The sequence below is a fragment of the Bradyrhizobium iriomotense genome (assembly GCF_018129405.1).
Taxonomy (GTDB): domain Bacteria; phylum Pseudomonadota; class Alphaproteobacteria; order Rhizobiales; family Xanthobacteraceae; genus Bradyrhizobium; species Bradyrhizobium iriomotense_B.
The window spans coordinates 113,722-219,053 of record NZ_JAFCLP010000013.1 but is presented as its reverse complement, the minus strand read 5'-3'; the positions used below and the strand labels follow the sequence as shown (position 1 = coordinate 219,053).

Here is a 105,332-nt window from a genome sequence, read left to right as displayed (position 1 = left end):
AGTACCTGCTTCCTGCTGGAATAGCCGGGCATGCGCTGCGACACAGTGAATCATTCCCCGGACAGCCCTGCCCTTGCGGGAGAAGGTGGCGCGAAGCGCCGGATGAGGGGTATCTCTCCGCGAGTTCAACACTCATTTGAGTTCACGGATAGAACCCCTCACCCGTCTCGCCGCTTAAGCGGCGAGCCACCCTCTCCCGCAAGGGGAGAGGGGAAGAAAGCGACAGCAGCGCGCCGCGCCTTTGCAACTGCGAGCGGCCGACGGCGCTTGATTATCGCAAGGCGGACGGTCATCCTGATGCCGGAACCGCGATGCGCGGGATCCACAAAGAGCCCTGAAGGGCGACGCAGTGAGCCGATAGATAGAACCACACTGAAGTGGCCGGGCGATCCAGTATCCCAGAGGCCAATGTTGGAGAGCTCGCTCTCATCACATCCGCCGCGGCGTACTGGATGCCCGCCTGCGCGGGCATGACAGCGGTGACTGTGGTGGAACGAGTAAGATCAATGAGAAAAGCCCCGGAGATGTCTCCGGGGCTTTCGCTTTTGGGTCATTCCCATTTTCGCGGGGGATGACAGCCGTCGTGCGGCTAGATCAACCCGCCGGCGTCGGCGACGCGGCGCTGGTGATAGTCGGTGTCGCCAAAGGTGTTTTCGATCATGGTGAGGCGCTTGAAGTAGTGGCCGATCTTCGCCTCCATGGTCATGCCGATGCCGCCATGAAGCTGGATCGATTGCTGGCCGACGAATTTCAGCGACTTGCCGATCTGCACCTTGGCCGCGGCGATCGCGTTGGTGCGCTCCCTGGCGTTCTCGAAATCGTTCGCCATGGTCGCGAACATCGACATCGAGCGCGCCTGCTCGGCCGCGACGAACATGTCGGAGGCGCGGTGCTGGAGCGACTGGAACGAGCCGATCGCGACGCCGAACTGCTTTCGGGTCTTGATGTACTCGACGGTCGTCTTCAGCGACTCGTCCATCAGGCCGACCGCTTCGGCACAGAGCGCGACGCGGGCCTCATCGACCACGCGCTCGATCAGCGCGAGCGAATCCTCGGGGTTGCCGATCACGGCATCCGGGCCGACCTCGACGCCGGTGAGGGTGATGTCGGCGGCGTGCAGGCCGTCCTGGGTCGGGTAAGACTTCTTCGCGACGCCCTTGGCGTTCGCCGGCACCAGGAAGACGCCGATGCCGGTCTTGTCGCGGCGGTCGCCCTTGGTGCGGGCGGTGACAACAAGCGTGTCGGCGTTCTCGCCGTTGAGCACGACGAACTTCTCGCCGTCGATGATCCAGCCGTCGCCCTTCTTCTTCGCGGTCGTCGAGACGTCGAAAAGGTCGTAGCGCGAGTTCTTCTCGAGCTGGGCGAAGGCGAGCGTCTTGCTGCCGTCGATGATTCCGGGCACGTGCGCAGCCTTCTGCGCATCGGTGCCGGCATGGCGCAGGAAGCCGCCGCCGATCACGACCGTGGCGAGATACGGCTCCAGCACCAGCGCCTTGCCGAGTGCTTCCATCACGATCATGGTCTCGACACCGCCGCCGCCGAAGCCGCCATCGGCCTCGCTGAAGGGCAGGCCGAGCAGGCCCTGCTCGGCGAGCTTGAGCCAGACGGCTTTGCTCCAGCCGCCTTTCTCCGCCATGTACTTCTTGCGCTGCTCGAAATCGTAGGAATCGGTCAGCAGCCCGTCGATGCTTTCCTTGAGAAGCCGCTGCTCCTCGGACAGATCAAAATCCATGTTTTTTGGTTCCTCGTACCCGGAATTTTTGCTTCGTCATTCCGGGACACGCGCGATAGCGCGGGGACCCGGAATCCAGAGGTTGTGGCGCGAGATTCCGGGTTCGCGCTGGCGCGCGCCCCGGAATGACGTTTAGAGCCCCAGCACCGCCTTGGCGATGATGTTGCGCTGGATCTCGTTGGAGCCGCCGTAGATCGAGACCTTGCGGTTGTTGAAGTAGCTCGGCGCGATCTGGGCGGTCCAGTCCATGGCTTCGTTGGAGCCGTCGTCGCCGTGCACGTCGAAAGGAGCAGCGAACGGGCCGATCACTTCCATCAAGAGCTCGGTGGTGGTCTGCTGGATCTCGGAGCCCTTGATCTTCAGCACCGAGGACGCCGGATTGGGCTTGCCCTTGCCGTGCTTGCCTTCGTCCGCGACGACGCGGAGCTGCGTCAGTTCGAGCGCCTTCAGCTCGATCTCGCACGCGGCCAGCTTCTCGCGGAAGGCGGCATCCTGGATGATCGGCTTGCCGGCGGATTCGACCTTGCCGGCGAGATCCCTGATGCGGCGCAGCCGCTCCTTGGAAACGCCGACGCGGGCGATGCCGGTGCGCTCGTTGCCGAGCAGGAACTTTGCGTAGTCCCAACCCTTGTTCTCTTCGCCGATGAGATTCTCGATCGGGACTTCCACGTCGTCGAAGAAGACTTCGTTGACCTCGTGGCCGCCGTCGATGGTCTGGATCGGGCGCACGGTGACGCCCTTCGACTTCATCGAGAACACGATGAAGGAAATGCCCATCTGCTTCTTGGCATTGTTGTCGGTGCGACAGAGGCAGAAGATCATGTCGGCGTGCTGGGCGAGCGTGGTCCAGGTCTTCTGGCCGTTGATGACCCACTTGTCGCCACGGCGCTCGGCTTTCGTCTTCAGCGAGGCAAGGTCAGATCCCGAGCCGGGCTCCGAAAACCCCTGGCACCACCAGTCGTCGACATTGGCGATGCGCGGCAGGTACTTCTTCTTCTGCTCCTCGTTGCCGAAGGTGTAGATGACAGGGCCGACCATGCTGACGCCGAAAGCGAGCGGCTGCGGCGCCGGATAGGACTGCAGCTCCTCGTTGAAGATGTAGTGCTGCACGGAGGTCCAGCCGGTGCCGCCATATTGCGTCGGCCAGTGGCTGACGCCCCAGCCCTTCTTGTTGAGGATGCGCCACCACGTCACCATCTCGTCCTTGGTGAGGTGGCGGCCCTCGACCAGCTTGCGCCGCGTATCCGGCGGCACGTTATCGCGGAAGAACGACCGCACTTCCTCGCGAAACGCCTGCTCTTCTTTCGTGAATGCGAGATCCATCGGATCCTCCTGTTTCCTCGTCGTCCTGGCGAAAGCCAGGACCCATTACCACCGGCCTTCGTTTTGCGAAGGCAATTGCCGTCTGTGCCCCTTACCCCGGCCGCGGAGTATGGGTCCTGGCTTTCGCCAGGACGACAGCGGTTACTGCAACACCTCGAACAACCCCGCAGCGCCCATGCCGCCGCCGACGCACATGGTGACGACCGCGTACTTCGCCTTGCGGCGGCGGCCCTCGATCAGGGCGTGGCCGGTGAGGCGCGCGCCGGACATGCCGTAGGGATGGCCGACCGCGATCGCGCCGCCGTCGACGTTGATCTTCTCGGGGTCGATGCCGAGCTTGTCGCGGCAATAGAGCACCTGCACCGCGAAGGCTTCGTTGAGCTCCCAGAGGCCGATGTCGTCGACGGTGAGACCGTGGCGCTTGAGCAGGCGCGGCACGGCGAACACCGGGCCGATGCCCATCTCGTCCGGCTCGCAGCCGGCCGAGACGAAGCCGCGGAAGATGCCAAGCGGCTTGAGGCCGCGCTTTGAGGCTTCCTTGTCGCTCATGATCACGGAGGCGCTGGCGCCGTCGGAGAGCTGGCTGGCATTGCCGGCGGTGATGGAAAAGCCTTCGCCGCGCACGGGCTTGAGGCCGGCGAGGCCTTCGATCGTGGTCTCGGGGCGCGGTCCCTCGTCCTGCGACAGCGTGACCTCCTTCATCGACACGGCGCCGGTCGCCTTGTCGGTGACCGCCATCTGCGTCGTGATCGGCGCGATCTCGTCCTTGAACTTGCCGCCCTGCTGGGCGGCGGCGGTGCGGCGCTGGCTCTCCAGCGAATATTCGTCCTGCTTCTCGCGCGAGATGCCGTAGCGCTTGGCGACGATCTCCGCCGTGTCGATCATGGGCATGTAGACCTCGCCCTTGATCTTGAGCAGCGCCGGGTCCTGGGCGTGGAAGCCGTTCATCTTGTCGTTCTGCACGAGCGAGATCGACTCGCCGCCGCCGCCGACCGCGATCTCGACGCCGTCGAAGATCACCGAGCGCGCGGCGAGCGCGATCGCCTGCAGGCCCGAGGCGCATTGGCGGTCGATCGTGGTGCCGGCGACGGTGACGGGAAGGCCGGCGCGGAGCAGCGCCTTGCGCGCGATGTTGCCGCCGGTCGCGCCCTGCTGGAGGGCCGCGCCCATCACGACGTCCTCGACCTCCTTCGGATCGACCTTGGCGCGGGCAACGGCTTCGCCGATGGCGTGGCCGAGCAGGGTTGCGCCCTCGGTGGCGTTGAGCATGCCGCGATAGGCCTTGCCGATCGGGGTGCGGGCGGTGGAAACGATGACGGCGTCGGTCAAGAGCGACCTCCTGATGCGGTTTTGGTGGATTGTGACGGTTTCTGCTGCTGGCGCAATTCGTGGCGCGACAATTTTCCGACCGGCGTGCGCGGCAGATCGGCGACGAACTCGACCTCGGCCGGCAGCTCGTGCTTGCCGAGCTTGCCGCCAAGCTGGGTGCGCAGCTCGTCGAGCGTGAACGGCTTGGCGTCGGGCTTGAGCTTGATGAAGGCTTTTGCGGCTTCGCCCCGATACTGGTCGGGGATGCCGAGCACGATCACCTCGTGCACGCCGGGAATGGTGTAGATCGCCTGCTCGATCATCTGCGGATAGACGTTGAAGCCGCCGGAGATGATCATGTCCTTCTTGCGATCGACCAGGAAGAAATAGCCGTCGGTGTCGACATAGCCGATGTCGCCGGTGAGGAAGCGGCCGTCGACGAAGGCGTCCGCGGATCCCTCCGGCTTGTTCCAGTAGCCCCTGGTGACGTTGGGGCCCTTGATGCGGATCTCGCCGACTTCGCCCGGCGGCAGCACGCGTTTGGGATCGTCGAGCGCAACGACGTCGAGCTCGATGCCGGGCAGCATCAGGCCGATCGAGCCGGGCTTGTCGGGCCCCGTGGGCGGATGGCCGGTGCCGGGCGAGCAGGTCTCGGTCATGCCCCAGCCGCTGCGCAGCTTCTTGCCGACCTTGCGCTCGAAGAAGTTCGCGATCTCCACCGGCAGCGGCGCGCCGCCGGAGCCGATCGTCGCCAGCGAGGAGAAGTCGCGCTTGTCGAGATCGGGGAGCGCGGCGATGGCGATCCACATCGTCGGCACCCCCGGGAAGTAGGTCGCGCGCTTGATTTCGATGTCGCGCATCACGGCTTCGACGTCGAAGCGCTGGTGCAGCGAGATCAGATTGCCGCGGCTGAGCGAGGACAAGAGCACGACGGTGAGCGCGTAGATGTGGAACAGCGGCAGCACGCAGATCACGCGCTCGATGACATCGCCGCGCGCGGCGCGCGCCGGCTTGCCCCAGACGTCGTAGATCGACACCGCCGAGGTGAGATTGCCGTGGGTGAGCATCGCGCCCTTGGGCAGGCCGGTGGTGCCGCCGGTATATTGCAGCAGCGCGACGTCGTCGGCCGTGACTTGCGGCCATTGCGCGGGGGTTGTGGCGCCTTCGACAAAGGTCTTGAAGGTGACGATGCGGGGATCATCAGGAATCGCCGCCTGCGGCGTGCCGACCTTGCCCCAATTATCGTCCTCGCAGACGACGAGCTTGTCGATCAGGCCCTTCTCCAAAAATTTCAGCGCGGTCGGCAGCAAGGCCTGGAGGTTGGAGGTGACGAGCAGGCGCGAGCCGGAATCGGAGACCTTGTGGGTCAGCGCGATCTCGCCGTCGAGCGGCGACAGATGTGCAACACGGGCGCCCGCCTTCAGCGCGCCGAAGAAATTGACGGGATGGTCCGGCGTGTTGCCGAGGAACAGCGCGACGGAGCTGTTCTTGCCGATGCCTTCGCGCAGAAACGCCGCCGCGGCGCGCTCGGCCATCGCGGCGAGCTCGGTGTAGGTGATCGGACGTTCCCGGAATTCCAGCGCGGTGCGCGGGCCGTATTCGGCGGCGGCTTTCGACAAGAGGTCAGGCAGCGAGCCCTGGACGATGGTGTCGTCCCACCGCACGCCCTCGGGGTAAAACTGTTCGCCGGGATGGGTCATGGATTCCTTAAACCGCACTCTCAGTCATTCCGGGGCGATGCGAAGCATCGAACCCGGAATCTCGAGATTCCGGGTGCGATGCTGCGCATCGCCCAGGAACGACGCCAACCATCACGCCGCCTTCGACGCGGCCGCGAGCGAGGCGAAGGTCTTGCCTTCCGCCGCAAGCTTCTTCAGCAGCGGCGCCGGCTCGAGGCTCGGGTCGTTGGTCTCCTTGGCGTAGAACGACAGGCGATCGGCGATGTGCTTGAGGCCGACGCTGTCGGCCCAGAACATCGGGCCGCCGCGGTAGATCGGCCAGCCATAGCCGTAGAGCCAGACCACGTCGATGTCGGAGGGACGCGCCGCGATGCCCTCTTCGAGGATCTTTGCGCCCTCGTTGATCATCGGGTACATCATGCGCTCCAAAATCTCCTCTTCGCTGACGGCGCGCTTCTTGCGGCCGAGACGCAGCAAGGTCTCGTCGATCAGCTTCTCGACATCAGGATCGGGCAGCGGCGCACGAGAGCCGGCTTCGTACTTGTAATAGCCCTTGCCGGTCTTCTGACCGAAGCGGCCGGCTTCGCACAGCGCGTCCGCGATCTCCGACTTGATGCCGCGATCTTTCCGCGAGCGCCAGCCGATGTCGAGGCCGGCGAGATCGCCCATCGCGAACGGCCCCATCGGCATGCCGAACTTCGTCACGACGGCGTCGACCTGCTGCGGCAGTGCGCCCTCGAACAAGAGCTTCTCCGACTGCTTGCCGCGCTGGGCCAGCATGCGGTTGCCGACAAAGCCGTCGCAGACGCCGACCACGGCCGGCACCTTTGCAATCTTGCGCGCGATGGTGACGGCGGTCACCAGCGCATCCGGTGCGGTCTTGTCGGCGCGCACGATCTCGCACAGCTTCATGACGTTGGCCGGCGAGAAGAAGTGCATGCCCAAAACGTCCTGCGGACGCTTGGTCGACTTCGCGATCTCGTCGATGTTGAGATAGGAGGTGTTGGAGGCGAGCACGGCGCCGGGCTTGGCGAACTGGTCGAGCTTGCCGAACACCTCCTTCTTCACAGCCATGGTCTCGAACACGGCTTCGATGACGAGGTCGGCATCGCCGACATTCTCGATGCCGACCACACCGTTGATCAGCGCCATGCGCTTGGCAGGCGCATCGGCCGGGATGCCGCCGCGCGCGGCGGTCGCTTCCCAGTTCTTCTGCATGATGCCCATGCCGCGCTTGAGCTGCTCCTCGCCGGTCTCGATCAGGGTGACGGGAACGCCGGCATTGGCAAAGGACATCGCGATGCCGCCGCCCATGGTGCCGGCACCGAGAATGGCAACACGGTTCACGGGACGTGACTTGGTGCCTTCGGGGACGCCCGCGATCTTGGCGGCCTCGCGCTCGGCGAAGAAGGCATAGCGCTGCGCCTTGGACTGGTCGCTGGCGACGAGCTTGAGGAAGCCTTCGCGCTCCTTCTTCAGCCCTTCGTCGAACGGCAGGTCGATGGCGTAGCCGACGGCGTCGGCCGCCGCGAACGGGGCTTCCAGACCGCGCGACTTCTTGGTCATGGCGGCGACCGCATTGGTGAAGATCGAGCGGTCGGCCTTGGCGACCGCGATCTTGGAATCGTCGTCGCGCAGGCGGCGCAGCGGACGCTTTTCGGCCAGCAGCTTGCGGACGAAAGCCTCGCCGCCGGAGGCCGGGCCCTCGATGATCTCCTCGATCAGGCCGTTCTTGAGCGCTTCCGCAGCCCCGATCGGGTCACCACCGACGATCATCTTGACCGCGAGCTCGGGCCCGACCGCGCGCGGCAGGCGCTGGGTTCCGCCGGCGCCCGGCAACAGGCCCAGCTTCACCTCGGGCAGGCCGAGCTTGGCTTCCTTCACCGCAACGCGGAAATGACAGGCCAGCGCGACCTCGAGGCCGCCGCCGAGCGCGGTGCCGTGGATCGCGGCGACGACCGGCTTGGGCGAATTCTCGATCTCGGCAAGGACGTCGTTGAGGGCGGGCGGCTTCGGCGGCTTGCCGAATTCGGTGATGTCGGCGCCGGCGATGAAGGTGCGGCCGGCGCATGTCAGCACGATGCCCTTGATGGCGGGATCGGCGACCGCAGCCTTGATGCATTCCAGGATGCCGCCGCGAACCGCGGCACTCAGCGCATTGACCGGAGGGCTATTGACCGTGACGATCCCGATTTCGTCATGACGCTCAAGCTTGACCACTTCGCTCACGGTGTCCCTCCTTGGTGGGGATTTACTTTTGTTCGATTTCGCGGTGCGGAATTTAATTCCGCATCTTGACGGCAGGGTTATTTTGAAGCACGGACGTTGTCAACGACTCCGCGCAAGAAGCAGATCAGGGATGAAGCGTACAGGAAAGAAGACTGCGACCGATCGGAATTTCGTCGTCGCGCTTTCCCGCGGACTGGACGTATTGCGCGCATTCCAACCCAATGACGGCCTGCTCGGCAATCAGGAGATCGCGGCGCGGACCAATCTGCCCAAGCCGACCGTATCGCGGCTGACTTATACGCTGACCAAGCTCGGCTACCTGACGCCGGTTCCCCGCTTCGAAAAGTACCAGCTCGCGCCCGCCGCGATGTCGCTCGGCTACGCCGCGCTCGCCAATCTCGGCGTTCGGCATTTGTCCGAGCCGTTTCGCGAGGAAGTGATGCGCGCCACCGGCGGCGCCGTCGCTGTTGGCGGCCGCGACCGTCACAGCATGATCTATTTCGGACAGAGCCGCGGCAGCGAGACGGTCGGCGTTCAACTTGACGTCGGCTCGCGCGTGCCGATTGCAACCAGCGCGATGGGCCGGGCCTATTTCTGGGCGCTCGACGAAGACAATCGCACCGAGGTGTCCCGCATCCTGCGCGAACATTACGGCAGCCGCTGGCCCAAGATGCGCGACGGCCTCGAACGTTCCGGCGAGACCGTCGCGAAATACGGCTTTGCGATTTCCGTCGGCGATTGGCACGACGACATCGGCGCCGCCGGCGTCGCGCTCAAGCTCAACGACGGAACCGGACCTTACGCATTCAATTGCGGCGCGCCCGCATTCCGTTTCACGGAAGAGCGTTTGATCAACGACATTGGACCGCGTCTGCTTGCGATGGTAAGGAACATCGAAGCGGCACTCGGTGGTCTGATGCCGCATTCCAAAAAAGAAGTCAGCAAAAAGCTGAAATCAGGAGGAAAAGTTGCGCGTGTGGCCGAGGGATTCAGATAGCCTTTGTCATCACAGGGAGCGGTTCGCATCGCCCCTTCGCCCACTGATCAGTGTGGGCGAGACGAGATGACGCAGGCACAGCTCGCACAGGGTACATCGCCCCTGCTCGCGGTTCGCGACGTCAGCGTCGTGTTCGGCGGCATCATCGCGCTCAACGGCGTGTCCTTCGACATGCACAAGGGCCAGATCCTCGGATTGATCGGCCCCAACGGCGCCGGCAAGACCACGCTCTTCAACTGCCTCTCGCGACTCTACCAGCCGTCATCCGGCGATATCCTGATGGAGGGCGTCAGCATCCTGTCGCGCCCGCCGCACCGGATCGCCGAGATCGGCATCGGCCGCACCTTCCAGAACGTGGCACTGTTTCCGAACCTCTCGGTGATGGACAACGTCCGCGTCGGCGCCCATTCGAAGACCTCCAGCGACATCGTCAGCGACTCCCTGAAACTGGCGTGGGTGCGGCGCAGCGAGGCCAGCGTCAACAAGAAGGTGCACGAGATTCTCGCCTATCTCGACCTCGAGGACGTCGCGCATACCACCGTGTCCGGCCTGCCCTTCGGCACGCAGAAGCGCGTCGAGCTGGCGCGTGCGCTGGCGGCGGACCCGAAGATCCTGCTGCTCGACGAGCCCGCCGGCGGCCTCAACCATGAGGAAGTCTACGTGCTCGGCGACCTCATCCGCAAAATCCGTGACGAGCGCCACATGACGGTGCTGCTGGTCGAGCATCACATGGGCCTCGTGATGTCGATCGCCGACCACGTCGTCGCGCTGAATTTCGGCAAGAAGCTCGCGGAAGGCACGCCTAGCCAGGTGCAGGCGGACCCCGACGTCATCAAGGCCTATCTCGGGAGCAAGGACCAATGACGACGCTGCTCAACGTCAAGGACCTGCGCGCCTATTACGGCCAGGTCCAGGCGCTCCATGGCCTGTCCTTCTCGCTCAACGAGGGCTCGCTGACGACGCTGCTCGGTGCGAACGGCGCCGGCAAGACCACGACGCTGCGCGCGATCTGCAACATGGTGCGCTCCACCGGCGGCATCGAGTTCGACGGCAAGCCGCTCAACAACCGCTCCACCGAGAGCATCGTGCGGTTCGGCATCGCCCATGTGCCGCAGGGCCGCGGCACCTTCACCACCATGACGGTGGAGGAGAACCTCCAGCTCGGGGCCATCACCCGCAAGGACAGCGCCGGCATCGTCTCCGACATCGAGCGCATGTATGCGCATTTCCCGGTGCTGAAGCAGCGCCACACCCAGCAGGCCGGCACGCTCTCCGGCGGCGAGCAGCAGATGCTCGCGGTCGCCCGTGCCCTGATGCTGCGACCGCGGCTGATGCTGCTGGACGAGCCCTCCTTCGGCCTCGCGCCGCTGGTGGTGCGCGACCTGTTCGGCATCCTCGGCAAGATCAACCGCGAGGACAAGGTGTCGATCCTGGTGGTCGAGCAGAACGCCCAGCTCGCGCTCGAGCTCGCCGACCAGGCGTACGTGATCGAGACCGGCCGCATCGTGATGTCGGGCAATGCCAAGGACATCGCGAACAACGAAGAAATCCGCAAATCCTATCTGGGTTACTGAGGGAGCCGGGACAATGGAGCTGTTTACCAACCAGGTCCTGGCCGGCATCGCCACGGGCGCGATCTACGCCTGCATGGCGCTCGCCGTGGTCATGATCTACCAGGCGATCGACCATCTCAACTTCGCGCAGGGCGAGATGGCGATGTTCTCGACCTTCATCTCCTGGCAGCTGATGCAGTGGGGCATCTCCTACTGGGCCGCCTTCGTCATCACGCTGGCGTTCTCCTTCATCGGCGGCATCGCGATCGAGCGCATTTTGTTCAAGCCGCTCGCCAAGGCGCCGATCCTGACCAACGTCGCCGGTTTCATTGCGCTGTTCGCGATCATCAACTCCTCGGCCGGCCTGATCTGGGACTTCACCATCAAGCAGTACCCGACCCCGTTCGGCTCCGCGCCGTTCCTGGGCAGCCAGCTGATCTCGACCCACCAGGCCGGCATGATCGGCGTCACCGTGCTGCTGCTGCTCGGCCTCTACTTCTTCTTCCAGTACACCCGCATCGGCCTTGCGATGCGCGCGGCCGCCTCGGTGCCTGAATCGGCGCGCCTCGTCGGCATCAACACGAGCTGGATGATCGCGCTGGGCTGGGGCATGGCCTCGGCGATCGGCTCGATTGCCGGCATGCTGATCGCCCCCGTGGTGTTCCTGGAGCCCAACATGATGGGCGGCGTCCTGATCTACGGCTTCGCCGCCGCCGTGCTCGGCGGCCTCACCAGCCCGTTCGGCGCGGTGGTCGGCGGCTTCCTGGTCGGCATCTTCGAGAACCTCGCCGGCACCTACATCCCCGGCGTCGGCAACGAGCTGAAACTTCCGATCGCGCTTGCGCTGATCATCTCCGTCCTGGTCGTCAAACCCGCTGGCCTGTTCGGCCGGCACATCGTCAAGCGAGTTTGATCATGAGCGCTGCAGAAGAAGTCGTTGCAGAAGGCCACCAGGCGGTCGAGGCCGTTCCGAAGCGGGCCATGACGCTGGGCACCGGCACCTCGCTGGTGGTGCTCGCCGCGCTCGTGATCGTGCCCGTCTTCGTCAAGAACTTCGTCATCTTCCAGATGACGATGCTCCTGATCTACGGGCTCGCCGTGCTGGCGCTGAACATCCTGACCGGCGGCTCGGGCCAGTTCTCGCTCGGCCAGAGCGCGTTCTACGCGGTCGGCGCCTATACTTCGGCAGTGCTGATGGAGCACGCCAACATCAACTACGCACTTACCATTCCGATTTCCGCCGTGGTCTGCTTCGGATTCGGTTACCTGTTCGGCAAACCGGCCCTGCGGCTGTCGGGCGTCTATCTCGCGCTCGCGACCTTCGCGCTCGCCACCGCGATGCCGCAGCTCCTGAAGCTGAACTTCCTCGAGCACTGGACCGGCGGCGTGCAGGGCCTTGTCGTCACCAAGCCCGACGCGCCGTTCGGCCTGCCGATGTCGCAGGACATGTGGCTGTACTACTTCACGCTCGTCGTGACGATCGCGATCTACATCTTCTCGGTGAACCTGCTGCGCTCCCGCTCCGGCCGCGCCTTCATGGCGATCCGCGACAACGAGATCGCGGCCTCCTCGATGGGTGTCAACGTCGCGCTCTACAAGACGCTGGCCTTCGGCGTGTCCGCCGCGATCACCGGTATCGCCGGCTCGCTCGGCGCCATCGCGGTGCAGTTCGTGGCCCCCGACAGCTACACCATCACGCTCGCGATCTCGCTGTTCCTCGGCATGGTGGTCGGCGGCGTCGGCTGGCTGCCCGGCTCGTTCGTCGGTGCAGCCTTCATCATCTTCGTGCCGAACATGGCGGAGAGCATCTCGAAGGGCCTCTCCGGCGCCGTGTTCGGCGTGCTGTTGTTCCTCGTCATCTACCTCGTGCCGCATGGCGCAAGGCAGATCGCAATCCTGGGCCAGCAACTCGCTGGAAAGCTCAGAAAGAATTGAACCCGCTAATCGTACAAAGGAGACCCGAATTGTCTTTTGGAAGAACACTGCGAGCCGCCGCGCTGGTCACGGCAACGGCAGCCTTCACTTTCAACTCCGGCGCGGCATTTGCCCAAAAGAAATATGATACCGGCGCTTCCGATACCGAGATCAAGATCGGCAACATCATGCCGTACAGCGGTCCGGCGTCGGCCTATGGCATCATCGGCAAGACCGAAGAAGCCTATTTCAAGATGATCAACGACAAGGGCGGCATCAACGGCCGCAAGATCAACTTCGTCACCTATGACGACGCCTATTCGCCGCCGAAGGCGGTCGAGCAGGTCCGCAAGCTGGTCGAGAGCGACGAAGTGCTGGCCGTGTTCAACCCGCTCGGCACGCCCTCGAACACGGCGATCCAGAAATACCTGAACGCCAAGAAGATCCCGCAGCTGTTCGTCGCCACCGGCGCCACCAAGTGGAACGACCCGAAGAACTTCCCCTGGACCATGGGCTGGCAGCCCTCCTACCAGAGCGAAGCGCAGATCTACGCGAAATGGCTGATGAAGGAGAAGCCGAACGCCAAGATCGCGATCCTCTACCAGAACGACGATTTCGGCAAAGACTACCTCAAGGGCACCAAGGACGGCCTCGGCGCCAAGGCCTCGTCCATGATCATCATGGAAGAGAGCTATGAGGTCTCGGAGCCGTCGGTCGACGGCCACATCGTCAAGATCAAGGCCGCCAACCCCGACGTGCTGCTGATCTACGCGACGCCGAAATTCGCGGCGCAGACCATCAAGAAGACCGCCGAGCTCACCTGGAAGCCGCTGCAGATCCTGACCAACGTCTCGATCTCGGTCGGCAGCGTGATGAAGCCGGCCGGCTTCGAGGCCTCGCAGGACGTGCTGTCGGCGGCCTATGCCAAGGACTCCACGGATCCGCAGTGGAACAACGACCCCGGCATGAAGAAGTGGAACGAGTTCGTCGACAAGTACATGCCGGGCGCGGACAAGTCCGACACCGCCATGGTCTACGGCTATGGTGCGGCCTCGACGCTGGCCAAGGTGCTGGAGATGTGCGGTGACGACCTCACCCGCGCCAACCTGATGAAGCAGGCGGCGAGCCTGAAGGATTTTGCCCCGGACACCCTGCTGCCCGGCGTCAAGATCAACACCAGCGCCACCGACTTCGCCCCGATCGCGCAGTTGCAGATGCAGCGCTTCAAGGGCGAGAAGTGGGAACTGTTCGGCGAGATCATCAGCGGCGACGTCGCCTCCGAGTGACACGCTGACGTCATAGTCCTGGCATCGATAGGCCCCCGCGAGCGATCGCGGGGGCTTTTTGTTGACGTTGCCCGTCAATCTTGTTCAATGCGGCGCCGATCCAGCCGGGGTAGGAGAAAGATGACTGCCGTTCGATTTCAGGTTGCGGCCCTCCTGGCCGCACTCGCATTGTGCACTGCGATGAGCAGCCCGGCACAGGCACAAAAGAAATACGACAGCGGCGCTTCCGATACCGAGATCAGAATAGGCAACATCATGCCCTATAGCGGGCCGGCCTCCGCCTATGCCGCGATCGGCAGGACCGAGGAAGCCTATTTCAACAAGATCAATGCCGAGGGCGGCATCAACGGCCGCAAGATCAAGTTCATCTCCTACGACGACGGCTATTCGCCGCCGAAGACGGTGGAGCAGGCGCGCAAGCTGGTCGAGAGCGACGGGGTGCTCTTGATCTTCGGCTCGCTCGGCACCTCCACCAATGGCGCGATCCGCAAATACATGAATGAGAAGAAGGTGCCGCAGTTGTTCGTGGCGAGCGGCGCCTCGAAGTGGAACGACCCCAGGCAATATCCCTGGACCATGGGCTGGCAGCCGAGCTACGCGAGCGAGGCGCGCATCTACGCCAAGTACGTCATGAAGGAGAAGCCGGACGCCAAGATCGGCGTGCTCTACCAGAACGACGATTTCGGCAAGGACTATCTGAAAGGACTGAAGGAGGGCCTCGGGCCCAAGGCCTCGATGATCGTGCTGGAAGACGGCTACGACACCTCGGAGCCCGCGATCGACGAGCACGTCGTGAAACTGAAGGCCTCGGGCGCCGACGTCTTCATCAGCATCACCACCCCGAAATTTGCGGCGCAGGCGATCAAGAAGGCGGCGGAGATCAACTGGCACCCGCTCCACATCATCTCCAACGTCTCAACCTCGGTCGGCGGCGTGCTGGAGCCCGCGGGCCTCGAGATCTCGCAAGGCGTCCTGTCGGCCACCTACACCAAGGACGGCTCCGACCCGCAATGGAACGCCGATGACGGCATGAAGAAGTTCTACAATTTCCTCGCGCAGTACGAGCCCAAGGCCAACAAGCTCGATGCCGGCGTGGTATTCGGCTATGCCGCAGCCCAGACCATGGTCAAGGTGCTGCAGATGTGCGGCGACGATCTCACCCGCGAGAACGTCATGAGGCAGGCCGCCAGCATCAGGGATTTCGAGCCCGACACGCTGCTGCCCGGAATCAAGATCAACACCGCACCTGACAATTTCGCCCCGATCGAGCAGCTCCAGATGATGCGCTTCAAGGGCAAGAAATGGGAGCTGTTCGGCGACATCATCTCGAGCGAGATGAACCACTGAGCCTGCAAGTTCACAATTAAGAATAGCTCCCATTTCACAGAACAACTTCTGCGTAGCTGATTGATGGCGCATCCCATCTCGCGCGCCAGAATATTCCACATCGTCTCGAAAAAAGAGGGTCCCGCTGCGACAGCTCGGGCGGGGCGTTCTCCTTGCTGGTCGCCCGGGAAGGGTATTCAATGTGTGCCGGAGCGACGCGCAACGATCGCTTCCGATCAAGAACACGGCACATTCAAACCTACCTAGGGAGATCAAGATGCCTGCAATGCATGTGCGATTGGGGGCCTTCTCGGCTGCCCTCGTGCTCGCTGCCACCTTGTCCACGACCGCGTTCGCGCAGAAGAAATACGATACCGGCGCATCCGACACCGAAATCAAGATCGGCAACATCATGCCCTACAGCGGACCAGCCTCCGCCTACGGCGTGATCGGCAAGACCGAGGAGGCCTATTTCCGCAAGATCAACGCCGAGGGCGGCATCAACGGCCGCAAGATCAACTTCATCAGCTATGACGACGCCTATTCCCCGCCGAAGACGGTGGAGCAGGCGCGCAAGCTGGTCGAGAGCGACGAGGTGCTGCTGATCTTCCAATCGCTCGGCACGCCGCCCAACACGGCGATCCAGAAATACATGAACTCGAAGAAGGTGCCGCAACTGTTCGTCGCCACCGGCGCCACCAAATGGGATGATCCCAAGAATTTCCCGTGGACTATGGGCTGGCAGCCGAACTACCAGACCGAAGCCCGCATCTACGCAAAGTACATTCTGAAGGAGAAGCCGAACGCCAAGATAGCCATCCTCTATCAGAATGACGACTACGGCAAAGATTATGTCAAAGGCCTGAAGGACGGCCTAGGCACCAAGGCAGAGTCGATGATCGTCGTCGAGGAAAGCTACGAGGTGGCGCAGCCGACCATCGACTCCAGCATCGTCAAGCTGAAGTCAACGGATGCCGACGTATTCTTCAACGTCACCACGCCGAAATTTGCGGCTCAGTCGATCAAGAAGATGCACGAGATCGGCTGGAAGCCAATGCACTTCCTCAACAACGTCTCGGTCTCCATCGGCAGCGTCATGAAGCCGGCTGGCTTCGAGGCCTCGCAAGGCATCATCTCCTCGAACTACTACATGGATCCGACCGATCCGCAATGGAAGGACGATCCGGCGATGAAGGCCTGGAATGCGTTCCTCGACAAGTACTATCCCGAAGCCAACCGAACGGATTCGGCGGTGATGTACGGCTACATCGTGGCCCAGGGCCTCGAGCACGTCTTGAAGGCATGTGGCGACGATCTGACGCGCGCCAATGTCATGAAGCAGGCAGCCAGCATCAAGAACTTCGAAGCCGCCGGCCTGCTGCCGGGCATCAAGGCCAATACCAGCCCCACCGACTTTGCTCCACTGTCCCAGGTGCAGCTCATGCGCTTCAAGGGCGAAAGCTGGGAGCTGTTCGGCGACGTCCTCAGTGGCGACGTCAGCGGCTGAAAGGCCGGCATGGCCGACCATGACTACTAAAGAAGCAGCCCCTGCGACCTCCTCGCAGGGGCTTTTCCTTGATGCCGCAACGCAAATCGTATTCAATCGCCGCCGCGTCGCCAAGAAGCCAAAAAAGAAAATGACGCACACTCATCAAGAAAATCAGGGAGATAGGAATGCCCGCTGTCACCGGCAAACTTGCGGCCGCGTCACTGGCGCTTGCGCTCATCGCGGCCTCGGCCTCCACTGCATCGGCCCAGAAGAAGTACGATACCGGCGCGACCGACACCGAGATCAAGGTCGGCAACATCATGCCCTACAGCGGACCGGCTTCCGCCTACGGCGTGATCGGCAAGACGGAGGAAGCCTATTTCCGCATGATCAATGCGGAAGGCGGCATCAACGGCCGCAAGATCAACTTCATCTCCTATGACGACGGCTACTCGCCGCCGAAGACGGTGGAGCAGGCGCGCAAGCTGGTCGAGAGCGACGAGGTGCTGTTGATCTTCAACTCGCTCGGCACGCCGCCGAATTCGGCGATCCACAAGTACATGAATTCGAAGAAGGTGCCGCAACTGTTCGTCGCCACCGGCGCCACCAAGTGGAATGATCCGAAGGAGTTTCCCTGGACCATGGGCTGGCAGCCCAACTACCAGAGCGAATCCATCATCTACGCGAAATACATCCTGAAGAACCATCCGAACGCCAAGATCGCCGTGCTCTATCAGAACGACGATTACGGCAAGGACTATCTGAAAGGCTTCAAGGACGGGCTCGGCAGCAAGGCCGCCTCGATGATCGTCGTCGAGGAAAGCTATGAGGTCTCGGAGCCCACCATCGACTCCCACATCGTCAAGCTCAAGGCGACCGGCGCCGACGTGTTCTTCAACATCAGCACGCCGAAATTCGCGGCGCAGGCGATCAAGAAGAATGCCGAGATCGGCTGGAAGCCGCTGCACTTCCTCAACAACGTCTCGGCCCAGATCGGAAGCGTGATCAAGCCTGCCGGCTTCGAAAACGCGCAAGACATCATCTCATCCATCTACCTCAAGGACCCCACTGATCCGCAATGGAAAGACGATGCCGCGGTCAAGGCCTGGAACGGGTTTCTCGACAAATATTATCCAGAGGCCAATCGCGCCGACTTCAATGTGATGTACGCCTACATCGTGTCGCAAGGACTTGTGCGCGTCTTGAAGGCTTGCGGTGACGACCTGACGCGCCAGAACGTGATGAAACAGGCGGCCAGCTTGAAGGACGTCGAACTCATCGGCCTGTTGCCGGGAGTCAAGATCAATACCAGTCCGAGCGACTTCGCTCCGATCTCGCAACTTCAGCTGATGCGCTTCAAGGGTGAGAGCTGGGAGCGATTCGGGGACGTCATCAACGGCGATGTCTCCGGTTAGGCCGAAATAGACAACGACGTAGCGGCCCCCTGCGAGACCATCGCAGGGGGCTTTTGCTTGCGCGGCGATTATGATCACGCGATTGCACAATCGAATGATGGTAAAGCCTGCTTACGCTTTCGCGCCCGATGCGCTAGGCATGTGACTGGCGGCCCCGCCGCCGCCAAGAGTCTGCTTGAGGCCATCGTCATGACCGACCGACGTCCCCTGCTCCGCGCGCTTTACGACGCCGCCGTTGCCGCCGCCCATCCGAATACGATTCTGGCGCCTCACTTGCGCCCCGCGCCCAAGGGGCGCGTGATCTGCCTTGCCGCCGGCAAGGGGGCCGGCGCGATGGCCGCGGCCGCGGAGCGGCATTATCTCGAAACGTTAGAACTCGCGCCGGAGCGGCTGGTCGGCATCGCCACCACGCGCCACGGCTATGGCGTGCCGACGCGCCGCATCCGCGTGGTCGAGGCCGGCCATCCCGTACCCGACGAGGCGGGCCTCAAGGGCGCGGCCGATACGCTCGCGCTCGCAGGCGAGGCTCGCCCTGACGATCTGCTGCTGGTGCTGCTCACCGGCGGCGGCTCGGCGAACTGGATCGCGCCCGTGGACGGCATCAGCTTCGCGCAGAAGCAGGCGGTCAACAAGGCGCTGCTGCGCTCGGGCGCGCCGATCGGCGAGATGAACGTCGTCAGAAAACACCTCTCGCGCATCAAGGGCGGGCGGCTCGCGCGCGCGGGCAGGAACGCCGCCGAGATCGTCACGCTCGCGATCTCCGACGTGCCGCACGACGATCCTTCCGCGATTGCCTCCGGCCCCACCGTGCCCGATCCGACCACGCTGGCGGATGCGCGCGCGATCGTCGCGAAGTACAAGCTCGACATCGACGACGCCGTGCGCCGCGCGCTCGACGATCCCGCCAATGAAAGCTGCAAGCCCGGCGATGCCGCCTTCGCGCGCGCGTCGTTCGAGCTGATCGCACGGCCCAAGCAATCGCTGGACGCCGCGGTGAAGCTCGCTCAAGAGGCCGGCTATGAGACCATCGATCTCGGCGCCGATCTCGAGGGCGAGGCGCGCGAGGTCGCCGCCGATCACGCCAGGCTGGCGCTCGAGGCGCGTGCGCAAGGCAAGCGCATCGCGATCCTCTCCGGCGGCGAGCTCACGGTGACCGTGCGCGGCAACGGGCGCGGTGGTCCCAACCAGGAATACGCATTGGCGCTGGCGGGCCTCTTAAAGGACACGGCGGGTATTGCGGCGCTCGCCGGCGACACCGACGGCGCCGATGGCGGCGCCGGCCACCCGACCGACCCCGCCGGCGCGCTGATCGACGCTGCGACCTTCGCGAAAATGAAGGCGCAAGGCCTGCAGCCGCAGGCTTATCTGAACAACAACGACGCGACGACGTTCTTCGAGGCCACGGGCGATCTGCTGCAGCCCGGCCCGACGCTGACGAACGTCAACGATATCCGGGTGATCCTGGTGGATTAGAGCATGATCCGGAAAAGTGTGCAGCGGTTTTCCGGAAAGATCATGCTCAAACAATAACCTAAAGCGCGATGACGATTCATCCAAATCTCATCGCGCTTTAGGACTCGCTTTGTTCGATGCCATCGCGGGCGCGGATTCCAGTACGCTGGCAATGACGGAGTGTGTGAGCGCGGCTTACCGCTTGCCGCTGACGTGCTCCAGCAGCGCCAGCAGGCCCTTCAACAAGTCCGTCGGCGACGGCGGGCAGCCCTTGATGTGCAGATCCACCGGAACGGTCTCGGACACGCCGCCGACGCAGGCGTAGCTGCCTCTGAAAATGCCGCCATCGATCGCGCAGCCGCCGACCGCGACGACCCATTTCGGATCGGGCGTCGCGTTGTAGGTCCGCTCCAGCGCCTGCCGCATGTTCTTCGTCACCGGACCCGTGACCAGCAGCACGTCGGCATGGCGTGGCGAGGCGACGAAGCGCAGGCCGAAACGTTCGATGTCGTAGAAGGCGTTGGACAGCGCGTGGATCTCCAGCTCGCAGCCGTTGCAGGACCCGGCATCGACCTCGCGAATGGCAAGAGAACGCCCAAGCCTGGCCTGGGCCGCGCGGTCGACTTTCGTTGCAAGCTCCGCCAGCGCTGACTCGTCCGGTGCCGGCGCGGGCTCCGTGAGCGAGCCATGGGTGAGGCTTTCGAGCAGGGTCTTGCGCATGGCTTAGAGGTCCGCGCCCGAATAGGAACAGTTGAACGACTTATTGCAGAGCGGAAAGTCGGCGATGATGTTGCCCTCGATCGCAGTTTCCAGCAGCGGCCACTGGAACCAAGAGGCGTCGCGCAGGTGGCAGCGTTCGACGCGCAACTCGCCATCGAGCCGCAGCCAGACCAGCACGTCGCCGCGGAACGCTTCCGTCAGCGCCAGACCTTCGCATGCGCCGCGCCCCGCCGGCAGAGCGGTCCTGATCTCGCCCGGCTCCATCAGGTCGAGGATCTGCGCGATCAGCTCGACGCTCTGCTCGACCTCGCGGATGCGGATCCAGACCCGTGCGTTGACATCGCCGGCTTCCAGCACCGGCACCTCGAACGACAATTGATCGTAGGGCGCGTAAGCGAGCGTGCGTCGTGCATCGAAATTGCGGCCCGAGGCGCGGCCGACATAGCCGCCGGCGCCGAACTGCCGCGCATAGTCCGCCTTCACGATGCCCGTGGTAACGGTGCGGTCCTGCAAGGATGCGGTGTTGTCGTAAAGCTCGATCAGGCGCGGGAATACCTTCTTGATTTCAGCAAGCAGCGTTCGCAGCGCCGGGATACCGTCCGGCGCGATGTCGCGCGCCACGCCACCGGGCACGACGACGTCCATCATCAGGCGATGGCCGAACGCAGCATCCGCAGCGCGCAGGGTCCGCTCGCGCAAAATGCCGGTCTGGGCGTGCATCAGCGCGAACGAGGCGTCGTTGCAGATCGCGCCGATGTCGCCGAAATGATTGGCGAGCCGCTCCAATTCCGCCATCAGCGCCCGCAAGCACGTCGCGCGCCGCGGCACCTCGATGTCGAGCGCGGCTTCCGCCGCGCGGGCAAAAGCGAAAGCGTAGGCCACCGCGCTGTCGCCGGAGGTGCGGTTGGCGAGCTTTGCCGCGGCCTCGAGGCTCGCGCCCTGCATCAGCGACTCGATGCCCTTGTGGGTGTAGCCGAGCCACTGCTCCAGTCGCACCACATGCTCGCCATTGGCGGTGAAGCGGAAATGGCCGGGCTCGATGATCCCGGCATGGACGGGGCCGACCGCCACCTGATGCAACGCCTCGCCCTCGGCCGGAAGGAACTGGTACGGCTGCACGTCGCGCGATGCATTGCGGCCGGAGAGCGGATAGGATTTGCCCCAGACGTAGTGATCGAGCCATGGCCGCAGATCGCCAGCGACGGTCGGAACAAGCCCGAACAGATCATGGATGGTCCGTTCCAGCCGAAGCGCTGGCGGATGACTGCTGGCGACGCTTGGAAATGTGCCGGCGGTACACGCGTAGGTCACGACCGCGATCTCGGCCGAGCCTCCGTCGAGCATCGCCAAATGCACTGCCGCAGGCTCGCCCCAGAAGCCTAGCAGTGTGAGGCCTCCCCCGACCAGTCGATCGATCGCCGCCTGCCAGCCCGCCTCCGTCACGACCGCGCGCGGCCAGGGTCGGTGCGACGACACCGCATTGACATGGGGGATGCTGTCGAGGATGCCCATGGCCTACCCTAGGAGCTTCGCGACGTTCTGGAAGCCGGTGACCAGCCCCGGCGGCAGGTAAAGGCCGGCCATCAGCACCAGCGCGAGATGCGTAAACATTGGCACATAGGACGCCTCCGCCGGCGCGGTAGGTCCCTTGGGCTCGCCGAACATCACCGAGCCGACGCGCAGCAGGAGGCCGCCGAGCGCGATGATGATGCCGAGCACCAGGATGACCGTCAGCCAGGGCGCGTGCGAGAAGGTCGAGCTTACCACCAGGAACTCGCTCATGAAGATGCCGAGCGGCGGCAACCCGACGATGGCGATGACGCCGAGCATCAATCCCCAGCCGAGCACGGGATTGGTCACCGTAAGTCCGCCGATGTCGGCGATCTTCTGCGTGCCCTTGACCTGCGCGATGTGGCCGACGGCGAAGAAGATCGCCGACTTGGTCAGGGAATGCATGGTCATGTGGAGGAGGCCGGCGAAATTCGCGAGCGGTCCGCCCATACCGAAGGCGAAGACGATGATGCCCATATGCTCGATCGAGGAGTAGGCGAACATGCGCTTGATGTCGCGGCGGCGGTAGAGCATCAGCGAAGCGAAGATCACCGAGATCAGGCCCATCGTCACCATCAACGGCCCCGGCGCGATGGCCGCGGGATTGACCGCGAGCATCATCTTGAAGCGCAACAGCGCGTAGAGCGCCACGTTGAGCAGGAGGCCCGAGAGCACCGCCGAGATCGGCGTCGGGCCCTCCGCATGGGCATCGGGCAGCCAGGCGTGCAGCGGCGCGAGGCCGACCTTGGTGCCGTAGCCGAGCAGCAGGAAGACGAAGGCGACGTTGAGCAGCGCCGGGTCGAACTGTGCGGCGTGCTTCACCAGCACCGTCCACACCATGCCGTCGAGCCCCTCGCCGACCACCGGGCGCGCCGCCATGTAGACCAGGATGGTCCCGAACAGCGCCAGCGCGATGCCGACGCTGCCGAGGATGAAGTATTTCCAGGCCGCTTCCAGCGCCTCGTGGGTGCGGTAGATGCCGACCATCAGCACGGTCGTCAGCGTCGCCACTTCAACTGCGACCCACATCAGGCCGATATTGTTGGCGACGAGCGCGAGGTTCATCGCGAACATCAGCGTCTGATACATCGCGTGATAGAAGCGCAGGAACGTCGGCGTCAGGCGTCCGATCTCGATCTCGTGCTGGATATAGCTCGCGCTGAACACCGATGTGGTGAAGCTGACGAAGGTGGTCAACACGATGAAGACCTTGTTGAGGTCGTCCACCAACAGATACTGCCCCGACACCGGCTCGACCACGAACAGCGAGAGCGAGGTCAGGAAGGTCGCGAGTGCTGCCACCACGTTCAGCTTCGCCGTCTGCCTATAGCCCGGCAAAATCGCCAGCAGCGCCGCCGAGACGGCCGGGATCACGAGGATGGCGCCGAGGACGTCGATGCTCATCGCCGCTCTCCGCGGAAACGATCGAGCGCCTGCATGTCCACGCTGTCAAAGCGCTCGCGGATGCGGAACAGGAAGATGCCGATCACGATGAAGGCGATCAGCACCGAGAAGGCGACGCTGATTTCGACCACCAGCGGCATGCCCTTGGCGCCGGTTGCCGCCAGCACCAGCCCGTTCTCCAGCGACATGAAGCCGACGACCTGGCTCACCGCGTTGCGCCGCGTCACCATGATCAGGAGCCCCAGCAGCACCACCGACAGCGCGAAGGCGAGGTCCTCGCGCGCGAGCGCATCTGCGCCCGGCGTCACCCGCAGCATCACCACCATCGACAGTGCGACGAGGCCGATGCCGGCCATCATGGTCAACCCGATCCCGATCACGTTCTCGATCTCGCGGTGGATACCGAGCCGCTTGATGATCCGATGCAGCGCCACCGGGATGATGATGGCCTTGAACACCAGCGCGATCAGCGCCGTGACATAGAGATGCGGCGCTTGCTGCACATAGGCCTGCCAGGCCACCGACAGCGCCAGCACGCCGGCATGCAGCGCATAGACGTTGAGCAGCGCATAGAGCCGGTCCTGGTAGAGCATCATGAAGCTCGCCAGCACGAGGGAGCCGGCGAGCAGGTGGGCTATGTCGAATTGCAGGCTGCTCATCTGTCAGAGGCTCCCCGACACGAAGCGCAACAGGGTGGCGAGCAACGCCAGCATCAGCGCTGCGCCCAGGAACTCCGGAATCCGGAACACGCGCATCTTGGCGATCGACGTCTCGAACACGGCGAGCAAAAAGCCAAGAACCGTCAGCTTGCCGAGATAGAGCAGCGCGCCGAAGACGAGCCTGGCGACGCTCGCGTCCGCAGTCGCCATCCCCCATGGCAGGAACACGCAGGCGATCAGCGAGACATAGAGCAGGAGCTTGAGCTGTGACGACAGATCGATCAGCGCGAGATGCCGCCCCGAATATTCCAGCACCATGGCCTCGTGCACCATTGTGAGCTCGAGATGGGTGGCGGGGTTATCGACGGGGATACGGGCATTTTCCGCCAGCGCCATGATGGTCAGTGCCACGAACGCCATGCCCAGCGACACGCGCAAGCCGACCGCGTCCGAGCCCATGAACTCGGCCACGTTGGCGAGCTGTGTCGAGCCGGCGATCATCGCAACCGAGAATACGGTGATCAGCATCGCGGGCTCGGCGAGGGAGGCGATCATGACCTCGCGGCTGGAGCCGATGCCGCCGAAGGCGGTGCCGACATCCATGCCGGCGAGCGCCTGGAAGAAACGGGCGCTGCCGAGCAGCGCAATGATGGCGATGAGGTCGGCGGTCCAGGAGAACAACAGGCCATTGCCGAAAGTCGGCACCAGCGAGGCGGCGACCCAGGTGCCCGAGAAGATCAGATAGGGAATGACGCGGAACAGCCAGGATGCATTGTCCGCGAGCACGACGTCCTTGCGCATCAGGCGAATGAGATCGCGATAGGGCTGAAGCAGCGGCGGCCCTCGCCGGCGCAGCAGCCGCGCCTTCACCTTGCGCACGAAACCCGTCAGCAGCGGCGCGAGCCCCAGCACCAGCGACATCTGGGCGCCCTGGGAGAGAATGTCGCGCAGCGCGTTCATAGTGCCACCACCAGCAGCAGCAATATCAGCGCCACGAAGACCAGCGTCAGGTAGCGGCGGATGGTGAGGAACTGGAGGATATTGATGCGGTCCGTCGCAAAGCCGACGACCATCGCAATCGGCGCGTACAACGCATCCCAGATCAGATCGTGCAGTTCGACCCGGAGCCGAGCAGGACGCGGCGAGGACGGCGGCGGCATCTCGCCGATCTCGCGCGCGGCAAAGATGACGCTGCCGAACACGCGGCGGATCGGCTGCGAGAAGCTGGAAGCCGAGTACTGGATCGCCGGGTTTGGATCGGGATAGCCGCAATCCCAGGCCGGTGCGCGGCGCAAGCGATCGGATGCGAGACGGTGAATGGCTGATGCCGCCGCCGTGCCGCAGAGTGCTGCGAACACGAACACCAGAAGACCGTTATAGGAGCTGCGGCTTTCCGCAATCGGCACGATGGTGAGCCACTGCAATCCGACCTGATGCGGCATGATGTTGCCGACCATATCCTTGCTCACCGGCGCCAGCGCATCGATGAACAGCCCGGGCAGGATACCGGCAATGAGGCAGAAAGCGGCAAGCACGAGCATCGCGGTCAACGAGAAGCGGTCGGTCTCATGCGCCGACGCCGCGACATCCGAACGCGGCCGGCCGAGGAAGCTGATGCCATAGAGCTTGACGAAGCAGGCCGCGGCAAAGGCGGCCGCGAGCGCCAGCAAGCCGCCGACCGCCGGAATCACCAGTTTGAGGCCCCAGGAGGGCAGTTGCGGTGAGAGCAGGATCGCCTGGAAGGTCAGCCATTCCGAAACGAAGCCGTTGAACGGCGGCAATGCCGAGATCGCGACGCAGCCGATCAGCATCGCGAACGCCGTCTTCGGCATGCGATGGATCAGCCCGCCGAGCTTCTCCATGTCGCGCTCGCCTGTTGCTCCCAGCACCGCGCCGGCGCCGAAGAACAGCAGGCTTTTGAACAGCGCATGATTGAAGACGTGCAGCATCGCCGCGGTGAAAGCCAGCGCCGCCACCCAGTCGAGCCCTTCCGCCTTGAAAGCCAGTGCCAGCCCGAGGCCGGTGAAGATGATGCCGATGTTCTCAATCGTTGAATAGGCGAGCACGCGCTTGATATCGCGCTGCATCAGCGCATAGAGCACGCCCAGCGTCGCCGTCGGACCGCCGACCAGCAACACCACCATGCTCCACCACCACACCGGCTCGGGCAGAAGGTCAAAGACGATGCGCACGAAGCCGTAGACGGCGACCTTGGTCATGACGCCGCTCATGAGGCCGGAGACGTGACTGGGTGCGGCGGGATGGGCGAGCGGCAGCCAGGCGTGCAGCGGTACCAGGCCAGCCTTGGAGCCGGCGCCCAGCAGCGCGAGGATCAGCACCATGCCGGCCACTGCAGCGGAAGGATGCGAGGCTCGGATCGCATCGAAATCGTAACCGGCGCCGCTCGCGAGCAGGCCGAACGCGAGCAGCAGCGCCAGCGTGCCGAAACTCGCCATCAGAAGATAGACGTAGCCGGCGCGGATATTCTCGGCCTCCCGGTGATGCGACACCACCAGCGCCCAGGAGGTCAGCGACATGAATTCCCAAGCGACCAGGAAGCTGAAGGCATCGTTCGCCAGCACGACGATGTTCATCGCTGCGAGATAGGCAGGATAGAACGGCAGCACGCGGCCGGGGGAGTCCTCGTGCTGGCCGTAACCGAGCGCGAAAAGGCTCGCAGCGACGCCGCCGAGATTGATGACGACGAGGAAGAAGGCGGACAGCGCATCGAGCCGGAAATGGGCACCGAGCCAGGGCAGGCCGATCGGCAGTGTCGCGCTCGGCGTCAGTTGAGGGACATAGAGCAGATCGGACAGCGCCGTGACACACAGCGTCGATGTGGCGATCAGGCATCCGCCGTAAAGGATGATCGAGCCGCGCGGGCGCGTCGACAGCACGACCCCCGCGGGCGCCAGCGCCAGCAGAGCCGCCACTGACCATAGCGCCACAGCGATCATGGCCGCTCCCGGATCATGATTTGCGTGCGCGTCGTCATCGCTCTTGGCCGCCTGCGCTCGGGGGTGGAGACTTCAGCCGCACACCACGGCCCCCGGCGCCTGACACCGCCCCCTCGGCGATCAGCTCGATGCCGGCAAGCGACAGCGCCTCAACCAGCTTCACCAGGGAATCGACATTGCCGCGGATCACCCCTTCGGAGGCCTCCATGCGCTGGATCGTCGGCAGCGACAGCGAACAGCGCTGCGCGAGTTCGCGCTGGTCAATCCTGAGCAAAGCACGGGCGGCTCGAAGCTGCGCGGCGGTGATCACGGGGCACACTGTCCGTGGCAGTTACAGCGCTTGATTTACCAAGCTTAGAGCGCGCAAAATGACGTTTCAAGCATCATCTTCCAGATGCAACGCATCATTCCGCTCGAGGTCCCTCGGAGCTCATGTGCTCGCACGCTGCCATCACGGCCGGGCTTGTCCCGACCACCGTCATTCCGGGTTCGCGCGCATTTGCTGCTGCCCGGCCCGACGCTGACGAACGTGAATGATATCAGGGTGATTCTGGTGGATTGAGGGTCGCTGCCCCAACAACGGTGTCATTCCCCGCGAAAGCGGGGAATCCAGTACGCCGCGGCTTCTCGATTCCAGCCGTGCCGTCTCTGGAATACTGGATCGCCCGGTCAAGCCGGGCGATGACAGCGGAGGCTCAAAACTCGTTCGCGATCTTCGAGAGCATCCCGAGCAGGGCTTCACGGTTGGCCTGGCCGAGCAGATCGTTCAGCCGCGCCTCGTGCTTGGTCGCAACCAGCTTCTTCGCCCGCGCCAGCACGGCCTTGCCCTTGTCGGTCAAGACCAGGATGTGCGAGCGGCGGTCGTTGGTGGAGCGGATCCGCGCGCAAAGGTCGCGGCTCTCCAAGTTGTCGAGCATGGCCACGAAGTTCGGGCGGAGGATGCCCAGCGTGGAGGCGATCTCGGTCTGGTTACGGCCGGGGTTCTTCTCGACCAGCAGCAGCACCGAGAATTGCGCCGGCGTCAGCTGGAGCGAGGCCATGCAGCGCAAAAAGTTCTCGAACACCTTGAGCTGCGCACGCTTCAGGACATAGCCGAGCTGCTCGGAAAGCTCGCCGAGCTGGAGGGCTTCAGCCTGCGGCTCGCCCGCGTCCTTGCGGCCCTTGGCCGCGTCGGCAGGCTTTTCGGAAGACTTTTCAGCGGTTTTGGAAACGGTCATCGCCTCGTGCTCGTAATCCCGCTAAATTCGGGGCGGGTCGTTCCCCACCCTTGATGTTATATTTGATAATTGTTATGGACCATATCAAATATCGTCAGCGTATTTCAATGGCTGTGAGGGGACCATCCACCGCAATTGCGGAGGCCTGTCCTCGATCTTGAGGGGGAGCGTCCGGTCTTGAACACCACTATCATGCTGTTCCTGGTGCAGGACGGCATCACCAATGGCGCAATTTACGCGCTGCTCGGCCTGGCGCTGGTGCTGGTGTTCGCCGTCACCCGCGTCATCCTCATTCCCCAGGGCGAATTCGTCACCTACGGCGCGCTGACCTACGCCTCGCTGGCCGCGGGCCAGATGCCGGGCACGGCGAAGCTTGCGCTCGCGCTTGGCATCGGCGCCTTCGCATTCGACCTGTTCGTGGCGCGCAAGGCGCTGCATGGGCGGCTGGTCGTCCGCAGCTTCATCACCAACATCGTGCTGCCGGCGATCGTGCTGGCGCTGACCATCTATTTCGCCGCCCAGAAGCCGCCGGTCGCAGTCTGCATCGCGCTGTCGCTGGTGATCGTGGCCATGATCGGCCTCTATCTCTACCGCATCGCCTTCCAGCCGCTGGCGCACACCTCCGTGCTGGTGCTGCTGATCGCATCCGTCGGCGTGCACCTTGCGCTGCAGGGCCTCGGCCTGTTGTTCTTCGGCGCCGAGGGCCAGCGCGGACCTGCCGTGCTGTCCGGCGCCTTCACCGCCGGCGCGCTGCGCTTCACCGGCCAGAGCATCACCGTCTACGCCATCACCATCGCCTTCATCGTCGGGCTCTGGCTGTTCTTCGGCCTGACGCTCTACGGCAAGGCGCTGCGCGCGACCGCGGTGAATCGGTTGGGAGCGCGGCTCGCCGGTATCCGCACCACGCTGTCGGGGCAGATCGCCTTCCTGCTGGCCTCGGTCATCGGCGCGCTGTCGGGCATCATGATCGTGCCGATCACGACGCTCTACTATGACAGCGGCTTCCTGATCGGCCTGAAGGGTTTCGTCGCCGCCATCATCGGCGGGCTCGTCAGCTATCCCCTCACCGCCGTCGCGGCGCTGGTCGTCGGCATCGTCGAGGCGTTCTCGTCCTTCTATGCCTCCAACTACAAGGAAGTGATCGTCTTCATGCTGCTGATCCCCGTGCTGCTGCTGCGCTCGCTCGCCGCGCCCGCGGTCGAGGAAGAGAAGGACTGAGGCGCATGCAGAGCCGGCTTCCCATCCTCGTCTTCGCGCTTGTCATGGCGGCGATCCCGTTTGTCCCGGGCATGCCGCCGTTCTGGATCGTGCTGCTCGACAATATCGGCCTTGCGGCCCTGGTCGCGATGGGCCTCGTGCTGCTGACCGGCGTCGGCGGCCTCACCTCGTTCGGGCAGGCGGCCTTCGTCGGCTTCGGCGCCTACACGACTGCCGTGCTGTCGACGGCCTACGGCCTGTCGCCCTGGCTGACGTTGCCGCTGTCGCTATTGGTCAGCGGATCGCTGGCGGTGCTGCTCGGGCTGATCACGGTCCGCCTGTCGGGCCACTATCTGCCGCTCGGCACGCTCGCCTGGGGGTTAGGGCTGTTCTATCTCTTCAGCAAGCTGGAGTTCCTTGGGCGCAACGACGGCATCTCGGCGATCCCGCCGCTGTCGATCGGCGCGTTCAAGATGCTCTCGCCCGGCTCGATCTATTACGCGATCTGGGTCGCCGTGATCCTCTCCGCGTTGCTGACGATGAACCTCCTGGACTCCCGCACCGGCCGCGCCATCCGCGCGCTGCGCCGCGGACACGTCGCGGCCGAGGCTTTCGGTGTGCACACGCCGCGGGCAAAGCTATTGGTGTTCATCCATGCCGCGGTGCTCGCCGGCCTTTCGGGGTGGCTCTACGCGCATCTCCAGCGCGCGGTGAACCCGACGCCGTTCGGCGCGCAGGCCGGCATCGAATATCTCTTCATCGCGGTGGTCGGCGGCGCCGGCTATGTCTGGGGCGGCGTGCTGGGCGCGGCAATCGTCGTGGTGCTGAAGGAGGTGCTGCAGAGCTATCTGCCGCTGATCCTGCCCGGCTCCGGCCAGGTCGAGACCATCGTGTTCGGCATCATGCTGGTGGCGCTGCTGCAGCTCGCCCCCGGCGGCCTGTGGCCCTGGCTGATGTCGTTCCTGCCCGAGCGCACCAGCGGCAGAAAGCCGGACACCTCGTTGAAGCTGGAGCAACGCAGCCGCGCGCCCGCCGAGGCCGGCGTCCTGCTTCAGGTTGAAAAAGCGCGCAAGCAATTCGGCGGCGTGGTCGCGGTGAACAACGTCTCCTTCGACGTCCAGGCCCGCGAGATCGTCGCGCTGATCGGACCGAACGGCGCCGGCAAGAGCACCACCTTCAACCTGATCACCGGCGTGCTGTCGGCGACCTCGGGCTCGATCTCGGTGCTCGGCAAGAAGGTCGACAAGGCGCCGCCGCAGGAGATCGTCAAGCTCGGCATCAGCAGGACCTTCCAGCACGTCAAGCTGGTCCCCGACATGACCGTGCTGGAGAATGTCGCGATCGGCGCGCATCTGCGCGGCCATTCCGGCCCGATCGCCTCGATGCTGCGGCTCGATCGCGCTGACGAGGCGAAGCTGCTCGCGGAAGCCGCCCGCCAGATCGAGCGCGTCGGCCTCACCGAGCAGATGCACCAGCTCGCGGGCTCGCTCTCGCTCGGCCAGCAGCGCATCGTCGAGATCGCCCGCGCGCTGTGCGTCGATCCGATGCTGCTGCTGCTCGACGAGCCGGCGGCGGGCCTGCGTCACATGGAGAAGCAGCGCCTCGCTACGCTGCTCCGCGAGCTGCGCGACGGCGGAATGTCCGTCCTTCTGGTCGAGCACGACATGGGCTTTGTGATGAACCTCGCCGACCGCATCGTGGTGCTCGATTTCGGCACCAAGATCGCGGAAGGCACGCCCGCCACGATCAAGACCAATCCCGAAGTGATCAAGGCCTATCTCGGAGTGGCGGCATGAGCGCGCTGTTGTCCGTCACCGATGCCCATGTCGCCTATGGCAAGGTCGAGGCCGTGCGCTCGGTCTCGCTCGAGGTCGGCGCCAACCAGATCGTCACCATCGTCGGCGCCAACGGCGCCGGCAAGACCACGCTGCTCTCGGCCATCATGGGCATCTTGCCGCTGAAGGGCCGCGTCGCCTTTGCCGGCCAGGATCTCGCCCGGCTCGACATCGAGGATCGCGTCGCGATGGGCCTCGGCCTCGTGCCCGAGCACCGCGAATTGTTCGTGACCATGAATGTCGAGGACAATCTCGAGCTCGGGGCCTTCCGCATCGAGCGGAGCCGGGCGAAGTCCTCGATCGAGCGGGTCTATGCGCTGTTTCCGCGGCTCAAGGAGCGCCGCAAGCAGCTCGCCGGCACCTTGTCCGGCGGCGAGCAGCAGATGCTCGCAATGGGCCGCGCGCTGATGGGCGAGCCGAAGCTCTTGATGCTGGACGAGCCGAGCCTCGGCCTCGCCCCGATCATCGTCGCCGACATCTTCCGCATCATCACCGAGCTTCGCGCCAGCGGCGTCTCCGTGCTGCTGGTCGAGCAGAACGCACAAGCCGCGCTGAAGATCGCGGACCAGGCCTATGTGATGGAGCTCGGCGAGTTCGTACTGAGCGGCAAGGCCAGCGACATCGCGGCGAACGAGCGGGTTGCGGCGAGCTATCTCGGTTTCCAGCACGAAGGCGCGAGCGTGTTGTAGGTCCGGGGCGCCGCTACAAACTCGACTGTCATCGTCCGCGAAGGCGGACGATCCAGTATTCCAGAGACGGCCGCGTCTGAACCGGGCCGTCGCGGCGTACTGGATGCCCCGCCTTCGCGGGGCATGACAGCGGAGGATGCGGACATAGCGGAGGCGGCGGCCTCGTTACCTAGTCGCCGCCTTCTCCCCCTTCAGCGCCGCCACCTCCGCCTCCAGCTCCGCGATGCGCTGATCGCGCGCCGCCAGCGCTGCCGCGACATCCGGGGCGTCGAATTTCTGCGGAATGTGCTGCGGGCAGTTGGTGTCCCACGCCGCGATCTTGAACAGGATCACCTGCTCGGGCCGCGCGCGGTAGCCCTTCGGCATCAACGACGTCGTCAGCGCCTCGTCGTCCTCGACGATTCGCGCCTCGCCCCAGATCTTCACCCGGCGGCGATGGGCGTAGTCCATCACGAAGATGTAGGCCTTTGGGTTCTCCGAGAGATTGCCCTGGGTGATGAACTGCTGGTTGCCGGCATAGTCGGCGAAGGCGAGCGTCTGCTTGTCCAGCACCTTGAGAAATCCCTTGGGCCCGCCGCGGTGCTGGATGTAGGGCTGGCCGTCGGCCGAGGCGGTTGCGAAGTAGAAGCTGTTGGCGTCAGCCAGGAAGGCTTCGAGGTTGTCGTCGACCTCCGTGCGCCAGCCGCGCTGCTCGCTACGCGCATAGGCCTCGCGCGAGCCCTTGCGGGCCTGGATCGCCTTCACCGCCGGCGAGAAGGCCACGTCGCTGGCATAGGTGTGTCCTGCCGTCATCGGAACATCTCCTGAAATTCCGGCTCATTCCTGCGTCTTTCGCGGTTTAACATGGCTCCTTCAGCGTTTAAAACAATTGACCGTCTTGACACTTCATCATTGCGATATATGCAATAATGTCCATGGACCGCCTGGAAGCCATGCACGTCTTCGTCACCGTCGCCGATCTGCGCGGCTTTGCGCCGGCAGCGCGCAAGCTCAAGCTGTCGCCCTCGGCGGTGACGCGGCTGATCGCGGCGCTGGAGGAGCATCTCGGCGCGCGGCTGCTGCAGCGGACCACGCGGCAAGTGACGCTGACCGACGTCGGCACGCGCTATCTGGAGCGCGCGCGGCGCATCCTCGCCGATGTCGAGGAGGCCGACGGCTCCGCGCGCGAGGAGCGCAACCGGCCGAGCGGACGGCTGGTGGTGTCGGCGCCGGTCGGCTTCGGCCGGCTGCATGTCGGGCCGGTGATGACCGCTTATCTCAAGCGCTATCCCGAAGTCGCCGCCGAGCTCAGGCTGTCGGACAACTTCGTCAATCTCGTGGAAGATGCCGTCGACGCCGCGGTGCGGATCGGCCACCTCGCCGATTCCTCGCTGGTGGCGCGCCAGGTCGGCGAGATGCGACGGATCGTGGTGGCCGCGCCCGTCTATTTGAAGCGCCACGGCGAGCCGAAGACGCCGGAAGCGCTCGCCGCGCACCAGACCATCCAGTTCGGCCCATCGGCCAGCTGGCACTTCGTGCAGGACGGCCGTGACATCGAGGTGACACCGACCCCGCGCTTCACCAGCAACAGCGCCGATGCCGCCCTGCAATATGCCGAGGCCGGCGGCGGCGTGACGCGGGTGCTGGCCTATCAGGCCGCCGAGGGGCTGAAGCGCGGACGCCTGAAGATCGTGCTGGCGAAATACGAGCAGCCGGCGCTGCCGATCCACATCGTCTACCCGACCTCGCGCCTGCTTTCGGCCAAGGTGCGCGCGTTCATCGATCTCGTGGTGGAGACGGCGGAGTGGAGGTTCGGGTGATCACTGTCATTCCGGGGCTCGCGAAGCGAGAACCCGGAATCTCGAGGTTCCGGGTTCGGCGCTTCGCACCGCCCCGGAACGACAACTAACCCTTCTTCGGCACCACGCGAAACGTCCCGCTCGCCCGCGCGATCACGACGTCGTCGGCCTTCACCAGGGCTTGCGCGAAGCAGATCGTCTTGCCGGTCTTGATCACATCGCTCTCGATCGAACACCACTGGCCGATCTCCGCAGAGCCGGCGAAATCGACCGAGAGCGAGACCGTCACGAACGACGTGGTCCAGCCCGTCGCCTGCGCGCAGCTATAGCCCATGGCATTGTCGGCGAGCGCGGTGATGAGGCCGCCATGGATCAGGCCGCGGCCGTTGGTATGTGGCTTCGCCAGCCGCAGGCCGATGATGACGGCCTTGTCGGTCTTCTTCGCATAGAGCGGCTCCCAGGGCTCGGTGAGAGGGCTCTTGCGAAAGAGCGGCTCGAAGCCGTCGGGGATGTCGGTGGAGGTCATGGCTGTCTCGCGTGTATGTGGCTGAGGCCATTGAACGCGATGTGGATGACGGTTTCACCGCCTACAAAGTTTTAAACGGGGTTTGCGCGGGTGTTTGAAATGGGCTGCGCTGTCGCCTCACCACAGCTGTCATCACCCGCGAAGGCGGGGCATCCAGTACGCCGCAGCGGCTCGGTTCTAGCCGCACTGTCTCGGAGTACTGGATGCCCCGCCTTCGCGGGGCATGACAGTCTTGATCAAAACGGCGGTGCCGCTCTAGAACGGCAACCCCACGTAATTCTCCGACAGCGACGTCATCGCGGCCTGGGACTGCGTGACGTAGTCGAGCTCAGCGAGCTGGATGCGGGCGCCGATGGTGCCGGTGTCGGGGAATTTGTGCAGCATCGAGGTCATCCACCAGGAGAAGCGGACCGCTTTCCAGACGCGGGCCAGCGCCGTGGCGGAATAGGCATCGATGCCGGCGCTGGATTTCTCGTCGTAGAACTCGCGCAAGGCGCTCGACAGATAATGCGCGTCGCTGGCGGCGAGATTCAGCCCCTTGGCGCCGGTCGGCGGCACGATATGGGCGGCGTCGCCGCACAGGAACATCTTGCCGAAGCGCATCGGCTCGGCGACGAAGCTGCGCAAGGGGGCGATGCTCTTCTCGATCGAGGGACCCGTGACGAGGCTGTCGGCGGCCTCCTGGTCGAGCCGCCGTTTCAGTTCGTCCCAGAAGCGATCATCCGGCCATTGGTCGACATGGTCGTCGAGCGAGCACTGCACGTAGTAGCGGCTGCGCTTCGTCGAGCGCATGGTGCAGAGCGCAAAGCCTCTCGCGTGGTTGGAATAGATCAGCTCGTGGCTGACCGGCGGCGTCTCGGAGAGGATACCGAGCCAGCCGAACGGATAGACCCGCTCGAACTCCTCGATCGCCGAGGCCGGCACGCTGGCGCGGCTGACGCCGTGAAAGCCGTCGCAGCCGGCGATGAAATCACAATCGAGCGTGTGGGTGACGCCGTCTTTGACATAGGTAACGCGCGGGTGACTGCCGTCGAAATCATGCGGCTGCACGTCCTTGGCTTCGTAAACCGAGGTAAGGCCTGTGGCCTTGCGTGCATTCATCAGGTCGAGCGTGACCTCGGTCTGGCCGTAGATCATGACCGTCTTGCCGGTCGCAGCCTTCATGTCGATGCGGTGCCGGCTGCCGGAAAAAGCGAGCTCGATGCCTTCATGCACCAGGCCTTCGGCGTGCGCCCGCGTGCCGGCGCCGACCTGGTCCAGCAGCGCGACGGTTCCCTCCTCCAGCAGACCGGCGCGGATGCGGCCGAGCACGTAGTCCGGGCTCTGCCGCTCCAGGATGAAATTGTCGATGCCGTATCGATGCAGCAGTTGCCCAAGCAACAATCCAGCCGGCCCGGCCCCGATGATTGCGACTTTTGTCCGCAATACTGCTCCTCCCGATTCTGTAGGGTGCGGCGCGGACGCGCTTGTCGCGCCGATCCGCAGACGATAATTATATCATATAATTGTTGGGCAAAAGGGAGAGCGCGTCGCGCTGATCGCGACAAATCCATGCAACATGGCTGACGTAGACGAAGCGTCAGTTCCGGCTTGAACGCGCCGGCCAATTAGATAACATGTTAATTAAAGAGGCCGGGCCAACGAAGCCCGCCGTCAAAAAGAGGGAGAGACGCGTGATGAGAAAAGCCTGTCTGGCTTTGCTGCTGGCAGCAAGCGTGAGCCCTGCGTTCGCGCAGGACAAGACAATTGACCTGAAGGTCTCACACTGGGTGCCGGCCTCGCATCCGCTGCAGAAATCCCTGGAAGACTGGGTGGCCGCGGTGAACAAGGATTCCGGCGGCACCATCACGGGCAAAGTGTTTCCGGCCCAGCAGCTCGGCAAGGCATTCGACCATTACGACATGGCCCGCGACGGCATCGCCGACGTCACCTATGTCAATCCCGGCTACCAGCCCGGCCGCTTCCCGATCATCGGCGCCGGCGAATTGCCGTTCCTGATCTCGGACGCCAAGGGCGGATCGATGGGGCTTGATGCCTGGTACCGCAAATATGCCGAAAAGGAGATGAAGGACGTCAAATACTGCCTCGCCTTCGTCCACTCGCCCTCCTCCTTCCACTCCAAGACCAAGAAGATCGTGACGCCGGAGGACGTGAAGGGCCTGAAGATCCGCCCCGCCCACGCCACCATGGCGAATTTCGTCACCTCGCTCGGCGGCACCAATGTGCAGTCGTCGGCACCGGAAGTGCGCGACATCATCGAGCGCGGCGTCGCCGACGGCGTCACCTTCCCCTGGGGCTCCCTCGTGCTGTTCGGCATCGACAAGGTGACGAAGTACGACATGGAGGCGCCGCTCTACACCACGACCTTCGTGTTCGTGATCAACAAGGACAAGTACAATTCGATGTCCGACAAGCAGAAGGCCGCGATCGACAAGAATTGCACGATCGAGATGGCGGGCGCGGTCGGCGAGCACTGGGGCAAGTTCGAGGATGCCGGCATCGACAAGATCAAGGCGGAATCCGGCCACGAGGTCTACAAGCTGAACCCCGAGCAGGTCGCCGCCTGGAAGAAGGCGGCCGAGCCGCTGGTGAAGACCTGGGGTGACGGCGCCAAGAAGACCGGTGCCGATCCCGACGCGGCGCTGGCGGATCTGAAGGCCTCGCTGAAGAAGTACAACGCGCTGGCCGAATAGCCGCGCGTCGAACGGAACACGGCGGCGAGGGGCATCTCGTCGCCGTTGTCCTGGAAGCGGGTTGAAGGTGAGGAGCGCACGCTGCTTCGTCCCCCTCTCCCCGCCTGCGGGGAGAGGGTTGGGGTGAGGGGGAGTCTCCGCGGGGACGGTGACGGTTGGACTCGCGGAGAGTCCCCCTCACCCGGAATCCGCGCGTTCCGCGCGCATTCCGGCCTCTCCCCGCAAGCGGGGAGAGGCGAAGAGCGCGCTGGGTCGAGAGCGAGAATGACATCACACAGGACACCCCCATGAAGCGCGCCTGGATGGATCGCTTTATCGACACGATCGAATGGATCGCGGCCGGCTTTGTCGGCATCGTCGCGCTCGACATCTTCCTGTCGGTGCTCTTGCGCAACACGCTGAACTATTCGATCCCTGACTCGTTCGACATCGGCCGCATGCTGCTCGGCATCCTGATCTTCTGGGGCATCGCGGCGACCTCCTATCGTGGCACCCACATCACGGTCGACCTCGTCTGGGGCAATGTCAGCTCGCGCTATCAGCGCTGGATCGACGTGTTCGCGACATTGGTGCTGCTGTTCGTCGTCACCGTGCAGACCTGGACGCTGTTCGACAAGGTGCGCGGCACCTACAACGACAACGTCCAGACCTTCGACATGCACATGCCGACCTGGCCGTTCTTCGCTATCGCCTGGATCGGCGACGTCTCCGCCGTGCTGCTGATCGCGATCCGCACCTACCGGCTGATCTTCCATCCCGAAGAGATGCACGACCCCAAAATCAAGGCGACGGAGTAATCATGAGCACCGATGCCGTCGCCGTTATCGGCTTCGTTTCCCTGTTCGTCCTGATGCTGCTGCGCGTGCCCGTCGGCATGGCCATGGGCCTCGTCGGCGTCTCCGGTTTCTCCTATCTGGTCGGTGCGACACCGGCGCTGAAGCTGGTCGGCCAGACCTCGATGCGCACGGTCACCGACTACACCTTCGGCGTCATCCCGATGTTCCTGCTGATGGGCTCCTTCGTCAGCAATTCCGGCATGAGCCGCGAGCTGTTCCGCGCCGCCAACGGCTTCGTCGGGCATTTGCGCGGCGGGCTCGGCATCGCCACCGTCGGCGCCTGCGGCGGCTTTGCCGCGATCTGCGGCTCGTCGGTGGCGACCGCCGCGACGTTCTCCGCCGTCGCTTACCCGGAGATGCGCCGCTTCGGCTATCCGCAGTCCTTCGCCACCGGCGTGATCGCGGCGGGCGGCACGCTGGGCGCGATGCTGCCGCCCTCCACCGTGCTCGCGGTCTACGGCATCATCACCGAGCAGGACATCGGAAAACTCTTCATCGCCGGCATCATCCCGGGCCTTTTGGCGATGACCATGTACATGATCACGATCTTCCTGATCGGATATTTCCGGCCCGACTTCCTGCCCAAGGGCAAGGTGCTGCCATGGCGCGAGCGCTTTGCGGGCCTGAAGGAGATCTGGGCGCCGGTGCTGCTGTTCGTGTTCGTGATCGGCGGCCTCTATGGTCTGCCCTTCCTGCCGCGCTTCACGCCGACGGAGGCCGGCGGCGTCGGCGCCACCGGCGCCTTCATCATCGGCATGGTCACCGGACGGCTCGACCGCGAGAAGGTGCTGGCCTCGCTGCTGCAGGCGACGCGCACCGCGGCCGCCGTGTTCACCGTGCTGATCGGCGCGCTGATCTTCGGCTATTTCCTCACGGTGACGCAGACGCCGCAGAAGGTGACGGAATTCCTCACCGGCCTCGGCCTCGGACCCTACGGCGTGCTGGCGCTGATCATGGTGATGTATCTCGTGCTCGGCTGCCTGATGGACGCCATGGCGATGATCATCCTGACCGTGCCGATCATCTTCCCCGTGATCACGCATCTCGGTTTCGACCCGATCTGGTTCGGCGTCATCATCGTGATGACCGTCGAGCTCGGCCTGATCCACCCACCGGTCGGCATGAACGTCTTCGTCATCAAGAGCGTGGTGAAGGACGTGTCGTTCTCCACGATCTTCAAGGGCGTGATCCCGTTCGTGGCGACGGACCTGGTGCGACTGGTGATCCTGATCGCGTTCCCGCTGCTGGCGACATGGCTGCCGACGCGGATGATGGCGCATTAGCGTAGATGGAGCGGCGAGCTCTCGTCCCCTCTCCCCTTGTGGGAGAGGGTGGCTCGCCGCGAAGCGGCGAGACGGGTGAGGGGTCTCTCTCCACACGCGCATCTGCGTTCGCGGAGACAACCCCTCATCCGGCGCTTCGCCCCACCTTCTCCCACAAGGGGAGAAGGAAGGGCACTGCGCTTGGCGCCATTGATTGGAGATAAGCGATGACACCCACCCTCGAAACCAAATACGTCTTCACCATCACCGCGCGCATCGGCGATGTCATCACCGCCGGTGAGACCGGGATCGGCGTCCGCCGCATCATTCCGATCATCGGCGGCGAAGTGACAGGCGAGGTCACCGGCAAGGTGCTGCCGTTCGGCGCCGACTTCCAGACCATCCGCCCCAACGAGCTGATCGATCTCGAAGCCAAGTACGCCTTCGAGACCGACGACGGCGCCACCGTTTACGTGGAGAACAAGGGCATCCGCTTCGGGCCGGTGGAACTGCTGCGGAGACTGAAGCGCGGCGAGCCGGTCGACCCGCAACTGATCTATTGCCGTACCGTGCCGAAATTCGAAACGGGGCACGAAAAGTATCGCTGGCTGATGCAGCACATCTTTGTCGGCTCCGCCGCACGCTACGCGGATCGCGTGGTGATCGACGTGCATCAGGTGGAGTGAGGAATCGGTCTTTGCCCCGGGGCGGACCTGGTTCAGAATGCGATCTGCGCCAAGTTGTGCAGACCACGGGAGTCCCACCATGTCACTTATGGCTTCCAGCGAACCAGCCCCCCGACAAACCTTCGACTCCGCCGAAATGGGCGCCATCGCTCATCTCTACCGCGGCGAGGTCTATCGATCGACGATCTGGCGAACGCGGCTCGACAACACGACCAATTGGGCGATCGTCACGATGGGCATCGCACTGTCGACGACCTTTTCGAGCCCGGAAGCTTCGCCTCTGCCACTCGTACTCGTCGGACTGCTCCTTGCCGTGTTCCTTGGTATGGAGGCGCGGCGTTATCGCTATTTCAATGTCTGGCGTGCCCGGGCTCGTTGGCTGGAGAGGAATTTCTATGCGCCAATCTTCACCGGTGAAACGCACGATGATGGCTGGAAGGCTGTTCTCGCGCGCGACTACACTGCGCCCCGCCATCACATTTCGTTTGTCCGCGCGGCCGGACGGCGGTTGCGTCGCAACTACGTCTGGATCCTCGCCATCCAGGCGACCGCCTATTGCGGCAAGATTGCGATCCATCCGGCGCCTGCGTTGACCTTGACGGAACTTATTAATCGCGCGGCCGTCGGGCCGATTCCCGGCTGGGTCGTTCTGATCATGGGCTTTGCCTACAATTTCGGGTGGCTGGCGTTCGCGCTCGGCACGATGTGGCTCGACCAACGCGAGCACGGGACCAAGGGCGACCAGGTGGCGATGGGCTGATGACACGGAGCGGTTACCCGTTCCTGCGGGAGCCGAGACTCGCGTAGCGGCCCCGCCGCCGGGGAGGCCCCCCACCTTGACTCCTCCAAAATTCGTTATACAACATAACTATTCTGACAAGGACGCAAATGACACAGGGAAACGCCGAGACCGCTGACGCGGGCGCCTCCGGGCTTTTGAGGATCGAGCGGGCGGACCGGGTTCTGACCGTGGGTCTGAACCGGCCGGCCAAGCGCAATGCGCTCAATGACGGCATCATCCTGGAAATCGGCGAGTGTTTTGCCTCCCTGCCCGAGGACATCGGCGCGGTCGTCATCCACGGCATCGGCGACCATTTCTCCAGTGGTCTCGACCTGTCCGAGCTGACCGAGCACGACGCGACCGGCGGGCTCCTTCATTCCCAGATGTGGCACCGGGTGTTCGACCGCATCCAGTACAGCCGCGTGCCTGTCATCGCGGCGCTCAGGGGCGCCGTGATCGGCGGCGGGCTGGAGCTTGCCTGCGCCGCGCATATCCGCGTCGCCGAGCCCTCGACCTATTTCGCGCTGCCGGAGGGGCAGCGCGGCATCTTCGTCGGCGGCGGAGGCTCGGTGCGGCTGCCGCGGCTGATCGGCGTTGCCAGGATGATGGACATGATGCTGACGGGACGCGTCTATAGCGCGACCGAAGGCGCCTCCTACGGCTTTGCGCAATATCTGACGGAGGCCGGCAACGGGCTCGGCAAGGCGCTGGAGCTTGCGACCAAGATCGCCTCCAACGCGCCGCTGACGAATTTCGCCGTGCTCCAGGCGCTGCCGATGATCGCGGAAGCCAATCCGCAGACCGGCCTGCTGATGGAATCGCTGATGGCCACCGTCGCGCAGAGCGACAAGGAGGCCAAGCGTAGGATCCGCGAATTCCTCGAGCACAAGACCGCCAAGGTGAAGCCCAAGTCATGAGCGTAAAGTCATGAGCGCGCAGCCGTCCTCTTCCAGCATGGAGCGCGGCGCGAGCAATTCTCCGCTGCGGCCCATTTCGTTCGGCGATCCCGTCGTCAACATCGAGCGGCGCGACGACGGCACGATCTATCTGCGGCCCAAGCAGCCGCTCGGCGACTATCCGGTCCGCATCACCGACCGCCTGCATCATTGGGCGACGACGACGCCGGACCGCGTCTTCATGGCCGAGCGCGAAGGCGGCCGCGGCTGGCGCAAGATCACCTATGCCGAGCTGCTCGCCGCGAGCCGGCACATCGCTTCAAGCCTGATTGCGCGCGGTCTGTCGGCCGAGCGGCCGGTCGTGATCCTCTCCGGCAATTCGATCGACCATGCGCTGCTGGCCTTCGGCGCGTTCTATGCCGGCGTTCCGTTCTGCCCGGTGTCGCCGGCCTATTCGCTGGTGTCGAAGGACTACGGCAAGCTGTCCTATCTGATGAAGCTGCTGACGCCGGGTCTCGTCTTCGCAGAGGACGCCGACAAGTTCGCCGACGCGCTTGCCGCCAATGTCTCGCTCGGCACCGAGATCGCGGCATCCTGGGGCACCGTACCGGGCCGCGACGTCACCCTGCTCGCCGATCTCATGGCGACGCCGATCCGCGGCGATCTCGACGCGGTGCACGGCAAGATCGGCCCTGATACGATCGCAAAATTCCTGCTGACCTCGGGCTCGACCGGCAATCCCAAGGCCGTCATCAACACCCAGCGCATGATCTGCGCCAACCAGGTGATGCTGCGCGAGACGCTCGCCTTCCTCAAGGACGAGCCGCCCGTCATCATCGACTGGCTGCCCTGGAACCACACTTTTGGCGGCAACCACAATATCGGGCTGACGCTCTACAATGGCGGCTCGATGTATCTGGATGCCGGCAAGCCGGTGCCTGGAGGCATCGAGGAGACCGTGCGCAATCTCCAGGAGATTTCGCCGACCGTCTATTTCAACGTGCCCAAGGGCTATGAATCGCTGCTGCCCTATTTGCGCGACGACCAGGGCCTGCGCGCAAAGTTCTTCGACCGGCTGCATGCGATGTTCTTCTCCGGCGCGGCGCTGTCGCCGTTCGTCTGGAACAGCCTCGACGAGCTCGCGGTGAAGGAAAAGGGCTATCGCGTGCCGATGCTGACCGGCCTTGGTGCCACCGAGACCGCGCCGTTCTTCATGTCGGTCAATCCGCGCACCAGCCGCTCCGGCCATGTCGGCCTGCCGGTTTCAGGGAACGACGCCAAGCTGGTGCCGAACAACGGCAAGCTGGAGGTCCGTGCCAAGGGACCGAACGTCATGCCCGGCTACTGGCGCCAACCCGACATCACCGCAAAATCCTTCGACGAGGAAGGATTTTACAAGATGGGCGATGCGCTCAAGCCCGCCGATCCCGATGATTTCAACGCCGGCTTCGATTTCGACGGCCGCGTCAGCGAGGACTTCAAGCTCGCCAGCGGCACCTGGGTCAGCGTCGGCCCCCTGCGCGCGCGCCTCACCGCGGCCTGCGCGCCTCTGGTGCGCGACGTCGTCATCGCCGGCATCAACCGCGACGAGGTCTCCGCGCTGGTCGTGCTCGACCTCGACGGTTGCCGCCTGATCAATCCGACGCTGCCGGCGGACGATCTCGTCGTCGCCACGCGCGACCGGCTGGTGCGCGAGGCATTTCGCGAGCGCCTGACGCGCTTCCTCAGCCAAGCCACGGGATCCTCGACCCGGATCACCCGCGCGATCCTGATGGACACGCCGCTCTCGATCGACAAGGGCGAGGTCACCGACAAGGGCTCGATCAACCAGCGCGCGGTGCTGGAGCATCGTACCGCCTTGATCGACGAGCTCTACGCTGCCAATCCGTCGGACCGTGTGATATCGGTCGGGTAAGAAACCACCGCCAAAGGAGAACGCCATGTTGTTGAAGGATCAGGCAGCCATCGTCACCGGCGGCGCATCAGGACTGGGCGCTGCGACCGCGCGAAAGCTGGCGGCGCAGGGCGCCAAGGTCGCGGTGTGCGACCTCAATGCCAAGCTCGCTGAAACCGTTGCCGCCGAAATCAAGGGCGTCGCCGTGACCTGCGACGTCTCCGACGCCGCGTCCGCTGAAGCCGCGATCGCGCAGGCCAACAAGGCCCATGGCCCGGCGCGCGTGCTGGTCAATTGCGCCGGCATCGGCGTTGCCAAGCGCGTCGTCGGCCGCGACGGCCCGATGGCGCTCGCCGATTTCGACAAGGTGATCAAGGTCAATCTGATCGGCACCTTCAACATGCTGCGCCTCGCCGCGACCGAGATGTCGAAGCTCGAGCCGCAGGCGACCGGCGAGCGCGGCGTCATCATCAACACCGCCTCCGTCGCCGCCTATGACGGCCAGATCGGCCAATCCGCCTATTCGGCCTCCAAGGGCGGCATCGTCGGCATGACGCTGCCGATCGCGCGCGAGCTGGCGCAGTTCGGCATCCGCGTGCTCACCATCGCGCCCGGCCTGTTCCTGACACCGCTACTCGCGAACCTGCCGCAGGAAGCCCAGGACTCGCTCGCCGCCGCCATCCCGTTCCCGCGCCGGCTCGGCCAGGCCGACGAGTTCGCCGCGCTCGCGCTGCACATGGTGGAAAACGCCTACCTGAACGGCGAAGTGGTGCGCCTCGACGGCTCGCTGCGCATGGCGCCGAAATAAGTGATGATTCGTATCGCAGCAGCGATCTCGACCTTACCTCTCCCTTTGGGAGAGGTCGGCGCGAAGCGCCGGGTGAGGGGCCCTGCCCTCTCGAGGGACCGCAGTCCCTCACCCGAATTGCTGCGCAATTCGACCTCTCCCTCCGGGAGAGGTGTGGCTCAGCGCTAATGGATAAATAACGCATGTTCGTGAACCGGCGCGAGGTCCAGATCCAGTGGGGTGACTGCGACCCCGCCAACATCGTCTATTACCCGCGCTATTTCGCGATGTTCGACGATTCGACCTCGACCCTGTTCGAGGTCGCCGGCTTCTCCAAGCAGGACCTGGTCCGCAAATACGGCCTGGTGGGAATTCCCATGGTCGATACGCGGGCCAAGTTCTACATCCCCTCGACCTATGGCGACTGGATCACCATCGAGACGAAAATCGAGAGCATCAAGCGCTCGAGCTTCGAGGTGAAGCACAACGTCTACAAGGGCGAGGCGCTGGCGATCGAGGGGTTCGAGACCCGCGTCCTGGTCGGCCGCGATCCTGACAACCCCGACAAGCTCAAATCAGCACCGTTTCCTGGGGAAATGGTCGCCAAATTCACGGGAAGCTAAATCGCCGCATCACCAAAAGAGGGGGCTGAATTACCCCCCGATTTCTGCTTTCAAGGAAACACGTCAAGGGAGGAATAAATAGATGAAACGCTTTTACCTGACCGCCGCCATTGCCGCGGCGACGCTCGCCCTGCCAGCGCTGCCCGCGCTGGCCCAGACCAGCGAAATCACCATCGGCATCACCACCACCACCACGGGCCCGGGCGCGGCCCTCGGCATTCCCGAGCGCAACGCGCTGGAATTCGTGCCGAAGGAGATCGGCGGCGTGCCGCTGAAGGTGATCGTGCTCGACGACGGCGGCGATCCCACCACGGCGACCACCAACGCCCGCCGCTTCGTGACGGAATCCAAGGCCGACATCATCATGGGCTCGGCGCTGACGCCGCCGACCATCGCGGTGTCCAACGTCGCCAACGAAGCCGGCATCCCGCACTTTGGTCTGGCGCCCTTCCCGATCACGCCGGAGCGCATGAAGTGGTCGGTGGCGATGCCGCAGCCGATCCCGATCGTCGGCAAGGTGCTGTACGATCACATGAAGTCGAAGGGCATCAAGACCCTCGGTTATATCGGCTATTCCGACTCCTACGGCGACCTCTGGTTCAACGACCTGAAAGCGCAGGCCGTGCCGATGGGCATGACCATCGTCGACGAGGAGCGCTTCGCCCGCCCGGACACCTCGGTGACCGGCCAGGTGCTGAAGCTCGTCGCCGCCAATCCCGACGCGATCCTGGTCGGCGCCTCCGGCACCGCAGCCGCGCTGCCGCAGACCGAGCTGCGCGAGCGCGGCTATCAGGGCCTGATCTACCAGACCCATGGTGCCGCCAGCATGGACTTCATCCGCATCGCCGGCAAAGCGGCCGAGGGCGTGCTGATGGCCTCCGGTCCCGTCATGGACCCCGAAGACCAGCCGGACGAGGCCGCCACCAAGAAGCCGGGCCTCGCGCTCAACACGGCCTATGAAGCCAAATACGGCCCGAACAGCCGCAGCCAGTTCGCCGGCCATTCCTACGATGCGTTCGAGATCCTGAAGCGCATCATCCCGACCGCGCTGAAAACCGCAAAACCCGGTACGCCGGAATTCCGCGAAGCGATCCGCCAGGCGCTGCTGTCGGAGAAGGAACTGGCGGCGAGCCAGGGCGTCTACAACTTCACCGAAAAGGATCGTTACGGCCTCGACGAGCGCTCGCGCATCCTGCTCACCGTGAAGAACGGCAAGTACACGCTGGTGAAGTAGGCGCAGCGACAGTTTTGAGACGACGAGAGCCGGCCCGATGGGCCGGCTCTTTTTCATTCGATCCGCGTGAGCGCTCAAGCAGCCTGCCGCAGCGGGGTCCAGGCGAACTCTGGATAGTAATTGTCCATCATGCGGTCGACATACGCCGTGAGGTTCGGAAACCCTTCCGCCCGCTGCCGTAGTCCTGATTCGAAGAACGGCGTCAGTATCCCCGCGAGCGCGCCGAAGGCTGTGGCGTCGACGCCGCAGGGCTTGTTGCCCATCAGATAGGCCTTGTCGCCGAGCTGCACCGACAGCGCGAACAGCGAGCGCACGGCGAGATCAACGTCGTCATCGGGAGCGTGGCGGCCGAGACCGGAGAGCAGATAGTTCTCGGCGACGCGGAATTGCGCGTCCTCGCGCAGCTTCTCGCGGTTGTGCTCCGGTGCGCCGTCGAAGAAATGCGCAGGCCCCTTGGCAAAATTGACCGGATCGACCCAGCGCGCGCCAACCAGCGCCCAATAGACATGATGCTCGATCATCCGCTCGAACGCCCAGGCCTGTGCACGTTCAGCCAAGGAGAGGCCGGCGTCGAAATCGAAGCCGTAGCGGCGCTCGATATGGGCGCGGATGAAGGTGGAATCAGCCACCGCCTCGCCGCCATCGTCGATGAACGGCAATTGCCCCTTTGGGGAGGCGGGCGGCATCGCGCGCTCCTTCCGGTAGGGCAGTCCCGCCATCTTGAGCTGCACCTCGGTCTTGGTGACGAAGGGGCTGATTTCCGGCAGGCCGAAGCCGGTGCCAAAGCCGTAAAGCGTGATCATGAAAGCTCTCCTGAACCTGCCAAGTTTGATGGAACCTAGTGCCGGGCTGCTGCCACCATGGTGGCAGCAGCCGTGATATCTTCTGCGAAACGGGCCCCCTGCCAGGCGCGGCTCATGACGTGGCGGACCAGTGCGTCCGCGGCCTGGGTCAGCGAGCGTGTCACCACGCTTGCGAGTGCAAATCGGAGATCAACGGCCATGAGATCGAGCGAAACGAGGCGGCCAAACGCCCAAGCCTGCAATATTTGGGCTTGCCAGAGCTGCGCCCGCCACAGCGGACCGGCCAGGCCGAGATGGATTGGAGTGATCATGGACAAATCCTCTTCAGTCGATGTGTTGTCCCGGTATAGAACCCCCCTGCTGCCAACATCCTGTCAGCAGCCGCGCGCCGATTTCTGATCCGTCCCGAGAAGAGAATTGTCATGAGACGCGCCGACCGGCTGTTTCAGATCATCCAGGTGCTCCGGCGCACGCGTAAGCCGCTGACGGCGGACGCGATCGCGGCCGAGCTCGAGACCTCGAAGCGCACGATCTACCGCGATATCGCGACGCTGATCGGCCAGCGCGTGCCGATCCGCGGTGAGGCCGGCATGGGCTACATCCTGGAAAAGGGTTTTGACCTGCCGCCTTTGATGCTGACACCCGACGAGATCGAGGCCGCGGTGCTCGGCGCGCAATGGGTTGCGGGCCATGCCGACTCTGCGCTGGCGCGCGCGGCCGAAGACCTGATGGCCAAGATCGCCGACACCGTGCCGGAGCGCCTGCGCCCCTTCGTGCTGGAACCGGCGAGCCGCGCGCGACCGAGCTGGAACAGGGAGCCTGATCGCCTCGACATGGTGCGCACGCGCACCCAGATCCACGAGGGCAAGAAGATCATGCTGCGCTATCGCGACGAGCAGGGCCGCGCCAGCGAACGCATGATCTGGCCGATCTCGGTCGGCTATCTCGAAGCCGTGCGCCTGCTCGCGGCCTGGTGCGAGCTGCGCAGCGATTTCCGCAGCTTCCGCACCGACCGCGTCGTAGACGCGACTTATCTCGATGAAAGATATCCGGAGCGGCGCGACGTGCTGCGCGCGAGATGGCGGCAGAGCCTGGTCTGGGGCCCGCCGAAGGACACGTGACGATGATGCAAGAGATCGACCTGTCGAGCTGCTGCCAGAGTTGCGGCGCCTGCTGCGGCTATTCGCAGAACTGGCCGCGCTTCTCGATCGAGAGCGACGAGGAGCTTGCCGCGATTCCGGAAGCGCTGGTCAACGCGCGGCAATCCGGCATGCGCTGCGAGGGCGATCGCTGCGCGGCGTTGCAGGGAGAGATCGGAAAGATGACAGCCTGCGGCATCTACGAGATGCGGCCGGAGGTGTGCCGCACCTGCATGCCCGGCGACGCCGAATGCGCGATGGCGCGGCGGAAGTTCAAGCTTCCGGCGATCGAACCGATTTAGGCGGGAACGGCTTCGCTGATCTCGTCGTCGATTTCGTCATCGAGCGGTGCGAGCACCGACAGCGGCTTGGTCGACAGCGTGATCGGCTTGCGGCCACCCGACAGCGACGGCGACGATTTGGCCGATCTCTCACGCGACAGCGCGTAGAGCGTCGAGCCGACACGGCCGCCGTTTTCGATCAGGTCGCGCTCGCTGCAGCTTGCTGCGATCGCGACCGCCAGCGAGTGCAGATGGCTGCGGCGATAGCAGAACAGCGCCAGGCGGGCGCGTGCGTCAGGGGAAACACTCTCAACCAGCCTCGGCAGGCCGCTCTCGCTGGCGCGATACATCTCGCCAAGGAGCTCGTCGCGAACCGGGCAGAAATCGCTTTCAAAGGCGTCGCGGCTTGAAAACATTGCAGTTCTCCCTCGTGTGCGGAAGATGCAGCGCAATTCTCTAATGAAAGGTTAACCACGCTGGGCGGTAGTCACCCGGGGTTCCCTCGCGCCATGGCCGCGAATCAGAGGGACCCGTCAGGCAGCTTCCCTGCGGCCATCCTTCGAGACGCCCGCCTTCGGCGGGCCCTCAGGATGAGGTCTTGGTTCGCGGCGAAATGCCAAATCCTCATGGTGAGGAGCGCCGCCTTACGGCGCGTCTCGAACCATGAAGGCCAAGCAGCTATTCCAGAGCGCCCTCTGCCTCGTCCGTCATTCCGGGGCGGTCCGCAGGACCGAACCCGGAATCTCGAGATTCCGGGTTCTCGCTTCGCGAGCCCCGGAATGACGGATGTGAGCAGTTAGTTCGCCGCCATGAAGATGGAAAGGCCGAAACCGGTCAGGTGGTGCAGCGCCTGGTCGACGCCGATCAGGGTCCAGAACCAGGGATGCGAAAGGTCGACCCCGAAATTGGCGGAGACGAATCCCTTGGCGCGGTCGATCGTGATGTGGATCAGGAAGTCGATGAAAGCCACGAACCAGAATTTCGGCGCGACGATCACGATCAGCGGCAGCGCGACCGCAAGGTGAACCAGGCAATGCACCAGCAGCGGCAGGGCCCAGCCGTGCTTCTGGTCCTTGCCATGCGCCATCCAGGCAGTCTGGAGGACGAAATCGGCGATGATGTGCTTGAAGGTGAGCAGCAGCATCCAGCCAATGAGCGCTTCGACCGGAACCGCCGAGGACATGGAAGGAAACGACAAAGCTGACGCCCTCATTGACGTGACAAGAAAGATTGGAGCGTTCAGCGCAACTTCTTCTTGGACCGGTCAAATCGCCGGGACGGACAATTTATGACATCTCCCGCGGCGGAATGCAGCCGGGGGGAACCGGAAAATCGCAAACTGTGGCTAACTGGTGATAGGATGACCAATCGCCGCGCCCGCGTCGAGTAAGGTTACCTCCGGCTCGAAATTTGCATTCCGCGACCTTCGAGATATCATTGGTGGCAGAGAATATCGTTCTTTTTTCAGGCGTTTACGAATTACAGGGCGCCCGCAGTGATCACACCAGCGAGCCGCCTGCCACCGAAGAATAAGGCCAAGAGTGCTGCCATGAGTACCGAAGGCCCCACCTCGTCGCCGACCGAGCCGCCGCCGCGGCGCCCCAAGGTGATCAAGACCAATCAGCAGCAGGTGTTGCTCTACGTCGTGCTGACCCTGCTGCTGTCGCTTGCCACCGTCTGGGGCGGCCGTGCCATGCTGCACAATTCGGAGACGCTGACCTTTGCCGTCGGCGCCCCCAACAGCGACGAGGCGCTGTTCGCCGCCAAGCTCGCCACGGTGTTGAAGAACAACGCCTCGCGCTTCCGGATCAAGATCGTCAATAGCGGCGATAACGCCAAGGCACTCGCGCAGTTCGACCGCCGGCAGGCCGACCTCGCCGTGCTGCGCACCGACGCCAAGGTGCCGCTGCGGGCGCGCACGCTCGCGATCCTCGAGCACGACCTCGTGCTCCTGCTCGGACCCGGCAACAGGAAGATCAAGTCGCTCGCCGAGTTGAAGAAGAAGAAGGTCGCCGTCCTCGCCGAGAACGAATCCTCGCTCGCCTTCGTCCGCGGCATTCTCGACATTCCCGAGGGGCCTGATGCCGCGAAGGTCCAGATGGCGCCGCAGGGCGCAACGCTCGACAAGCTGTTGGCGCCGGCAAACGGCTTCGGTGCGGTGATCGCCATCGTCCACGCTTCGAAAGCGGTGCGGGACAAGAGCTATGAGCAGGTCGCCAAACGCGGCGGCTTCACGCTCAACGCGATCGACGAGGTCAAGGCGCTGGCGCGCAAATTCCCCGGCATTTCGGAGGAGACGCTGACGGCCGGCATGCTGTCGGCCTCGCCTGAAATTCCCGACGACGATCTCGAGACGATCGGGCTCGAATGGCTGCTGGTCACGCAATCCCGGATGTCGGTGACCACGGCGGGCGAGCTGGCGCGCACCATCTACGAGAACAAGTCCGCCCTCGGGCTCGACAGTGGCTTCGCCAGCAGAATCGAGCCGGCCTCCGTCGAGAAGGACGCCTTCGTGATGGCGCATCAGGGCGCGGCGGACTACATCAACGACGACACCAAGTCGTTCATGGATAAGTACAGCGACATGATGTATCTGGGCGCCGCCGCGCTCAGCGTCATCGGCACGATCTTCGCCGCGATCTACGCCAAGATCACGAGGATCGCGCCGGAGAAGGCCAGCGAGCTCTCCACCGCCATTCTCGATATCGGCGAGCGCATCGAGCACGCCCATTCGCTGGACCAGCTCGAATGTCTGCAGGACGAGCTGGAAGGTATCTTGCGGGGCGCCGTCATCGGCCTCAGGGACGGTACGATCAGTACCGACGGGCTCGACACCTTCAAGCTCGGCTACGAATTCGTCCGCGACGAGATCGGCATGCGTCGCGACTACCTCAAGCGCCACGCCGGCGAAGCCGAGAAGGCCCCGCGCGACGCCGCAGCGCCCCCGCTCGACGAGAGCAATGTCGTGGTGGTGAAGACCGCGCAGAGCGCTTGATCGCACGGGCTGGACAACACGCCACTCTGGTGTCCCGGACAAGCTGCAATGCCGAAGGCGTTGCAGCGCTGAGCCGGGACCCAGGAAGCCGCACCGTGCGCTGCTGCGTGGGCCCCGGCTCTGCAGCGCATCACCATAGCGCGTCGAAGACGCGCGTAAACGCGCTTGTGGTGCTGCGCTGCGTCCGGGGCACGAGACTGAAGTCGCGACATCGTCTCGAAGGACGAGGCGCGCGCAGACCGCCGCCGAGACGCCATAAGCGATGGCCCTGCCGTAAGTTTCCCGCTCCATCGGTCGGCACCCCGCCTGGAACCGGCTCGACCCGCAACCGTTGGTTACCGGATACAACCGGAGAAACGCACCATGCGTATACTCCTGATGATCTTCCTCCTGGGAATGCTGGCGGCGGTGGGCTATTTCGCTTATTCCGCGATGGCGGTCGAAGGCGAGCCGATCCCGACGGAAGGCTATGTGGCCCTCGCCCTGGGGGCCGGATTCTCCGTCATCGTCGGCATCGGCCTGATGGTCCTGCTCTTCTTCAGCAGCCGCCGCGGCTACGACGAGCCGCCGCATTTCAGGTAACGGCTCGGCCGGCCGCCGCCCCCACCTTTGTCTGCCGATTCGAAGACCCTGCAGCCCGCGCCCGTCGTTGACGGCCCCGGTCCGGGCGGGCACTTTGGCGCGCCAAGGCCCCATCCGGGCCTGCAAGAACCAGGACCGAGCCGCCTTCCCGCATGTCCAAGCCGCTGATCACCGCTCTGGCCCAGTTTGCGGCCGCCACAGCCGGCCGCAACATGACCAAGGCGGCCTATGTGGCCGTTGGCGTCGGCGTACTCAGCATGGTGCTGCTGACGGACAACCGAGCCAATGAGGCGAGCGGCTGGGTCAGCGGCCTGCTCTGGACCTGTCTCGCCTACTTCGTGTTCGAATGGCTGGTCCGGCTGCGCCACATGGCGCGAACGGGGCGCCTTGCGCTCTACATGTCCTCCTCCGCCGGCATCGTCGACGCGATCGGGGCGCTGGCCGTGCCTGTTGCGCTGGTTCTGGGCGTCGAGCCGAAGACGGCCTGGCTGCTCAGCGTGCTCTGGGTGCTGAAGGTGGTGCCGGGAATTCCCGGCCTGCGGCAGCTCCGTCGCGTGCTGGTGCTGGAATCGGGACCGCTGGTCAGCGTGCTCGTGATCTTCCTGATGGTGGTCTTCCTCGCCTCCGTCGCCGAATATTTCCTGGAGCGGGACGTGCAGCCGCAGACGTTCGGCAGCGTTCCGGCCGCATTGTGGTGGGCCGTCGTAACCCTCACCACGACCGGCTACGGCGACGTCGTACCGGTCACGCCGCTGGGTCGCATCGTGGCGGCGCTGGTGATGATTTCCGGCCTCGGCGTGTTCGGCCTCTGGACCGGTATTTTGGCGACCGGCTTTGCCGCGGAGACGCGGCGCGACAATTTCCTCAAGACCTGGGAATCCGTCAGCAAGGTGCCGTTCTTCGCAGCGCTCGGACCTGCCGCCATCGCCGACGTCACCCACATGCTGCGGACCATGGAGCTGCCGGCGCGCACCATGATCATCCGCAAGGGTGCGCAGGGCGACTGCATGTATTTCATCGCCGCCGGCGAGGTCGAGGTCGACCTGCCCGGCAAGAAGGTGCAGCTCGGCGAGGGCGCCTTCTTCGGCGAGATGGCGCTGCTCGGCAACAATTTGCGCGGCGCCAACGTCTCGACCACGAAGGTGTCGCGGCTGCTGGTGCTCGACCTCGTCGACTTCCGCGTGCTGATGGCGCGGCATCCCGATCTCGCCGAGACCATCGATGCGGAAGCAAAACGCCGCGCGCTCGAAAACAAATAAAAGGAGACAAGAATGTCGGATATCACCGACGCGGCATCCAGCCCTGTGCTCGAAATCACCGGCGCACGCGCCACCATCCGCCTCAACCGGCCCAAACATCTCAACCGGCTCCAGGCCGAGGACCTCGGCGAGCTCGTCAGACTGTTCGACGCTGTCGAGGCCGATCCTGCCATCCGCGTGCTGGTGCTGACCGGCACGGGTCGCGCCTTCTCCGCCGGCTACGATCTCAATTCGGTCGCCGAGCGTGCGGTGAGCGCGAACGAGCAGCAGAGCGCGGGCTCCGCCTTCGAGGTGGTCGTCAACCGGCTGGAGGATCTGGGCGTGCCGACGATCTGCCGGCTCAATGGCGGCGTCTATGGCGGCTCGACCGACCTCGCGCTCGCCTGCGATTTCCGCATCGGCGTCGACACCGCCGAGATGTTCATGCCGGCGGCGCGGCTCGGGCTGCATTACTACCGGAGCGGCATCAAGCGCTACGTGACGCGGCTCGGCGTCGACAATGCGAAGAAGCTGTTCCTGACCGCGCAGAAGATCACCGCCCCGGAGATGCTGCGCATCGGCTATCTCACCGCCATGGTGCCGGAAGAGACGCTCGACGAGGAGGTCGACAAGCTCGCCAACATCCTCGCCGGTAACGCACCGCAGGCGATGCGCGGCATGAAGCGCGCGATCAACGAATTCGCCCGCGGCGAGCTGGACGAAGCTGCCGCCGACCAGCGCCACCGCGACAGCATGCGCGGCGACGAGATCAAGGAAGGCATCAGGGCGTTCGCGGAGAAGCGGGCGCCGAAGTTTTGAGGGGCGATCGGCTCGCTGCATACTCGCTGTCGTCCCGGCGCAGGCCGGGACCCATAACCACAGGGAGTGGTTTTAGCGCAGAGCTGGCAACTCCGAATCTTCGCCAAACTCGACCCTGTGGTTATGGGTCCCGGGTCTGCGCTTACGCTTGCCCGGGACGACAGCGGAGATTGAGGCGCCCGCTCAGGCCCCAGCCGCCCTGGCATGCTGCGCGGCCATCTCCTCATCCGCCGCAGTGATGCGCTGGAATGCCGGCCGCGAGGTCATGCGCTCGGCATAGCGGACGAACACGTCCTTCTTCGGCACGATGCCGAACATCATGGTCCAGCTGAGGGCGACGCCCCACAACACGTCCGCGGCCGTCATGCGCTCGCCGAGCAGATACGGTCCCTTCGACAGCTGCGCCTCGAGCGCACCCAACATGGTGTCGTAATCGGCATAGGGCGATTGCGTGATCGGCGCCGGCTCGCGCTGCATGAACTTGTCGATCAAGGCTGGCTCGAACGATGAGCCGTAATAGGCGATCCAGCGCAAATAAGGGCCGCGCAGCTGATCGTTCAGCGCGGGCGTCAGCCCGGCCTGCGGGAAGAGATCGGCGAGGTAGATCGTGATCGCGACCTGCTCGGTCACCAGCGCCTCGCCGTGGCGGACCGCCGGCACCTTGCCCAGTGGATTGACGGCGAGATAGGAGGCTTGGCGCTGTTCGCCGGCCTTCATGTTGAGGACGTGTAGATCGTAAGGCGCCCCCAATTCTTCCAGCAACACCCGCGTGCCGGTGGCGCGCGTCTGCGGCGAATAATACAGCGTGATGCGGTGGGAATCGGTCATGGCGGGTCTCCTGGGTGCCGTCTGGCAAGGCGCATCTTGTAGCGGCCCATACCTGACATCCTGTGTCAGGTATGGTTTAAGGAAATCATGCGCGCGAGCCGGATGCTGTCGATCCTCACCACCCTCCAGGCCAGGGGGCAGGTCACCGCGCCCGAGCTCGCGGAAGCCTGCGAGGTGTCGGTGCGCACGATCTATCGCGACATCGACGCGCTCGCGGCCTCCGGCGTTCCTGTTTATGCGGACCGCGGTGCGGAGGGCGGCTATCGCCTGCTCGACGGTTATCGCGTCCGGCTGAACGGCCTGTCGCAGAACGAGGCGGAAGCTCTGTTCCTGGCCGGACTGCCGGGACCGGCGGCGGCGCTCGGGCTCGATGCGGCGATGATCGCCGCGCAGAACAAGCTGATGGCCGCGCTGCCCGCGAATCTGCGCGAGGACGCCGGGCGGATGCAGGAGCGCTTTCACCTGGACGCACCGGGCTGGTTCGGCGAGGCGGAAGAGCCGAAGCATCTGCGCAGCATCGCCGGTGCGGTGCTGCGCGGAACGCTGATCAAGATCCGCTACCGGAGCTGGCGCGCGGAGAAGCAGCGCCGTGTCGCGCCGCTCGGCCTCGTGCTGAAGGGCGGCAGCTGGTATCTCGCCGGACAAGTCGACGGCACCGTGCGGACCTATCGCGTGGCGCGCGTGCTCGACTGCACCGCGCTCGACGACCGCTTCGCTCGTCCCGCCGATTTCGATCTCGCCGCCTATTGGCAGGCTGCGACACTTCGCCTCGAAGCCGAGATGCACCCCAATGTCGCGGTCGTCCGGCTGTCGCCATTCGGCGTCAAGCTGCTGGACGCGTTGAGCCAGCCTTACGTCAAGGCGCGCACGGAGATCGAAGAGACCACTGACGCGGACGGCTGGCGCATCGCGCGGGTGCCGACCGGCAAGACGTCATGGCACGCCGCAGCCGAATTGCTGCGGCTCGGCCCCGAGGCCGAAGTGCTGGAGCCGGCCGACCTCCGCGAGAAGATGGCCGAGATGACCCGGGCGATGGCCGCGCGCTATGGCGCGGCGCGAAAAGCCTGACCGCGGCGCACCTTCCCGCAGCCGACGAAACAATCCTGAAACACGATTCTCAGGTCACGCCGTGAACGCATTCGCGGTTCGAGCCGACCGAGATGCAGGGACACAACAACGGCCTCGCGCCACACTGGAGAATGAAGATGTTTCGTAAGCTTGCTCTTGGTCTGATCGCTGCCGGCTCGCTCGGCGCTGCTGCTCTCGCGCCCACCGCCGCTTCGGCTCATGGCTTCCATCATCACTGGGGTCACGGCTGGGGCCCGGGCTATGGCTTCGGCGGCATTTACGTCAACACTGGCGTCAGCAACTGTTACGAGGAGCGCGTCGTCCAGACCCGCCACGGTCTGCGCGTCCGCGTCGTGAATGTCTGCGCCTACGGGATCTACTGATATCTCGCCTTCACGACAAAGCTCCGGTCGCATCGCGGCCGGAGTTTTGCGTTTGGCTAGCTACCCTGCCGCTGCCGGCGAAACCAGGCCCAGGTCTCGCGCGTCGTTTGGATGTAGCCGCGCCCGCGATAGACGATCTCGCCGTCGACGATCGCGTTCAGCTTCGGCAGGGCGTGAAAGGGAATCGAGGGATAGGCGTGATGCTCGACATGGTAGGGCATGTTCCACGCGAACCATTTGACGATGGCGCCGGTATAGGTGGTGCGGGTGTTCTGAAAGGCGCTGCGGGTGCTGTCGCAGCCGGTGTGCTCGGCATAGAGATAGGGCCGCAGGAAGAACTGCCCGATCACGAGCGGCACGATCCAGACCCAGAGCAGCAGCGCTGAGGAGAACCAGAGCGAGAGCGCAAACAGCAACGCATAGAGCGCGACACAGGCGCGCGCCTCGGCCACGATGGTGGCGCGCTTGTTCTCGGGAATCCAGGGCACGACGACCTTGCCGGTGGCGGCATGGCCGAGCATCAGCCGCAGACGGCCGGCGACCTGGAGCAGGCCGCTATAGGCGATCGCGAGCTGTGTGTCAGAGGCCGGCTTCACGCCGACGATCAGCTCGGGATCCTTCTCCGGATCCTGGGTGTAGCGGTGATGATCCCAGTGGAACAGGCAGTAATATTCGTACGGCAATCCGATGATGAAGGCCGAGAGATAGCCGACCGCGAGATTGAGGCTGCGGCTTTTGAACGCGGTCTTGTGCGCGGTCTCGTGCACCGCCATGAACAGGAAGGCGACGACATAGCCCTGCACCGCCATCAGCGGCAGCGCCCAGAGCACGCCATGGCTGGAGGACACCTTCCAGATCAGCGCGCCGACCAGCACGATGACGCCGTAGTGACCAAGGCTCTGCGCAGCGCCCCTGAGATTCGAGCGCGCCGACAATTCGCGCAGCATCGCTGGGCTCAGCGGCTTCAGGCGATGGCCGGGATCTGAAACGGTCGCGTCGGTCATGATCGGATGCCTGTGTTACTTGGCGAGGAGCGCTGCGATCTCGGCCTTGATGAAGGCCTGGTCGCGCGGGTTGTTGACGGGATTGCCGGCGCGATGGCCGTGCAGCGACGGGATCGGATGCAGCACGGCTGACTTTGCGTTGACCAGCTTGCCGAGCTCGTCCTCGTTGTCGCGGACGTCGAAATAGCGATCGGTCGCGCCCGGCATCAGCAGCATCTGCGCCGTGATCGCGGCAAGCGCGCGATCGAGATCGCCGCCGAAGGCCGTGCACTGGCTGATATCGCCGCGCTGCCAGATGCCGACCTGCGCCAGGAGATCGTTGGCATCACGCCGGGCAAAGATCGCGTCCCATCCGCGGACGAGGTAATCCTCCAGCGACGTGAATCCGGCCTCGCGCCAGAGCTCGTCGCGATAGAAGCCGTGCGACATCGCCCAGCCGGCATAGACGCGCCCCATGGCGCGATAGCCGGCGACGGGCTTTTCGACGAAACGGCCGTCCCGGAAAGCGGGATCGCCTGTCAGCGCCGCCTTCACGCTTTCCAGGAAGACGTGATTGTAGGGCGCGCAACGCGCGCTGCCGCAGACGACCGCGGCGCGCTCGACCATATCAGGGTGCAGTGCCGCCCAGTGATAGGCCTGCATGCCGCCCATCGACCAGCCATAGACCAGCGCGAGCTTTGTGATGCCGAAGCGCTCGGCGAGAAGGCGATGCTGGACGGCGATCGCGTCGTGATAGGTGACTATCGGGAACGGCGCGGCGGAGTTCGATGGCGAGGACGACAGGCCGTTGCCGAACAGGTTCGGGATCACGATGAAGTAGCGCGTGGGATCGAGCACGCCGTCGCGCCCGATCAGCCACTCAGTGTCGACATGCTGCGCGCTGAACGAGGTCGGATAGAGGATGACGTTGTCCCTGCCCGGGCTCAGCATGCCGTAGGTCTTGTAGGCGAGCTTCAGCTTGGGGAAGACGGCGCCGGACTGGAGCACGACGTCGCCGGCCTCGAAGATCTCGTAGTCGCGCTCAGCCATCGTCCCCCCTCGCTCGCGCGGCCTCACAACGCGCCGCGGCAACGGCGATGCATCGATCATGCCGGGCTGCAGACGCGCCATTGCGCCACACTCAATAACTGTACGTTTAGTACATTTATTATCGACCGGCAAGATAAATCCGATCGGCGCGCCGGGTCTCAGGCGATGGCCGCGATATATCGCGCCACCGATGTCGCGAATGCAGCCTTGGCACCGCTGGCGATGTTGCGTCCCCACCAGGCGCCATAGATGCGGTCGAAGGCGAGCGGCTCGACGGCCTCAGCGATCCGCCTCACTGCGGCTGCGTTGAGCGGCATGTAGTTCGGATAGGAGTACATGAAGCTGACGAAGCGGCGGTCCATCGTCACCTGCGCGATGTCGCCGGTGAGCAGAGCGCCCCTGCCCTCCGCGCCGCGTGCCCAGTGCAGTATGGTGGCGCCGGCGAAATGGCCGCCGGTGCGCAGCAGCAGCAAATCGTCGGAGATGCGGTGCTGATCGCCGGTCCAGTGCACGATTGACGAATGCGGACGCGTCACCCATTGACTATCGTCAGCGTGCAGATAGACCGGCACACCGCCGAACGCCTCGCTCCAGTCGGCGAGCGCGCCATAATAATGCGGGTGCGAGATCGCGATCGCTTGCAGCCCGCCGAGCGAGCGGACATGGGCGATCGCCTCCGGCGTCGCCAGCGGCACGCAGTCCCACATCATGCATCCCTCGCTGAGCGGCACCAGCAGCGCGCGCTGGCCGATGGCGAAGCTCGGCTCGAGCCCGAGACCGGTGAGGCCCAGATCGTCGCGCCAGACCACGCGGTGACGTTCAGCCAACGCCTCGCGCGTCAGGAACGTCTGCCCCTTCCAGTTCACGAATTGCCGTTCGTCCTCGCAGATCGGACAGGATTCGGGCGGGCGTCCGCTGTCCGAAAATTGCGCGCCGCAGGTTTCGCAGGTCCAGAGGGGCATGGTCAGGATCCGAAAGAGGCCGGAACGGCGTGATGCGACATCGTCGCGCCGACGCAAGTGGCGAGGAACCAACGCTGTCAGCGCAGGTTACGTTCTGGTCCATGCCGGCGCAATTGGCCGGTCATCACGATCAGCTTTGCACGAGACCTTCTCGACGGCAGGAACATTTTCAGCGTCTCGATGACATCGCGCCACTCAACAACCCGCACCTGGCCGCTATTTGCAGTCAATTTCTTTATGGCCGATATGCAGTCCGGCATCGGCCCCTTCGTTGGCGTATTCCTGCAGGAGCGCGGCTGGGCGAGCGGGCTGATCGGCACCGCGCTGACGATCGGCAATATCGCCGGCATGCTGATCACGACGCCGATCGGCGGCTTCATCGATGCGAGCCGCAACAAGCGCATGTGGGTCGTCATTCCCGGCATCTGCGTGGTCGCGGCCTCCGCGATCATCCTGGTCTCGCAAAATTTCTGGGCCGTCACTTTCTCGCAAATCGCCCAATCGCTCGCGAGCGCCGCCATCGTGCCGGCGGTCACCGGAATCACGCTCGGCATTGCCAGGCAGAAAGGCTTCAACGCGCTGAACGGCCGCAATCAGGCCTTCAACCACGCCGGCAACATGGTCGGCGCGGCGTTGTCGGGCTATCTCGGCTACAAGTTCGGCTATGTCGCCGTATTCGTGCTGGCGGCAGTGTTCGGCGCCATTGCGATCGCCTGCGTGCTGATGATCCCGGCGAAATCGATCGATGATCGCGCCGCACGCGGCAGCAGGGAGGACGACAGCAAGGCTCCGCCGGACGGCATGTCCGTCCTGCTCAAGCACAAGCCGCTTCTGGTGCTGGCACTGGCGCTGGCTCTGTTCCATCTCGGCAATGCCGCGATCGTGCCGCTCTATGGACTTGCGGCCGTGGCTGAAGAACAGGCCAACGGACCGAGCTTCGTCGCGACCACTGTCGTGATCGCGCAAGGCGTGATGATCGTGACCTCGCTCATCGCGATGCAGGTCGCAGGCAAGCGCAACTATTGGCCGGTGATCCTGGTCTCCTTCATGTTCCTGCCCGTCCGCGGCGTGCTCGCCTTCTTCGTCTCGGGCTGGTGGGGCGTCGTGCCGATGCAGGTGCTCGACGGCATCGGCACCGGACTGCAAACGGTCGCCGTCCCCGGCATGATCGCGCGTTCGCTCAACGGCACCGGCCGCATCAATCTCGGCCAGGGTGCCGTGATCACGGTGCAGGGCGTCGGTGCCAGCCTCAGTCCCGCGCTCGGCGGCTGGATCGCGCAATGGATCGGCTACGGCCCGACCTTCCTGCTGCTCGGCGGCTTTGGCCTTGCGTCGATCGCGCTGTGGCTGGCCTTCGGAGCAGCCGTGAAGAAGTATTGAGACCAATCGTCGCGGGAAATGCTGGCACAATTCACGCGTCAATCCGGGCAACCGGCAGACTGCGGCACCTGGTCACGGTCTCAACGCGCCGTGGCGAGTGACTTATCACGCAATCCAGCTCTTTTCTCGTTGCAGCGCACTGGCCTGACGGCGAGGATACTGGCTTTAGCAAATCGCTCAGCGAACGACCCCCACTCGACCGATGATCCAGCCGCAACTCTCATTCGATGGCGACCCGAACGGTCCGGCCTATGAAAGATGGCGCGAGCAGTTTTGCCGTCAGGTGGCGAATGTCGATTTCGTGCCGGTCGGCGAAGGGCGCGTCCACCGGACCATTGCGCCGGCGATTCTTCCCCGCCTCAGACTCTCGGCCTCGTTCGGCACGCCGATGTCTTTCGTGTCATTGGGGACGAACGACGAGTTGATCATTACGATGTCGCCCAATTCGGCGTTGAGTGGGGCGATGGGAAAACGCCCGCTGGAGATCGCGGCCGGCGACGTCACGATCGGCGATCCCTCGATCAAGGGCGCCCGCATCACGCAGACGACGCATGGCAATTTCCAGACGGCGCTGCTGCCGCGCAAGGCACTGCTGCGCGCGTGCCCGAATGCCGAGGACCTGATTGCGCGGTCGATCCCCGGCGCCAATCCGATCACGTCGATGTTCCTGCGGTATTACGACCTCGCGCATGCGCATGCCGACAAGCTCGCGCCCGCGGAGCTGGATGCAGTCTCGCAGCACCTGTTCGACCTCTCCGTGCTGATGATCGGAGCGCGCGGCGATGTCGCCGAGGAGGCGCGACTGCGCGGCCTTGCGGCAGCGCGTTTCGAAGCCATCAAGGCCGATATTCTGGCGCAGCTGGATCGCGCCGCACTGTCGCTGTCCGACCTTGCGGCCACGCACCGCATCAGCCCGCGCACGATCCAGCTGCTGTTCGAGAAGGCCGGCATCACCTATAGCGGCTTCCTGCTCGAGCAACGTCTGCTGCGCGCCGAGCGGCTGCTTCGGAACCCGGGCCTGCGCTCGCGCAAAATCATCGAGATCGCGCACCTCGCGGGATTTCACGACGTCTCCTACTTCCATCGCGCGTTTCGCCGCCGTTTCGGAGCGACGCCCGACGATGTCAGGAAGCTGGCCGGCGGGGCCGAATAGACGGGCTCCGCCGCGACGGCGCCGGAACGGCGCCTGCTATGTCCCAAAGCTCTTCTGGACCGCCTTGTCGAGCGTCTCGCCGCCGACGAAGCGCTGGCGCAGCTCGCGCTTGAGCAGCTTGCCGCTCGGATTCTTCGGCAGGGCATCCACGAAGATCACGCGCTTGGGCACCTTGAAATGGGCCATCTGGCCGGCGCAATGCTTGATGACGGTTTCTTCGTCGAGCTTTTCCCCGGTCTTGACCACGACGATGGCGGTGACCGCCTCGATCCAGCGCGGATCGGGCAGGCCGACCACGGCGACCTCGGAAACCCCTGGAATGCGGTAGACCATCTCCTCGACCTCGCGGCTCGCGACATTCTCGCCGCCGGTCTTGATCATGTCCTTGACACGATCGACCACCGTGATGTGGCCCTCTTCATCGACGGTGGCGAGATCGCCGGAGTGAAACCAGCCGCCGCTGAACGCCGCCGCGGTCTTCACCGGATCGTTGTAGTAGCCGGAGAGCAGATGCGGCGAGCGATGCACGATCTCGCCGACTTCGCCGACCTTGACGTCCTCCATCGCCGTGTTGACGACGCGCGTCTCGACATTGAGCACCGGCTTGCCGGCCGAGCCGGCCTTGCGCAGCTGGTCCTCGGGCCGCAGCACGGTCGCAAGCGGCGCGATCTCGGTCTGGCCGTAGAAATTCCAGAATTTTACGGCGGGCAGGCGGCGCTGAAGTTCGAGCAAGACCTCCACCGGCATGATCGAGGCGCCGTAATAGCCCTTCTGCAGCGTCGACAGGTCGGTCTTGTCGAAGTTCGGCGAGCGCAGCATCGCGATCCAGATCGTCGGCGGTGCGAAGAAGGAGGTGATCCTGTGCGCCTGGATCAGCGCCAGGATGTTGTCGGCCGTCGGCTTGCCCGTGATCACGCCGGAAGCGCCGAGATAGATCTGCGGCCCCAGGAACACGTCAAGCTGCGCACAGTGATAGAGCGGCAGCGCATGCAGGAACTTGTCCTCCGCGCTCATGCCGCCGTCGATGACGCAGCTGACATACTGCCACATCACGGCTTCATGGGTCAGCATGGCGCCCTTGGGCAGCGATTCGGTGCCGCTGGTGTAGACGATCTGCGCGAGATCGCGGCTGTCCACCGATGCTTCCAGGAACGAGCCGTCGGGATGAAGAAGCTCGTCGAAGGTGGTGAGGCCGGCCGGAGCGGTGGCGGGATCTTCGCCCGGTAGCCAGATCATCTTCTCGACCGCGCAATCCTTGGCGCTTGCGGCCTTCGCCGGCTCGACGAAATCGGGCCCGGTCGCGAGCAGCTTTGCGCCGGAGCTCTTCAGGATGAAATTGATCTCGTCCGGATTGAGCATGAAGTTGATCGGCACCAGCACCGCGCCGATCCGCGCCACCGCGAAGCGCAGCGCGGCAAAGGCGTGCGAGTTGCGCGAGAGCACCGCGAGGCGATCACCCTTCTTGATGCCAAGGCCGAGCAGGCCGCGCCCGAGCCGGTTGCAGATCGCGTCCATCTCGGCAAACGTCCAGCTGACATTGCCGCAGCTCACCGCGAGCTTGTTCGGCTCGCGGCCTGCAGAGCGGCGCAGGAGATCGCCGATGGAATGCTCGCGCGCTTTCGAGATGGTGGCTGCGGTGTCGCCGGTCATGTATCCCTCCGTGTGATGTCTTTATTGGTTGGATTTCTTGTCTGAAATCTTGCGTCTTGTCTTTCTTGCGCATGATCTTATCGGAAAACCGCCTTACACTTTTCCGGATCATGCGGCGCTATCTGCGCCGGACCGCCTGCGCGTGCTCCATGTACATGTGCTCGACCGACCGATCGAGCGAGGCGATCTTCTCGAAGCCGCGCCGCCAGTCCTGCAGATGCCTGCGGGTCCACAGCACCCCGGCTTCGCGGTCACGCCGGCGGATCGCGTCGATGAGGTGGCGATGCGCCGCGACGAGGCGCGGGCCGCCTTCGGCGACACCGGTCACGATCATCTCGGTGGTCGGATAAAACAGCTGCGCCGCAGGCTCGCGCGCGAGCTGAAGCACGCGGTTCTGCGAGGCTTTGGCGACCAGCACGTGGAATTCGGCGTCGCATTCGGCAAGCATCGCGGGATTGCCAACGACCGCCTCGCTGCGCGCGAGATTGTCGGCGAGCTCGGCGAGGTTCTCCTCGCTCGCCCGCTCGACCGCACCCTCGATGCTGGCGATCTCCAGCGTCATCGAGGCCTCGTAGAGCTCGCGGAAGGTGACCTCGTGCAGAACCAGAGCGCGGCTGAGGCGGCTCGCGAGCTTGCTGTAGCGCGGCAGGCAGGCGTGCAGGCGGCGCGATGAATCGCGGCGGATCAGCCCGCCCTCCTCCAGCACGCGGATGCCTTCGCGAATGGTCGAACGGTTGACGCCGAACTGGCGGACCAGGTCGTGCTCTGTGCCGATGGGATCGCCGGGCTTGATCCGACCATTGACGATCTCGCGCTCGATCGCGTCGGCGACCTTCTGATAGGCCGGCGCGACATCGATCGGGCGGAACAGCGGCGCAACAGGCAACGATAGCCCCCAATGGCGTTTGTCGGACAAACTATAGGGTCGATCCGAAAGCGCGTCAAACTGCGTCATTCATGCCGCAAGTGCAGCAAATTGACTCTTGCGGAACCGCGACTTAACTTTGTCGGACAAAGGGACAGAATAGTCCCGCATAAGAGGAAACATATCCATGAGACCCATCGCAGCCCTCGTGTCTGCGGCCGGCTTGCTGTCGGCTGCCTTGATCGCTCCCGTCTCCGCCCAGCAGACCCCGCTCAAGATCGGCGTGCTCTCCGACTTCTCCTCGGTCTATTCCGACATCGGCGGCATGGGGAATGTCGAGGCCACCAGGATGGCGATCGAGGATTTCGGCGGGCAGATGTTCGGCAAGCCGATCGACATGGTCTCGGCCGACGTGCTCAACAAGCCCGACGTCGCTTCCACCATCGCCCGCAAATGGTGGGAGACCGAAGGCGTCGACATGATCATCGACCTGCCGACCTCGGCCACCGCGCTCGCGGTGATGGAGCTGTCGAAGCAATACGAAAAGATCATGATCGTGACGGACGCGGCGAGCTCCGACATCACCGGCAAATCGTGCTCGCCCTATACCGCGCACTGGACCTACGACACTTATGCCAACGCCCACACGGTGGGCAGCGCCATCGTCAAGAACGGCGGCGACACCTGGTTCTTCCTCACCGCCGATTACGTGTTCGGCCATTCGGTCGAGCGCGACACCGGCGACGTCGTGAAGGCCGCCGGCGGCAAGGTGGTCGGCAGCGTCAAGCACCCGCTCAACACGGCGGACTTCTCGTCCTTCCTGCTGCAGGCCCAGGCCTCCAAGGCCAAGATCATCGGGCTCGCCAATGGCGGCGGCGACACCATCAACGCGATCAAGCAGGCCGGCGAGTTCGGCATCGTCGCCGGCGGCCAGAACCTGGCCGCGATCGTGATGTTCATCTCCGACGTGCACAGCCTTGGGCTGAAGCTCGCGCAGGGCCTGATCATCACCGAGGCTTACTACTGGGACCTCAACGACAAGACCCGCGCCTTCGGCAAGCGCTTCCTGGAGCGCGTCAAGCGCATGCCGACGATGAACCAGGCCGCCACCTACAGCGCGACGCTGCATTACCTCAAGGCCGTGCAGGCGGCCGGCACCAAGGACACCAAGACGGTGATGGCCAAGATGCGCGAGCTGCCGGTGAAGGACGCCTTCACCGACAACGGCGTGCTGCGCGAAGACGGCCGCATGGTGCACAGCATGTTTCTGTTCCAGGTGAAGAAGCCCGAGGAATCGAAGGGGCCGTGGGATTACTACAAATTGCTCGCCGAGGTCCCGGCGGACCAGGCGTTCCGGCCGCTGAAGGATGGCGGCTGCCCGCTGCTGAAGTGAGTTCGGATAATCTGTGAATCGACGACGACTCGCTCAACAAGGCTTGCCGTCCGCCTGATCGACCGAGGCGGACGGGCCATCGCAACGAGCCGCCCAAAATAGAGACAGGCACACCTTGCGCCGCTGTCTGATCTGCATCAAGTTGCGATGCAAAAATCGCTGCAATGGTGAGGCCGCCCGTCCACGCAAATCGCGGCCGGGCGTTCGTGTCTCAACATGTGGGCGCCGCCTCACGGCGTTATGAACAGATGAACTTCACACCGGGGCGTGTCGTCGCCACGATCGTCATCCTCCTTGCAGGCGGCGGCTATTATTATTGGCAGCACCGCGATTCCAATACACTGCCGGCAGGCTTTTCCCGCGGCAACGGCCGCATCGAGGCGGTCGAGATCGACATCGCCACCAAGACACCGGGCCGGATTCGCGAGATTCTGGTCAACGAAGGTGATTTCGTGCGGGCGGGCCAGGTTCTGGCGCGCATGGACACCGAGCAATTGCAGGCGCAGCGCCGCCAGGCCGAAGCGCAGCTGCAGCGCGCGTCCATCAATGTCGAGACCGCGAAGAGCCTGGTGAACCAGCGCGAGGCCGAGCACAGGGCAGCGGAGGCCGTGGTCGACCAGCGCGTCGCGCAGCTCGACACCACGAGCCGCAAGCTCGATCGTTCCGAGCAATTGATCAGGACGAATGCGGTGTCGCAGCAGGTGCTGGACGACGACCGCTCGGCCAATGCCACTGCGAAGGCAGCGCTTGCTGCGGCCCAGGCCCAGGTTGCGGCCTCGGAAGCCGCGATCAGTTCCTCACGTGCCATGGTGATCGATGCCGGCGCCTCGGTCGACGCCGCCAAGGCCGCGATCGAAAGCATCAACGCCGACCTCAACGACAGCGTGCTGAAGGCGCCGCGCGATGGCCGCGTTCAGTATCGCGTGTCGCAGCCGGGCGAAGTGCTCGCGGCCGGCGGCCGTGTCCTCAACATGGTCGATCTCGGCGACGTCTACATGACGTTCTTCCTGCCGACGGCGGATGCCGGCCGTGTCGCGATCGGCACCGAGGTTCGTCTCGTGCTCGACGCCATCCCGCAATACGTGATTCCGGCCAAGGCCACCTTCGTCGCCGACGTCGCGCAATTCACGCCCAAGACCGTCGAGACCGAGGAGGAACGTCAGAAGCTGATGTTCCGGATCAAGGCGCATATCGCGCCGGATCTCCTGCGCCAGCACATCGAGCAGGTGAAGACCGGCCTGCCCGGCATGGCCTATGTGCAGCTCGATCCGGCCGCACAATGGCCGGACAATCTCAAGATCAAGCTGACCCGATGAGCGCGGCAGCCACAGCCGAGCTACCTGCCGCGCCCGGCAGCGTGGTGCATCTCGAAGGCGTGGGCCTGAGCTACGGCAAGACCCGCGCACTGAATGCCGTCACGCTCGACCTCCCGTCCGGCTGCATGATCGGGTTGATCGGCCCCGACGGCGTCGGCAAGTCGAGCCTGCTCGCCCTGATCGCCGGCGCGCGCGCCATCCAGGAGGGACGCATCCATGTGCTCGGCGGCGACATGGCGAGCGCACGCCATCGCCGCAACGTCTGCCCCGACATCGCCTATATGCCGCAGGGGCTCGGCAAGAATCTGTATCCGACGCTCTCGGTGTTCGAGAACATCGACTTCTTCGGCCGCCTGTTCGGACACGACAAGGCGGAGCGACGCAGGCGCATCGCGGGTTTGCTGCGCGACACCGGGCTCACCCCCTTTGCCGACCGGCCCGCCGCAAAACTCTCCGGCGGCATGAAGCAGAAGGTGGGCCTGTGCTGTGCCCTGATCCACGATCCCGAGCTCTTGATCCTCGACGAGCCGACCACCGGCGTCGATCCCTTGTCACGGCGCCAGTTCTGGGAGCTGATCGCCTCGATCCGGAGCAGCCGGCCCGGCATGAGCGTGATCGTTTCGACCGCCTATATGGAGGAGGCCGCGCAGTTCGACTTTCTCGTCGCGATGAATGCCGGTCAGGTGCTGGCGACGGGAACGCCCGCCGCGCTGCTGCGGCAGACCGGTGCCGATACACTTGACGATGCCTTCATCCATCTCTTGCCGGAGGAGGATCGCAGCAGCCACACCAGCGTCGTCATTCCTCCGCGCAGCAATGACCATGACGAGATCGCAATCGAGGCCGACCATCTGACCCGGCGGTTCAACGACTTCGTCGCCGTCGACGACGTGAGCTTTCGCATCAGGAAGGGCGAGATCTTCGGCTTCCTCGGCTCGAACGGCTGCGGCAAGACCACGACCATGAAGATGCTGACCGGTCTGCTGCCCGTGAGTGGAGGCAACGCTCGGCTGTTCGGCAAGCCGATCGATGCCGGCGACATGTCCGTGCGCCGCCGCATCGGCTACATGTCGCAGGGCTTCTCGCTCTACTCGGAACTGACGGTCGCACAGAATCTCGATCTGCATGCACGGCTGTTCGAGCTTCCGCCCGAGACCATCGCCGCGCGCATCGACGAGATGATTACCCGGTTCGATCTTGCGGGCGTGATTGACGCCCTGCCCGATGGGCTGCCGCTTGGCTTGCGGCAGCGGCTGTCGCTGGCGGTCGCGATGATCCACGCGCCCGACATCCTCATCCTCGACGAGCCGACCTCCGGTGTCGATCCCGTGGCGCGCGACCGCTTCTGGCAGATTCTCGCCGAGCTTTCCCGCAAGGACAACGTCACCATCTTCGTCTCGACCCATTTCATGAACGAGGCCGAGCGCTGCGATCGGGTCTCGCTGATGCATGCGGGCAAGGTGCTGACGTCGGACACGCCTGCCGCGATCGTGGCCGCGCGCGGCACCGCCACGCTCGAGCAGGCCTTCATCGCCTGCCTGGAGGAGGCGATCGCCGACACCACTGATCCGATCGGGCCGTCGGCGGCCGCATCGCCCACCCCCACGACGACGGCTGCCGTGCTTCCGCGCAAGCGCAGCGCGACGTTCAATCTGACTCGCATGCTCGCCTACTCCCGGCGCGAGGCGCTCGAGTTGCAGCGCGATCCGATCCGCGCCACGCTGGCAATCCTCGGCAGCGTGCTCTTGCTGTTCGTGCTCGGCTACGGCATCAGCATGGACGTCGAGAACCTGACCTTCGCCGTACTCGACCGCGACGACAGCGCCATCAGCCGCGATTACAGCCTCCAGATCGCGGGGTCGCGCTACTTCACCGAAAAATCCCCAATCACCGATTACGCCGATCTCGACCGCCGCATGCGCGCCGGCGAGATCGGCCTCGCCATTGAGCTGCCGCCCGGCTTCGGCCGCGATGTCAGCCGCGGCCGCCATGTCGAGATCGGTGCCTGGGTCGACGGCGCCAACCCGACGCGCGCGGAGACGCTGCGCTCCTATGCCCAGGCCATCCACGCGACCTGGCTCGCGCAGAAAGGCCGCGAGCTCTATGGCGAGGCGGCGATTGCCGGCTCCTACCAGCTCCAGCTGCGTTACCGCTACAATCCCGATGTCAGAAGCGTCGTCGCCATGGCGCCGGGCATCATCCCGCTGCTGCTAATCATGATCCCGGCGGTGCTCGCCGCACTCGCGGTCGTGCGCGAGAAGGAGCTCGGCTCGATCGTCAATTTCTACGTGACGCCGGTGACGCGGCTGGAATTCCTGCTCGGCACGCAGCTGCCCTATGTCGTGCTCGCATTCGGCAACTTCCTCCTCCTCGTCGGCTTCGCGCTTGTCGTGTTCGGCGTGCCCTTCACCGGCAGCTTTGCGGCCTATGCGCTCGCCGCCCTGCTCTACGTCACGGCCACGACCGGCATGGGACTGGTGATCTCGGCCTTCATGAACAGCCAGATCGCGGCACTGTTCGGTACGGTGCTGCTCACGCTGATCCCGGCCATCCAGTATTCCGGGCTGATCGATCCGGTCTCGTCGCTGCAGGGACTGGGCGCTCTGGTCGGCCGGCTCTATCCCACCACCTATTTCGTCACGATCTCGCGCGGCACCTTCTCCAAGGGCCTGGCGTTCGACACCCTGCACAATGATCTGCTGGCGCTCGCCATCATGGTCCCGGTGCTGGTGACGGCCGGCGCAATGCTGCTGAAGAAACAGGCCCGCTGACCATGCGCCTCGACAACGTGCTGCAGCTCGGCATCAAGGAATTGCGCGGCCTCGTGCGCGACCCGATGCTGCTCGTGCTCATCGTCTATTCCTTCACGCTGGCGGTCTATGCCGGGGCAAAGGCCCTTCCAGAGACGCTGAACCGCGCCGCGATCGCCATCGTCGATGAGGATCATTCGCCGGTCTCGACCCGGATCGGGATGGCGTTCACCGCGCCCTATTTCTCCGAGCCGCGCCTGATCTCGCAATACGAGATGGACCGGAGGATGGATGCCGGTCTCGACACCTTTGCGCTCGACATTCCGCCGGAGTTCCAGCGCGACCTGCTGGCGCGGAAGTCGCCGACGATCCAGCTCAACGTCGACGCGACGCGGATCTCGCAGGCCTTCAACGGCGGCGGCTATGTCGAGCAGATCGTCAGCGCGGAGGTCGCCGAATTCCTGGCGCATACGCGCGATGCGCAGGCAGCGCCGATCGAGCTGGCGCTGCGCGCGCGCTTCAATCCCGAGCTGAAGAAATCATGGTTCGGCGCCATCGACCACATCATCACCTCGATCACCATGCTCTCGATCATCCTGACCGGCGCCGCCCTGATCCGCGAGCGCGAGCACGGCACGATCGAGCACCTTCTGGTGATGCCGGTCACGCCGCTGGAGATCATGGTCAGCAAGGTCTGGTCGATGGGAGCGGTGGTGCTGATCGCCTCCGCCTTGTCGATCCTGCTCGTGGTCAAGGGATGGCTGGCGGTGACCATCGACGGATCGGTGGCGCTGTTCCTCGTCGGCGCGGCTCTGCAGCTGTTCGCCACCACCAGTATGGGCATCTTCCTCGCCACCGTCGCGGGATCGATGCCGCAGTTCGGGCTGCTCCTGATCATGATCCTGCTGCCGCTGCAGACCCTGTCGGGCAGCATGACGCCGCGCGAGAGCATGCCGCAATTCGTCCAGGACATCATGCTGGCCGCGCCCAACACGCATTTCGTGATGCTGGCGCAGGCCATCCTGTTCCGCGGCGCGGGCCTCGAGGCGGTCTGGCCGCAACTCGTCGCGCTCACGCTGATCGGCGTCGTCTTCTTCCTGATCGCGCTGCGCCGGTTTCGCGCCTTTCTCGCCTAGGCGCGGGGCGCGCGGCTCAGAGCTTGTGCCCCTTCTGGCGCAGCGCCTCGATGAGGCGCTGCTTCAATTCGTCGGCGGCCTTCTGGCTGACGTCCTGGCTGATCTGCACGCTCGCCTGGGCCAGCGCATCCGACTTCTCCAGGAACTTTCGGCCTGCCGGCTGGGCGTAGAAGGTGTCGATCTGGCGCAGCTCGTCCACCGTGAAAGCTTGGGCATAGAGCGCTGCAATCTGGTCGATCATGGACGCAACGAACGGAGCATAGATCTCGGAGCCGGGGGCCGTCACCGCATCGTAGTCGCGCTCGATCTCCGGCCTGTCCTGCGAGACCACGGGCCGCAGCTTGAGCAGGAGCTGCGGCAGCAGCGCGCGGTACTGGTCGGCGATCTTCAAGGTGACGACGAGCTTGCGCGCCGCGCTCATCGCCTCCGGCGACGGCGGCTGTGCCGATGCGCCGCAGACGAGAAACAGGAGAGTGCCGGCGATCGTCAACAAACGTCTGGACATTGAGCTCTCCGTTGGACCTCTCCATGAAAGGCAGGCGTCGCGATGCGTCAGCGGCTCGCAGGGGCTGCGGTGGCGGTTGCAGCCGATGCGCTGCTCTCGGCCGCCATCTCCTCGACCTCCGTCACCTTCACGAACAGGTTCGGCACGCGCTCGGCCCGACCGAGCAGCCAGGCGGCGCCGACCATGATGACGATGCCGGCGATGGAGACGGCGAGCTGCTCCCAGATTCCCTTGCTGTACTGCGTCAGGATCCAGTGCGCCGAGAACGACAGGAACACGCCGAGGCAGAAGATCGGCAATGAATGCTGGCCGCAGAGGATCACGGGGCGCAGCCAGTTCGCATGCAGCGCCCGCCATTTGCGCGAGATGAAATAGGTGACCCAGATCGCCAGCGCCAGGAAGTGCGTGAAGCGCAGCATGTCGAGGTCGGTCTTGTCGATCGGGTAGATCAGCTTGATCATCCATTTCGGGATCAGGGCCTCGAGCGCGTGGATATGCCAGGTCATCACGATCAGCAGCGCGAATACCAGCCACGCCGCAGCGAGCGCCATCGTCGTCCTGGACCAGACCCATTTCGCGATCGTCTCGATCCGGCCGATGCCGCACCAGGCCGCGAACACGAACATCAGCTGCCAGCAGAACGGGTTGAAGTACCATTTCGTGCCGGGCGGATAGGAGGCGATGTTCCAGTCGAACCAGCGCGACAGCACGTAGAGCACGACGGAGCCGGCGAGCGTCAGGTTCGGCCGCCGCACCAGGCACCAGACGATGAAGGGCGATGCGAACACCAGCGTGATGTAGAGCGGCAGCACGTCGAGATTGACCGGCTTGTACTTCAGGACGATCGCCTGCCCGATCAACTCGTCCGGATGCGACAGGAAGTTGAACACGTTGAACTCGTGCTCGTACATCGGATTGTCGAAGCGGCGCGCGGTGCGCGCGATCTGCGCCGTGAACAGCAGGAACAGCATGATGTGGGCGACATACATCTCGGCCGCCCGCCGCCACAGCCGCTTGAGCGCGGCGAGAAACCAGCCCCCCGCGATGATCGGTCCGTAGATCCAGCCGACCAGATAGCCGGAGATGAAGACGAAGAACTCGGCGGCATCGCTGAAGCCGTAATTGCGCAGCGTCAGCCAGGCCACGACGTCGTGCGGGATGTGGTCGAGGAAGATCATCCACAGCCCGATGCCCCGGAAGAGATCGAGCCGCAGGTCGCGCTCGATCGGCGCAAGGAGTGCCGACTGGTCCTTTGTAATCATGGCCCCGCCTCTTCGGGTGGGCGTCGCGCCATGGCGGCGCCAGCGAAATGGAATACTAAAAAATGCGAATCAAAAGGTCACCTGACCCAGTGGCCAGCTGCCCGCCCACGGTAGCCGACCGCTGTGTCTGCGCAAGGGACTTTGTCGTCGCCGGGCCGTGCCGGAGTGGCGGCCGGCTCAAAAACAATCGAAAACAACCCCATGCACAGTAGAACCGCTACGCTAAGCCGTTGTTATCATTGCGAAATAAAAACGCCCATTCGGGCAGGAAAAACGTGCGGTACGATCGCACGCCAAACCGCTGAGCACCAAAGGTCAGGTCAGCTCGTCGCCGCGGGCGAGCATCTCGTTCAGCATCGCCTCGGCCTTCTGCTGCAGCGGCAGCGCGCCGCTGTCGGAGGCGATCGCGATCGCGGCGCGCAGGGCGGCCAGGACCGCCGCCTTGTTCGCCTCGTCCGAGGGCGGCGTCACCACGGCCTCGCCGACCAGGGCCTCGGCCTCGAGGCCGGAAAACCCCTGCTGGCGTGCGGTGTTGCGCGCCTCGCGCAGCATGTTCTGCGCGGCCTGGACATCGCCGAGGCGATGGGTCGCGAGCGCAAGATAGATCGAGCTGCGCAGCACCGCCGAGGTATAGCCGACCGCCTTCGCCTCCTCGCGCGCCTCGGTCAGCATGCCGCGCGCCCGGTCGAACAGCCCCTGCTCGAGATAGGCGATGCCGAGGTGGCAGGCCAGCACCGGCACGAACAGCCGGATGCCGTGCTTCTGCGCCAGCACGAAGCCTTCCTCGAGAATCGAAGCGGCCGCCGCCGGATCGTTCCGCCCGAGTTTCAGCCAGCCGCCGCTATAGGCGGCGGCGACGCGGTCGTAGGGACGGCCGGTCTCCTCGGCGATCGCGGCGGCCTGTTGCTGGAGCCGTCCGGCGGCATCGAGCTCGCCCATGACGGTGTTGGCAATGCTGTTCATCATGCAGCAGAGCAGGAGCAAGGATCGCGGCGTCGTACCGATCGGGGCGCTCGCTGCCGAACCCGCGAGATGGGCGCGGGCCGTGGCCAGCATCGTCTCGGCATCGTGGTAGCGGCCGGCCAGAAAATACGCTTGCCCGAGACCATATTGCGCGAGATTCCGCCAGGCGGGATTGCCCGAGCTTTCCGCCAGATGCACGACGTCCTTACCGATCGCGACAGCTTCGACCGGCGTTCCATAGAAGTTCTGCGCACCCGCCCTCATCGTCATGGCCGCGACCTTGCGTCCGATATCGTTGATCGCATCGGCTCGCCGTTCTGCCTCGCTTCCCAGATCCAGAGCTTCCGCGACGCGCCCTGATCCGGCAAAAGCCAAACGAGCCTCCATCCGGAGGTCGATGGCGTCCGTCTCTCTCGCGTGCGTCGCCGCGGTCTTGTCGAGCGATTCCATCGCGATCTCGAAATAATCGACCGCGTCGGCATAGGCTGAGCGAGCCAGGCATCTTCGAGCGGCGCTCCTGCCATGGTGAAACGCCTTCTGCCAATCCTTTGCCCTTGTGGCGTGATAGCAGAGCGCGTCCGGCCCATCGGTCCACGCTTCGTCGCCCTCAAGAGCCGCGAGAATGCTGGCATGGATGCCTTCGCGCACCTTTTCGACCATCGAATCGTAGGTCACCTGCCTGACCATCTCGTGCCGGAATTCGAGCGAGTCCTCCAGCTCGCTATCGATCCTGACGAGCAGTTCGGCCCGGTCGAGCGCAGTGAGGCAATCCTGCAGGACGTCTTCCGGCAAGGCCGCAACTTTCCGCAGCATGGCCTGGTTTGCCCGCGGTCCGAGCGCCGCTGCGATCTGGAGCAGCGATCGCTCCTGTCGTGACACACGATCCAGTCGCGCCGCGATCACACCTTGAATGCTGCTGGGGATGCCGAGCTCGTCGACAGGACGCGCCAGGGAAAGGTCGCCCCACTGGCCGAGAAGCATGCCGCTGTCCTTCAAACTGCGGCAGACTTCCTCGATGAACAACGGAACGTTGGCCGTATGAGAGATGATCCGGTTCTTCAGCTCTGCGTTCGTCGTGGCGGGGCCGAGCATCTCCGTAAGCATGGCCAGCCCCGAATCGTCGTCGAGAGGCCGCATCGCCACGATTTCCGCGTGACAGCGCGCGATCCACACTGGCATTCCATTGGGCCGCGTCGTCAGCAGCACAAGCAAATCGGGGCATTGCAGCGCGGACAGGGTGGCCACGACCGTATCGCTGGCCCGGTCGATCCAGTGCACATCCTCGATCAGAAGAATCGTGCGCTGGTGACGGGCGACGCTCTCGACGATCGCGCAGCTTGCCTCCGAAATCGCGCGGCCGCGCGCGTGAGGCTCCAGTTCGTCCCAGTGCGGATCGGAAATCGGCAGGTCCAGCACCGCGTCGACGGCTCGCTGCTGCACCGTCGGCAGCGCGTCCCTGGGATCGTCAACCCTGCTCTGATCAAGGATCGACAGCAGCAGGCGCTTGAGGGTGCTGTACGGCGCGCCCTGGAGGTTCGGGCTGCACTCGGCATCGACCAGCCGCCAGCCGCCAGCCCGGAGGTCCTGCGCGAACTCATGTGCAAGGCGCGACTTCCCGATGCCGGCGTCACCCATCAGCAGGACCGTCTGCCGGCCAGCGGCGACCTTTTCCGTAGTACGCCATAGCAATGCCCGCTCCGTCGTACGGTCGACGAATCGGGAGACACTGCGCGCACGCCTGACCCGCCAGCTCGAAAGATCGCTGGCCCCCATGACGCGGTACACAGGCAAGGGCTCGCCGAAGCCACGGAGCGCCTTGCGGCCCAGGAATTCAAATCGGACATGCCCGTCCGCGAGCTCCTGGCAGGCTTCGGAGACGTAGATCTGGTTCGCCTCGGCCGCCGCCTCGAGCCGCGCGGCTAGATGCTGGGCGGCTCCACCGATCTCGTAGACCTTGGAAAACTCGTTGGCGACCATGTAGGCCACCACATGGCCGGAGTGCAGGCCGACTCGGACCTGAAGTCCGGGATCGCCCAAGCTACTGACACGCCGGACAAGCTCGATCGCCGCGTGGCAGGCCAGGGGCGCATGGTTGTCGTCGGCGATCGGGGCGCCGAATACCGCGGCCACCCCGTCGCCCAGCTCCTTGCTGACGATGCCGCCGAACTGACGCACCGCGCCTCGCATCGCCGCAAGAGCTGGTTCGAGGCGCGACACCGCCTCCTCCGGCTCCAGTTCGGCAACAAGACCTGTGGAATCGACGACGTCGGCACGAAGGATCGTCACGAACCGTCGTTCGCTGTCTGGATCGACGCGTTGACGAACCGCCGCCCCGCATTTGGAGCACCAGCTGTCGCCCGGACCAATCGCCGACTGACACGCGAAGCAATGCATTCCAGCGCCTTCAACGACTGCCGCGGCAGTCCCGCTCCAACGCCCGCAAGGCGTTTGGACGTACATTACCCATAGAGGAATGCATGGCAATTGGGCTTGCGAGATACGCGATGTTACCGGATGGTGGCTCGCTGGACGAAGCGCAGTCTTGGGTGGTAGCGTGACTGCACACAACAAATTGTGTGATCGGTCGTGACGCGCTGCGTATTTCGGGCAGCCAGGGACAGGTTTTGACAAACAGACATATCGGGGAAAGAGGCGATGGCCGGACTGGTATATAGCGGCAAAGCATTTCGAGACTTGATGAACGCCAATTACTATCCCTTGGCGAACATGAAAAAGAGCGTCGCCAAGCTCAAGGCATCGGAGGACATCGACCTACCGACCCTGGAATACGGCCAGTACCACCTGATCCTGAACCCGCCTTCGAAGTGGCCGCAGGGAAGCGCCAAATACTGGCACAAGGAGAAGGGCCGAGCCCGCGTCGATCTCAGCACCCAGCCGAATACGGTCCCCCTCTCCAAGGACGAGCCCGGCGTGATTCCCCTGACGCGATGCGATCTGCTCGATGCCTGCGTCCGGAAATGCTTCAACTCCGAGCCGCCGATCCCGATGAAGACGAAGATCATCACCCATGCAGCCAGCGATGCATACGCTCACCGGCATGAGATCCGGCTGGAGTGGGAATATCGCAATGGCGAGGACAAGGCGCCGACGCTGCTCAATCTGACGATGGTTTGCCCGCACAGGTCCTGATCAGAACCATTCTGCTTCGTTAAGAGAATCATCGATGCCCGTGCGCTACTGGCGCACGGGCATTTTGTCTGCCGGGGCCGTAACGGGTCGCCCCTGTCCCACCTCCCGTCACGGCCCTGTCGCACGAAGATGATCCGCTGCCCTTCAGTGTGTGTGCGAGTCGCCTCCGTGAAGGCGACCGTCGCGCGCGTTGGACAGGGAGCGGCCGATGCCCGTGGGATTGCTGGAGGTCGAAGGCACCATCGATGTCAAACAGTTCTGGCCGGCGGGCCGGTCGGACGCCGACACGACCAAGGTGGTGGTGACCATCGCGCCGGATGCGATCCGCTTCCGCAAGAGCGACACGGCACCGTTCCAGCCGACCCACGTCTTCGAGGGCGCCAAGGTCAAGGGCCGCACATCGACGCCCCCGATCAAGAACGGCAAGCTCACCATTCGCCTCCAGGGCATCGACGCGCCGGAGCTGCACTATATGCCGTCGCCGCTCTCGACCGCCGAGAAGAAGGGGCTGACGGATGCCAAGAAGCAGGCCTATCACGAGGTCACCCACTCCTACCGGCAATTCCTCGGCGCCACCGCGAGCAAGGTGCTGCACGATTTCCTCGGCAGCAGCGGCGAAGCCGCGCTTGCCTGCCGCGTGTTCACCCATGTCGATGCGCCGAACGAGGTGTTCGACACCTATGGCCGGCTGGTCGGCGACATCGAGGTGACCGTCGCGGGCGAAAAGGTCGACATCAACCACTGGCTGGTCGCGCAGGGCTTTGCCTATCCGACGTTCTACTCCTCGATGAACGAGGACGAGATCACGGCCTTCCTTGCCCTGGCCAAGACCGCGCGCGCAAAGAAGCTGCCGGTCTGGAAGCATCTCGCGAAGACGATTCCTGCCTTCGACTTCGACCTGCGCGAGCCCGGGGTGGGCGAGACCGGCGTGCTCGCGACCGACAAGGGCCCGGTGATCATGCCAAAGCTCTACCGCCGCTACACCAACTGGTCGGCCCGCAAGAAGGCCAAGGTGACGAGCCAGAACTTCCAGAAATTCTTGGGCGAAGGCTCCGGCGGCAAGCCCGACACCTGCTACGAGACCAGTGACTTTCTCGCGAACGGCGTGCACTCGGCAACGCCAAGGAATTTTGCGGAGTTCGTCGAGGGCGGCAAGACGATCAAGTTTCAGCCGGAGGGGCTGGTGTTCGGGGAGGCGCCGTCGACGCTGGTGGGAGCGGACGGGAAGGTGATCAAGGAGTTTTGAGGGGGCGTCCCGAGCGCTCCATTAAGTCCGGCACTGTCGCCGGAACCCGACAAAATGGTTGCGCTAGTGGTTTCAAGCACGTCTTGCGCAATTCATGGAAGATCAAGTTGCAGCGCAATTGACTTTCGCTGACGCCTCGCCTCCGAGCGGGTGCCAATCGACCTCGCAGTTGCGGGAATATAGAAAGATGCAATTAGGCTGACAGTGCACTCAATCCGTGAGCCCATGAACCTGCAGTACGTTCATTTGTCCGGCGGCCCGAGCTCTGCTGCACGTCCCAGAGACAGGCGCGCGGATCACGCTGCATAGATCAGCTCTCTCGACCGTTCGATCGTTGCACGCACGTAGGGGTTTTTGACGGCCGAAGCTTCCACGAGATCGACAGGCCGTCCGAGCAGCCGTTGCAACGCTTCCGAGAAGCCGAGAAATTGGTCGAACGCCGAGAGGCCCCTGTCCTCGCCGAACGCGACGAGGAAATCGGCATCGCTTATTGCAGGATCGAAATCGGCGCCGCGTGCGGCCGAACCGAATACTTCGAGCCGCACCACGCCGTACCGCTGACAGAGCGCCGTCAGTGCCTGCCGGTGCTTTTCGATCTCCGTGTGCATGCCAATCTCCCGTCGGCGCGATGAGAATATACATTACAAATCATTGCACCAAAGCTTCGATGGGAATCCGCAAGCGCAGGGATGGCGACTGATAGAAGGGTGGCGCGGAGACCGCCCCTAAAAGCAAGAAAGCCGCCCCGGAGGGCGGCGTTCCAAAACCTCATGAAATCAGAGGTTTATTTGGTTGCGGGGATAGGATTTGAACCTATGACCTTCAGGTTATGAGCCTGACGAGCTACCGGGCTGCTCCACCCCGCGTTAAACCGTTGCTTAGCCTTCGCTAGAATGCCGGGGACGGTGGGTTGAGGCCGGCGCTGTTCGCGTGGCTTTCTTCTTCCGTCCCAAAGGCTTCCTTGGAAGACAATCCCGGGGCGAAGCCCGTCGGGTGCGGGGGGTATGTATCAAGGCGGGCTGCCTTTGGAAAGGGCTGGGTCGCGTTTTTTTCGACTTTATGACAGGCAGATGGACCGGATTCCGGTCGATTTGGCGGAGACTTGCCAGAAGTTCCGCAAAGGGCCAGCTTGCGGCAACAAAAATCGGGGCAAACGCCCTTTGAGGGGAGAACGCCATGGACCACGCCCTGGATCGTCCCTTGGATCAATCCCTGACGAGCGCTCCGGTCGGAGCGCTGGCGGATGGCTTCCATGCCATGGTCGCGCGGTCGCGGGCCGAGCCGGCCGCGACGACGACTGAACGGCTCGACCGGCTGGCGCGGCTGCGCACCGTCGTCGCCGACAATGAAGAGCGCTTCCGGCAGGCGATCTCGGCCGATTTCGGCCACCGCTCGGCGGTCGAGACCACGATCGCCGAAGCGATGATGGTCTACAGCGAGATCCGGCACGCGACAAAGCACCTGAAGAGCTGGATGGCGCCGCAGCGCGTCGCCACCGCGCTGCAATTCCTGCCCGCGCGCAACCGGCTGATGGCGCAGCCGCTCGGCGTCGTCGGCATCATCGCGCCCTGGAATTATCCGCTCCAGCTCACGCTCGCGCCCGCGATCGGCGCCATCGCCGCCGGCAACCGCGCCATCATCAAGCCGAGCGAGCTGGTGCCGCACTTTTCCGCGCTGCTGAAGGAGACGATTGCCGCAAGGTTCGATGCGACCGAGCTGCTGGTCACCGGCACCGAGGACGACGTGGCAAAAGCCTTTGCGAGCCTCCCCTTCGATCATCTCGTCTTCACCGGCTCGACCCGGGTCGGGCGGCTGGTCGCGGAGGCCGCGGGACGCAATCTGGTGCCCGTCACGCTCGAGCTCGGCGGCAAGTCGCCCGCGATCATCGATGCATCGGCTGATCTCGACGAGGCTGCCGAGCGCATCGCCTACGGAAAACTGCTCAATGCCGGGCAGACCTGCATCGCGCCGGATTACGTGCTGGTGCCGGAAAATTCCGTGCAGTCCTTCGCCGAGAAGGTGCGCGCGCAGATGCGGCGCATGTTCGGCGCCGATTCCGCGAGCAGGGACTACACGTCTATTATTTCCGACCGTCATTATGCCCGGCTGGAGGGACTCGTGGCCGATGCCGCCCAGCGCGGCGCAAAAATCCTGCAACCGGCGAAGGCGGACGATCCCAACTGGAAGGCGCACCGCAAATTCCCGCCGACGCTGATCCTCGGTGCGACGGACGCGATGGCGGTGATGCAGGAGGAGATCTTTGGCCCCGTGCTGCCGGTGCTGGGCACTCGCGATGCGAACGAGGCGATCGCCTTCGTCAACGCGCGCGACCGGCCGCTTGCGCTCTACTGGTTCGGCAAGGACCGCATGGCCCGCGACGAGGTGCTGGCGCGCACGATCTCCGGCGGCGTCACCGTCAACGACTGCCTGTTTCATTTTGCGCAGATCAACCAGCCGATGGGCGGCGTCGGTGCATCCGGCACCGGCGTCTATCACGGCGAATGGGGCTTTCGCACGTTCAGCAAGCTGAAGCCGGTGTTCTATCGCTCGAAGTTCAACCGCCTCGCCGATCTCTATCCGCCCTATGGCGGCAAGATCGCGCGGCTGGAGAAGTTGATGCGGTTGATGTCGTAGGGGGGCGTCGTTCCGGGGCGCGAAGCGAACTCTGGTGCGCACTTGCGCACCAGAGAACCTCGAGATTCCGGGTTCGCTTCGCGCCCCGGAATGACAATAAGGGGGAAACAACATTGACTGACACATTCGATTTCGTCGTCGTGGGCGCAGGCTCCGGCGGCTGCACCGTCGCGGGCCGGCTGTCGGAGGATGCGGCGACCTCGGTGGCGCTGCTCGATGCGGGCGGGCGGAACGACAATTGGCGGATCACCACGCCATTCGGGCTCGCTTTGCCATACAGCGCGGCCAACTGGGCGTTCGATACCGTGCCGCAGAAGGGATTGAACGGCCGTATCGGTTATCAACCGCGCGGCAAGGGCCTCGGCGGTTCCTCGGCGATCAACGCGATGGTCTACATCCGCGGCCACAAATGGGACTACGACCACTGGGCCGCGCTCGGCAATTCCGGCTGGTCGTATGCAGACGTGCTGCCCTACTTCAAGCGCTCGGAGAACAACGCCGATTTCGACGGCGAATTTCACGGCAAGGGCGGCCCGCTGCATGTCAACAGACTGCGCTCGGACAATCCGATCCATGACGTCTTCCATCAGGCTGCGCGCGAGGCGCAGTTCCGCATCCGCGAGGACTTCAATGAAGAGGACCACGAAGGGCTCGGCAGCTACCAGGTGACGCAGCACCATGGCGAGCGCTGGAGCGCGGCGCGCGCTTATGTGGATCCCCACATGGACAAGCGCGCTAATCTGCGGGTCGAGACGGGGGCGCAGGCAACGAAAATCCTGTTCGAAGGAGCACGCGCAGTCGGCATCGAATATGTGCAGGACAGGCAGAAGAAGCAGCTGCGCGCCCGACGCGAGGTGATCCTCTCCTCCGGCGCCTTCCAGTCGCCGCAGCTCTTGATGCTGTCGGGCGTCGGCGACGGCAAGGCGCTTCGCGAGCACGGCATCGGCGTCGTGCATCATTTGCCGGGCGTCGGGCGCAATCTGCAGGACCATCCGGATTTCGTGTTCGTCTACGCCTCCGACTATCCGCACTTCGTTCACTCGTCGATCAGTCGGCTGCCATCCCTGCTGCGCGCGATCCAGCGGTACCGCAGGGAGCGACGCGGACCGATGACCACCAATTTCGCCGAGTGTGGCGGCTTCCTGAAGACGCAGGCCGACCTCGACGTACCCGACATTCAACTGCACTTCGTCATCGCGATGCTCGACGACCACGGCCGCAAGCGTCACAAGGAGGCGGGCTTCTCATGCCATTTCTGTCTGCTCAGACCGAAGAGCCGCGGCAGCGTATGGCTGAAAAGCGCCGATCCGCTCGCAGCCCCCATGATCGATCCGAACTTTTTGGGTGAGGCGGAGGATCTCGAGGCGATGGTCGCCGGCTTCAAGACGACGCGACGGCTGATGGAGACCCCGGCGCTGCGCGCGCTGCAGAAGAAGGACATGTTCACCGCCGATGTGCGCACCGACGACGACATCCGCGCCGTGCTGCGCGAGCGGGTCGACACGGTCTATCACCCCGTCGGCACCTGCAGGATGGGCACGGATGCGATGGCCGTGGTCGATCCGGCGTTGAAGGTGCGCGGGGTGGAGGGATTGCGCGTCGTCGACGCCTCGATCATGCCGACGCTGATCGGCGGCAACACCAATGCGCCGACGATCATGATCGGGGAGAAGGCGGCGGATATGATAGGTGCGGAGATGCGGGCGAGTTAGGCGACGCTCTCTCAACGGTGTCGTCCCGGCGAATTGCGATATAGCCGCCTCATTCTCCGCTGTCGTCCCGGCGAAGGCCGGGACCCATAACCACAGGGAGTTGTGTGGGGCGAGATCGTAACTCCGAGTCTTCGCCAAACCACGTCCTGTGGCTATGGGTCCCGGATCTGCGCTCCGCTTCGCTGCGCTTGTCCGGGACGACAGTTGGGCTCAATTCAGCAAGAACCCGCCATCCACCGTCACCACGCTCCCCGTCATGTAGCGCGACGCCTTCGAGGCCAGCAGCAGGATCGCGCCGTCGAGATCGGATTCGGCGCCGACGCGGCGCTGGGGGATGCGTTTGGCGAGGCGCTCGCCTGCGGGCGTCGACCAGAACGCGTGGTTCATTTCGGTGTCGATGTAGCCGGGCGCGAGCGCGTTGATGCGGATGTTTTGTCCCGCGAGCTCCAGCGCCATCGCTTTCGTCGCCTGGATGATGCCGGCCTTGGAGATCGCATAAGGCGAGACCGCCTTCAGCACGCCGGTGCCGAGCACAGAGGCGATGTTGACGATGTTGCCGTCCTGCTTGCGCGCGATCATGCGGCGGGCGATTTCGGTCGCAAGGAAATAAGCGCCCTTCAGATTGGCGCCGATCACGGCATCCCAATCGGCCTCGGTCTGCTCGGTCGCGAGCTTCTCGATGGCGATGCCGGCGTTGTTGATCAGCACCGTGACGGGCCCGAGCGCTGATTCCGCCGCATCGACGGCCTTCGTGATGGAAGCTGTATCGGTGACGTCGAGGGCGACGGCGGCGGCGCGGCCGCCCTTGCCGCGGATTTCCTGTTCCAGACTCTTCAACTTGTCCGTTTGCCGCGCCGCCAGCACGACGGCCGCGCCATGCGCTGCCAGCACCCGGGCAAACTGCCGCCCCAGTCCCTGGCTCGCGCCCGTGACGAGGATGGTTTCTTTACTGACGTCGAATAGGCCTGACATGACGATGTCCTTGCGCGTGACCCCTGCTCTTTTGAAGCCATCAATACAGACGATTTTAGCGATCTGAAACCGGAATGACCGGCCCGGCGTTCATTCGTTCCATCTAGCCAGGGTTGTGTTCATGAACAGTTTCGATCTCACCGTCTATGCCGCGCTCGCCGTCGCGGTGGGCCTGGGTTTCAGGACCGGCCTGCTCCGCAGCGGCATGACCATCCTCGCCTATCTCATCGCTGCGCCGATCGCGGTCGCGCTGATGCCGCTGATCGCGCCGCAGATCGCAGGCAATCCGAATTCGCCACTGCTGCAGAACTGGATCTGGTTCTTCGGCATCTTCGTCGTCGTCGGCATGCTGTTCGGCCGTATCGGCCGCGTCGCGTTGAACGACACCATCGGCGAGGCCGGCATCGGCGACCGGCTCGGCGGCGCTGCGCTCGGCGCCGCCAGGGTCGGCCTCGTCGCCACCACGCTGGTGCTGGTGTTCGACCGGATCGTGCCGGTGAACCACCAGCCGCCGTTCCTCGCCGGCTCGCATCTGCGGCCGCTGTTCTCGGCCGCCGGCCAGATGGGCTTCAAGTCGCTGCCGCCGGAGGCGGCGTCCGTGATCGACCGCCTCAAGCAGGAGCGGCACATCTGATCAGGCGCATTTGCATCGCCGCGCGGGCGTGCATGCATTTTGATGCGGGCGCCTCCCTTATCAGCGGCGTCACAGTTGGCTAGAGTGCGGCCCGTCCAAAACCTGCCTGACATTACGGGAGTGAAACAGTGGATCTTGGGATCAAAGGTCGCCGCGCCATCGTCTGCGCATCCAGCAAGGGCTTGGGGCGCGCCTGCGCCATCTCGCTGGCCGAAGCCGGCGTTGACGTCACGCTGACCGCGCGCGGCGCCGAAGCTCTGAAGAAGACCGCCGACGACATCCGCAAGGCCTATCCTAGCGTGAAGGTCACCGAGATCGTCGGCGACATCACGACGCCGGCCGGGCGCGAGGCGGTGCTGAAGGCCTGCCCCGATCCGGATATCCTGATCAACAATGCCGGCGGCCCGCCGCCCGGCGATTTCCGCAACTGGACCCGCGACGACTGGATCAAGGCGATCGACGCCAACATGCTGACCCCGATCGAGCTGATCAAGGCGACCGTGGACGGCATGATGGCGCGCAAGTTCGGCCGCATCGTCAACATCACCTCGGCCGCGGTGAAGGCGCCGATCGACATCCTCGGCCTCTCCAACGGCGCGCGCGCCGGCCTCACCGGCTTCATCGCCGGCCTGTCGCGCAAGACGGTGATCAACAACGTCACCATCAACGGCCTCCTGCCGGGCCCGTTCGAGACCGACCGTTTGACCGGCACCGCGAAGGCCGAAGCCGACAAGCGCGGCACGACGCCCGAGCAGATCCTGGCCGAGCGCGCCAAGCTCAACCCGGCCGGCCGCTTCGGCCAGCCCGACGAGTTCGGCTATGCCTGCGCCTTCCTCTGCGGCGCCAAGGCAGGCTTCATCACCGGGCAGAACATTCTGCTCGATGGAGGCGCCTTCCCGGGGACGCTGTAACGCCCCTTTGCTCTCTTCCCGCTGCTGCGGGGAGAGAGCGCTTTGCAAGATCACCGCTGCTTCGTCGGCTCGTCCTCGTCACGCTCGCTGGGATCGGAGGAATCGGCGGTGAGGCGCTCGTCGGTCCAGTCGATGCCGAAGGCATCGAGACCATCGGCGAGCAGATCGCCCAGCATCGGCTCGCCGAGCAGATATTGCACCGTTTCGTGCCGGGGCTTGCGATACTCGGACCGCGCCTCCACGGCGCGGGCACGCAGATCGTCCCAATCGTCGATCGTGCCGTCACCACGGCCGAGCCAGGTCAGCGCAACGAGATCGACCTGCTCGTCCTCGTTCAGCGCAACGATGAAGCCGCCGAGCTCGCGGCCGACGGGATCGGAGCCGTCATCCTCGAGCACATCGACCGCGTCATCATCGCTCGGATTCGAGCCCGAATCGGGATCGGAATCCCCTTCCTTGACGTCGAATTCGCGCGCCTTCTCGATGATGAAGGCGACTTTCTCGGCGGAAATTGCAAGCTCTGGCATGGCAGCCTCTTTTGACGTCGCTTTCTCTTTGGGTTCTCTTTGGGTTCCCGCGATAACGCCGCATCGCACCAGATGATCCATTGCGCTTGACGGCGGAAACACCGCATGTTTCGTCACCAAAACAAGAACATGGGAAGGCGCCCGATGCAGTGGAAGGTGGGCAGGGTTAAAATCACCAAGGTGGTGGAATTGGAGACGGTCGGCTCGACCCGCTTCATCCTGCCGCTGGCGACCAATGATGAAATCCGCAAGCTGCCCTGGCTGATCCCGCATTTCGCCACCGAAGAGGGCCGGCTGAAGATGTCGATCCATTCGCTGGTGGTCGAAACGCCGACGCGCCGCATCGTGGTCGACACCGGCCTTGGCAACGACAAGCAGGGCCGCGGCGTCCCGACCTGGAACAACCGCACCACGCCATTCCTGGAGACCATGACCGCGGCAGGCTTTGCCCCTGATAGCATCGACACGGTGCTGTGCACGCATCTCCACGTCGATCACGTCGGCTGGAATACGAAGCTGGTCGATGGCCAATGGGTGCCGACCTTTGCCAAGGCGCGTTACGTCTTCGGCCGCACCGAATACGAGCACTGGCGCGACCATTCCATCGAACCGGACAAGGCCGCCGTGTTTGGCGATTCCGTGCAGCCGATTATCGATGCGGACCGGGCCGATCTGATCCCGAGCGATCACCAATTGTCTGACGAGATCAGCATGATCCCGACTCCGGGCCACAGCCCCGGCCATATGAGCATCCTGATCAAATCCGACGGCAAGCAGGGCCTGCTCACCGGAGACGTCGCCCATCATCCCTGCCAGATGGCGCATCTCGACTGGTCCTCGACCGCCGATTCCGACCAGAGGCAATCAGCCGCGACGAGGGCCGAGTTGTTCGGCCGCTTTGCCGACACGGAGACGCTGGTGATCGGCGGACATTTTTCGGCCGGGCACATCAGGCGCGACGAGGACGCGTTCAGGTTTGTGGCGCTGGGGTCGTAGGCTTCGTAGGGTGGGTTAGACCTGCGGCTGCGCGCAGCGCAGTCCGCTGGGCGTAACCCACCACGGTCTATCCCCCTCGGAAAGAAAAGAGGTGGGTTACGCTTCGCTAACCCACCCTACAAAGTAAGGGCTGCAATGCGACCCGTTTTGAGCGGTTGAATTTCCCGCCGCCCTGTTCCATGAAGCTATTAACCGATCGGTCCAATCTCCAGGGAGAAACGAGAATGAAGCTTGTTCGTTATGGCGAAAAGGGTGCGGAAAAGCCCGGCCTGATCGACAGATCCGGCCAGTTGCGCGACCTGTCAGCGCATGTGAAGGATCTCACGGGTGAGGCCTATTCGCCGGAGTCCCTGAAGAAGCTGGCGGCCCTCGACCCCGCCTCGCTGCCCGCCGTCTCGGGCAAGCCGCGGTTCGGCGCGCCGGTCACCGGGATCTCGAAATTCATCGCCATCGGCCTCAACTACAGCGACCACGCCAAGGAAACCGGCGCTGCGATCCCGACCGAGCCGATCATCTTCATGAAGGCCAACACCTCGCTGTCCGGCCCGAACGATGCGGTCGAGAAGCCGCGCGGCTCGACCAAGCTCGACTGGGAGGTCGAGATCGCCGCCATCATCGGCACCCGCGCCAAGTACGTCTCGGAAGCCGACGCGCTGAACCACGTCGCCGGCTACTGCGTCTGCAACGACGTCTCCGAGCGCGCCTTCCAGATCGAGCGTCTGGGCCAGTGGACCAAGGGCAAGTCGCACGACACGTTCGGCCCGGTCGGACCGTGGCTCGCGACCAAGGACGAGATCAAGGACGTGCAGAACCTGTCGATGTGGCTCGACGTCAACGGCCAGCGCCGCCAGACCGGCTCGACCAAGACCATGATCTTCTCCATGGCCAAGTGCATCTCCTATGTCTCGCAGTTCATGACGCTGCTGCCGGGCGACATCATCACCACCGGCACCCCGCCCGGCGTCGGCCTCGGCATGAAGCCGCCGACCTTCCTCAATGTCGGCGACGTCGTGACGCTCGGCATCGAGGGCCTCGGCGAGCAGCGCCAGGAGATCATCGCGGCGTAAGGCCTCCGCCCTCTCCCCGTCATTGCGAGCGAAGCGAAGCAATCCAGAATCCCTCCGCGGCGACACTCTGGATTGCTTCGTCGCTCCAGCGCAAGATTGCTTCGCAATGTTGTCGCTTCGCTCCTCGCAATGACGAACCACAACTTTCATTTTGGGATGTTCGCCATGAAGCTCACCTTCTCCCCCGCCTCGCCCTTTGCCCGCAAGGTGCGCATTGCCGCGATCGAGCTCGGGCTGATCGACAAGATCGAGCTGACCCCCGCGACCGTCGCGCCGGGCACGGCCAATGAGGACTATTCGCGCATCACGCCGCTGAAGAAGCTGCCGGTGCTGATCACCAATGACGGCAACGTCATTTTGGATTCCTACGTCATCGTCGAATATCTCAACGAGATGGCCGGCGGCAGCCTGATCCCGGATTACGGCCCGCGGCGCTGGAAGGCCAAGACCAATCACTCCCTGATCAACGGCATGCTCGATTCCATGCTGCTGTGCCGCTACGAGAAGATGGTGCGGCCGCAGGGCCTGCAATGGCAGGCGTGGTCGGACGATCACTGGAACAGGGCCTGGACCGGCATGGCGCGCTTCGAGAACATGCCCGACGTGCTGAACGGTCCGTTCGACATCTCGCAGATCGGCCTCGTTTGCGTGCTCGGCTATGCCGATTTCCGCTTCGCCGATTGCGGCTGGCGCAAGGCCTATCCGAAGCTCGACGCGTTCCATCAGAAGATGCTGGAGCGGCCATCGGTGAATATCTCGGTGCCGCCGGCGGCGTAACCTGCAAGGAGTGTCCATGAGCCTGAAGTTCTCGGTCGGCGATCTCACCATCCATCGCATCATCGAGCAGGAAACCTCGTTCGTCCCGGCGCTGGAGATGCTGCCGGGACTGACACCCGAGGTGCTGGCGGAGAACCGGGCATGGATGCGGCAGGCCAAGGCGCTCGACGACAACGACGTGCTGCTGCTCTGCTTCCAATCCTATGTGGTGAAGACGCCGCACCACACCATCCTGGTCGACAGCTGCATCGGCAACGACAAGCCGCGGCCCAATCGGCCGAAATGGAACATGAAGACCGACGACACGTATTTGAGCGGGCTCAAGGCAGCCGGGTTCTCGCCTGGCGACATCGACTTCGTGATGTGCACGCATCTGCATGTCGATCACGTCGGCTGGAACACGCGGCTGGAGAACGGGCGCTGGGTGCCGACCTTCCCCAAGGCGCGTTACATCTTCGCCAAGCAGGAATTCGACCACTGGACAGAGCAGAACGCCAAGGCGGAAGTGCCACCCTTCGCCGACAGCGTGCTGCCGGTGGTCGAGGCTAACAGGCACGAGCTTGTCAGCAACGATCACCAGATCGGCGATCACGTCCGCATCCTGCCGACGCCCGGTCACACGCCGGGCCATATCGCTGTTACGATGGGGCGCGGCAAGGACGACGCCGTGTTCTCCGGCGACCTCATGCATTCGCCGCTGCAGACGCTTTATCCGGAGCTGTCGATCAAGTTCGACGTCGACCCGGCCAAGGCGGCAACGACGCGCCGCAGTTTTCTCGAGCGCTATTGCGACACCGACACGCTGTGCTGCACGGCGCATTTTCCGTCGCCGTCGGTGGGGAAGATCAAGCGCAAGGGCAACGCGTTCGAATGTTTCGCGGTGTGACTTAGCCGAGATGCCGTAGGGTGGGCAAAGGCGCGCGCTTTGCGCGCCGTGCCCACCACTCCTTATGGTGGGCACGCTTCGCTTTGCCCACCCTACGATTCCAACCGGGTGGAGAAAGCGATGACAACACTCCCCGCCGTCCCCCTGCCTGCCGGCATCCGCTCGCGTCATGTCGAGGGCATCAACGGCTTGCGCATGCATGTGCTCGAAGCCGGCTTCGAGACCAGGGGCCGTCGCTGCATCCTGCTGCTGCACGGCTTTCCCGAGCTCGCCTTCTCCTGGCGCAAGGTGATGCCGGCGCTCGCGGAGGCCGGCTATCACGTGATCGCGCCGGACCAGCGCGGCTATGGCCGCACCACCGGATGGACCGCGGACTATGACGGCGACCTTGCGCCGTTCTCTCTCCTCAACCTCGTGCGCGATGTGCTCGCTTTGGTGTCGGCCTTCGGCTACAAGCAGGTCGATCTCGCCGGGCATGATTTCGGCAGTCCGGTCGCGGCGTGGTGCGCGCTGATCCGGCCCGACGTGTTTCGCTCGGTGACGCTGATGAGCGCACCGTTCGGCGGAGCGCCGACGCTGCCCTTCAACACCGTCGATGCACCGGCAAAGCTCGCGGCGGAAGACCCCGTTCATCGCGAACTCGCCGCGCTGCCGCGTCCGCGCAAGCATTATCAATGGTACTACGCGACGCGCGAAGCCAATGCCGACATGCAGCACGCGCCGCAAGGCGTGCACGATTTCCTGCGCGCCTATTACCATCACAAGAGCGCGGATTGGACCGACAACAAGCCGTATCCGCTCAAGGCGTGGTCCGCAGACGAGCTGGCAAAGCTGCCGACCTACTACGTGATGGACGCCGGTGAGACCATGGCCGAGACGGTCGCGAAGGAGATGCCCTCGCCCGCCGCCATCGCCGCCAATCGATGGCTACCGGACAGCGACCTCGCCTATTACAGCGCCGAATATGGCCGCACCGGATTCCAGGGGGGCTTGCAATGGTATCGCTACGGCACGTCGGGCATGCTCAACAGCGAGATGCAATTGTTCGCGGGCCGCAGCATCGACGTGCCCTCCTGCTTCATCTCCGGCAAGCAGGACTGGGGCACCTATCAGCGCCCCGGCGTGTTCGAGGCAATGCAGGGGCGCGGCTGCACGAAGATGCTCGGCTGCCATCTCGTCGACGGCGCCGGCCATTGGGTGCAGCAGGAGCAGTCGGCCGAGGTGAGCCGGTTGCTGCTCGACTTCCTCGCAAAGGCCGGCACGGCCTGATTTGACCCGGAAACCGCGGCGCCCTATATAGTTTAGAATAGTTCTAAACTAGTAAAACAGGGCCGCCGTGAAGAATTTTGCCGATCTGACCGAGCGCGAGGTGCTGGCGGTCGCAATCTCCTCCGAGGAGGAGGACAGCCGCATCTACATGACCTTCGCCGAGGATCTGAAGGAGCGTTATCCGGACTCGGCCAAGCTGTTCGAGCAGATGGCCGAGGAGGAGCGCGGCCATCGCCACATGCTGCTGGAATTGTACGAGCAGCGCTTCGGCCAGCATCTGCCGCCGATCCGCCGCGAGGACGTCAAGGGCTTCCTGCGCCGCCGGCCGATCTGGCTGACAAAGAACCTGCCGCTCGACACCATCCGCAGGGAAGTCGAGACCATGGAGCTCGAGGCCGAGCGCTTCTATGCCAAGGCCGCCGAGCAGGCCGAGGACGTCAATGTGCGCCGGCTGCTCGGCGACCTCGCCGAGGCCGAGAAGAACCACGAGCACACCGCCGCCCGGCTGACCGACGAGATCCTCAAGCCCGACGTGCGCGCCGAGGAAGACCGCACGCGCCGGCGCATGTTCGTGCTGCAATATGTGCAGCCGGGCCTCGCCGGCCTGATGGACGGCTCGGTCTCGACGCTGGCGCCGCTGTTCGCGGCGGCCTTCGCCACGCATCAGAACTGGCAGACCTTCCTCGTCGGCCTCGCCGCCTCGATCGGTGCCGGCATCAGCATGGGCTTTGCGGAAGCCTTGTCCGACGACGGCTCGCTCACGGGGCGCGGCTCGCCCTGGCTGCGCGGCGTCACCTGCGGCGCAATGACGACGCTCGGCGGCCTCGGCCACACCGCACCGTATCTGGTGCCCGACAGCTGGCCCAATGCGTTCTGGATCGCGACCGCGATCGCCTGCGTCGTCGTGTTCTTCGAATTGTGGGCGATCGCTTTCATCCGCTCGCGCTACATGGACACGCCGTTCCTCCAGGCCGTGTTCCAGATCGTTCTCGGCGGCGCGATCGTGCTGGCGGTGGGGATAGTGATCGGGGCGGCGTAGCTGCCCCACACTTGCGGTCATGCCCCGCGAAGGCGGGGCATCCAGTACGCCGCGACCTATCGGTTCAATCACAACCGTCTCTGGAATACTGGATCGCCCGCCTTCGCGGGCGATGACAACTTGAGACATATCAATCGCCATCAATCAGCGGTTGCAGCGTTCGGCTAAACTGCGCATCATCCCCGAACAACCAGAGCGGGAGAAGCGCCGTGGCCAGATCGGAATGGAGTTTCAAGAGCGCGGTCGAGCTGTCGGCCGCATTGAGCGCGAAGAAGGTCTCGGCGGTCGAGCTCACGCAGGACGCGATTACCCGTATCGAGCGTCACGACGGCAAGATCAACGCGATCTGCGTCCGGGATTTCGATCGCGCTCTCGGCGCCGCGCGCGAGGCGGACGCCGCATTGGCGCGCGGCGAGCGCAAGCCGCTGCTCGGCCTGCCCCTGATGATCAAGGAATCCTTCAACATCGCCGGCCTGCCGACGACCTGGGGGTTTGTGCCGCAGAAGGATTTCAGGCCGGCGGAAGACGCACTGCCGGTCGCCCGCATCAAAGAGGCCGGCGGCGTGATCCTCGGCAAGACCAACGTTCCCGTCGGCCTCGCCGACTGGCAGAGCTACAACGACATCTACGGCACCACGAACAACCCCTATGATCTCGGCCGCACGCCGGGTGGATCGTCCGGGGGATCGTCGGCAGCTCTTGCCGCAGGTTATTGCGCGCTCGCCACCGGCTCCGACATCGGCGGCTCCCTGCGTGTGCCGGCATTTCACTGCGGCATCTTCGCGCACAAGCCGACCATCAATCTCTGCCCGGCGCGCGGTGAGACCCCGCCGCCGTTTCCGGCCCTTCCGCGCGAAGGCGACCTCGCCGTCATCGGCCCGATGGCACGCACCGCTGCGGACCTCTCCTTGCTGCTCGACGTCATGGCTGGACCGGATCCGCTGGACGCCGGTGTCGCCTACAAGCTCGACCTGCCGGTTGCACGACATCAGTCGCTGCGGGATTTTCGTGTCCTGGTGATCGACAGCCATCCGCTGCTGCCGACCGACCGGGATGTCCGCGGCGCGATCGACAAGCTCGCAACCGATCTCGCGAAGGCCGGCGTGACTGTCGCGCGCGAGAGCAAACTGCTGCCGGATTTCGCGGAGACGTCACGGCTCTACATGCGCATGCTGCTGGGCTTCCTCGGCGCATTCTTCCTGCCCGAGGAGCTGGCGGAATCGCAGGCACGGGCGAGCCAGTTGTCGCCGGAGGACCGGAGCCTCGGCGCCGAGCGACTGCGCGGCACGATTGCAAGCCACCGCGCCTGGGTGCTCGACGCCAATGCGCGCGCCGGCCTGCGTGCGCGATGGCGCGCGCTGTTCAGGAGCTTCGACGCGGTGATCTGCCCGATCATGCCGACGCCGGCCTTTCCGCACGATCATTCGCCGGAACAGAGCCTGCGATGCATCAGCATCGACGGCACGGACTATCCCTATTCCGACCAGCTCGCCTGGCCGGGCGTCGCAACGCTTCCGGGCCTGCCTGCGACGGCCGTTCCGCTCGGTCTGTCGAAAGACGGCCTGCCCGTCGGCGTCCAGATCGTCGGCCCGTGGCTGGAAGATCGCACGCCGCTCAAGCTCGCCGAGCTGATCGAGCGCGAATTCGGCGGGTTCAAACCGCCGAAGATGTTCGACGATTGATGCTTTCGAGGATTCCTGTAGCCCGGATGAAGCGCAGCGAAATCCGGGACAGCCTCTCCGCGGAAAGACACCCCCGGATTGCGCTGCGCTTCATCCGGGCTACGGTCTTCTCGCAATGACGGAGTAAGATAACATCGAGATTCCGGGTTCGCGCTCCGCGCGCCCCGGAATGACAGGGAGGGAGAACACACCATGAGCCAGGATCTCGAACAGCTCACCGCGCTCAACCGCGACTACGTCGCCTCGGTGCAGAACTGCGACGTCAAGCGCTTCGACGAGATCCTGGCGCCGGAGTTCTATTGCTCCAATCCCGACAAGACGCTGGTCGATCGCGCCGCCTTCCTGGAGCAGACGGCGCGGCCGATCGCGATCCGCAACCTGCATGCGTATGACGTCATCATCCGCATCATGGGCGACTTCGCCATCATCCACGCGGCGACCAGCTACACCACGTCGGACGGTCAGCAGGCGACGGGGCGGTATACCGATTGCTGGGCGAAGAAGAACGGGACATGGCTGGCGGTGTCGGCACACGTGTCGCGGTGAGGTTTTCACCTCTCCCCGCAATGCGGGGAGAGGTCGACGCCGGAGCGCAGCGCAGGCGGCGGGTGAGGGGCATGGCACACTGCCGGCCGCACGCTCGAAGCTTACCGACTAATCAATCAGGGATTCGGAGAGACCAATTGCATGGCACCGCCCTGCACAGCCCCTCACCCGGATCGCCGGAGGCGATCCGACCTCTCCCCGCAAAGAGCGGGGAGAGGTGAAAGCGGCTAGCTATCAAATACGATCACGCTGCGCAGCGTCTTGCCGGCCTTCATGTTGGCGAAGCCCTCGTTGATCTCGGACAGCTTCAGCTTCGCCGAGATCCAGTCCTCGAGGTGCAGCCGGCCGCGCAGGTAGAAATCGACCAGGCGCGGCATGTCCACGCGGAAATGGTTCGAGCCCATCGAGGAGCCCTGGATCCTGCGCTCGCGCAGGAAATCGAAGCCGTGCAGCTCGATCTTCTGGCCGAACGGGATCATGCCGACGATGGTGGCGGTGCCGCCGGCGGCGAGCATGCCGAACGCCTGCTCCGCGGTCTCCTTGCGGCCGAGCACCTCGAAGGCGTGATGCACGCCGCCATTGGTGAGGTCGCGGACCTGCTTCACGACGTCGCCGTCGGCGGGATTGATGATGTCGGTGGCGCCCAGCTTGGTCGCAAGCTGGAGCTTTGCCGGATTGGTGTCGATGGCGATGATGCGGCCGGCGCCCGCGATCTGCGCGCCGTTGATCGCGGCCATGCCGACCCCGCCGCAGCCGATCACCGCCACGGTCTCGCCGGCCGTCACCTTCGCCGTGTTCACCACCGCGCCATAGCCGGTGATGACGCCGCAGCCGATCAGCGCGGCGAGATCGAGCGGCATGTCCTTGCGGATCTTCACGATGGCGTTCTCGTGCACCAGCATCTGCTCGGCGAAGGAGGAGAGATTGAGGAACTGGTGCAGCTTCTCCGGCTTCGACCACTGCATCCGGTTGGAGACACCCGGCAGCATCTTCACCGTCGCATCGGTGCAGAGCACGGTGCGGCCGGTGGTGCAATTGTCGCAGGTGCCGCAGAATACCGACAGGCAGGTGACCACGTGGTCGCCCGGCTTCACATAGGTGACATCGGAGCCGACCTGCTCGACCACGCCGGCAGACTCATGCCCGAGCACCGCCGGCAGCGGATGCGGATAGAGGCCTTCCATGAAGTGCAAGTCGGAGTGGCAGAGGCCGGCGACCGCGGTGCGGATCAGGACCTCGCGCGGGCCGGGCTTCGGCAGGCTGACATCCTCGATGACCAGCGGCTGGTTGACTTCATAGAGGACGGCGGCCTTCATCGAACACTCCCTATCGCGTTTCTTGTTTTGATCGCGGAGCGCAGCCTACGCTGTCAGAACCAGTTCGCCAACCTCGCTCATGCCAGCATCGCGATCGCCGAGCAGCAATGCGGCGATCTTCGCCTGCACAGCATTTTCCGTCAGCCGGAACGGATCGCTCGGCGTCACGCGATGGTCGATCACCAGCCGCGACAGCAGCAGCCGGCGCGCATCGCCGCGGATCTCGTGAATGCGATGCGCCTCCCAGGCGAGCGCCACCGCGCTGGCGACATGATAGAGCAGGCTCGTCGCACGCCTCGCATCGGCCTCGTTCTCGGATTTCCCCGCAACCTCGCGCGCGAAGGCGACCGCGCGATCGACAAGGCCGCGCAGATTGTCGCGCCAGGCCTGCGGCACGGAGGCGCTGTCATCGAGCCGCGCATGCAGATCGGCGGCGAGCGCAGACTCCGCACCGTGGCGGCCGACCGCGCGCCGCAGCGCGTCGATCGCGACGATGTTGCCGGTGCCCTCCCAGACCGAGCCGAGATGCGCATCGCGCAGCAGGCGGGCGGTGGCGAATTCCTCGATGTAGCCGATGCCGCCGCGCATCTCGAGCGCATCGCCGCAGACCTTTCGTGCATCGCGCGTGGCGCGAAATTTCAGCGTCGGGGTCAGGATCCGCAACAGCGCCGCCGCATCCTGGCTGCCGGCCTCGGCACGGTCGAGCGCGTCGGCGGTGAGAAAGCTCATCGACAACCCCTGCTCGACCGGCAGCATGATCTTCAGCATTTGCCGCCGGCCGAGCGGCAGATCGATGATGCGCTGGCCGAACACCACGCGGTTGGTCGCCACGGCAAGCGCATCGTGATAGGCGCGGCGCATCAGCGCGGTGGATTTGACGCCGTTGGACAGCCGCGAGGAATTCACCATCTCGGCCATCTGCACGAAACCGCGGTCGAGCTTTCCGACCGCGTACGCAATCGCGCCTTCGAGCTTGATCTCGCCAGATGCCATCGAGCGCGTGCCGAGCTTGTCCTTGAGGCGCACGATCCGGTAGTGGTTCTGCGAGCCGTCGTCGAGGAAGCGCGGCATCAGGAACAGGCCGACGCCGCGCGTGCCGGGGCCGGCGCCTTCGGGACGCGCCAGCAGCATCACGACTTTCGCATCGGCATTCGAGCAGAACCATTTCTCGCCATAGAGACGCCAATGGTCGCCCTCCTGCACCGCGCGCGTGGTCAGCGTGCCGACATCGGAGCCGCCTTCCTTCTCGGTCATGAACTGGCCGCCCTGCGTCAGCTTGCTCATGTCGGTCGAGGTCAGGCCGTCCAGATATTTTTCCTTCAGCGCCTCGCTGCCGAAATTCGCCAGCAGCTTGGCGCAGCCGTCGGTGACGTTGATCGGACAGCCCATGCCGAATTCGGTCTGGTTGAACAGGAAGGTGAAGGCGTGCTTGGCGACGACAGGATATTTGTCCGGCCAGCCCATGATGCCCTTGCGGATCGAAAGCGCATGGATGCCGAACTGGCCGAACGCGGCGTTCTCCAGCTCGCGATAGGCCGGGTGATATTCGATCCATTGCACGTCGCGGCCGAACTTGTCGCGCTGGTGCAGCACTGGCGTGTGCCGGTCGGCGAGCCGCGCGCATTCGTCGAGCACGCCGCCGGCCATCTCGCCGAGGCGATCGAGATGCGGCTCGATGTGGCGGAACAGATTATCCGGCAGATGGATGCGGAGCAGGTCCGTCAGCGCCGGATCGGCGCGGTAGAAATTCATGCCCGTGGTATCGGGTGCCAGCAGGCCGGACTGCTCGGCCGAGGCATTTTTTGGCTGTGCTGGGGCCGGCTTGTGCATGATCGTCCTCTTCGTTTCCGTCCCGCGGACATTTTGCACTGTTTTGGCGCTTGCCGCTTTGGATGATGTCGATCATGCTCCTGTCAGGAAGCGCGATAAAGCCGCAAATTGTCAGGGAGGCGTGATCGCCGTGAAGGAGCAATTCGCTCTGCGGAATTGTGATCGGCTGGCCGTCGGTTCTTGGCTGGTTGTCCGCGCGGCGCATGCATAGATCAGCGGCTCCCCGTCCTGAGAGATCACGCCATGGAACACCCGAAATACAAGATCGCGCTCATCGTCGGCGCCGGCGAAGGCCTCAGCGCCTCACTGGCCCGGCTGCTGTCCGCGCAAGGAATCCGCGTCGCGCTGGCCGCGCGCAAGATCGAAAAGCTCGGCGCGCTCTGCAGCGAGACCGGTGCGAAAGCCTATGCCTGTAACGCCACCGAGCCTGACGAGGTCGAGCGGCTGTTCGGCCTGGTCGAGCGCGAGATCGGCACGCCCGATCTCGTGGTCTACAATGCCAGCGGCCGCACGCGCGGGCCGTTCGTGGATCTGATCCCGGCCGACGTCGCGCAGGCGATCGCGGTCAGCGCCTATGGCGGCTTCCTGGTGGCGCAGCAGGCGGCCAAGCGCATGCTGCCGAACCAGCACGGCGCGATCCTGTTCACCGGCGCTTCGGCCAGCGTCAAGGGCTATGCGCAGTCGGCCTCGTTCGCGATGGGCAAGTTCGCGTTGCGCGGGCTGGCGCAGAGCCTGGCGCGCGAATTGTCGCCGCAAGGCATCCATGTCGCGCATTTCGTCATCGACGGCGGCATCCGCAGCGCAGCGCGCACCGAACCAGCCGACAAACCGGATTCGATGCTCGACCCCGATGCCATCGCGCAGAGCTATTGGAACGTGTTGCAGCAGCCGCGCAGCGCCTGGAGCTGGGAGCTGGAGCTGCGGCCCTGGGTGGAGAAGTTTTGAATTGCATTTGTCATTCCGGGGCGGCTCGAAGAGCCGAACCCGGAATGACAACAGATATGAGGGGAGGCGACATGACCACGGAAACCACCATCGACACCGGCACCAGCGAACTCCTCTGCGTCATCCGCGACCGCGTCGCTGTCATCACGCTGAACCGGCCGGAGGCGCGCAATTCGCTGTCGGATGCGCTGACGCCGGCGCTGCGCACCATGATCCGGACCTGCGCCGAGGATCCGAACGTCGGCGCGCTGCTGCTCACCGGCGCGGGCGAGGCGTTCTGCGCCGGCGGCAACGTCAAGGGCATGGGCGCGCATCGCGACCCCAAAAAGCTGGAGATGTCGCTGGACGATCGCATCGCCGATCTGCAGGAGCGGCAGCGGCTGCTCACCGGCGCGCTGGTATCGGTGCGCAAGCCGACCATCGCCGCACTGCCCGGCCCCGCGGTCGGCGCCGGGCTTGCCATCGCCATGGCCTGCGACATCCGCATCGCCGCGCAATCGGCCTTCGTCGCCACCGGCTATGCCCGCATCGCGCTCAGCGGCGACTATGGTATCGCCTGGCTGCTGACCCGGCTCGTCGGCACCGCACGGGCGCGCGAATTGATGTTCACCGGCGATCGCGTCGACGCCGCGCGCGCCGAAGCGATCGGCCTCGTCAACCGCGTCGTGCCCGACGACAAATTGCAGACCGAAGCGTTCGCGCTGGCAAAATCGCTCGCCGAAGGCCCGCGCCTGGCGCTGCGCTACATGAAGGACAATCTCGACGAAGCCCTGCTGTTCGACTTCGAAACCGCCCGGGATCACGAGGCCGAGCGGCTGGTGCGCCTGACCACGACCGCCGACCACAAGGAGGCGGTGCAGGCCTTCATCGAGAAGCGCAAGGCGGTGTTTCCGGGGAAGTAGCGTATCCGTAGCCCGGATGAAGCGAAGCGCAATCCGGGGCCGCCTGCGCTTGTGGCACGAATCCCGGATTGCGCTGCGCTCCATCCGGGCTACGCAGCTGGCTACTTCGCAGGCGCCCGCGCAAAATCCACGAAGGCCCGCAGCGCGGCCGGCAATTGGCGTCGGCTTGGGTAGTACAGGAAGAAGCCGGGATAGGCCGGGCACCAGTCGGTGAGCACGCGCACCAGCTTGCGTTTGGCCAGCAGCCCCTCGACCTGCTGCTCGAAGACGTAAGCGAGGCCGACGCAATCGAGCGCCGCATCGACCATCAGGTCCTGGTCGTTCATGGTCAGCGGCCCGGTGACGTCGATCGCGAGCTCGATGCCGCCGCGCTCGAATTCCCAGTGGTAGAGCGCGCCTGAGGTGAAGCGGTAGCGGATGCAGGGCAGGCCCTTCAGGTCGTGCGGCGTGGCGGGCTGCTTGTACGTCCTAAAGAAGGCGGGCGCGCCGATCACGGCAAAGCGGTGCCGCGGACCGATCGGCACGGCGATCATATCGGCGGCGATGGTCTCACCGAAGCGTACGCCGGCGTCGAAACCGGCCGCGACCATGTCGATCAGGGAATCGTTGATGACGATCTCGACGCTCACCTCGGAAAATTCCTTCAGGAAGCGCGTCACGATCGGCAGCAACACAAGCTGTGCGGACTGGCGCGCAGCGGTGAAGCGCAGCGTGCCGGCGGGCTTGCCGCGAAAATTGTTGAGATCCTCGAGCGCGTCGTCGATGTCGCGGAAGGCGGGCGTAATGCGGGCGAACAGGCGTTCTCCGGCCTCGGTGAGTGCCACGCTCCGGGTGGTGCGGTTGACGAGCCGCAGGCCGAGCCGTTCCTCGATCGTGCGCAGGGCATGGGACAACGCCGAGGGCGTGACGCCAAGCTCGGTCGCCGCCGCGCGAAAACTGCGGTGACGGGCGATGGCGAGGAAGGTCGCGAGGTCGGACGGGTCGATCCGCATTGATGAATTTTACTCAAGAGCTTGCGGAGTATATAGCGGATTATCTCAGCTATGGCGAGCCGCTACACCTTGCCCATCGGCTTCGGCACATCACCGGGCCCAAATGGAAAGGGCAACACCATGCGTGTCTGGTTCATCACGGGAGCTTCCCGCGGATTTGGCGCGTTGATTGCGGAAGCCGCGTTGAAAGCGGGAGATGCCGTGGTCGCCACTGCGCGCGACCCGTCGACCGTCACCGCGCGGCTCGGCACGCACGAGCGGCTGCTGGCCACCCGGCTCGACGTCACCAGTGAGGCGGAAGCACATGAGGCCGCAGGCGAGGCCGTGAAGCGCTTCGGCCGCATCGACATCCTCGTCAACAATGCCGGCTATGGCCTCTTGGGCGCAATCGAGGAAGCCAGCGATGCGGAAACGCAAAAGCTGTTCGGCACGAACGTGTTCGGCCTGCTCAGTGTCACCCGCGCAGTGCTGCCCCATATGCGCCGCCAGCGTTCCGGCCACGTCATCAACATCTCGTCGGTCGGCGGCTACACAGGCTATCCCGGCTGGGGCGTCTATGGTGCCACCAAGTTCGCGGTCGAGGGAATCAGCGAGGCGCTGGCCGGCGAAGTCGCGCCGCTCGGCATCAAGGTCACCGTGGTCGAGCCGGGCTTCTTCCGCACCGACTTCCTCGACGAGAGCTCGCTGTCGCGCACCGCACAGGTGATTGACGATTATCACGAGAGTGTCGGCAGGACCCGCGCGCACGCGGCCGACGTCAATGGCGGCCAGCGCGGCGATCCGCGCAAGCTGGCGCAGGCCTTCCTGAAGCTGGTCGATGCCAGGGATCCGCCGCTGCGCCTGCCGCTCGGCAGCGACACCGTGGAGCGGATCGAGGCGAAGAACATCTTTGTTGCGCGGGAGCTGGCGGGCTGGCGGACGGTCGCCACCTCGACCGACTTCACCGACGACGATGCCAAATGAGGGCAAAAAAATGCCCGGCTCTGGCTGCGCCAGGCCGGGCTTGCAGAGTGTCAGGCCGAGGCTGAGGGGCTGTCGGCCTGACGGGAAAGGGCGGCGAGGCGCCAGCTCGCACAGGGAATGTCTTTCGGCGCGACGCTGATCTCCTTGTCGAAACGCACCAGCTTCCAGTCATCGGGATGATTGACGAAAGCGAAGCCGGATTTGCGCGCCAGCGAGACCATGGCCTCGTTGGAGCGCGGCGTGTCGCCGAACATGTGCTCGGCGCCAAGTGCAGCGGCACGACATTCGAGGTTCTTCATCAGCGCGGTGGCGATGCCGCGGCCGTGCCAGCGGTCGTCGACCGACAGGCCGAATTCGAGCGTCGCGGTGTCCGCATGCAAGGCGTAACGCGCCTCGGCGACGATGGTCTCGAAGCCGTCGACCATCATGGTCGCGACGACAGTGAAACGTTCGCGCTCGCCGACCTCGAGGAAATCGTGCAGCAGGCCCTTCGGCAATTCGCTGATGGCGCCGAAGAAGCGATTGTAGCGGGAGTGGGTCGAGAGCGAGCGGAAATAGTGCTGGAGCTCGTCGGTATCGCGCGGCTCCACAAAGCGGACGTTGAGCACCTCGCCGTGCCGGGTGCGCAGCGTATCCGAATATTGCTTCAGGTCTTCGAGGCGGAGAGTGCTCATGGCACAAGCCCTTCACAAAAAGGGACCGCCAGCGCCCCCAAAGTCAGGCGGCGCCGGCCTGGCGGCCAATCAGGCCCGCCAGAAGGGTTTGTCGGCCTCGTAGGCGATGTCGCTCCAGGACAGCCCGACGTCGTGGAGATCGCGGGCGGTCCAGTGGGTCAGCTCGCGCCGGGTCCGGTAGCGCTCGTGCCAGACATGAAGGGTCTCGCCGATCTGGTAGAGCAGACCGTGCGCATGATGATTTGTCATCGAATTGTCAGTCAAAGTAGACATTTTCAGCTCCTGGAGCTAAGTTGACCGCTAATATCTGCTTCCGAGTGCGCTGCGACAAACGACAATTTGTACCCTTTCGCATGAAATAACGTCATGCATCCTGCTGCCAGATGACTGCCAGATTGCCCTCCCTCAACGGATTGCGGGCGTTCGAGGCCGCCGCGCGCCATCTCAGCTTCACGCTGGCGGCCAGCGAGCTGAACGTGACCCAGACCGCGATCAGCCATCAGATCCGCAGGCTCGAGGAGGAGCTCGGCATCCGCCTGTTCATCCGGCAGAACCGCGCCCTGGCGCTGACGCCGGAGGCGCGTGACTACCTGCCGGGCGTGCGCGCCGCCTTCAACGACCTCCGCCTTGCCACCGACCGTCTCCTGCGCAAGGACGACGACAAGGTGCTGACGGTCTCGACGATCGCCTCGCTTGCCGCAAAGTGGCTGCTGCCGCGGCTCACCGATTTCCAGGAGAGTCATCCCGGCATCGACGTCCGCATCACCACCTCGACCAGCCTCGTCGACTTCCAGCGCGACAATGTCGATGTCGCGATCCGCTACGGCCGCGGCCAATGGCCGGGCCTGCGCGCCGACTGGCTGATGGCGGACGAGTTGTTTCCAGTGTGCAGCCCCTCGCTGCTGCGCGGTGACAAGCCGCTACGTCGTCCGGAGGATCTGAAGGACCACGTGCTGCTGCACACCAATGTCAGTGACGACTGGCGGCTCTGGCTGACCGCAGCGGGCCTTTCGGCCGGCATCTCCCGGCAGCCCGGCATCACCTTCGACATGACCTTGATGACGGTGCAGGCGGCGATCGACGGCATGGGCGTGGCGATGGGACGGACCTCCTACGTCCAGGACGACATCGCCAAGGGCCGGCTGGTGGTCCCGTTCAAGATCGCGCTGCCGGCGGATGCGGGGTTTTATCTGGTCTCTCCCGACGGCCGTCGAGAGGCGCCGAAGCTCACCGCGTTCCGCCAATGGATCCTCGCCGCAACGCAAAATAAAGCCTGAAAAATCATCAGCTTCCTCCGGAAAACCGGTTGACTCCCCAGCCCTCGCGCGGGAAGGGGTATGACAGATTGTCGCAGCTTCAATCTGTCGCCTTGCCGTGAAATGAGTTCCGGTCCGGCCACGTCTTTCCAAGGGGAGCAACGTCATGGCTGGACCAGCCAACTCAACCAATCCGCCCGTGATCAAGTCGCGCATCGGCGCGATCCTGCGCGCCACCAGCGGCAATTTCCTCGAGCAGTTCGATTTCTTCCTGTTCGGCTTCTACGCCGCCGCGATCGGCAAGGCGTTCTTCCCCTCGACCAACGAGACCGCCTCGCTGCTCAACACCTTCGGCGTGTTCTGGCTCGGCGCATTGATGCGCCCCGTCGGCGCCATCGTGCTCGGCGCCTATATCGACCGCATCGGCCGCCGCCAGGGCCTCATCGTCACGCTCGGCATCATGGCGTTCGGCACCGTCGTCATCGCGTTCTGCCCGAGCTACGCGACCATCGGTATTGCGGCGCCGGTCATCGTGCTGATCGGCCGCCTGCTGCAGGGCTTCTCCGCCGGCGTCGAGCTCGGCGGCGTCTCAGTATATCTCGCGGAAATCGCAACGCCCGGCAATCGCGGCTTCTACACCTCGTTCCAGTCGTCGAGCCAGCAGGTCGCGATCTTCGTCGCCTCGATCCTCGGCTACGTCCTCTCCGAGATAATGCCGGCCGACACGGTCGCGTCCTGGGGCTGGCGCATTCCGTTCTTCGTCGGCTGCCTGATCATTCCGCTGATCTTTGTCCTGCGGCGCACGCTGGAGGAAACCCCGGCGTTCCTCGCGATGAAGAAGCACCCGACGGCCAGCGAGGTGTTCGCCTCCGCGCTCGCCAACTGGCGCATCGTGCTGCTCGGCATGATGATCGCGATCCTGACCACGACGACGTTCTATTTCGTCACCGTCTACACGCCGACCTTCGGCAAGACGGTGCTGAAGCTGTCGACGCATGACGCGCTGCTGGTGACGCTGCTGGTGGCGGTCACCAACTTCATCTGGAATCCGGTCGGCGGCGCGCTGTCCGACCGCATCGGCCGCAAGCCGGTGCTGCTCGGGATCGCCGGCCTCGCCCTGGTGACCGCCTACCCGGCGCTGTCCTGGCTGGTGGCCGCGCCGACCTTCGGCAAGCTGCTCGCCGTCGAGATGATGTTCTCGTTCTATTTCGGCATGTACAGCGGCACCATGCTCGGCGCCCTCGTCGAGATCGTGCCTGCGCATGTGCGCACCACCTGCTTCTCGCTCGCCTTCGCGCTTGCGGCTGCGCTGTTCGGCACCTTCACGCCGTTCGCCTCGACCTGGCTGATCGACTACACCGGCAACAAGGCCGCGCCCGGCGCCTGGCTGATGTTCGCCGCGCTCCTCGGCATCATCGCGGCCTCGATCGTTTACCGCGGCGGCGGCAATGCGGTGCCGACCTATGATGTGGCGGCGGAGCCGGTTGCGGGGCATTGAGGGTCATTTCGGGGCGTCTCTTCCTTCGCCTCTCCCCGCTTGCGGGGAGAGGCCGGAATGCGCGCTGAAAGCGCGGATTCCGGGTGAGGGGGACTCTCCGCGAATCCAACTCTCACCGTCCCTGCGGAGACTCCCCCTCACCCCAACCCTCTCCCCGCAAGCGGGGCGAGGGAGCGCAGCTCCGGCGCGGTGAGGACTACAGCTCCACCACCACGTAGTCGCTTTCGACCTTCACCGTGACAGTCTCGGCGACATACGGTCCCTTCACCACGCGCGCGCCGGGCTCGACCTGAGCCGGATAGGCCTTCACGCGGAAGCGGCGGGGATCGCAGTAGGATTGTCCGGTGCGGATGTCGAACTCCCAGCCGTGCCAGGGGCAGCGGATGATCTCGCCGAGTTTCGTGTATTCGATCTCGCCGGGATTGCTCGACTGGGCGAGGCCGATCAGCGGGCCCTCGCACAATGCCGCACCCTGATGCGGGCAGCGGTTCATCAGGCCGAAATATTCGCCCTTGATGTTGAAGACCGCGATCGGCCGTCCGTCGATCTCCAGGAATTTTCGCGTGCCCGGCGGAAGCTCATCCACAGGCGCGATCACATGCCGCGCCATCAATTGATTCCGTAGAGCTTCTTCGCGTTGCCGAGATAGAACGCCTCGCGGTTGGCCTCGCTGACGCCCGCCGGCAGCACGCGCGACGGCTCGTCATAGTCCCAATGCGGATAGTCGGTCGCGAACAGCAGCTTGTCCCAGCCGACCCATTTGATGACGTCGAACAGATCCTCGCGCCGCTCCGGATCCTCCATCGGCTGCGTCGTCCACCACACCTGCTCGCGGATGTATTCCGACGGCGGGCGCTTCACATGCGGAACCTCGCTGCGCAGCCGCTGCCAGGCTTTGTCGAGCCGCCACGCCAGCGACGGCGCCCAGCCGAAGCCGGCCTCGATCATCACCATCTTCAGTTTCGGGAAGCGCTCGAACACCCCTTCGAGCACGAGGCTCGCCAGCGCCGATTGCTGGCACTGCGAATGCCCGACCATCTCCTCAATGTAGTAACTCGGCCAGCCCGACGGCGTGATCGGGTTGCCGCCGAAGCCGAAGGCGTGGACGCCGACGGGAAGACCGGCCTCTTCCGCGGCCTGGTAGATCGGCCAGTACCGGCGCTGGCCGAGCGGCTCGACGTTGCGGCTGAGCAGCAGCACCTGCACGAAATTCTTGTCGCCGGCGCGCTCGCGGATCTCGGCGGCGGCCGACAGGCCATCCTCATTGCCGACGACGATGGACGCCTTCAGCCGCTTGTCCTTGCTGGTCCATTTGTCGATCTGCCAGTCGTTGATCGCCGAGCACAGCGCGGCTGAGAGCTCGTGATTGCGGATGCCCTGTCCGGTGTTGAGCGGATTGAGCACGCCAAGCTGCACATTGTTGGGATCGAGCAATTGCTTCTGCATGAAGGCGAGCGAGGAGCCCTGCGGGCCGCC

96 protein-coding genes and 1 tRNA gene (1 of these 97 running past the window's edge) are annotated in these 105,332 nt (G+C 64.5%); 57 read left to right on the top strand and 40 right to left on the bottom strand.

The window, feature by feature from the left end; all coding sequences use genetic code 11:
* Positions 1 to 589 precede the first annotated feature (589 nt).
* The 5 genes from pimD to JQ592_RS25135 form a co-directional block, all read right to left on the bottom strand.
* The gene (gene pimD, locus JQ592_RS25155; RefSeq protein WP_211405454.1) at positions 590 to 1,732 is read right to left on the bottom strand and encodes a pimeloyl-CoA dehydrogenase small subunit; all 1,143 of its coding nucleotides are present in this window, start codon (positions 1,730 to 1,732) and stop codon (positions 590 to 592) included.
* 132 nt (positions 1,733 to 1,864) lie between these two features.
* Positions 1,865 to 3,055: a pimeloyl-CoA dehydrogenase large subunit gene (pimC, locus tag JQ592_RS25150; protein WP_211405453.1), complete on the bottom strand. Its 1,191-nt coding sequence runs from the start codon at positions 3,053 to 3,055 to the stop codon at positions 1,865 to 1,867.
* A 141-nt stretch (positions 3,056 to 3,196) separates the two neighbouring features.
* A complete protein-coding gene (locus JQ592_RS25145; RefSeq protein ID WP_211405452.1) occupies positions 3,197 to 4,384 on the bottom strand; it encodes an acetyl-CoA C-acyltransferase in 1,188 nt (395 codons plus the stop codon).
* Positions 4,381 to 6,063: a dicarboxylate--CoA ligase PimA gene (pimA, locus tag JQ592_RS25140; protein WP_211405451.1), complete on the bottom strand. Its 1,683-nt coding sequence runs from the start codon at positions 6,061 to 6,063 to the stop codon at positions 4,381 to 4,383. The genes JQ592_RS25145 and pimA overlap by 4 nt, the downstream gene beginning before the upstream one ends.
* Positions 6,064 to 6,174: 111 nt before the next feature.
* Positions 6,175 to 8,271: a 3-hydroxyacyl-CoA dehydrogenase NAD-binding domain-containing protein gene (locus tag JQ592_RS25135; RefSeq protein ID WP_211405450.1), complete on the bottom strand. Its 2,097-nt coding sequence runs from the start codon at positions 8,269 to 8,271 to the stop codon at positions 6,175 to 6,177.
* Positions 8,272 to 8,401: 130 nt separating this feature from the next.
* Here JQ592_RS25135 and JQ592_RS25130 point away from each other — a divergent pair, with 130 nt between their 5' ends.
* The 10 genes from JQ592_RS25130 (at position 8,402) to JQ592_RS25085 (ending at position 19,724) form a co-directional block, all read left to right on the top strand.
* Positions 8,402 to 9,268: an IclR family transcriptional regulator gene (locus JQ592_RS25130; RefSeq protein WP_211405466.1), complete on the top strand. Its 867-nt coding sequence runs from the start codon at positions 8,402 to 8,404 to the stop codon at positions 9,266 to 9,268.
* A gap of 66 nt (positions 9,269 to 9,334) precedes the next feature.
* On the top strand, positions 9,335 to 10,132 hold the full coding sequence (locus JQ592_RS25125) for an ABC transporter ATP-binding protein (RefSeq protein WP_211405449.1): 798 nt from the start codon (positions 9,335 to 9,337) through the stop codon (positions 10,130 to 10,132).
* A complete protein-coding gene (locus tag JQ592_RS25120) occupies positions 10,129 to 10,842 on the top strand; it encodes an ABC transporter ATP-binding protein (RefSeq protein ID WP_008135694.1) in 714 nt (237 codons plus the stop codon). Before JQ592_RS25125 ends, JQ592_RS25120 begins: the two co-directional genes overlap by 4 nt.
* Positions 10,843 to 10,855: 13 nt before the next feature.
* A complete protein-coding gene (locus JQ592_RS25115; RefSeq protein WP_211405448.1) occupies positions 10,856 to 11,734 on the top strand; it encodes a branched-chain amino acid ABC transporter permease in 879 nt (292 codons plus the stop codon).
* Between the two features lie 2 nt (positions 11,735 to 11,736).
* Complete coding sequence (locus JQ592_RS25110) at positions 11,737 to 12,756, top strand: branched-chain amino acid ABC transporter permease (RefSeq protein ID WP_211405447.1); 1,020 nt, start codon at positions 11,737 to 11,739, stop codon at positions 12,754 to 12,756.
* Between the two features lie 29 nt (positions 12,757 to 12,785).
* Positions 12,786 to 14,021, top strand: a complete 1,236-nt coding sequence (locus JQ592_RS25105; protein ID WP_211405446.1) for an ABC transporter substrate-binding protein — start codon at positions 12,786 to 12,788, stop codon at positions 14,019 to 14,021.
* Between the two features lie 120 nt (positions 14,022 to 14,141).
* Positions 14,142 to 15,368, top strand: coding sequence for an ABC transporter substrate-binding protein (locus JQ592_RS25100; RefSeq protein ID WP_211405445.1), 1,227 nt, complete (start codon positions 14,142 to 14,144; stop codon positions 15,366 to 15,368).
* 256 nt (positions 15,369 to 15,624) lie between these two features.
* A complete protein-coding gene (locus JQ592_RS25095; protein ID WP_211405444.1) occupies positions 15,625 to 16,854 on the top strand; it encodes an ABC transporter substrate-binding protein in 1,230 nt (409 codons plus the stop codon).
* Between the two features lie 167 nt (positions 16,855 to 17,021).
* Entirely contained in the window at positions 17,022 to 18,251 is a 1,230-nt protein-coding gene (locus JQ592_RS25090) for an ABC transporter substrate-binding protein (protein WP_211405443.1), read from the top strand.
* A gap of 189 nt (positions 18,252 to 18,440) precedes the next feature.
* Positions 18,441 to 19,724, top strand: a complete 1,284-nt coding sequence (locus tag JQ592_RS25085) for a glycerate kinase type-2 family protein (RefSeq protein WP_211405442.1) — start codon at positions 18,441 to 18,443, stop codon at positions 19,722 to 19,724.
* A 174-nt stretch (positions 19,725 to 19,898) separates the two neighbouring features.
* Here JQ592_RS25085 and JQ592_RS25080 read toward each other — a convergent pair whose 3' ends face one another.
* The 8 genes from JQ592_RS25080 to JQ592_RS25045 all read right to left on the bottom strand — a co-directional run bounded on the left by JQ592_RS25080 (position 19,899) and on the right by JQ592_RS25045 (position 28,211).
* Positions 19,899 to 20,423, bottom strand: a complete 525-nt coding sequence (locus tag JQ592_RS25080; RefSeq protein WP_211405441.1) for an NADH-quinone oxidoreductase subunit B family protein — start codon at positions 20,421 to 20,423, stop codon at positions 19,899 to 19,901.
* 3 nt (positions 20,424 to 20,426) lie between these two features.
* Positions 20,427 to 21,935 carry an NADH-quinone oxidoreductase subunit C gene (locus JQ592_RS25075; protein ID WP_211405440.1) on the bottom strand — a complete coding sequence of 503 codons (1,509 nt, stop codon included), beginning with the start codon at positions 21,933 to 21,935 and terminating at the stop codon, positions 20,427 to 20,429.
* Positions 21,936 to 21,938: 3 nt separating this feature from the next.
* Positions 21,939 to 23,378 carry a hydrogenase 4 subunit F gene (locus JQ592_RS25070; RefSeq protein WP_211405439.1) on the bottom strand — a complete coding sequence of 480 codons (1,440 nt, stop codon included), beginning with the start codon at positions 23,376 to 23,378 and terminating at the stop codon, positions 21,939 to 21,941.
* A complete protein-coding gene (locus tag JQ592_RS25065; RefSeq protein WP_211405438.1) occupies positions 23,375 to 24,037 on the bottom strand; it encodes a hydrogenase-4 component E in 663 nt (220 codons plus the stop codon). The genes JQ592_RS25070 and JQ592_RS25065 overlap by 4 nt, the downstream gene beginning before the upstream one ends.
* Before the next feature lie 3 nt (positions 24,038 to 24,040).
* Positions 24,041 to 24,997, bottom strand: a complete 957-nt coding sequence (locus JQ592_RS25060) for a respiratory chain complex I subunit 1 family protein (RefSeq protein ID WP_211405437.1) — start codon at positions 24,995 to 24,997, stop codon at positions 24,041 to 24,043.
* Entirely contained in the window at positions 24,994 to 26,994 is a 2,001-nt protein-coding gene (gene hyfB, locus JQ592_RS25055) for a hydrogenase 4 subunit B (RefSeq protein ID WP_211405436.1), read from the bottom strand. The genes JQ592_RS25060 and hyfB overlap by 4 nt, the downstream gene beginning before the upstream one ends.
* A gap of 34 nt (positions 26,995 to 27,028) precedes the next feature.
* Positions 27,029 to 27,304, bottom strand: a complete 276-nt coding sequence (locus JQ592_RS25050) for a transcriptional regulator (protein WP_211405435.1) — start codon at positions 27,302 to 27,304, stop codon at positions 27,029 to 27,031.
* 385 nt (positions 27,305 to 27,689) lie between these two features.
* The gene (locus JQ592_RS25045) at positions 27,690 to 28,211 is read right to left on the bottom strand and encodes a MarR family winged helix-turn-helix transcriptional regulator (protein ID WP_211405434.1); all 522 of its coding nucleotides are present in this window, start codon (positions 28,209 to 28,211) and stop codon (positions 27,690 to 27,692) included.
* Between the two features lie 177 nt (positions 28,212 to 28,388).
* Between JQ592_RS25045 and JQ592_RS25040 the strand changes: the two genes are divergently transcribed.
* From JQ592_RS25040 to JQ592_RS25030, 3 genes are read left to right on the top strand one after another with little or no spacing between them, the layout of a single operon-like run.
* Positions 28,389 to 29,429 (top strand): branched-chain amino acid ABC transporter permease, encoded by a 1,041-nt coding sequence (locus JQ592_RS25040; RefSeq protein WP_211405433.1) that lies wholly within the window; start codon positions 28,389 to 28,391, stop codon positions 29,427 to 29,429.
* 5 nt (positions 29,430 to 29,434) lie between these two features.
* The gene (locus tag JQ592_RS25035; protein WP_211405432.1) at positions 29,435 to 31,204 is read left to right on the top strand and encodes a branched-chain amino acid ABC transporter ATP-binding protein/permease; all 1,770 of its coding nucleotides are present in this window, start codon (positions 29,435 to 29,437) and stop codon (positions 31,202 to 31,204) included.
* Entirely contained in the window at positions 31,201 to 31,932 is a 732-nt protein-coding gene (locus tag JQ592_RS25030) for an ABC transporter ATP-binding protein (protein ID WP_211405431.1), read from the top strand. Before JQ592_RS25035 ends, JQ592_RS25030 begins: the two co-directional genes overlap by 4 nt.
* Positions 31,933 to 32,097: 165 nt before the next feature.
* Here the strand turns inward: JQ592_RS25030 and JQ592_RS25025 are convergent, their stop codons facing one another.
* On the bottom strand, positions 32,098 to 32,724 hold the full coding sequence (locus tag JQ592_RS25025) for a pyridoxamine 5'-phosphate oxidase family protein (protein ID WP_211405430.1): 627 nt from the start codon (positions 32,722 to 32,724) through the stop codon (positions 32,098 to 32,100).
* Positions 32,725 to 32,846: 122 nt separating this feature from the next.
* On the opposite strand from JQ592_RS25025, the gene JQ592_RS25020 reads away from it, so the two are divergent.
* A complete protein-coding gene (locus JQ592_RS25020; RefSeq protein ID WP_211405465.1) occupies positions 32,847 to 33,731 on the top strand; it encodes a LysR family transcriptional regulator in 885 nt (294 codons plus the stop codon).
* Positions 33,732 to 33,816: 85 nt separating this feature from the next.
* On the opposite strand, the gene JQ592_RS25015 is transcribed toward JQ592_RS25020, so the two are convergent.
* Together JQ592_RS25015 and pobA are read right to left on the bottom strand one after the other, a co-directional pair.
* Positions 33,817 to 34,236 (bottom strand): PaaI family thioesterase, encoded by a 420-nt coding sequence (locus tag JQ592_RS25015; RefSeq protein ID WP_211405429.1) that lies wholly within the window; start codon positions 34,234 to 34,236, stop codon positions 33,817 to 33,819.
* Positions 34,237 to 34,491: 255 nt separating this feature from the next.
* Entirely contained in the window at positions 34,492 to 35,661 is a 1,170-nt protein-coding gene (gene pobA / locus JQ592_RS25010; RefSeq protein ID WP_211405428.1) for a 4-hydroxybenzoate 3-monooxygenase, read from the bottom strand.
* 251 nt (positions 35,662 to 35,912) lie between these two features.
* On the opposite strand from pobA, the gene JQ592_RS25005 reads away from it, so the two are divergent.
* From JQ592_RS25005 to JQ592_RS24960, 10 genes are all read left to right on the top strand, one after another.
* Positions 35,913 to 36,929 (top strand): TRAP transporter substrate-binding protein, encoded by a 1,017-nt coding sequence (locus JQ592_RS25005; RefSeq protein WP_211405427.1) that lies wholly within the window; start codon positions 35,913 to 35,915, stop codon positions 36,927 to 36,929.
* A 287-nt stretch (positions 36,930 to 37,216) separates the two neighbouring features.
* Positions 37,217 to 37,726 carry a TRAP transporter small permease gene (locus tag JQ592_RS25000; RefSeq protein ID WP_211405426.1) on the top strand — a complete coding sequence of 170 codons (510 nt, stop codon included), beginning with the start codon at positions 37,217 to 37,219 and terminating at the stop codon, positions 37,724 to 37,726.
* A gap of 2 nt (positions 37,727 to 37,728) precedes the next feature.
* A complete protein-coding gene (locus JQ592_RS24995) occupies positions 37,729 to 39,048 on the top strand; it encodes a TRAP transporter large permease (RefSeq protein WP_211405425.1) in 1,320 nt (439 codons plus the stop codon).
* A 206-nt stretch (positions 39,049 to 39,254) separates the two neighbouring features.
* Positions 39,255 to 39,713, top strand: coding sequence for a DUF3237 domain-containing protein (locus JQ592_RS24990; RefSeq protein WP_211405424.1), 459 nt, complete (start codon positions 39,255 to 39,257; stop codon positions 39,711 to 39,713).
* A gap of 88 nt (positions 39,714 to 39,801) precedes the next feature.
* Entirely contained in the window at positions 39,802 to 40,473 is a 672-nt protein-coding gene (locus JQ592_RS24985) for a DUF2270 domain-containing protein (RefSeq protein WP_349630489.1), read from the top strand.
* 128 nt (positions 40,474 to 40,601) lie between these two features.
* Positions 40,602 to 41,411 carry a crotonase/enoyl-CoA hydratase family protein gene (locus tag JQ592_RS24980; RefSeq protein WP_011090568.1) on the top strand — a complete coding sequence of 270 codons (810 nt, stop codon included), beginning with the start codon at positions 40,602 to 40,604 and terminating at the stop codon, positions 41,409 to 41,411.
* A gap of 10 nt (positions 41,412 to 41,421) precedes the next feature.
* A complete protein-coding gene (locus tag JQ592_RS24975; RefSeq protein ID WP_211405423.1) occupies positions 41,422 to 43,305 on the top strand; it encodes a feruloyl-CoA synthase in 1,884 nt (627 codons plus the stop codon).
* A 25-nt stretch (positions 43,306 to 43,330) separates the two neighbouring features.
* Positions 43,331 to 44,092, top strand: coding sequence for an SDR family NAD(P)-dependent oxidoreductase (locus JQ592_RS24970; RefSeq protein ID WP_211405422.1), 762 nt, complete (start codon positions 43,331 to 43,333; stop codon positions 44,090 to 44,092).
* A 182-nt stretch (positions 44,093 to 44,274) separates the two neighbouring features.
* Positions 44,275 to 44,694, top strand: coding sequence for an acyl-CoA thioesterase (locus JQ592_RS24965; RefSeq protein WP_211405421.1), 420 nt, complete (start codon positions 44,275 to 44,277; stop codon positions 44,692 to 44,694).
* 82 nt (positions 44,695 to 44,776) lie between these two features.
* The gene (locus tag JQ592_RS24960) at positions 44,777 to 45,928 is read left to right on the top strand and encodes an ABC transporter substrate-binding protein (RefSeq protein ID WP_211405420.1); all 1,152 of its coding nucleotides are present in this window, start codon (positions 44,777 to 44,779) and stop codon (positions 45,926 to 45,928) included.
* 74 nt (positions 45,929 to 46,002) lie between these two features.
* On the opposite strand, the gene JQ592_RS24955 is transcribed toward JQ592_RS24960, so the two are convergent.
* Both JQ592_RS24955 and JQ592_RS24950 read right to left on the bottom strand, forming a co-directional pair.
* Positions 46,003 to 46,731, bottom strand: a complete 729-nt coding sequence (locus JQ592_RS24955) for a glutathione S-transferase family protein (RefSeq protein WP_211405419.1) — start codon at positions 46,729 to 46,731, stop codon at positions 46,003 to 46,005.
* A gap of 35 nt (positions 46,732 to 46,766) precedes the next feature.
* Entirely contained in the window at positions 46,767 to 47,042 is a 276-nt protein-coding gene (locus JQ592_RS24950; protein ID WP_211405418.1) for a hypothetical protein, read from the bottom strand.
* Positions 47,043 to 47,153: 111 nt separating this feature from the next.
* On the opposite strand from JQ592_RS24950, the gene JQ592_RS24945 reads away from it, so the two are divergent.
* Positions 47,154 to 47,852, top strand: a complete 699-nt coding sequence (locus JQ592_RS24945) for a helix-turn-helix transcriptional regulator (protein ID WP_183249310.1) — start codon at positions 47,154 to 47,156, stop codon at positions 47,850 to 47,852.
* 2 nt (positions 47,853 to 47,854) lie between these two features.
* Positions 47,855 to 48,172, top strand: coding sequence for a YkgJ family cysteine cluster protein (locus JQ592_RS24940; protein WP_433996435.1), 318 nt, complete (start codon positions 47,855 to 47,857; stop codon positions 48,170 to 48,172).
* Here JQ592_RS24940 and JQ592_RS24935 read toward each other — a convergent pair.
* Both JQ592_RS24935 and JQ592_RS24930 read right to left on the bottom strand, forming a co-directional pair.
* A complete protein-coding gene (locus tag JQ592_RS24935) occupies positions 48,169 to 48,567 on the bottom strand; it encodes a hypothetical protein (RefSeq protein WP_211405417.1) in 399 nt (132 codons plus the stop codon). The genes JQ592_RS24940 and JQ592_RS24935 overlap by 4 nt on opposite strands.
* A 380-nt stretch (positions 48,568 to 48,947) precedes the next feature.
* Complete coding sequence (locus JQ592_RS24930; RefSeq protein ID WP_211405462.1) at positions 48,948 to 49,295, bottom strand: DUF3307 domain-containing protein; 348 nt, start codon at positions 49,293 to 49,295, stop codon at positions 48,948 to 48,950.
* Between the two features lie 405 nt (positions 49,296 to 49,700).
* Here JQ592_RS24930 and JQ592_RS24925 point away from each other — a divergent pair, with 405 nt between their 5' ends.
* The 4 genes from JQ592_RS24925 to JQ592_RS24910 all read left to right on the top strand — a co-directional run bounded on the left by JQ592_RS24925 (position 49,701) and on the right by JQ592_RS24910 (position 53,785).
* Positions 49,701 to 51,146, top strand: a complete 1,446-nt coding sequence (locus JQ592_RS24925; protein WP_211405416.1) for a TAXI family TRAP transporter solute-binding subunit — start codon at positions 49,701 to 49,703, stop codon at positions 51,144 to 51,146.
* A 363-nt stretch (positions 51,147 to 51,509) separates the two neighbouring features.
* Positions 51,510 to 51,728 carry a hypothetical protein gene (locus JQ592_RS24920; RefSeq protein ID WP_211405415.1) on the top strand — a complete coding sequence of 73 codons (219 nt, stop codon included), beginning with the start codon at positions 51,510 to 51,512 and terminating at the stop codon, positions 51,726 to 51,728.
* A gap of 152 nt (positions 51,729 to 51,880) precedes the next feature.
* Positions 51,881 to 52,987 (top strand): cyclic nucleotide-gated ion channel, encoded by a 1,107-nt coding sequence (locus JQ592_RS24915; protein WP_211405414.1) that lies wholly within the window; start codon positions 51,881 to 51,883, stop codon positions 52,985 to 52,987.
* Between the two features lie 12 nt (positions 52,988 to 52,999).
* Positions 53,000 to 53,785, top strand: coding sequence for an enoyl-CoA hydratase/isomerase family protein (locus tag JQ592_RS24910; RefSeq protein WP_211405413.1), 786 nt, complete (start codon positions 53,000 to 53,002; stop codon positions 53,783 to 53,785).
* 183 nt (positions 53,786 to 53,968) lie between these two features.
* Here JQ592_RS24910 and JQ592_RS24905 read toward each other — a convergent pair whose 3' ends face one another.
* Positions 53,969 to 54,613: a glutathione S-transferase family protein gene (locus JQ592_RS24905; RefSeq protein ID WP_211405412.1), complete on the bottom strand. Its 645-nt coding sequence runs from the start codon at positions 54,611 to 54,613 to the stop codon at positions 53,969 to 53,971.
* Between the two features lie 87 nt (positions 54,614 to 54,700).
* Here JQ592_RS24905 and JQ592_RS24900 point away from each other — a divergent pair, with 87 nt between their 5' ends.
* Both JQ592_RS24900 and JQ592_RS24895 read left to right on the top strand, forming a co-directional pair.
* Positions 54,701 to 55,681, top strand: coding sequence for a helix-turn-helix transcriptional regulator (locus tag JQ592_RS24900; RefSeq protein ID WP_211405411.1), 981 nt, complete (start codon positions 54,701 to 54,703; stop codon positions 55,679 to 55,681).
* 137 nt (positions 55,682 to 55,818) lie between these two features.
* On the top strand, positions 55,819 to 56,064 hold the full coding sequence (locus JQ592_RS24895) for a hypothetical protein (RefSeq protein WP_211405410.1): 246 nt from the start codon (positions 55,819 to 55,821) through the stop codon (positions 56,062 to 56,064).
* 56 nt (positions 56,065 to 56,120) lie between these two features.
* Here JQ592_RS24895 and JQ592_RS24890 read toward each other — a convergent pair whose 3' ends face one another.
* The 3 genes from JQ592_RS24890 to JQ592_RS24880 all read right to left on the bottom strand — a co-directional run bounded on the left by JQ592_RS24890 (position 56,121) and on the right by JQ592_RS24880 (position 59,059).
* Positions 56,121 to 57,068 (bottom strand): fatty acid desaturase, encoded by a 948-nt coding sequence (locus tag JQ592_RS24890; RefSeq protein WP_211405409.1) that lies wholly within the window; start codon positions 57,066 to 57,068, stop codon positions 56,121 to 56,123.
* Positions 57,069 to 57,083: 15 nt separating this feature from the next.
* Entirely contained in the window at positions 57,084 to 58,097 is a 1,014-nt protein-coding gene (locus JQ592_RS24885; protein ID WP_211405408.1) for an alpha/beta fold hydrolase, read from the bottom strand.
* A 158-nt stretch (positions 58,098 to 58,255) separates the two neighbouring features.
* Positions 58,256 to 59,059: an MBL fold metallo-hydrolase gene (locus JQ592_RS24880; protein ID WP_211405407.1), complete on the bottom strand. Its 804-nt coding sequence runs from the start codon at positions 59,057 to 59,059 to the stop codon at positions 58,256 to 58,258.
* A 180-nt stretch (positions 59,060 to 59,239) separates the two neighbouring features.
* Between JQ592_RS24880 and JQ592_RS24875 the strand changes: the two genes are divergently transcribed.
* Both JQ592_RS24875 and JQ592_RS24870 read left to right on the top strand, forming a co-directional pair.
* Positions 59,240 to 60,439, top strand: coding sequence for an MFS transporter (locus JQ592_RS24875; protein WP_211405406.1), 1,200 nt, complete (start codon positions 59,240 to 59,242; stop codon positions 60,437 to 60,439).
* Positions 60,440 to 60,641: 202 nt separating this feature from the next.
* Entirely contained in the window at positions 60,642 to 61,592 is a 951-nt protein-coding gene (locus JQ592_RS24870; protein WP_211405405.1) for an AraC family transcriptional regulator, read from the top strand.
* A 36-nt stretch (positions 61,593 to 61,628) separates the two neighbouring features.
* On the opposite strand, the gene JQ592_RS24865 is transcribed toward JQ592_RS24870, so the two are convergent.
* Together JQ592_RS24865 and JQ592_RS24860 are read right to left on the bottom strand one after the other, a co-directional pair.
* The gene (locus JQ592_RS24865) at positions 61,629 to 63,242 is read right to left on the bottom strand and encodes an acyl-CoA synthetase (RefSeq protein ID WP_211405404.1); all 1,614 of its coding nucleotides are present in this window, start codon (positions 63,240 to 63,242) and stop codon (positions 61,629 to 61,631) included.
* Positions 63,243 to 63,360: 118 nt separating this feature from the next.
* Positions 63,361 to 64,128: a FadR/GntR family transcriptional regulator gene (locus tag JQ592_RS24860; RefSeq protein WP_211405403.1), complete on the bottom strand. Its 768-nt coding sequence runs from the start codon at positions 64,126 to 64,128 to the stop codon at positions 63,361 to 63,363.
* A gap of 166 nt (positions 64,129 to 64,294) precedes the next feature.
* On the opposite strand from JQ592_RS24860, the gene JQ592_RS24855 reads away from it, so the two are divergent.
* The 4 genes from JQ592_RS24855 to JQ592_RS24840 all read left to right on the top strand — a co-directional run bounded on the left by JQ592_RS24855 (position 64,295) and on the right by JQ592_RS24840 (position 70,702).
* Entirely contained in the window at positions 64,295 to 65,500 is a 1,206-nt protein-coding gene (locus JQ592_RS24855; protein ID WP_211405402.1) for an ABC transporter substrate-binding protein, read from the top strand.
* Positions 65,501 to 65,748: 248 nt separating this feature from the next.
* Positions 65,749 to 66,816 carry an HlyD family secretion protein gene (locus JQ592_RS24850; RefSeq protein WP_211405401.1) on the top strand — a complete coding sequence of 356 codons (1,068 nt, stop codon included), beginning with the start codon at positions 65,749 to 65,751 and terminating at the stop codon, positions 66,814 to 66,816.
* Positions 66,813 to 69,587, top strand: a complete 2,775-nt coding sequence (gene rbbA, locus JQ592_RS24845) for a ribosome-associated ATPase/putative transporter RbbA (RefSeq protein WP_211405400.1) — start codon at positions 66,813 to 66,815, stop codon at positions 69,585 to 69,587. Before JQ592_RS24850 ends, rbbA begins: the two co-directional genes overlap by 4 nt.
* A gap of 2 nt (positions 69,588 to 69,589) precedes the next feature.
* Positions 69,590 to 70,702, top strand: coding sequence for an ABC transporter permease (locus tag JQ592_RS24840; protein WP_211405399.1), 1,113 nt, complete (start codon positions 69,590 to 69,592; stop codon positions 70,700 to 70,702).
* Between the two features lie 16 nt (positions 70,703 to 70,718).
* Here JQ592_RS24840 and JQ592_RS24835 read toward each other — a convergent pair whose 3' ends face one another.
* The 3 genes from JQ592_RS24835 to JQ592_RS24825 all read right to left on the bottom strand — a co-directional run bounded on the left by JQ592_RS24835 (position 70,719) and on the right by JQ592_RS24825 (position 75,826).
* Positions 70,719 to 71,207, bottom strand: coding sequence for a DUF2059 domain-containing protein (locus JQ592_RS24835; protein ID WP_211405398.1), 489 nt, complete (start codon positions 71,205 to 71,207; stop codon positions 70,719 to 70,721).
* 47 nt (positions 71,208 to 71,254) lie between these two features.
* Positions 71,255 to 72,469 carry an OpgC domain-containing protein gene (locus tag JQ592_RS24830; RefSeq protein WP_211405397.1) on the bottom strand — a complete coding sequence of 405 codons (1,215 nt, stop codon included), beginning with the start codon at positions 72,467 to 72,469 and terminating at the stop codon, positions 71,255 to 71,257.
* A gap of 315 nt (positions 72,470 to 72,784) precedes the next feature.
* Positions 72,785 to 75,826 (bottom strand): ATP-binding protein, encoded by a 3,042-nt coding sequence (locus tag JQ592_RS24825; protein ID WP_211405396.1) that lies wholly within the window; start codon positions 75,824 to 75,826, stop codon positions 72,785 to 72,787.
* A 261-nt stretch (positions 75,827 to 76,087) separates the two neighbouring features.
* Here JQ592_RS24825 and JQ592_RS24820 point away from each other — a divergent pair, with 261 nt between their 5' ends.
* The gene (locus tag JQ592_RS24820; protein ID WP_211405395.1) at positions 76,088 to 76,582 is read left to right on the top strand and encodes a hypothetical protein; all 495 of its coding nucleotides are present in this window, start codon (positions 76,088 to 76,090) and stop codon (positions 76,580 to 76,582) included.
* A gap of 208 nt (positions 76,583 to 76,790) precedes the next feature.
* Positions 76,791 to 77,828: a thermonuclease family protein gene (locus tag JQ592_RS24815; protein ID WP_211405394.1), complete on the top strand. Its 1,038-nt coding sequence runs from the start codon at positions 76,791 to 76,793 to the stop codon at positions 77,826 to 77,828.
* Between the two features lie 296 nt (positions 77,829 to 78,124).
* Here the strand turns inward: JQ592_RS24815 and JQ592_RS24810 are convergent, their stop codons facing one another.
* Together JQ592_RS24810 and JQ592_RS24805 are read right to left on the bottom strand one after the other, a co-directional pair.
* On the bottom strand, positions 78,125 to 78,436 hold the full coding sequence (locus tag JQ592_RS24810) for a nucleotidyltransferase family protein (RefSeq protein ID WP_211405393.1): 312 nt from the start codon (positions 78,434 to 78,436) through the stop codon (positions 78,125 to 78,127).
* A 181-nt stretch (positions 78,437 to 78,617) separates the two neighbouring features.
* A tRNA-Met gene (locus JQ592_RS24805) sits at positions 78,618 to 78,694 on the bottom strand.
* A 310-nt stretch (positions 78,695 to 79,004) separates the two neighbouring features.
* Here JQ592_RS24805 and JQ592_RS24800 point away from each other — a divergent pair.
* Both JQ592_RS24800 and JQ592_RS24795 read left to right on the top strand, forming a co-directional pair.
* A complete protein-coding gene (locus tag JQ592_RS24800) occupies positions 79,005 to 80,462 on the top strand; it encodes a coniferyl aldehyde dehydrogenase (RefSeq protein WP_211405392.1) in 1,458 nt (485 codons plus the stop codon).
* A gap of 113 nt (positions 80,463 to 80,575) precedes the next feature.
* Positions 80,576 to 82,174: a GMC family oxidoreductase gene (locus JQ592_RS24795; RefSeq protein WP_211405391.1), complete on the top strand. Its 1,599-nt coding sequence runs from the start codon at positions 80,576 to 80,578 to the stop codon at positions 82,172 to 82,174.
* Between the two features lie 210 nt (positions 82,175 to 82,384).
* Here JQ592_RS24795 and JQ592_RS24790 read toward each other — a convergent pair whose 3' ends face one another.
* Positions 82,385 to 83,146, bottom strand: coding sequence for an SDR family oxidoreductase (locus JQ592_RS24790; RefSeq protein ID WP_211405390.1), 762 nt, complete (start codon positions 83,144 to 83,146; stop codon positions 82,385 to 82,387).
* A 121-nt stretch (positions 83,147 to 83,267) separates the two neighbouring features.
* On the opposite strand from JQ592_RS24790, the gene JQ592_RS24785 reads away from it, so the two are divergent.
* Both JQ592_RS24785 and JQ592_RS24780 read left to right on the top strand, forming a co-directional pair.
* Positions 83,268 to 83,780: a CvpA family protein gene (locus tag JQ592_RS24785; protein ID WP_211405389.1), complete on the top strand. Its 513-nt coding sequence runs from the start codon at positions 83,268 to 83,270 to the stop codon at positions 83,778 to 83,780.
* Positions 83,781 to 83,908: 128 nt separating this feature from the next.
* Positions 83,909 to 84,691: an SDR family oxidoreductase gene (locus tag JQ592_RS24780; protein WP_211405388.1), complete on the top strand. Its 783-nt coding sequence runs from the start codon at positions 83,909 to 83,911 to the stop codon at positions 84,689 to 84,691.
* 50 nt (positions 84,692 to 84,741) lie between these two features.
* Here JQ592_RS24780 and JQ592_RS24775 read toward each other — a convergent pair whose 3' ends face one another.
* Positions 84,742 to 85,218 (bottom strand): DUF3775 domain-containing protein, encoded by a 477-nt coding sequence (locus JQ592_RS24775; RefSeq protein ID WP_211405387.1) that lies wholly within the window; start codon positions 85,216 to 85,218, stop codon positions 84,742 to 84,744.
* A 144-nt stretch (positions 85,219 to 85,362) separates the two neighbouring features.
* On the opposite strand from JQ592_RS24775, the gene JQ592_RS24770 reads away from it, so the two are divergent.
* The 8 genes from JQ592_RS24770 to JQ592_RS24735 all read left to right on the top strand — a co-directional run bounded on the left by JQ592_RS24770 (position 85,363) and on the right by JQ592_RS24735 (position 93,480).
* On the top strand, positions 85,363 to 86,214 hold the full coding sequence (locus tag JQ592_RS24770) for an MBL fold metallo-hydrolase (RefSeq protein ID WP_211405461.1): 852 nt from the start codon (positions 85,363 to 85,365) through the stop codon (positions 86,212 to 86,214).
* 224 nt (positions 86,215 to 86,438) lie between these two features.
* Positions 86,439 to 87,281, top strand: a complete 843-nt coding sequence (locus tag JQ592_RS24765; protein ID WP_211405386.1) for a fumarylacetoacetate hydrolase family protein — start codon at positions 86,439 to 86,441, stop codon at positions 87,279 to 87,281.
* Between the two features lie 165 nt (positions 87,282 to 87,446).
* Positions 87,447 to 88,058 carry a glutathione S-transferase family protein gene (locus JQ592_RS24760; protein ID WP_211405385.1) on the top strand — a complete coding sequence of 204 codons (612 nt, stop codon included), beginning with the start codon at positions 87,447 to 87,449 and terminating at the stop codon, positions 88,056 to 88,058.
* A gap of 16 nt (positions 88,059 to 88,074) precedes the next feature.
* On the top strand, positions 88,075 to 88,944 hold the full coding sequence (locus JQ592_RS24755; RefSeq protein ID WP_211405384.1) for an MBL fold metallo-hydrolase: 870 nt from the start codon (positions 88,075 to 88,077) through the stop codon (positions 88,942 to 88,944).
* A 120-nt stretch (positions 88,945 to 89,064) separates the two neighbouring features.
* Positions 89,065 to 90,213, top strand: a complete 1,149-nt coding sequence (locus tag JQ592_RS24750; protein WP_211405383.1) for an alpha/beta hydrolase — start codon at positions 89,065 to 89,067, stop codon at positions 90,211 to 90,213.
* A gap of 67 nt (positions 90,214 to 90,280) precedes the next feature.
* Positions 90,281 to 91,252 carry an iron exporter MbfA gene (gene mbfA / locus JQ592_RS24745; RefSeq protein WP_211405382.1) on the top strand — a complete coding sequence of 324 codons (972 nt, stop codon included), beginning with the start codon at positions 90,281 to 90,283 and terminating at the stop codon, positions 91,250 to 91,252.
* A gap of 209 nt (positions 91,253 to 91,461) precedes the next feature.
* A complete protein-coding gene (locus tag JQ592_RS24740) occupies positions 91,462 to 92,934 on the top strand; it encodes an amidase (RefSeq protein WP_211405381.1) in 1,473 nt (490 codons plus the stop codon).
* Between the two features lie 192 nt (positions 92,935 to 93,126).
* Positions 93,127 to 93,480: a nuclear transport factor 2 family protein gene (locus tag JQ592_RS24735; protein WP_211405380.1), complete on the top strand. Its 354-nt coding sequence runs from the start codon at positions 93,127 to 93,129 to the stop codon at positions 93,478 to 93,480.
* A gap of 227 nt (positions 93,481 to 93,707) precedes the next feature.
* Here JQ592_RS24735 and JQ592_RS24730 read toward each other — a convergent pair whose 3' ends face one another.
* On the bottom strand, positions 93,708 to 94,796 hold the full coding sequence (locus JQ592_RS24730; RefSeq protein WP_211405379.1) for a Zn-dependent alcohol dehydrogenase: 1,089 nt from the start codon (positions 94,794 to 94,796) through the stop codon (positions 93,708 to 93,710).
* Between the two features lie 45 nt (positions 94,797 to 94,841).
* Positions 94,842 to 96,626, bottom strand: a complete 1,785-nt coding sequence (locus tag JQ592_RS24725; RefSeq protein WP_211405378.1) for an acyl-CoA dehydrogenase family protein — start codon at positions 96,624 to 96,626, stop codon at positions 94,842 to 94,844.
* Between the two features lie 243 nt (positions 96,627 to 96,869).
* Between JQ592_RS24725 and JQ592_RS24720 the strand changes: the two genes are divergently transcribed.
* Both JQ592_RS24720 and JQ592_RS24715 read left to right on the top strand, forming a co-directional pair.
* Positions 96,870 to 97,571, top strand: coding sequence for an SDR family oxidoreductase (locus tag JQ592_RS24720; RefSeq protein ID WP_211405377.1), 702 nt, complete (start codon positions 96,870 to 96,872; stop codon positions 97,569 to 97,571).
* 71 nt (positions 97,572 to 97,642) lie between these two features.
* A complete protein-coding gene (locus tag JQ592_RS24715; protein ID WP_211405376.1) occupies positions 97,643 to 98,473 on the top strand; it encodes an enoyl-CoA hydratase in 831 nt (276 codons plus the stop codon).
* Between the two features lie 101 nt (positions 98,474 to 98,574).
* On the opposite strand, the gene JQ592_RS24710 is transcribed toward JQ592_RS24715, so the two are convergent.
* Complete coding sequence (locus JQ592_RS24710) at positions 98,575 to 99,465, bottom strand: LysR family transcriptional regulator (RefSeq protein WP_211405375.1); 891 nt, start codon at positions 99,463 to 99,465, stop codon at positions 98,575 to 98,577.
* A gap of 120 nt (positions 99,466 to 99,585) precedes the next feature.
* On the opposite strand from JQ592_RS24710, the gene JQ592_RS24705 reads away from it, so the two are divergent.
* Positions 99,586 to 100,428, top strand: a complete 843-nt coding sequence (locus tag JQ592_RS24705) for an oxidoreductase (protein WP_211405374.1) — start codon at positions 99,586 to 99,588, stop codon at positions 100,426 to 100,428.
* A gap of 50 nt (positions 100,429 to 100,478) precedes the next feature.
* Here the strand turns inward: JQ592_RS24705 and JQ592_RS24700 are convergent, their stop codons facing one another.
* Positions 100,479 to 101,102, bottom strand: a complete 624-nt coding sequence (locus tag JQ592_RS24700; protein WP_211405373.1) for a GNAT family N-acetyltransferase — start codon at positions 101,100 to 101,102, stop codon at positions 100,479 to 100,481.
* Between the two features lie 69 nt (positions 101,103 to 101,171).
* Positions 101,172 to 101,375 carry a DUF1127 domain-containing protein gene (locus JQ592_RS24695; protein WP_018643363.1) on the bottom strand — a complete coding sequence of 68 codons (204 nt, stop codon included), beginning with the start codon at positions 101,373 to 101,375 and terminating at the stop codon, positions 101,172 to 101,174.
* 110 nt (positions 101,376 to 101,485) lie between these two features.
* Here JQ592_RS24695 and JQ592_RS24690 point away from each other — a divergent pair, with 110 nt between their 5' ends.
* The gene (locus JQ592_RS24690) at positions 101,486 to 102,379 is read left to right on the top strand and encodes a transcriptional regulator GcvA (protein ID WP_211405372.1); all 894 of its coding nucleotides are present in this window, start codon (positions 101,486 to 101,488) and stop codon (positions 102,377 to 102,379) included.
* A 145-nt stretch (positions 102,380 to 102,524) separates the two neighbouring features.
* Positions 102,525 to 103,856, top strand: coding sequence for an MFS transporter (locus JQ592_RS24685; protein WP_211405371.1), 1,332 nt, complete (start codon positions 102,525 to 102,527; stop codon positions 103,854 to 103,856).
* Between the two features lie 196 nt (positions 103,857 to 104,052).
* Here JQ592_RS24685 and JQ592_RS24680 read toward each other — a convergent pair whose 3' ends face one another.
* Both JQ592_RS24680 and JQ592_RS24675 read right to left on the bottom strand, forming a co-directional pair.
* Positions 104,053 to 104,466 carry a Rieske (2Fe-2S) protein gene (locus JQ592_RS24680; protein WP_211405370.1) on the bottom strand — a complete coding sequence of 138 codons (414 nt, stop codon included), beginning with the start codon at positions 104,464 to 104,466 and terminating at the stop codon, positions 104,053 to 104,055.
* Positions 104,466 to 105,332: the 3' portion of an amidohydrolase family protein gene (locus JQ592_RS24675; protein ID WP_211405369.1), read on the bottom strand. Its footprint extends 243 nt past the window's final position; 867 of the gene's 1,110 nt are visible here — the last part of the coding sequence; its start codon lies beyond the right edge, outside the window; its stop codon occupies positions 104,466 to 104,468. Before JQ592_RS24675 ends, JQ592_RS24680 begins: the two co-directional genes overlap by 1 nt.

What these genes read in the sequence shown, in the direction of transcription:
- pimD (WP_211405454.1), bottom strand. Translation starts at nt 1,732, where the DNA reads ATGGATTTTGATCTGTCCGAGGAGCAGCGGCTTCTCAAGGAAAGCATC.
- pimC (WP_211405453.1), bottom strand. Translation starts at nt 3,055, where the DNA reads ATGGATCTCGCATTCACGAAAGAAGAGCAGGCGTTTCGCGAGGAAGTG.
- pimA (WP_211405451.1), bottom strand. Translation starts at nt 6,063, where the DNA reads ATGACCCATCCCGGCGAACAGTTTTACCCCGAGGGCGTGCGGTGGGAC.
- JQ592_RS25130 (WP_211405466.1), top strand. Translation starts at nt 8,402, where the DNA reads ATGAAGCGTACAGGAAAGAAGACTGCGACCGATCGGAATTTCGTCGTC.
- JQ592_RS25125 (WP_211405449.1), top strand. Translation starts at nt 9,335, where the DNA reads ATGACGCAGGCACAGCTCGCACAGGGTACATCGCCCCTGCTCGCGGTT.
- JQ592_RS25120 (WP_008135694.1), top strand. Translation starts at nt 10,129, where the DNA reads ATGACGACGCTGCTCAACGTCAAGGACCTGCGCGCCTATTACGGCCAG.
- JQ592_RS25115 (WP_211405448.1), top strand. Translation starts at nt 10,856, where the DNA reads ATGGAGCTGTTTACCAACCAGGTCCTGGCCGGCATCGCCACGGGCGCG.
- JQ592_RS25110 (WP_211405447.1), top strand. Translation starts at nt 11,737, where the DNA reads ATGAGCGCTGCAGAAGAAGTCGTTGCAGAAGGCCACCAGGCGGTCGAG.
- JQ592_RS25100 (WP_211405445.1), top strand. Translation starts at nt 14,142, where the DNA reads ATGACTGCCGTTCGATTTCAGGTTGCGGCCCTCCTGGCCGCACTCGCA.
- JQ592_RS25095 (WP_211405444.1), top strand. Translation starts at nt 15,625, where the DNA reads ATGCCTGCAATGCATGTGCGATTGGGGGCCTTCTCGGCTGCCCTCGTG.
- JQ592_RS25090 (WP_211405443.1), top strand. Translation starts at nt 17,022, where the DNA reads ATGCCCGCTGTCACCGGCAAACTTGCGGCCGCGTCACTGGCGCTTGCG.
- JQ592_RS25085 (WP_211405442.1), top strand. Translation starts at nt 18,441, where the DNA reads ATGACCGACCGACGTCCCCTGCTCCGCGCGCTTTACGACGCCGCCGTT.
- JQ592_RS25080 (WP_211405441.1), bottom strand. Translation starts at nt 20,423, where the DNA reads ATGCGCAAGACCCTGCTCGAAAGCCTCACCCATGGCTCGCTCACGGAG.
- JQ592_RS25075 (WP_211405440.1), bottom strand. Translation starts at nt 21,935, where the DNA reads ATGGGCATCCTCGACAGCATCCCCCATGTCAATGCGGTGTCGTCGCAC.
- JQ592_RS25070 (WP_211405439.1), bottom strand. Translation starts at nt 23,378, where the DNA reads ATGAGCATCGACGTCCTCGGCGCCATCCTCGTGATCCCGGCCGTCTCG.
- JQ592_RS25065 (WP_211405438.1), bottom strand. Translation starts at nt 24,037, where the DNA reads ATGAGCAGCCTGCAATTCGACATAGCCCACCTGCTCGCCGGCTCCCTC.
- JQ592_RS25060 (WP_211405437.1), bottom strand. Translation starts at nt 24,997, where the DNA reads ATGAACGCGCTGCGCGACATTCTCTCCCAGGGCGCCCAGATGTCGCTG.
- hyfB (WP_211405436.1), bottom strand. Translation starts at nt 26,994, where the DNA reads ATGATCGCTGTGGCGCTATGGTCAGTGGCGGCTCTGCTGGCGCTGGCG.
- JQ592_RS25045 (WP_211405434.1), bottom strand. Translation starts at nt 28,211, where the DNA reads ATGACCGTTTCCAAAACCGCTGAAAAGTCTTCCGAAAAGCCTGCCGAC.
- JQ592_RS25035 (WP_211405432.1), top strand. Translation starts at nt 29,435, where the DNA reads ATGCAGAGCCGGCTTCCCATCCTCGTCTTCGCGCTTGTCATGGCGGCG.
- JQ592_RS25030 (WP_211405431.1), top strand. Translation starts at nt 31,201, where the DNA reads ATGAGCGCGCTGTTGTCCGTCACCGATGCCCATGTCGCCTATGGCAAG.
- JQ592_RS25025 (WP_211405430.1), bottom strand. Translation starts at nt 32,724, where the DNA reads ATGACGGCAGGACACACCTATGCCAGCGACGTGGCCTTCTCGCCGGCG.
- JQ592_RS25020 (WP_211405465.1), top strand. Translation starts at nt 32,847, where the DNA reads ATGGACCGCCTGGAAGCCATGCACGTCTTCGTCACCGTCGCCGATCTG.
- JQ592_RS25015 (WP_211405429.1), bottom strand. Translation starts at nt 34,236, where the DNA reads ATGACCTCCACCGACATCCCCGACGGCTTCGAGCCGCTCTTTCGCAAG.
- JQ592_RS25005 (WP_211405427.1), top strand. Translation starts at nt 35,913, where the DNA reads ATGAGAAAAGCCTGTCTGGCTTTGCTGCTGGCAGCAAGCGTGAGCCCT.
- JQ592_RS25000 (WP_211405426.1), top strand. Translation starts at nt 37,217, where the DNA reads ATGAAGCGCGCCTGGATGGATCGCTTTATCGACACGATCGAATGGATC.
- JQ592_RS24995 (WP_211405425.1), top strand. Translation starts at nt 37,729, where the DNA reads ATGAGCACCGATGCCGTCGCCGTTATCGGCTTCGTTTCCCTGTTCGTC.
- JQ592_RS24990 (WP_211405424.1), top strand. Translation starts at nt 39,255, where the DNA reads ATGACACCCACCCTCGAAACCAAATACGTCTTCACCATCACCGCGCGC.
- JQ592_RS24985 (WP_349630489.1), top strand. Translation starts at nt 39,802, where the DNA reads ATGGCTTCCAGCGAACCAGCCCCCCGACAAACCTTCGACTCCGCCGAA.
- JQ592_RS24980 (WP_011090568.1), top strand. Translation starts at nt 40,602, where the DNA reads ATGACACAGGGAAACGCCGAGACCGCTGACGCGGGCGCCTCCGGGCTT.
- JQ592_RS24975 (WP_211405423.1), top strand. Translation starts at nt 41,422, where the DNA reads ATGAGCGCGCAGCCGTCCTCTTCCAGCATGGAGCGCGGCGCGAGCAAT.
- JQ592_RS24970 (WP_211405422.1), top strand. Translation starts at nt 43,331, where the DNA reads ATGTTGTTGAAGGATCAGGCAGCCATCGTCACCGGCGGCGCATCAGGA.
- JQ592_RS24965 (WP_211405421.1), top strand. Translation starts at nt 44,275, where the DNA reads ATGTTCGTGAACCGGCGCGAGGTCCAGATCCAGTGGGGTGACTGCGAC.
- JQ592_RS24960 (WP_211405420.1), top strand. Translation starts at nt 44,777, where the DNA reads ATGAAACGCTTTTACCTGACCGCCGCCATTGCCGCGGCGACGCTCGCC.
- JQ592_RS24955 (WP_211405419.1), bottom strand. Translation starts at nt 46,731, where the DNA reads ATGATCACGCTTTACGGCTTTGGCACCGGCTTCGGCCTGCCGGAAATC.
- JQ592_RS24950 (WP_211405418.1), bottom strand. Translation starts at nt 47,042, where the DNA reads ATGATCACTCCAATCCATCTCGGCCTGGCCGGTCCGCTGTGGCGGGCG.
- JQ592_RS24945 (WP_183249310.1), top strand. Translation starts at nt 47,154, where the DNA reads ATGAGACGCGCCGACCGGCTGTTTCAGATCATCCAGGTGCTCCGGCGC.
- JQ592_RS24940 (WP_433996435.1), top strand. Translation starts at nt 47,855, where the DNA reads ATGATGCAAGAGATCGACCTGTCGAGCTGCTGCCAGAGTTGCGGCGCC.
- JQ592_RS24935 (WP_211405417.1), bottom strand. Translation starts at nt 48,567, where the DNA reads ATGTTTTCAAGCCGCGACGCCTTTGAAAGCGATTTCTGCCCGGTTCGC.
- JQ592_RS24930 (WP_211405462.1), bottom strand. Translation starts at nt 49,295, where the DNA reads ATGCTGCTGCTCACCTTCAAGCACATCATCGCCGATTTCGTCCTCCAG.
- JQ592_RS24925 (WP_211405416.1), top strand. Translation starts at nt 49,701, where the DNA reads ATGAGTACCGAAGGCCCCACCTCGTCGCCGACCGAGCCGCCGCCGCGG.
- JQ592_RS24920 (WP_211405415.1), top strand. Translation starts at nt 51,510, where the DNA reads ATGCGTATACTCCTGATGATCTTCCTCCTGGGAATGCTGGCGGCGGTG.
- JQ592_RS24915 (WP_211405414.1), top strand. Translation starts at nt 51,881, where the DNA reads ATGTCCAAGCCGCTGATCACCGCTCTGGCCCAGTTTGCGGCCGCCACA.
- JQ592_RS24910 (WP_211405413.1), top strand. Translation starts at nt 53,000, where the DNA reads ATGTCGGATATCACCGACGCGGCATCCAGCCCTGTGCTCGAAATCACC.
- JQ592_RS24905 (WP_211405412.1), bottom strand. Translation starts at nt 54,613, where the DNA reads ATGACCGATTCCCACCGCATCACGCTGTATTATTCGCCGCAGACGCGC.
- JQ592_RS24900 (WP_211405411.1), top strand. Translation starts at nt 54,701, where the DNA reads ATGCGCGCGAGCCGGATGCTGTCGATCCTCACCACCCTCCAGGCCAGG.
- JQ592_RS24895 (WP_211405410.1), top strand. Translation starts at nt 55,819, where the DNA reads ATGTTTCGTAAGCTTGCTCTTGGTCTGATCGCTGCCGGCTCGCTCGGC.
- JQ592_RS24890 (WP_211405409.1), bottom strand. Translation starts at nt 57,068, where the DNA reads ATGACCGACGCGACCGTTTCAGATCCCGGCCATCGCCTGAAGCCGCTG.
- JQ592_RS24885 (WP_211405408.1), bottom strand. Translation starts at nt 58,097, where the DNA reads ATGGCTGAGCGCGACTACGAGATCTTCGAGGCCGGCGACGTCGTGCTC.
- JQ592_RS24880 (WP_211405407.1), bottom strand. Translation starts at nt 59,059, where the DNA reads ATGCCCCTCTGGACCTGCGAAACCTGCGGCGCGCAATTTTCGGACAGC.
- JQ592_RS24875 (WP_211405406.1), top strand. Translation starts at nt 59,240, where the DNA reads ATGACATCGCGCCACTCAACAACCCGCACCTGGCCGCTATTTGCAGTC.
- JQ592_RS24870 (WP_211405405.1), top strand. Translation starts at nt 60,642, where the DNA reads ATGATCCAGCCGCAACTCTCATTCGATGGCGACCCGAACGGTCCGGCC.
- JQ592_RS24865 (WP_211405404.1), bottom strand. Translation starts at nt 63,242, where the DNA reads ATGACCGGCGACACCGCAGCCACCATCTCGAAAGCGCGCGAGCATTCC.
- JQ592_RS24855 (WP_211405402.1), top strand. Translation starts at nt 64,295, where the DNA reads ATGAGACCCATCGCAGCCCTCGTGTCTGCGGCCGGCTTGCTGTCGGCT.
- JQ592_RS24850 (WP_211405401.1), top strand. Translation starts at nt 65,749, where the DNA reads ATGAACTTCACACCGGGGCGTGTCGTCGCCACGATCGTCATCCTCCTT.
- rbbA (WP_211405400.1), top strand. Translation starts at nt 66,813, where the DNA reads ATGAGCGCGGCAGCCACAGCCGAGCTACCTGCCGCGCCCGGCAGCGTG.
- JQ592_RS24840 (WP_211405399.1), top strand. Translation starts at nt 69,590, where the DNA reads ATGCGCCTCGACAACGTGCTGCAGCTCGGCATCAAGGAATTGCGCGGC.
- JQ592_RS24835 (WP_211405398.1), bottom strand. Translation starts at nt 71,207, where the DNA reads ATGTCCAGACGTTTGTTGACGATCGCCGGCACTCTCCTGTTTCTCGTC.
- JQ592_RS24830 (WP_211405397.1), bottom strand. Translation starts at nt 72,469, where the DNA reads ATGATTACAAAGGACCAGTCGGCACTCCTTGCGCCGATCGAGCGCGAC.
- JQ592_RS24825 (WP_211405396.1), bottom strand. Translation starts at nt 75,826, where the DNA reads ATGCATTGCTTCGCGTGTCAGTCGGCGATTGGTCCGGGCGACAGCTGG.
- JQ592_RS24820 (WP_211405395.1), top strand. Translation starts at nt 76,088, where the DNA reads ATGGCCGGACTGGTATATAGCGGCAAAGCATTTCGAGACTTGATGAAC.
- JQ592_RS24815 (WP_211405394.1), top strand. Translation starts at nt 76,791, where the DNA reads ATGCCCGTGGGATTGCTGGAGGTCGAAGGCACCATCGATGTCAAACAG.
- JQ592_RS24810 (WP_211405393.1), bottom strand. Translation starts at nt 78,436, where the DNA reads ATGCACACGGAGATCGAAAAGCACCGGCAGGCACTGACGGCGCTCTGT.
- JQ592_RS24800 (WP_211405392.1), top strand. Translation starts at nt 79,005, where the DNA reads ATGGACCACGCCCTGGATCGTCCCTTGGATCAATCCCTGACGAGCGCT.
- JQ592_RS24790 (WP_211405390.1), bottom strand. Translation starts at nt 83,146, where the DNA reads ATGTCAGGCCTATTCGACGTCAGTAAAGAAACCATCCTCGTCACGGGC.
- JQ592_RS24785 (WP_211405389.1), top strand. Translation starts at nt 83,268, where the DNA reads ATGAACAGTTTCGATCTCACCGTCTATGCCGCGCTCGCCGTCGCGGTG.
- JQ592_RS24775 (WP_211405387.1), bottom strand. Translation starts at nt 85,218, where the DNA reads ATGCCAGAGCTTGCAATTTCCGCCGAGAAAGTCGCCTTCATCATCGAG.
- JQ592_RS24770 (WP_211405461.1), top strand. Translation starts at nt 85,363, where the DNA reads ATGCAGTGGAAGGTGGGCAGGGTTAAAATCACCAAGGTGGTGGAATTG.
- JQ592_RS24765 (WP_211405386.1), top strand. Translation starts at nt 86,439, where the DNA reads ATGAAGCTTGTTCGTTATGGCGAAAAGGGTGCGGAAAAGCCCGGCCTG.
- JQ592_RS24760 (WP_211405385.1), top strand. Translation starts at nt 87,447, where the DNA reads ATGAAGCTCACCTTCTCCCCCGCCTCGCCCTTTGCCCGCAAGGTGCGC.
- JQ592_RS24755 (WP_211405384.1), top strand. Translation starts at nt 88,075, where the DNA reads ATGAGCCTGAAGTTCTCGGTCGGCGATCTCACCATCCATCGCATCATC.
- JQ592_RS24750 (WP_211405383.1), top strand. Translation starts at nt 89,065, where the DNA reads ATGACAACACTCCCCGCCGTCCCCCTGCCTGCCGGCATCCGCTCGCGT.
- JQ592_RS24735 (WP_211405380.1), top strand. Translation starts at nt 93,127, where the DNA reads ATGAGCCAGGATCTCGAACAGCTCACCGCGCTCAACCGCGACTACGTC.
- JQ592_RS24730 (WP_211405379.1), bottom strand. Translation starts at nt 94,796, where the DNA reads ATGAAGGCCGCCGTCCTCTATGAAGTCAACCAGCCGCTGGTCATCGAG.
- JQ592_RS24725 (WP_211405378.1), bottom strand. Translation starts at nt 96,626, where the DNA reads ATGCACAAGCCGGCCCCAGCACAGCCAAAAAATGCCTCGGCCGAGCAG.
- JQ592_RS24720 (WP_211405377.1), top strand. Translation starts at nt 96,870, where the DNA reads ATGGAACACCCGAAATACAAGATCGCGCTCATCGTCGGCGCCGGCGAA.
- JQ592_RS24715 (WP_211405376.1), top strand. Translation starts at nt 97,643, where the DNA reads ATGACCACGGAAACCACCATCGACACCGGCACCAGCGAACTCCTCTGC.
- JQ592_RS24710 (WP_211405375.1), bottom strand. Translation starts at nt 99,465, where the DNA reads ATGCGGATCGACCCGTCCGACCTCGCGACCTTCCTCGCCATCGCCCGT.
- JQ592_RS24705 (WP_211405374.1), top strand. Translation starts at nt 99,586, where the DNA reads ATGCGTGTCTGGTTCATCACGGGAGCTTCCCGCGGATTTGGCGCGTTG.
- JQ592_RS24700 (WP_211405373.1), bottom strand. Translation starts at nt 101,102, where the DNA reads ATGAGCACTCTCCGCCTCGAAGACCTGAAGCAATATTCGGATACGCTG.
- JQ592_RS24695 (WP_018643363.1), bottom strand. Translation starts at nt 101,375, where the DNA reads ATGTCTACTTTGACTGACAATTCGATGACAAATCATCATGCGCACGGT.
- JQ592_RS24690 (WP_211405372.1), top strand. Translation starts at nt 101,486, where the DNA reads ATGACTGCCAGATTGCCCTCCCTCAACGGATTGCGGGCGTTCGAGGCC.
- JQ592_RS24685 (WP_211405371.1), top strand. Translation starts at nt 102,525, where the DNA reads ATGGCTGGACCAGCCAACTCAACCAATCCGCCCGTGATCAAGTCGCGC.
- JQ592_RS24680 (WP_211405370.1), bottom strand. Translation starts at nt 104,466, where the DNA reads ATGGCGCGGCATGTGATCGCGCCTGTGGATGAGCTTCCGCCGGGCACG.